Genomic DNA, 115,343 nt, shown 5'->3' with positions numbered 1-115,343 from the left:
AGACCACACTCGTTCCACAGCGGGGCTACGAGCTTGCGCTGATCCCCGCCGTGCCGCTGCCCCGCAAGCCCACGCCCGAGCTGATCACCGTCCCGGGCCGGCTGCGCGGCACGATCAAGGCGACCGAGCAGATCCTGGAGCGCACCAAGGCGGACGCGGTCGTCGGCTTCGGCGGCTATGTCGCCCTGCCCGGTTACCTCGCGGCCAAGCGCCTCGGGGTGCCGATCATCATCCACGAGGCCAACGCCCGCCCGGGCCTCGCCAACAAGATCGGCTCGCGCTACGCCGCCCAGGTCGCCGTCTCCACCCCGGACAGCAAGCTGCGCAACTCGCGCTACATCGGCATCCCGCTGCGCCGGACCATCGCCACTCTCGACCGGGCCGCGATGCGCCCGCAGGCCCGCGCCGCGTTCGGGCTCGACCCGAACCTGCCGACGCTGCTGGTCTCCGGCGGCTCGCAGGGCGCCCGCCGCCTCAACGAGGTCGTCCAGCAGGTCGCTCCCTGGCTCCAGCAGGCCGGAATCCAGATCCTGCACGCGGTCGGCCCGAAGAACGAACTGCCGCAAGTGCACCAGATGCCGGGAATGCCGCCCTACATCCCGGTAAGTTACCTGGACCGGATGGACCTCGCGTACGCCGCGGCCGACATGATGCTCTGCCGCGCGGGCGCGATGACCGTCGCCGAACTCTCCGCCGTCGGACTCCCGGCCGCCTATGTCCCGCTGCCCATCGGCAACGGCGAACAGCGGCTGAACGCCCAGCCGGTGGTCAAGGCCGGCGGCGGACTGCTGGTCGACGACGCGGAACTGACGCCCGAGTGGGTGCAGCAGACCGTCCTGCCCGTGCTCGCCGACCCGCACCGGCTGTACGAGATGTCCCGCGCCGCAAGCGAGTTCGGCCGCCGGGACGCCGACGACCTTCTCGTCGGCATGGTGTACGAGGCGATCGCCTCGCACCGCCGCCAGTAACCGTATGACGGAGGGCAGGGAGCGTGGCCGGACCGACGACCGCCGAGCGCGGTGAACGCCAGCAGGAGTCGTCCGGCCCGCCCCTCGCCCGGCGGTTGAGGCTGCGGAGACTTCGTACGATGATCATTCTTCTCGTCGTGCTCGTACTCCTCGGCGCGGGTTCCGTCTGGCTGTTGTACGGCTCCGAATGGCTGCGCGTGGAGCGCGTTTCCGTCTCCGGGACCCGGGTGCTGACGCCCGCGCAGGTCCTTGAGGCCGCCGACGTCCCCGTCGGGGCGCCGCTGAGTTCCGTCGACACCGAAGCGATTGAGGCACGGCTGCGCCGGAAAATGCCCCGAATTGACGAGGTTGAGGTGGTCCGCTCCTGGCCCCGCGGAATCGGCGTCAAAGTGGCGGAACGTACTCCGGTTCTGATTGTCCAAAAGGACGGAAAGTTCGTCGAAGTGGACAAGGAAGGCGTCCGATTCGCCACGGTTTCTGTGGCTCCGAAAGGCGTTCCCGCACTGGAATTGACGGTGTCTCGGTCGAGCTCCGCCGCCGCCAGTCTGCGCCGCTTCGGCGAGGCCCGTCTGATGCGGGAGGCGGTGCGCGTCGCCGACGCCCTTCCGGACGCGGTCGCGCGCGGTACCCAGGTCGTCAAGGTCCGTTCCTACGACGACATCTCACTCGTGTTGAGCGGCGGCACGACCGTCGCGTGGGGGAGTGGCGAGAAGGGGGCCGCGAAGGCCCGCACGCTCACCGCTCTCATGAAAGCCTCGCCGGATGCGCGGTACTTCGACGTCAGCGTTCCCACCGCCCCTGCGTCATCGGGGAGTTGACGCACATTCGCGCAGGCCAGCACCCTGGTTGGGCAGCGACATGGCTGATCACATAGGGTGAAAAGAAAAACGGGAGGTTCGGCGTGTTCGTTGAACGTGCGCCACTTGTCGACTTAGTGTCCTGTTCAGAAGACTTCAAGGAACAGACACACTGGTAACCCTAAACTTCAGGGTTAGGGTTCGGGTCGGCGCTACGGACCGTCCCATTCGGCATCAGTCGCCGGTTCACGAAGCAGAGGCTTCCCGTGATCCGACGACCCGTAACTCGAGGCGAGAGGCCTTCGACGTGGCAGCACCGCAGAACTACCTCGCAGTCATCAAAGTCATCGGTGTCGGCGGCGGTGGTGTCAATGCCATCAACCGGATGATCGAGGTCGGTCTCAAGGGCGTCGAGTTCATCGCTATCAACACCGACGCGCAAGCTCTGTTGATGAGCGACGCCGACGTCAAGCTCGACGTCGGCCGTGAACTCACCCGCGGACTCGGCGCCGGAGCCAACCCGGCCGTCGGCCGCAAGGCCGCCGAGGACCACCGCGAGGAGATCGAGGAGGTCCTCAAGGGGGCCGACATGGTCTTCGTGACGGCCGGTGAAGGCGGCGGCACCGGAACCGGCGGCGCGCCCGTCGTGGCCAACATCGCACGCTCGCTGGGCGCCCTCACCATCGGCGTGGTCACGCGCCCGTTCACCTTCGAGGGACGGCGCCGCGCCAACCAGGCCGAGGACGGCATCGCCGAGCTCCGCGAAGAGGTCGACACCCTCATCGTCATCCCGAACGACCGGCTGCTGTCCATCTCGGACCGGCAGGTCTCGGTGCTCGACGCCTTCAAGTCGGCCGACCAGGTCCTCCTCTCCGGTGTCCAGGGCATCACCGACCTCATCACCACCCCTGGCCTCATCAACCTCGACTTCGCCGACGTCAAGTCGGTCATGTCCGAGGCAGGTTCGGCCCTCATGGGCATCGGCTCGGCCCGCGGCGACGACCGCGCGGTGGCCGCGGCCGAGATGGCGATCTCCTCGCCGCTCCTGGAGGCGTCCATCGACGGCGCCCGGGGCGTGCTGCTCTCCATCTCCGGTGGCTCCGACCTCGGCCTGTTCGAGATCAACGAGGCCGCCCAGCTGGTCAGCGAGGCCGCCCACCCCGAGGCCAACATCATCTTCGGCGCGGTCATCGACGACGCCCTCGGCGACGAGGTCCGGGTCACCGTGATCGCGGCCGGCTTCGACGGCGGCCAGCCGCCGGCGCGCCGGGACAACGTCCTCGGTTCGACCTCCTCGTCTCCGTCCTCGGCCCGCCGCGAGGAGCCCGCTCCCGCACGGCAGACCGAGAGCCGGCCGTCGTTCGGCTCCCTCGGCAGCGTCACGCCAAAGGAAGAAGCCGAGCCCGAGCCGGAGCCGGTGGCCGACATCCCGGTCGCCCCGCCGGTCCCGCCGTCGCGGACCTACGCCGACAGCGCGGCGGAGGAGCTGGACGTTCCGGACTTCCTTAAGTGATCCTTCTGACGTGATAGCACAGCGCGACACCGTGAGCGGCGCGCACTTCGCCTTCACCGACCGGTGGGGCGGGGTGAGCGCCGCTCCGTATGCGGAGCTCAACCTCGGCGGGGCGGTCGGGGACGACGCCGACGCCGTACTGACCAACCGCGATCTCGCCGCCAAGTCCCTCGGGCTCGATCCGGGCCGGGTCGTCTGGATGAACCAGGTGCACGGCAGGGACGTGGCGGTGGCCGACGGGCCATGGCGTGATCGTCCGGTGCCCGAGGTCGACGCGGTCGTCACGGCACAGCGGGGTCTCGCCCTCGCCGTCCTCACCGCCGACTGCGTGCCGGTCCTGCTGGCCGACCCGGTCGCAGGGATCGTCGCCGCGGCGCACGCGGGGCGACCCGGCATGATCGCCGGGGTGGTCCCGGCCGCGCTACGCGCGATGACCGACCTGGGCGCCGAGCCGTCCCGGATCGTCGCCCGTACCGGCCCGGCCGTCTGCGGACGGTGCTACGAGGTGCCGGAGGCCATGCGCGCCGAGGTGGCCGCCAAGGAGCCGACGGCGCACGCCGAGACGAGTTGGGGCACACCCGCGGTGGACGTGGTCGCCGGAGTGCACGCCCAGCTCGCGCGACTCGGGGTGCACGACCGGGAGCAGTCGCCGGTCTGCACGCTGGAGTCGGGGGATCACTTCTCGTACCGCCGCGACCGCACCACCGGGAGACTCGCGGGATATGTCTGGTTGGACTGAGAGAGAGCATGACGGACCGTAAGGGCGAACTGGCCGCGAACCTCGCGAAGGTGGAGGAGCGGATCGCCGCCGCCTGCGCGGCCGCCGGGCGCGGGCGCGGGGAGGTGACCCTGATCGTGGTCACCAAGACCTACCCCGCGAGCGATGTGCGGATGCTGGCGGAGCTCGGTGTGCGTCATGTCGCCGAGAACCGCGACCAGGACGCGGCCCCGAAGGCCGCCGCCTGCTCGGATCTGCCGCTCGCTTGGCACTTCGTCGGTCAGTTGCAGACCAACAAGGTGCGATCCGTGGTCGGTTACGCGGATCTCGTGCAGTCCGTCGATCGTTCCAAGCTGGTGACGGCGCTGTCGAAGGAGGCCGTACGGCAGGAGCGGGAGGTGGGCTGCCTCATCCAGGTGGCGCTGGATGCGGGAGAGAGCGCGCGGGGTGAGAGGGGTGGTGTGGCGCCCGGCGGGGTCGCAGAGTTGGCCGACCTCGTCGCGAAGGCTCCCGGGCTGCGGCTCGACGGCCTCATGACCGTCGCGCCGCTCAGCGGGGAGTACGAGGGACGCCAACAGGCGGCGTTCGAGCGCTTGATGGATTTGTCGACTGACCTGCGCCGCGCCCATCCGACTGCGAACATGGTGTCGGCAGGGATGAGTGCGGATCTCGAGGACGCCGTGGCGGCCGGAGCGACACATGTGCGCGTCGGCACTGCGGTACTCGGAGTCCGCCCCAGGCTCGGGTAACGTCGCCAAGAAGTCGGACCACAGCAGAAAATATGGTCAATGTCGCCGAAAGGCGGGCGTAACGACCGTGTGGATCGCGGGCATTTGGCAGTCGTCAGCCGATCCACCACAGAGCGGAGGACTCAGAGCATGGCCGGCGCGATGCGCAAGATGGCGGTCTACCTCGGCCTCGTGGAGGACGATGGGTACGACGGCCGGGGGTTCGACCCCGACGACGACTTCGAGCCCGAACTGGACCCGGAGCCCGAGCGGGACCACCGACGGCATGAGCCGTCCCACCAGTCCCACAGTGCACATTCGTCCCAAAGGGACGAAGAGGTGCGAATCGTGCAGCCGCCCGCGCCGCGTGAACCCGTGGCCCGATCGACTTCGCTCCCCGCGGAATCCAGCCGCCCGGCGCGCATCGCGCCCGTGGCGTCCATCACACAAGAACGCGCAAGCCTGGAGAAGAACGCACCGGTGATCATGCCCAAGGTCGTGTCGGAACGAGAGCCGTACCGGATCACCACACTTCACCCGCGGACCTACAACGAGGCCCGTACCATCGGGGAACACTTCCGTGAAGGCACCCCGGTGATCATGAATCTGACTGAGATGGATGACACAGACGCGAAGCGACTTGTCGACTTTGCGGCTGGTTTGGTGTTTGGTCTTCACGGCAGCATCGAGCGGGTGACGCAGAAGGTGTTCCTGTTGTCGCCTGCTAACGTCGATGTCACGGCGGAGGACAAGGCCCGTATCGCAGAGGGCGGGTTCTTCAACCAGAGCTGAGACGCACCACCGGAAACAAACGCACGGATCAGGGAACAGGGGAGAGGGAAGCACCAGTCATGAGCGTGGTTCTGCAGGTTCTCTACATCGCGCTGATGGTTCTCCTCATCGTGCTCATCTTCCGGTTGGTCATGGACTACGTCTTCCAGTTCGCCCGCTCGTGGCAACCCGGCAAGGCGATGGTGGTCGTTCTGGAGGCCACCTACACTGTCACTGATCCACCGCTCAAGCTTCTGCGGCGGGTCATCCCGCCGCTGCGTCTCGGGGGCGTGGCGCTCGACCTGTCCTTCTTCGTATTGATGATCATCGTCTACATCCTGATCACGCTCGTGCGGAGCGCGATGTGAGCGATGTGAGAGATACGGTCTTGCCGACTGCCGACGACTACGTTGAGGTGAAGAGATGCCGTTGACCCCCGAGGACGTGCGGAACAAGCAGTTCACGACCGTCCGCCTCCGAGAAGGCTATGACGAGGACGAGGTCGATGCCTTCCTCGATGAGGTCGAAGCCGAACTGACCCGCCTGCTCCGCGAGAACGAGGACCTGCGCGCCAAGCTGGCCGCGGCCACGCGTGCTGCTGCCCAGAACCAGCAGAACATGCGCAAGCCCCCCGAGGGTCCCGGCGGCCCGCAGGACCAGCAGCAGGGCGGCATGCAGCAGGGCGGCATGCCTCAGCAGGGCATGCGCGGTCCCGGGGCTCCCGTCCCCGCTGGGATATCGGGCCCGCCGCAGCAGCAGATGGGTGGCCCCATGGGTGGCCCGCCCCAGCTGCCGAGCGGTGCCCCGCAGCTGCCCGCCGGTCCCGGCGGTCAGGGTGGCCCGCAGGGTCCCGGTCCGATGGGCCAGGGTCCGGGGCCGATGGGCCAGCCCCCCATGCAGCAGATGGGCGGCCCCATGGGCGGTCCTATGGGTGGCCCGATGGGCGGTCCCGGTCAGGGCGGCCCCGGTGGCGACAGCGCCGCGCGCGTTCTGTCGCTCGCCCAGCAGACCGCCGACCAGGCGATCGCCGAGGCCCGTTCCGAGGCCAACAAGATCGTCGGCGAGGCGCGTTCGCGTGCCGAGGGTCTCGAGCGTGACGCCCGTGCCAAGGCGGACGCCCTGGAGCGGGACGCGCAGGAGAAGCACCGTGTCGCGATGGGCTCCCTGGAGTCCGCCCGCGCCACGCTGGAGCGCAAGGTCGAGGATCTGCGTGGCTTCGAGCGCGAGTACCGCACGCGGCTGAAGTCCTACCTCGAGTCCCAGCTGCGCCAGCTGGAGACCCAGGCGGACGACTCGCTCGCCCCGCCGCGCACTCCGGCCACCGCGTCTCTCCCGCCGTCCCCGGCGCCCTCCATGGCACCGGCCGGCGCGAGTGCCCCGTCCTACGGCGGCAACCAGACGATGGGCGGCGCCCCGTCCCCGGCTGCCCCGTCCTACGGCGGTCAGCAGCAGATGTCCCCGGCGATGACCCAGCCGATGGCGCCGGTCCGGCCGCAGGGCCCGGGCCCCATGGGCCAGGCCCCGTCGCCGATGCGCGGGTTCCTCATCGACGAGGACGACAACTGACGGTTGGTAGTACGCCGTAGACGCTGGCAGCGTTCAGGGCGGGGCCCCGGATTTCGATCCGGGGCCCCGCCCTTTTGCTACGCGTGTTCACGGCCTCTGCGGCGTTTGTTCGGCGTTGGGTGGGGTGTCCGACGTACACAACGCCGAAGGCCCGGGCCCGCCAAGATTTCCTTGGCGGGCCCGGGCCTTCGGCGTGCTTTCCGGCGGAGCGCTACGCCTTACGCAGGCGGAACGTCAGGGTCAGCCCCTCGTCGGCAAAGGCGGAGCCATACGTGTCGTCCGCCTCACCCTGGGCGAAGTCCGTCGACAGGACCTCGTCGGCGATGAGTTCGGCGTGGTCGCCCAGTGCCGCGATCGTCGCCGGGTCCGTCGCCGTCCAGCGCAGGGCGATGCGGTCGGCCACGTCCAGGCCGCTGTTCTTACGGGCCTCCTGGATCAGGCGGATCGCGTCACGGGCCAGGCCCGCGCGGCGCAACTCCTCCGTGATCTCCAGGTCCAGGGCCACCGTCGCGCCCGAGTCGGACGCCACCGACCAGCCCTCGCGCGGGGTCTCCGTGATGATCACCTCGTCGGGTGCGAGCGTGACCGTCTCGCCGTCGACCTCCACCGACGCCGTGCCCTCGCGCAGGGCCAGGGACAGCGCCGCCGCGTCCGCGTTCGCGACGGCCTTCGCCACGTCCTGGACGCGCTTGCCGAAGCGCTTGCCAAGGGCGCGGAAGTTGGCCTTCGCGGTCGTGTCGACGAGGGAGCCGCCGACCTCGGAGAGGGACGCGAGGGATGTGACGTTCAGCTCTTCCGTGATCTGCGCGTGCAGCTCGCGGTCGAGCGCGTCGAAGCCGGTGGCGGCGATGAGCGCACGGGACAGCGGCTGTCGGGTCTTCACGCCCGACTCCGCGCGCGTGGCACGGCCCAGCTCCACCAGCCGGCGGACCAGGACCATCTGCTTCGACAGCTCCGGGTCGATCGCCGACAGGTCAGCCTCGGGCCAGGACGCCAGGTGCACCGACTCCGGCGCATCCGGGGTCACCGGCACGATCAGGTCCTGCCATACCCGCTCGGTGATGAACGGGGTCAGCGGGGCCATCAGCTTGGTGACCGTCTCGACGACCTCGTGCAGGGTGCGCAGGGCCGCCTTGTCGCCCTGCCAGAAGCGGCGACGCGAGCGGCGGACGTACCAGTTCGACAGGTCGTCGACGAACGCCGAGAGCAGCTTGCCGGCGCGCTGGGTGTCGTACGCCTCCAGGGACTGGGTCACCTGGTCGGTCAGCGCGTGCAGTTCGGACAGCAGCCAGCGGTCCAGGACCGGGCGGTCGGCGGGGGCCGGGTCGGCCGCGGACGGCGCCCAGTTCGACGTACGGGCGTACAGGGCCTGGAAGGCGACCGTGTTCCAGTACGTCAGGAGCGTCTTGCGGACGACCTCCTGGATCGTGCCGTGGCCCACGCGGCGTGCCGCCCACGGGGAGCCGCCGGCCGCCATGAACCAGCGCACCGCGTCCGCGCCGTGCTGGTCCATCAGCGGGATCGGCTGCAGGATGTTGCCCAGGTGCTTGGACATCTTGCGGCCGTCCTCGGCGAGGATGTGGCCGAGGCAGACCACGTTCTCGTACGACGACTTGTCGAAGACCAGGGTGCCGACCGCCATCAGCGTGTAGAACCAGCCGCGGGTCTGGTCGATGGCCTCGGAGATGAACTGCGCCGGGTAGCGGCTCTCGAACAGCTCCTTGTTCTTGTACGGGTAGCCCCACTGCGCGAACGGCATCGAACCCGAGTCGTACCAGGCGTCGATGACCTCCGGCACGCGCGTGGCCGTCTTGGCGCACTGCGGGCAGGCGAAGGTCACATCGTCGATGTACGGGCGGTGCGGGTCCAGAGCGGACTGGTCGGCGCCCGTGAGCTCGGTGAGTTCCGCGCGGGAGCCGACGACCGTGAGGTGGTCGTCCTCGCAGCGCCAGATCGGCAGCGGGGTGCCCCAGTAGCGGTTGCGGGACAGCGCCCAGTCGATGTTGTTGTTCAGCCAGTCGCCGTACCGGCCGTGCTTGACCGTGTCAGGGAACCAGTTGGTCTTCTCGTTCTCCTCGAGGAGCCGGTCCTTGATGGCGGTGGTGCGGATGTACCAGGACGGCTGCGCGTAGTACAGGAGCGCGGTGTGGCAGCGCCAGCAGTGCGGGTAGCTGTGCTCGTACGGGATGTGCTTGAAGAGCAGACCGCGCTGCTGGAGGTCCTCGGTGAGCTTTTCGTCCGCCTTCTTGAAGAAGACGCCGCCGACCAGGGAGACGTCCTCCTCGAAGGTGCCGTCCGGACGGACCGGGTTCACGACGGGCAGGCCGTACGAACGGCAGACCTTGAGGTCGTCCTCACCGAAGGCGGGGGACTGGTGGACCAGACCCGTACCGTCCTCGGTCGTGACGTACTCGGCGTTCACCACGTAGTGGGTGCCGCCCTCGGTCTCCGGGAACTCGACCAGCTCGAACGGCCGCTGATAGGTCCAGCGCTCCATCTCGGCGCCGGTGAAGGACTGGCCGGTGGCCTCCCAGCCCTCGCCGAGGGCCTTGGCGAGAAGCGGCTCGGCGACGACGAGCTTCTCCTCGCCGTTCGTCGCGACGACGTAGGTGACCTCGGGGTGGGCGGCGACAGCCGTGTTGGAGACGAGGGTCCAGGGCGTGGTCGTCCACACCAGGAGCGCGGCCTCGCCGGCGAGCGGGCCGGAGGTGAGCGGGAAGCGGACGTACACGGACGGGTCCACGACCGTCTCGTAGCCCTGCGCCAGCTCGTGGTCGGACAGGCCGGTGCCGCAGCGGGGGCACCAGGGGGCGACGCGGTGGTCCTGGACGAGGAGGCCCTTGTTGAAGATCTCCTTGAGGGACCACCAGACGGACTCGATGTACTCGGGCTCCATCGTGACGTAGGCGTCGTCGAGGTCGACCCAGTAGCCCATGCGCGTCGTCAGGTCGGCGAAGGCGTCGGTGTGGCGCAGCACGGACTCGCGGCACTTGGCGTTGAACTCGGCGATGCCGAACGCCTCGATGTCCTTCTTGCCGCTGAATCCGAGCTCCTTCTCGACCGCCAGCTCCACCGGCAGGCCGTGGCAGTCCCAGCCGGCCTTGCGGGCCACGTGGTAGCCGCGCATGGTGCGGAAGCGGGGGAAGACGTCCTTGAAGACGCGGGCCTCGATGTGGTGGGCGCCGGGCATGCCGTTGGCGGTGGGCGGGCCCTCGTAGAACACCCACTCGGGGCGGCCCTCGGACTGGTCCAGGCTCTTGGCGAAGATCTTCTGCTCGCGCCAGAAGTCGAGCACGGCGTGCTCGAGGGCGGGCAGGTCGACCTGGGCGGGTACCTGGCGGTACGTCGGCGTTGTCATCAGCGAGCTTCCTCCGGCGGACTTGCTGCCTTCCGTCCGGAGGGACGAGAGCTGTGTCTTTCCGTACGCCGGTTTCGGCGCGCTCCCGCGGTACCACCCTCCTTGGCTCTCCGGCGCGGGGTGTGCGTCGGTGAGCCCCCTCATTGGGGTCGCGATGCCGGTTCTACCGGCCGCTGCTGTTGGGCTGCGGCTTTCTTCCGACGGCTCCGGGGTGATCTTCACGTCGCGCTGGCCCCCGGGCTTCCACCGTCCCCGGGTCGCTCTGGGCTGCGTACGCCGCTACTCGTCCCCATCCACGCTTTTCGCTCCGCCCAGTGTACGGCGCCGCGGGGACAGCGGCCGACCGGATTTCCCGGCCCTGGGGACGGGGGTCGGGTCCGGGCCGGGATGACCCGAATGGCGCGGTACGTCTGTTCGGATTCTGGGACGTCCAGCTCGTCTGCATACCCGGCGGGGAGCTGGGCACAACGGATGCAGGTCTGTCGCGCTGCATGCGCGAGGCGGGCGAATCGGGCGGTGTGCCCCGTTGCCGCGGGACTCAAGTCGATTTATCGTCCCAGCACGATTCGCGAGCAAGATCACAATATGTGAAGGGGCCGCGGCATGGTGGCGAAGAAGACCGCCGTACAGCAGTCGGCGTCGGGCAGGTCCACCACTGCGATGGCCTCCGGCGGGGCGAGGGTTTCCGGCGGTGTGGGTGTCGCTGGTGGGGCGGGTGCTTCCGGTGGGGTTCTGGCCTCGGACGGCCTGGGTACGTCCGGTGGGGTGATGACCTCCGGCGGTGCGGCCAAGGATGTGGGTGGGAAGAAGAGCGCGCGGGCTGGGGCCGCGGGGGCGCGGGGCGGGAAGCCGGTCAAGAGGGCGGGGCGGGAGGTGGCCCGGGGCGGGGCGGGGGAGTCGGGCTCGGCTGCCAAGGGGAGTGCTTCGAAGAGGGGTGCTTCGAAGAAGGGTGCGTCGGAGGGGGCCGGTGAGCCGGCGGCGGGGAAGGGTGGGAAGGGGAGGGGCTCGAGAGCGACCAAGAAGGTGGGGGTGGTCAAGGCGGCTGCTGAGAAGGCGGTTGCGAAGGTGATTGCGGGTAAAGGGGCGGCGGGTGAGAAGGCGGGGGCGAAGTCAAGGACAGCTACGGGGACCGCGGCTCAAGAGCCGAAGGCCAAGAGGGCCGCAGTGACGGCGCCTGGGAGCAGGGGGTCGGCGGCTGAGGGGGCGGTGTCAGGGGCGGCGCCGAACAGGGAGTCTGTGGGTAGGGCTGCGGGGTCCAAGAAGCCGGCCGCTCAGGAGGCGGTGACCAGGGCGGCGGTGGTCAGGGCGGCGGTGGTCAGGGCGGCGGTGGTCAGGGAGGCTGCCGGCAAAGCGGCGGGGGCCAAGAAGGCGCGGTCCAAGAAGGCCGTGTCCGCGGGCAAGGCGGCCGAGGAATCGGCGGCGGACGAGGCGTCGGGAAAGAAGGCGGTCGCCATGGAAGCGGCAGCCGAGGGCACTGGAGCCAAGAAGGCAGTGGCCCGGAAGAGCGCGGCCGAGAAGGGCGCAGCCAGGGCGAGTACGTCCAAGAAGGCTGTGGCCAAGGAAGGCGCCGCCCGGAAGATGGCGGTGAGAGCGACCGTCGAGGAGGAGCCGGCCGGGGAGGTGGCGACCAAGAGGGCGGCTGGGCGCGTGGCGGCGGGCAGGGCGGCGGCTGGTGGGAAGGCAGCCGGTCGGCAAAAGGCTGGGAAGAAGGCGATCAGCCAGGTAGCGGGCGGAAAGGCGTCGGGCCGGAAGGCCGCGCCGGCCAAGACGGCGGCTCAGGAGGCGTCGGGGAGGAAGGCCGCGCCGGGCAGGGCGGCGGCTCACGAGGCATCGGGCGGGAAGGCCGCGCCGGGCAGGGCGGCGGCTCACGAGGCATCTGCCGGGAAGGCGTCGGCCGGCAAGGGGACGACTGCCCAGGTCACGGTTGGTACGAAGGCCGCTGAGTCTGGGAAGGAATCGGCCGGCAAGGCGTCGGCCAGTAAGAGGGCGACCGACCAGGTAGCAGCCGGCGGCAAGTCGGTCGGGAAGAAGACGGCCGGCAAGGCGTCGGCCGGCAAGAAGGTGGCCGGTCAGGTAGGCGCCAGCACGGAGGCGGCTGGCCCAGGGACGGCCGGTCAGGAAGCTCCCGGTCAGGGAGCGGTCGGTGCGAAGGCGGCACGCAAGAAGGCCGCCCATGAACCGGAGGCGGCTGAGAAGGGCGCCCGGAAGGCGTCCAGCCGGGTAGTGGCCAGCAAGGAAGCGGCCGTCAAGAAGGCGGTCGGGGAAAAGGGCGCCCGGGGGAAGGCGGCCGGTGAGGCCGTGGCCGGCAAGGAAGCGTCCGGCAAGGAAGCGGCCGTCAAGAAGGCGGTCGGGGAAAAGGGCGCCCGGGGGAAGGCGGCCGGTGAGGCCGTGGCCGGCAAGGAAGTGTCCGGCAAGGAAGCGTCCGTCAGGAAGGCGGTGGGGGAGAAGGGGGCCCGGGGGAAGGCGGCCGGTGAGGCCGTGGCTGGCAAGGAAGCGGCCGGCAAGGAAGCGGCCGGTAAGAGGGCGGTCGGTAGGGCGGGGGGCTCCAAAGGGGGCCTTGAGGAGGGCGGTGTAGTGAAGAAGGGCGCCTCCAAGGAGGGCCTGGGTGCGGCCGGGAAGCGGGCGGGCGCCAAGAGCACGGCCAAGAAGGCGGGTGCGGCGCAGGCCGCGGAGCAGACGGGAGCCACGACAGTGGTTGCGAAGAAGACTCCTGGCACGGCCACGGCGGCCAAGACCGCCGTCCCCAAGGCACGCATCGCCGCGGCGGTGGAGCCCGGCGAGCTCGCGGTGCGCCCCGGCGAGGACCCCTGGACCCCGGAGGAGGTCGACGAGGCCCGCGCCGAGCTGATGGCCGAGGCGACGCGGCTGCGCGACGAGCTCACCTCGTCCGAGCAGTCCCTCGTCGGCCTGATGCGGGACTCCGGGGACGGCGCCGGCGACGACCAGGCGGACACCGGCGCCAAGAACATCACGCGCGAGCACGAGCTGGCGCTCGCCGCGAACGCGCGCGAGATGCTCGAGCAGACCGAGCGGGCTCTGGAGCGGCTCGACGCGGGCACGTACGGTCTGTGCGAGAACTGCGGCAACCCGATCGGCAAGGCACGCATGCAGGCCTTCCCGCGCGCGACCCTGTGCGTCGAGTGCAAGCAGAAGCAGGAACGCCGGTACTGACCGGTAGGCGGGTGCCGCCGGACGTGCCGTACTCTCGTCCTCAGTCAGGTACCTAGGTTGAGGGACTCACGTGGCAGAGGCGGAGCGCATCATCGGTACGCCGGACACCCCGGAGCCGGCGGGAACCGAGCCGGAGCATTCCGACGGGAGCACTACGGATACCGGTGACGCCGGGACCACGGCCGAGCGGCCCCGCGGCCGGCGCCGGATCGCCGTGCTGTTCGGCGTCGCCGCGTTCGCGTACGCCCTCGACCTGATCAGCAAGATGATCGTGGTGGCCAAGCTCGAGCACCACCCGCCGATCGAGATCATCGGGGACTGGCTGAAGTTCGAGGCGATCCGTAACGCGGGCGCCGCCTTCGGCTTCGGCGAGGCCTTCACCGTGATCTTCACGGTGATCGCGGCCGCCGTGATCGTGGTGATCGCCCGGCTCGCCCGCAAGCTGTACAGCCTGCCCTGGGCGATCGCGCTCGGCCTGCTGCTCGGCGGTGCGCTCGGCAACCTCACCGACCGGATCTTCCGCTCGCCGGGCGTCTTCGAGGGCGCGGTCGTGGACTTCATCGCGCCCAAGCACTTCGCCGTGTTCAACCTTGCCGACTCGGCGATCGTGTGCGGCGGCATTCTGATCGTGCTGCTGTCCTTCAGGGGCCTGGACCCGGACGGGACCGTCCACAAGGACTGAGTCCGCCGGGACCTGCGCCGGTTCCGCCCTGCCGGAGTTTTCCACAGGCTCCGTCCGGGGGTGCCTCACCCGTCCGGCATACTCGACGGGTGAGCACGATTCCCGAGATCCGCACCCTGCCCGTGCCCGACGGCCTGGAGGGCGAGCGCGTAGACGCCGCCATCTCCCGCATGTTCGGCTTCTCCCGTACCAAGGCCGCGGAGCTTGCCGCGGCGGGGAAGGTCACGGTCGACGGCTCGGTGGTCGGGAAGTCCGAGCGGGTGCACGGCGGGGCCTGGCTCGAGGTGGAGATGCCGCAGGCGCCCGCCCCGGTGCAGATCGTCGCCGAGCCGGTCGAGGGCATGGAGATCGTGCACGACGACGATGACGTGGTCGTGATCGTCAAGCCGGTCGGCGTCGCCGCGCATCCGTCGCCGGGCTGGAGCGGCCCCACGGTGATCGGCGGCCTGGCCGCTGCCGGGTACCGCATCTCGACGTCCGGCGCCGCCGAGCGCCAGGGCATCGTGCACCGGCTCGACGTGGGCACCTCCGGGCTGATGGCCGTCGCCAAGTCGGAGCGCGCGTACACGTCGCTCAAGCGCCAGTTCAAGGAGCGCACGGTCGACAAGCGCTACCACACGCTCGTCCAGGGCCACCCCGACCCGACCAGCGGCACCATCGACGCGCCCATCGGCCGCCACCCCAACCACGACTACAAGTGGGCGGTCACGGCCGACGGCAAGCCCTCGATCACGCACTACGACCTCATCGAGGCGTTCCGCGCGGCCTCCCTGCTCGACGTGAAGCTCGAGACCGGCCGCACCCACCAGATCCGCGTCCACATGGCTGCCCACCGACACCCGTGCGTCGGCGACCTCACCTACGGCGCCGACCCGACGCTCGCCAAGCGGCTCCGGCTGACCCGCCAGTGGCTGCACGCCGTAAGGCTCGGCTTCGAGCACCCCGGCGACGGCCAGTGGGTCGAGTACGAGAGCGACTACCCGGCCGACCTGCAGAAGGCCCTGGACCAGGTCCGCGAGGAGACGTGGGCATGAGCGCTCCGTCGCACGACCCGTCGTACACCGTGCGGGTCGCCGAGGACCCCGCCGACCGCGAGGCCTGCTTCGCGGTGCGCAAGGAGGTCTTCGTCGTCGAGCAGGGCGTCCCGCAGGAGATCGAGTACGACGCCCACGACGCGGGTGCCGTGCACGTGCTCGCGGTCCACGAGGACGGGACACCGCTCGGGACAGGGCGGTTGCTGCACGGGGAGGCGGCCGCGGCGAAGGCCGGCGGCGATCCGTCCGTGGGCTCGCTCGGCAGGCTCGCCGTGAATCAGGCGGCGCGCGGCCTCGGGGTCGGGGCGGCCCTGGTGCGGGCCATCGAGGAGGCGGCACGCACGCGTGGGCTCGCGGCCGTGGATCTGCACGCGCAGACGCATGCGCTGGGGTTCTACGAGGCGCTGGGGTACGTGGCCTACGGCCCGGAGTTCCCGGACGCGGGGATACCGCACCGGGCGATGCGGCGCGCTCTCTAGCCGAGGGCCCTAAGGCGCTGGTGGGAAGGGTGCCATGGCAGGCTTGAGGTCTGCTGTGTGGACCCCGATCTCATCGGAGCGCTGACCGTGGATCAGTTGGCCCTGTTGTTCGTGCTGTTGCTCGGGGCCGTGATCAGTGTCCCGGTGGGCGACCGCTTCGGGTTGCCGGCGCCGGTGCTGATGACGCTGCTCGGGATCGTTCTCGCGCTGCTCGAATTCGTGCCGAACGTCGAGATTCCGCCGGAGCTGATCCTCCCGCTGCTGTTGCCGCCCCTGCTCTATGCGGCCGTACGACGCACCTCGTGGCGGCAGTTCGCAGCGAATCTGCGGCCCATCTTCCTGCTGGCCGTGGCGCTGGTGTTCGTCACGACGCTGTGCGTCGCCGCCGTCGCCCACGCGATCGTGCCGGGGCTGCCGCTGGCCGCCGCCGTGGCGCTGGGCGCACTCGTCGCACCGCCCGATCCGGTCGCGGCGACGGCTGTCGCCGGACAACTCGGGCTGCCGAGGCGCCTGGTGTCGATTCTGGAGGGTGAGGGGCTCTTCAACGACGTGACGGCCATCGTGCTCTACCACGTGGCGATCGCGGCCGCCGTGAGCGGGACGTTCTCCCCGTGGGAGGCCGGGCTCGATCTGGTCCTCTCCGCCGTGGTGGCGCTGGCCGTCGGGCTCGCCCTCGGCTGGGGCGCCAACAAGCTGATGGACCTGCTGGGCGACGCGACCCTGCAGATCTCGCTCACGCTGCTCGTGCCGTACGCCTCGTACGTGCTGGCCGAGGAACTCCACGGCTCGGGTGTGCTCGCCGTACTCGTCACCGCCCTGTTCCTCGCCGAGTACGCCACCGATGCCGACGACGTGATGACGCGGCTCGCCGGGCACACCTTCTGGGACATCGTCGACACGCTGGTCACCGGCGTCGCCTTCGGACTGATCGGGCTCGAACTGCACATCGCCGTGCGGACCGCGTCCGGGCGGTGGAGCGAGATGCTCGGCTGGGCGGCCACGGTGGTCGGCGTCGTCGTGGCGGTGCGGTTGCTGTGGCTGCTGCCGGCGACCTGGCTCACCAAACGCATGCACGCGAGACGGGACTACGACGAGGAGATCCCGACGAGCTGGCGAGAGACCGTCGTGATGTGGTGGTCGGGGATGCGCGGCGTCGCCTCGGTGGCACTGGCGCTGGCCGTGCCGCTGGAGACGGACTCGGGCGCGCCCTTTCCCGACCGGGACGAGATCGTGTTCATCGCCTTCGGTGTGATCATGGCGACGCTGGTAGTGCAGGGACTGACCCTGCCCTGGCTGGTGAAGCGGCTGGGGGTGCGCGCCGACAGCGAGCAGGAGAAGGAGTTCGAGAAGCAGCTGGCGGTGCGCGCCGCCAAGGCGGCGAAGCGCCGGCTGCGGGAGATCGAGGACGTCGAGGACCTGCCCGAGGACCTCGCCGAGCAGATGCTGCGCCGGGCGTTCGAGATCGGGGTGCGGATCAGCCCGGACCTGGGCGAGGAGGAGCGCAGGGAGGCCCATCAGCAGCGGGCGCGGCGGCTGAAGCGGGTGCGGCGGATCCAGGGCGAGCTGCTGAGCGCGGCGCGGCACGAGGTGCTGGCGGCGCGCAGCGAACCGGGGGCCAACCCAGAGGTGGTGGACCGGGTGCTGCGGCATTTGGACGTGCGCAGTCTGCGGTGATCCCGGCGCCCGCGGCCGTCCCTCCGTACGCTCTGATCATGGCTCGCAACGTGGTGATCAGTGGTGGCGGTACGGGAATCGGGCTCGCGACGGCGCAGCTGTTCGCGGCGGACGGGGATCAGGTGCTGCTGCTCGGGCGGCGCGCCGAGGTGCTGGAGCAGGCCGGCGTGCCCGGGGCGCTCACCTACGCCGCGGACCTGAGCAAGCCGCGCGGTGCGCGCGGCGTGGAGCGCTTCGTGGCGGCGGAGCTCGGCACCGTGGACGTACTGATCCACAGCGCCGGAGGAGCCGGCCACCTGGAACCCAAGGTGGACAGCGACGAGCCCCTCGACGTGGTCCTGCACAACTGGACCCTCAACTTCGGCCTCAACACCCTGACCGCGGCACTGCTCACCGAGGCCCTGAAGGACCGGCTCGCCGACCCCGGTGGACGGGTGCTGTTCATCGGCTCCATCGCCGCCTTCCGCGGGTCCGGCAACGTGGCGTACGCGGCGTCCAAGGCCGCGCTGCATCCGTACGCCCATGATCTGGCCCGGCAGTTGGGGCCGCGCGGGATCACCGTGAACGTGGTCGCGCCCGGGTATGTCGAGGACACCGAGTTCTTCGGCGGCGCGATGGACGAGGAGCGGCGTGACCGGCTCGTCGCGGAGACCTCGACCGGACGTGCCGCCACGCCCGGCGACGTCGCCGCGACCCTGCACTGGCTGGCGTCCCACGCCGCCGGGCACATCACCTCGCAGATCATCCAGGTCAACGGCGGGGCCGAGCGCGGCCACTGAAAACCCTCAGGGACGCTCCGGGCGCGCTGTCGGCTGGTGGTCGTGCTGGTGGGTGCGGCGGGCCGGGAAGCGGCCGGAGACGGGGAAGCCGGGCGGCAGGGCCGCGTCCGTCGCGTTGACGCGCGGCAGCGCGTACGGGTGCTCGTCGGCCAGCCAGCGGATCAGCTGCTCGCGCACCGCGACCCGTACCGTCCACAGGTCGTCCGCGTCCTTCGCCGTCACCAGGGCCCGCACCTCCATGGTGCTCGGCGTCGAGTCCGTGACGACCAGGCCGTAGTCGCGGCCGTCCCATGCCGGGCACTCGCGCAGGATGTCGCGGAGCCGCTCGCGCATCTTCTCCATCGGCGCCGAGTGATCGACGTGCAGGAAGACGGTGCCGGTCATCTGGGCGCCGCCGCGCGACCAGTTCTCGAAGGCCTTCGACGTGAAGTACGACACAGGCATCGTGATCCGGCGCTCGTCCCAGGTCCGTACGGTCAGGAACGTCAGGGTGATCTCCTCGACCGTGCCCCACTCGCCGTCCACCACGACCGTGTCCCCGAGCCGCACCATGTCCCCGAAGGCGATCTGGAACCCGGCGAACATGTTACTCAGCGTGGACTGGGCCGCGACACCGGCGACGATGCCGAGGATGCCGGCCGAGGCCAGCAGCGAGGCGCCGGCCGCGCGGAACGCCGGGAAGGTCAGCAGCATCGCCGCCACGGCGACCACACCGACGACCGCAGCCACCACACGCATGATCAGCGTCACCTGCGTGCGCACCCGTCGGACCCGGGCCGGATCGCGGTGGGCACGGGCGTAACGGCTGTACGTGGTCTCCACGACCGCCGCGGCGATACGGATCGCCAGCCAGGCGGCCGCGCCGATCAGCACCAGCGTCAGGACCCGGCCGGCGGCGACCCGGTTCTCCTGGAGCAGCTGCGCCTCGTGGTACGACCCTCTGAGCAGGGCCGCGCACAGCACGAGCTGGTAGGGGACGCGGGCGCGGCGCAGCAGACCCCACAGGGGCGTCTCACTGTGCCGCTCGTCGGCCTTGCGCATCAGGCGGTCGGTGGCCCACCCGATGATCAGGGTGAGCAGGACCGAGCCGCCGATCACGATCAGCGGGCGGAGTATGTTCTCCATGCCTTCGAACGTAACCAGCCGAAGGGGGTCATGAACATGTGCGACGGTGAGGCGGTGGTCACGGCGTTGTCGGACCCGGCTGGCACGATGGCCTCATGAACATCGTGCTCTTTCACTCGACCTATGGCCTCAGGCCCGCGGTGCGCGAGGCAGCGGACCGGCTGCGTACGGCCGGACACGAGGTGTGGACGCCGGACCTCTTCGAGGGGCGCACGTTCGAGACGGTCGAGGAGGGCATGGAGTTCAACGAGTAGATCGGCAAGGACGAGGTGCTGAAGCGGGCCGTGCTGGCCGCCGCGCCCTACTCGGACCGCGGGCTGGTCTACGCCGGATTCTCGCTCGGCGCGTCCATTGCGCAGACCCTCGCGCTGGGCGACGAGAAGGCCCGCGGCCTGCTGCTCCTGCACGGCACGTCGGACATCGCGGCGAACGCCTCGGTGGACGAGCTGCCGGTGCAGCTCCACGTCGCCGAGCCGGACCCGTTCGAGACGGACGACTGGCTGAGCGCCTGGTATCTCCAGATGGGCCGAGCGGGCGCCGACGTCGAGGTGTACAGATACGCGGGGGCCGGCCACCTCTACACCGACCCGGACCTGCCGGACTACGACGAGGAGGCCGCCGAGGCCACCTGGCGGGTGGCACTCGGCTTCCTCGAGACCCTCTAGGGGGCCGTTCGGCGAGGCCGTACGTCCACGTCAGACGGGGTCGTACGTCCGCTCGACCTTCTGGGTGCCGCTGCGGGTGCGGTAGGAGCGGGCCCAAGAGGCGGTCGCGCTCTGCTTCGTCTTGTCGGACAGCACGTAGTAATCCATCTGCGCGCGCTCGGCCGTGATGTCCAGGACGCCGTAACCGTGGCGGTCGGTGTCGATCCAGTGGACGTGGCGGTTGGCGGCACGGATGATCGGTGAGGCGATCGCGGAGATCGTGCCTTCCGGGGCCTTGACGATGTCGTCGAGGTTGTCGGAGGTGACCGACGTGACCACGAACTCCGTGGCGGCGGAGGCGGACAGCGGGTAGGTACCGGCGTCGACGGGCACGTCGTTGGCCCATGCCATGTGGATGTCGCCGGTCAGGAACACGGTGTTGCGGATCGCGTTCGAGCGCAGGTGGGCGAGCAGTTCCCGGCGGTCGTCCGTGTAGCCGTCCCACTGGTCGGTGTTGAGTGCGAGGCCCTCCTGCGGCAGGCCCAGCAGCTTGGCGAGGGGCTTGAGCAGGTCCGCGGTGAGGGAGCCGATCGCGAACGGCGAGATCATCACCGAGTTGCCGACGAGGCGCCAGGTGGTGTCGGAGGACTTCAGCCCCGCCTTCAGCCAGTCCAGTTGGGCCTGCCCGGTGAGCGTACGGTCCGGGTCGTCGACGTCGCCGTTGCCGACGGTGACCTGCTGCGAGCGGAAGGAGCGCAGGTCGAGCAGGGAGAGGTCGGCGAGCTTGCCGAAGCGCAGGCGGCGGTAGGTGGTGCCGGCGATCGCCGGGCGCACCGGCATCCACTCGAAGTAGGCCTGCTTGGCGGCGGCCTGGCGCGCGGCCCAGGCGCCCTCGGCACCCTCGGTGTGGTTCTTGGCCCCGCTCGACCAGGTGTCGTCGGCGATCTCGTGGTCGTCCCAGATCGCGATGACGGGCGCCTTCGAGTGCAGGGCCTGGAGATCCGTGTCCGTCTTGTACTGGCCGTGCCGGGTGCGGTAGTCGGCGAGCGTGAGGATCTCGTGCGTGGGCGCGTGCTGCCGCACCGACTTGCCGCGCGTGCCGTACTCGCCGGTGCCGTACTCGTAGATGTAGTCGCCGAGGTGCAGCCAGGCGTCCAGGTCGCTGCGGGCGGCGAGATGGCGGTACGAGGCGAAGTAGCCGCCCTCCCAGTTGGCGCAGGAGACCACGCCGAAGCGCAGGCCCGCGACGGACGCGTTCGCCGCCGGCGCGGTGCGGGTGCGCGCCACCGGGGAGTCCGTGCCGCCGGCCGAGAAGCGGAACCAGTAGTCGGTGGCCGGCTCCAGGCCGCGTATGTCCGCCTTGACGGTGTGGTCGGAGGCGGCCCGCGCGGTGGTCGAGCCTTTGGCGACGATGTTCATCAGCGACTTGTCCCGCGCCACGACCCAGCTGACCTCGGTGTCAGGACCGAGCCCCGAGCCGGGGGTGGCCTCGGGGGCGGGCGTCACCCGGGTCCACAGCAGGACGCCGTCGGGCAGCGGGTCACCGGAGGCGACGCCGTGCAGGAAGGCGGGGGCCGCGTCGACGGCCTTGGCGGGCAGCGCGGCGGCAAGCGGGCCGGCCAGCACAGCCGTCGCCGCCGCGGCCTTGACGACCGTACGGCGGCGCGGGGTAAGGGAATTGAGCTGCTCGGATGATCTGTATCGACTGGTCACAGCCGATCAGGTTACTGATCGGTATGAACAAGAGCGGGCGAACTGGCAAAAGTTCGCCCGCTCTTCCGCTGTCAGACCCGAAAGTCGGGCCTGGGTTTCCTTGCGCCCGCAGGAGTTGCCGGAGCCGTTGGCGTCCTCCAGCGGCACCGCGTGCGAAGCGCTCGAGTCGATCCAGATGAACGTAGACGTCGGTCCCCGCGGAGGCTGGCTGGGGGAGTGTCAACCGGGTTGTGCGTGCTTCCGGCCGCCTCGGTTCGCGGAGGCGGCCGGAAACGATCGCGGGGCTAGCCCTTGAGGGCCGCGTCCACCACCTTGTTGAACTCATCCGCCGTCCAAGGCTGGTTGGCGTCGGACTTCTCGAGGATCTTGCCGTCCATGACGAGGCTCGGGGTACCCGTCACGCCGTCCTTGTTGGTGTCGAAGGTCTTCGACATCTGCAGCGCCCAGGCGTCGTAGGTGCCCTTCTTCACGGCGTTCTCGAACTTGGCGTTGTTCTTCAGGGCGGGGACGGTGTTCGCGACCTCGATCAGGTAGTCGTCGTCCTTGAACTTGTCGTCCGACTCCAGCGGGTGGAACTTTGCCGAGTACAGCGCGGTCTTGTACTCCAGGAAGGCCTCGGGGCTCACGTTCAGCGCGGCGCCCATCGCGCTCATCGCGTTCTTCGAGCCTTCGCCGTTGGGGCCGATCTCGTTCTTCTTCATCTGGTCGCCGTCGAGGAACGTGCCACCGACGAACTGGAGCTTGTACTTGCCGTCCTCGACGCCCTTGTCGACGGTCGAGCCGACGGTCTGCTCGAACGAGGCGCAGACCGGGCAGCGCGGGTCCTCGTAGAGCTTGAGGGTCTTCTTGGCGCTGTCCTTGCCGATGACGACGGTCGTGCCGTTGGTGCCGCTGGTGTTGGCAGGCGCGACGACCTTGGCGTCCGTCAGCGACTCCCAGTGGCTGGGCTTGTTGGCCTGGACCATCGCGTAACCGATGCCGCCCGCCGCCGCCAGGACGCCGACGACCGAGGCGACGACGATGATCTGCCGCCTCGTCTTCGCCCGCTTGGCCTCGCGCTCGCGCTCGATGCGAAGCCGTTCCCGGGCCGCCGTCTTCGCCGACTGGCTGTTCCGCTTGCTCATGTTGGTGTTCTCCATGGGGACGCGCACATAGGTGTGTGCGAGATACGTACGGGGTGGAAGGTGATGCTCAGATGCCGTTCACGCGCAGGTGAAGGCGGGCGAGCACGGAGGTCCACGCCGTCCCAGGGAGTGCACGAAGAGGCGGTTGCGGGCGGCGGCCGTCCGCCGGGTGGGGCGCGGCAGGCGGTGGCCCGACCGGGGCAGCCGTACGGCCACGGCGGCCACCGCGAGCAGCAGTGGGCGGAACGTCGTCGCCGCGACCGCCCGCACCAGCTGGGCCAGCGCCCGCTCGCCGCGGCGCAGCCAGGCGGCGGCGAGGAGGCCGACGCCGACATGCGCGCCGAGCAGCAGCCAGGCGGTGGCCGGGTCGGCGTGGGCGAGGAGACCGCCGAGCTTGTCCGGGTCGGTGCCGGTGACCTGGGCCAGCGGGGTGCCGACCCGGGTGCCGTCACCGCACAGGACGTCCCAGCCGACCGAGGCCAGCGGTCCGGCGACCGGTCCGCCCGCCTTGCCGTAACAGACGTGCTGGCCGGTGGTGAGGATCGTGTCGGCGGCCAGCTCCAGCGGGATCAGCAGGGCGGCGATGCGCCCGAACCTCCGCTCGCGGCCGGCCAGGGCGTACGCGAGGACGAACACGGCGGCGGCGAGCAGGGCCACCGTGTTCAACGGCAGGGGTGCCCGCGAGAGCAGCACGTGCGACGCGGTGCTGAGCGTCACGACGAGTGACGTGAACAGCGCCGCGCGTACGGCTCGCAGCTGGGTCCCGGATATGTCCATAGCGGTGGAGAGTGTGTCACGTGGGCCTGTAAGAGACCCCTAAAGGGTGCCTGTGAAGAGACGGTGAGGGCCAGTGAGCGGCCTTTCCGTCACAGACCCGGAATCCGGCCGTTGCGGAACAGGTCCACGAAGGTCTGGTGGTCGGCACGCGCGCGTGCGCCGTAGGAGTGTGCGAAGTCGACCAGGAGCTCGGCGAAGCCGTCCTCGTCGGCCGCGATCGCGGCGTCGATGGCGCGCTCGGTGGAGAACGGCACCAGGGACTCGCCGGAGGTGTCGTCCGCCGCCGCGTGCATCGTGGCCGTGGCCCGCCCGAGGTCGGCGACCACCGCCGCGATCTCCTCCGGCTCGTCGATGTCGCCCCAGTCCAGGTCCACGGCGTACGGCGAGACCTCGGCGACCAGCTGGCCCGCGCCGTCCAGCTCGGTCCAGCCCAGCCACGGGTCGGCGTTCGCCTGCAGGGCGCGCTGGGAGATCACCGTGCGGTGACCCTCGTGCTGGAAGTAGTCGTGCAGTGCCTGGTCCGTGATGTGCCGGGAGACGGCCGGGGTCTGGGCCTGCTTGATGTAGATCACCACGTCGTTCTCGAGGGCGTCGGTGTGGCCCTCCAGAAGGATGTTGTACGACGGCAGCCCGGCCGATCCGATGCCGATGCCGCGGCGGCCGACGACGTCCTTCACCCGGTACGAGTCCGGGCGGGCCAGGGACGCGTCCGGCAGCGTCTCGAGATAACCGTCGAAGGCGGCCAGCACCTTGTACCGGGTGGCCGCGTCCAGCTCGATGGAGCCGCCGCCCGGCGCGAAGCGGCGCTCGAAGTCGCGGATCTCGGTCATGGAGTCCAGCAGCCCGAAGCGGGTCAGGGAGCGGGCGTCGCGCAGCGCGTCCAGGAGCGGCCCCTGCGCGGTGTCCAGTGTGAACGGCGGCACCTCGTCGCTCTTGGCGCCGGTCGCCAGGGCGTGCACGCGCTCGCGGTAGGCGCCCGCGTAGATCCGCACCAGCTCGGTGATCTGCTCGTCGCCGAGCGCCTTGGCGTACCCGATGAGGGCGATGGAGGCGGCGAAGCGCTTGAGGTCCCAGGTGAAGGGGCCGACGTAGGCCTCGTCGAAGTCGTTGACGTTGAAGATCAGGCGGCCGTTGGCGTCCATGTACGTGCCGAAGTTCTCCGCGTGCAGATCGCCGTGGATCCACACGCGCGAGGTGCGCTCGTCCAGGTACGGTCCGCCGCGCTTCTCGGGCTCCAGGTCGTGGTAGAAGAGGCACGCCGTGCCGCGGTAGAACGCGAAGGCCGAGGCCGCCATCTTCCGGAACTTCACGCGGAACGCGGCCGGGTCGGCGGCCAGGAGCTCGCCGAAGGCGGTGTCGAAGACGGCGAGGATCTCGTCGCCGCGCTGCTCGCCGTTGAGCTTGGGGACCGACATCGCTGGGTGCCTCCTGGTGCATGAACGTGTACGACAGCGTTTCTGTCGTCTTCAACGGGCGGGGGCGGACGAAAGTGCCCGTCGTCCCTCGCTGTGAAGGTACGCGGGGCAGCCCGCCGAGTGTCAGTGCCGAGGCATAGACTTCGACGCTGTCCCCAGAAGTGTCCGTCCGCCTGTCACCGAGTGTTTTCCATGGAGGCCAAGCCGTGTCAAAGCCGCCGTTCACGCACCTGCACGTCCACACCCAGTACTCGCTGCTGGACGGTGCCGCGCGGCTGAAGGACATGTTCGAAGCGTGCAACGAGATGGGCATGACGCACATCGCGATGTCCGACCACGGCAACCTCCACGGGGCGTACGACTTCTTCCACAGCGCGAAGAAGGCCGGAGTCACCCCGATCATCGGGATCGAGGCGTATGTAGCGCCCGAGTCCCGGCGCAACAAGCGCAAGATCCAGTGGGGCCAGCCGCACCAGAAGCGCGACGACGTCTCCGGTTCCGGTGGTTACACCCACAAGACGATGTGGGCCGTCAACAAGACGGGCCTGCACAACCTCTTCCGGCTCTCCTCGGACGCGTACGCCGAGGGCTGGCTCCAGAAGTGGCCCCGGATGGACAAGGAGACGATCTCCCAGTGGTCCGAGGGGATCGTCGCCTCCACCGGCTGCCCCTCCGGCGAGCTCCAGACCCGGCTGCGCCTCGGCCAGTACGACGAGGCTCTGAAGGCGGCAGCCGACTACCAGGACATCTTCGGTAAGGACCGCTACTTCCTGGAGCTGATGGACCACGGCATCGAGATCGAGCACCGGGTCCGCGACGGCCTCCTGGAGATCGGCAAGAAGCTCGGCATCCCCCCGCTGGTCACCAACGACTCGCACTACACGTACGCGCACGAGGCGACCGCCCATGACGCCCTGCTGTGCATCCAGACCGGCAAGAACCTCTCCGACCCGGACCGCTTCAAGTTCGACGGCACCGGCTACTACCTGAAGTCCACGGACGAGATGTACGCCATCGACTCCTCGGACGCCTGGCAGGAGGGGTGCGCCAACACGCTCCTCGTGGCCGAGATGGTCGACACGGACGGCATGTTCGAAAAGCGCGACCTCATGCCGAAGTTCGACATCCCCGAGGGCTTCACCGAGGTCACCTGGTTCAAGGAGGAGGTGCGCCGCGGCATGGAGCGCCGCTTCCCCGGCGGCATCCCCGAAGACCGCCAGAAGCAGGTCGAGTACGAGATGGACGTCATCATCCAGATGGGGTTCCCTGGCTACTTCCTCGTTGTCGCCGACTTCATCATGTGGGCCAAGAACAACGGCATCGCGGTCGGCCCCGGCCGAGGCTCCGCGGCCGGCTCGATCGTCGCCTACGCCATGGGCATCACCGACCTCGACCCGATCCCGCACGGCCTGATCTTCGAGCGGTTCCTCAACCCCGAGCGCGTCTCCATGCCCGATGTCGACATCGACTTCGACGAGCGCCGCCGCGTCGAGGTGATCAGGTATGTGACGGAGAAGTACGGCGCCGACAAGGTCGCCATGATCGGCACCTACGGCAAGATCAAGGCGAAGAACGCCATCAAGGACTCCGCGCGCGTGCTGGGCTACCCGTACGCGATGGGCGACCGCCTCACCAAGGCGATGCCTGCCGACGTCCTCGGCAAGGGCATCGACCTCGACGGCATCACCAACCCCTCGCACCCGCGTTACAGCGAGGCGGGCGAGATCCGCGGGATGTACGAGAACGAGCCGGACGTCAAGAAGGTCATCGACACCGCGAAGGGCGTCGAGGGCCTGGTGCGGCAGATGGGCGTGCACGCCGCCGGCGTGATCATGTCCAGCGAGCCCATCGTCGACCACGCCCCGATCTGGGTGCGGCACACCGACGGCGTGACCATCACGCAGTGGGACTACCCGCAGTGCGAGTCGCTCGGCCTGCTGAAGATGGACTTCCTCGGCCTGCGCAACCTGACGATCATGGACGACGCCGTCAAGATGGTGAAGTCCAACAAGGGCATCGACCTCGACCTGCTGTCGCTGCCGCTCGACGACCCGAAGACCTTCGAACTCCTCCAGCGCGGCGACACCCTGGGCGTCTTCCAGTTCGACGGCGGTCCGATGCGTTCGCTGCTGCGGCTGATGAAGCCCGACAACTTCGAAGACATCTCCGCCGTCTCCGCGCTGTACCGTCCGGGCCCGATGGGCATGGACTCGCACACCAACTACGCCCTGCGCAAGAACAAGCTCCAGGAGATCACCCCGATCCACAAGGAGCTGGAGGAGCCCCTCGAAGAGGTCCTGGCCGTCACCTACGGCCTGATCGTCTACCAGGAGCAGGTACAGAAGGCCGCCCAGATCATCGCCGGGTACTCGCTCGGCGAGGCCGACATCCTGCGCCGCGTGATGGGCAAGAAGAAGCCCGACGAACTGGCGAAGAACTTCGTCCTCTTCCAGAAGGGCGCCCGCGACAAGGGCTACAGCGACGAGGCCATCCAGGCCCTGTGGGACGTGCTGGTCCCCTTCGCCGGCTACGCGTTCAACAAGGCGCACTCCGCCGCGTACGGCCTCGTCTCGTACTGGACCGCCTATCTGAAGGCCAACCACCCCGCCGAGTACATGGCCGGCCTGCTCACCTCGGTCAAGGACGACAAGGACAAGTCGGCCGTCTACCTCAACGAGTGCCGGCGCATGGGCATCAAGGTGCTCCCGCCGAACGTCAACGAGTCGGTGCACAACTTCGCCGCGCAGGGCGACGACGTGATCCTCTTCGGCCTCGAAGCCGTGCGCAACGTCGGCACGAACGTGGTGGAGTCGATCATCAGGAGCCGCAAGGCCAAGGGCAAGTACGCCTCCTTCCCCGACTACCTCGACAAGGTCGAGGCGGTGGCCTGCAACAAACGGACCACGGAATCGCTGATCAAGGCAGGCGCGTTCGACAGCCTGGGACACACCCGCAAGGGCCTCACCGCGCACTTCGAGCCGATGATCGACAACGTGGTCGCGGTCAAGCGCAAGGAGGCCGAGGGCCAGTTCGACCTCTTCGGCGGAATGGGCGAGGAGGAGAGCAACGAGCCCGGCTTCGGACTCGACGTCGTCTTCACCGAGGACGAGTGGGAGAAGACCTATCTGCTCGCCCAGGAGCGGGAGATGCTTGGTCTGTACGTCTCCGACCACCCCCTGTTCGGCCTGGAGCACGTGCTGTCCGACAAGGCCGACGCGGGCATCGCCCAGCTGACCGGCGGCGAGCACGCGGACGGTGCCGTCGTGACCATCGGCGGCATCATCTCCGGCCTCCAGCGCAAGATGACCAAGCAGGGCAACGCCTGGGCGATCGCCACCGTCGAGGACCTCGCCGGTTCCATCGAGTGCATGTTCTTCCCGGCGACGTACCAGCTGGTGTCGACCCAACTCGTCGAGGACGCCGTCGTGTTCGTCAAGGGCCGCCTCGACAAGCGCGAGGACGTGCCGCGGCTGGTCGCGATGGAGCTCCAGGTCCCCGACCTGTCGAACGCGGGCACCAACGCGCCCGTGATTCTCACCATCCCGGCCACCAGGGTCACCCCGCCGATGGTCAACCGCCTCGGCGAGATCCTCACCCATCACAAGGGTGACAGTGAGGTTCGTATCAAGCTCCAGGGTCCGACCAAGACGACGGTGCTGCGGCTGGACCGGCACCGTGTGAAGCCCGACCCGGCGCTCTTCGGCGACCTCAAGGTGCTGCTCGGTCCGTCCTGTCTGGCGGGCTGAACGGCCGCGCGCCGGAGCTCCGGCGCTGAATGCGCGAGAGGGGCGCACCTCGCACGGGGTGCGCCCCTCTTGATGTGCCTGGGCCTCAACGACCCGATATGCAGATGTCAGTTGTGACCGAAGCGCTTCTGCCGGCCTTTTCGGGCCATGTCGCCGGGAGTCACCTGCGGGACGCGCTGCTCGGTCTGCGTCTCCATCGCGGACTGCTGAGCCTGCTGCTGACCACGCTCGGACTGCGGCTGCTTCCGGTCCTGCTTCTTGTTCTTGGCCATGGTGATGCCTCCTGTGGGGGATCTAGGGGCCAGGGCCGGGACCAGATTCACATAGGCTGACTAAGAACGCATTTCGGATAATTACCGTGCGTAACAGCGGTTGTCGGGGCGTGAGGATGGCGCACCGGGGATCCGATGCCCCGAAACGCCACGCCGAAGATCGAGTTCGCCCCGTTAACCCCCGCGTGGTCGGGCAGACTCGAAGGAAGCCCAAAGCAAACCTCCCGGGAAGAGGGTGAGTCGCGTGGACCGCTGCATCGTCCTGGTGGACGCCGGGTATCTGCTGGGGGCCGCCGCCAGCCTGCTCGCCGGGGAACCTTCCCGGTCCCGGATCACCGTCGATCACACCGCCCTCATCCAGGGGCTGCGCGAACGCGCCGAGTCCGACACCGAACAGCCCCTGCTGCGCATCTACTGGTTCGACGGCGCCCCCGACCGCGTCCCGCAGCCCGAGCACCGCAGGCTGCGGGTGATGCCCCGGGTCACCGTCCGGCTCGGTGCCCTGACCCGAAGCGACGGCCGCTGGGCACAGAAGGGCGTGGACGCCGCGATGCACGCCGAGCTGACCGAACTGGCCCGCAACCGCGCCTGCTCGGACGTGGTGCTGGTGACCGGTGACGGGGATCTGCTGCCGGGCATGATGGCCGCCAAGGAGCACGGGGTCGCCGTACATCTGTGGGCCGTGCAGGCCGCGGACGGTGACTACAACCAGTCCGAGGACCTGGTCGCCGAGGCGGACGAGCGGCGCGTGCTCGACCGCGCGTGGATCACCAAGGCCGTACGCGCCAAGGAGCTCACCGGAGTGTGCGCGCCGCCGCCCGTGCCCCGGCCCGAGATCGCCGCGATCCTGTCCGCGCCGCTGCCCGACTCCGCGCTCGGCGCGGCGACCCAGCGGCCCGCCGAGGAGGCCGAGCACGCGCAGGCCTCAGCCTCGGAGAACGGCGCGCAGGAACGGGTGCCCACGCCCAAGGGCGTGCCCACGCCGAAGGACCTCGCCGCCTTGCGCGCGCCCGGTGTGCCGCCCGCGCCGCCGGCAAGCGCGACCCTGCGGTGGTCCTCCGACAAGGGCTGGGTCGACCGGCCCGGCGTCGCGGCCGAGCCGCCGGACGCCGCCTCCATGCCGACGCTCGCGCAGCTGACCACGGCTGAGCAGCGATGGGCCGACCGGGAGGAGGACATCACGACGGTCGGCGGCGATCCGTACGAGGTGGGGCAGGTCTTCGCGCGGCGGTGGATGGAGCGGCTCGGCGAGCAGCACAATCTGCAGAAGCTGTCCGGGATGTATCCGCGGATCCCGCACCGGATCGACGGGGAGTTGCTCAGGTACGCGGCCCGGTTCGGGTTGCTCGCACACAAGGACGACCAGATCGACGAGCACGACAGGTACGCGATCCGTGCCGGGTTCTGGCGGGAGATCGACGTACGCACGGCCGCGGAGCACGCGCCTGCCGGGGAATGACCCCGGCGAATTCCGGGTTACCGGCGGATTTCTTACGGCAAGCAGGCGATTTGTGCCCAGTGGCCGCCCCGGGCACGGAACGGGGGTCCGGACCCCGTAGGCTCGTCCCTTGTGAGTACGCGCGCGGCACAGGCATTTCGGCACGATGATGATGTCGTGTGCGCCCTGCGTGGGCTGACCAAGACCTATCCGGCGGTGCGCGGACGGCGCGGGGCACCAGGGACACCCGAGGTGCGGGCCACCGACGACGTACGGCTGGACATCCGGCGCGGCGAGATCTTCGGACTGCTCGGGCCCAACGGCGCCGGCAAGACCACGCTCGTGCGCCAGCTCACCGGCTTGATGCGGCCCGACGCCGGGAGCGTCGAGATCCTCGGGCACGACATCGTGCGCCATCCTGAGCGGGCCGCGCGGATTCTGGCGTACCTCGGGCAGGAGTCGACCGCCCTCGACGAACTGACCGTCTCGCTCGCCGCCGAGACGACCGGGCGGCTGCGCGGCCTGGACGTGCGAGCGGCGCGGGCCGAGCGGGACGCCGTACTCGACGAACTGGGGCTCACACCCCTCGCGGGGCGACCGCTGAAGAAGCTGTCCGGCGGGCAGCGCCGGCTGGCCTGCTTCGCCGCCGCGCTGGTGGGGGAGCGGGCGCTGCTCGTGCTGGACGAGCCCACCGCCGCGATGGACCCTGTGGCGCGGCGGGCCGTGTGGTCGGCCGTGGACCGGCGCCGGGCCGAGCGTGGCACGACCGTGCTGCTCGTCACCCACAACGTCATCGAGGCCGAGACCGTGCTCGACCGGGTCGCGGTGCTCGACCGGGGCCGCGTGATCGCCTGTGACACGCCGTCAGGGCTCAAGGAACGCGTCGCGGGCGAGGTCCGGGTCGATCTGCTGTGGCGGGACCGGCCGCCGCTGGAGGTACCCGAGGTCGCCGCCCTGCAGGACCGGGTCGTGGAGTCCGGGCGGCGTTGGACGCTGCGGCTCGCCCCCGAGGAGGCCCGCGCGGTCGTCGCCACCGTCACCGGCGGGGCCGCGTTCGCCGCGCTGGACGACTTCACGCTCGCCACGCCGAGCCTGGAGGACGTCTATCTGGCGCTGGGCGGCGCCGCACAGCAGGGGCTGGTGAAGGCTTGAGCACGCAGACCGCCGTATCCGTATCCGTGCGGAACAGGGCCACCTCCCCCGTGAACCCCCGTGTGAAAGGGAGCAGCGCCACGTGAGTGTCGTACCCGCCGAGGTTCTGCCGGGCAGCGCCCTGGCCGTGGACGAGACGGCCGCGCCGGCTGCGGCCGAGCTCGGACCGCGTGCGCGGCTGTGGCCGTCGCTGTGCGCCGTGTACCGGGCGCAGCTGTCCCGGGCGCGGGTCGCGCGCATCCCGCTGCTGTTCGTCGCGACCTTCCAGTCGATCGGGATCATGATCCTGATGCGCGGGGTCGTGGACGGCGGGGCCGAGGCACAGGCCGTGGTGGCCGGGTCGTCCGTGCTCGTGGTGGCCTTCGTCGCGCTGAACCTGCTCGCGCAGTACTTCGGGCAGCTGCGGGCCAGCGGCGGGCTCGATCACTACGCCACCCTGCCGGTGCCGCCCGCCGCGGTGGTGCTGGGCGCGGCGGGGGCGTACGCCTCCTTCACCGTGCCGGGGACCGTGGTGACGGCCGTCTTCGGGTGCGCGCTGTTCGGGTTGCCGGTCGCGAACCTGTGGGTGCTCGTCGCCGTGATCCCGCTGGCGGGCGCCGCGCTCGCCGGGCTGGGCGCCGCCCTCGGACTGCTCGCGCCGCGGCCCGAACTGGCCACGCTCCTCGGGCAGCTGGGGATGTCCGCGGCCCTGCTGCTGGGTGTGCTGCCGGCCGACCGGATGCCCGAGGCGGTCCGGTTCACGCGGGATCTGCTGCCGTCGACGTACGGCGTGGAGGCCTTCGCGCGGACCTTCGGGGAGCGGCCCGACTGGGCGTTCGTGCTCGGGGATCTGGCCGTGTGCGGGGTGGTCGGCGTCGTCTCGCTGGCCGTCGCCACCTGGGCGTACCGCCGGGCGGCCGTCCGGTGACGCGTCGCACAGGGCGGCCTGGCACGATGGCAGGGTGACCGCTCCGCTGACTCCACCACCGCACCCGCGTGACCAGTCCTCGAACAATGCGTGGCAGCCGCCCGCCGGTGGGCACGAGGGTTCCGCCTCCTACGGGGCTCCGCAGGGGGCCCCGCGCGACGCTGTGTACGGTGCTCCGCCGGGGGCGCCGAGTCCTCATGATCCCCGTGGCTCTCATGGCCACCACGGCTCCCACGGCCCGTACGGCATATCTGGCTCGTACGAACAGGACGGTCCCGGCATGAAGACCGAAGTGCGGGAGGCCGCCGTGGTCGCGGTGGTCGTGGCGTTCTTCGGGGCGCTGCTCGGGGTGCTGTGGTGGTGGCTGGCGCCGAGTGTGCCGTTGGTCGGGGACGTCGTCGACAAGAGCTGGATCGTCTACTTCAAGGACTCCGAGGGGGAGCAGGCTGTCGGCGTGGACGGAACGTTCACTCTGCTTGCGCTTGCGTTCGGGCTGGTCAGTGCGGTGGGTGTGTTTCTGTGGCGGCGGCGTGGGGGTGTGCCGTTGGTGGTTGCGCTCGCGGTCGGGGGGTTCCTCGGGTCGTTGCTGGCGTGGCGGGTCGGGGTGTGGCTCGGGCCTACCGAGGATGTGATCGCTCACGCGCAGGCTGTGGGCAAGGGGGTTACGTTCTCGGCGCCGTTGAAGTTGGGGGCGAAGGGGGTGTGGCTGGCGTGGCCTCTTGCCGCGTTGGTGGTGCACCTTGGGCTGACGGCGATGTTCGGACCTCGGGATGCGGATCCGTATCAGGGGCCGGGGCCCTCTGACGGGCATCAGCAGGCGGGGCCGTACGGGGTGCCGCCGGCGTAGGTGGCACACCGGGTGGGTTTCGCCCCCGCCGCCCCTACCCGTCCCGCACCTGGGGGCTGCCGCCCCCAGACCCCCGCTTCGGCCGGAACGGCCTCGTCCTCAAACGCCGGACGGGCTGGATTTGCCTGGTCCGGCACCGAGAGGCTCCGCGTCCCAGGGAGGGGCCCCTAGGCCGGGCGGCGGCCATGGTTTGAGCGGCCCTTCTTGATGCGCCACTTGCGTTTCCGGGTTTTCTTCGACATGTCTCTCGTACTTAACCGAGGAGACCGGGTTCGTCGAGGGGTCACGCACGCCCGATGGGGGCCAGGGTCGCGTTCGTGAGGGTGGTCAGGTCGGTGGGAGAGAGCTCGACCTCAAGGCCGCGGCGGCCCGCCGAGACGCAGATCGTCGGGTGGGCCGAGGCCGAGGCGTCCAGGACCGTGGGGAGCTTCCTGCGCTGGCCGAGGGGGGAGATGCCGCCCCGGACATAGCCCGTGGTGCGTTCGGCGAGGGCCGGGTCGGCCATGGCCGCTCGCTTGCCGCCGACCGCTGCCGCCAGGGCCTTGAGGTCCAGTTGGCCGGCGACGGGGACCACGGCCACGGTGAGGTTGCCGTCCACGTCCGCGACCAGCGTCTTGAAGACCCTGTCGGGGGACACGCCCATCGCCTCGGCCGCCTCGTCGCCGTAGGAGGGGTGGGAGGGGTCGTGGTCGTAGGAGTGGGTCGTGTAGTCGATGCCCGCTGCGGTCAGGGCCACGGTGGCCGGTGTGCCGCCCGAGGGCTGCTGCTTCTTGGACTTCTTCGCCATGTCGTTCCGCTCAGTTCCGCTCGGTCCGCTCAGATCCGGCTCGGTACACCGCTCAGTTGAGGCTCGTCGGGCCGCGCGTCAGGTCCGACGCCGGCAGGGACGGCAGCGTACGGATGATCGAGGTCTCGGTGCGAAGGAGTTTCAGCTCGTCGCGCAGGCGGGACGCGATGTCGGGGGACTGGAGCAGGCGTTGCTTCGTCGGGGTGTCCAGCATCATCGCGGCCGCCACCAGGTAGGAGACGACCGACGGCTGGTCCGGGAGGTCGGCCGTGGTGGAGAGGGAACGCTCGCGGGCGCCCGCCAGGCGCTTCTGGTACTGGCGGAACGCGCGGAGTACGCCCTCTGCCAGGGCCCCGGCCTCCTCGCCCGTCTCATCGGGAAGTTCTTCCAGTTCGGCCGTGAGGAAGGGGCCCGAGGCATCCACCGACAGCAGACGCACCCGGGTCGTGCCCGTCGCCAGCACCTCGAAGGTGCCGTCGGCCCGCTCCCGGATCGTCGCCGCGTCCGCCACACACCCCACCCCGTGGAACGCCTTGAGCGGGTCCGGGCCGAAGCCCGCCGCCGGGCCGCGGTCGGGCACCGCCGTGGGATCCGGCATGCCGGGGGCGCTCTGGGCCACCTCGTGGCCGTCGCGGATCGCCACGACGGCGAATTGGCGCGCTTCCTCCTCGGGGGTCTTGAGAAGGTCACGCATCATGGCGCGGTAGCGCTCCTCGAAGACGTTGAGCGGCAGCACGAGACCCGGGAACAGCACCGAGTTCAGGGGGAAGAGCGGAAGGCGGACGGTCACGGCGCCAAAGCCTAGTGGTCGTCGGAGTGAACGCGTCCGGCGAGCCCACTTGGTGGATGTCCGCCGCGTGCACCGCGAGCCCGTGCGGAGGCGGCCGCCCGTCGGCGCACCTCGTCGCGCACCTCCAGGAACCGGCCCAGTGGATCGTCCGAGAATCGGCTCCAGGGGAAGGAGGTGGCGTGCGGGCCGATCAGACGCAGTTGATCCAGGGCGTCCTCCCAGCGGCCCAGCCGAACCAGGACGCAGGTCAGCTTGTTGCGGATCGCCGCCGGCCAGAGGTCGGCCGCCGGGAACCGGGAGGAGAGCGCGATCGCCCGGTCCGCCGCCGCGTCCAGCCGCTCGGGCGGCACCCCCGGACCGCAGCCGTCGTTCAGGTACGCGAGGACGGCGCGGGTCGGCAGGGCCTGCACCAGGGAGTCGGCCGGGGCGTCCTGCGCGGCCCGGTCGGCGAAGTCGAGGCACTCGCGGTGGGAGCCGTGCCAGGACGAGGCCAGATAGCGCAGGGCGGCCACGTGGCAGCCGTAGTGGAGCGGGGCGCGGCGCAGTGCCGCCTCCCACAGTTCCCCGAAGTAGGTGTGCCCGGCGCGTGAGCCGCGCGCGTGGTCCAGCGCGATCCGCCAGGGCACCGGATCGCGGTCGTCGGCGCGGGCGGCGGCGGTGATCAGCGGGCTCACCCCGCGCAGCAGCTCGGCCCGGGCCGGTGACCGCCAGGCGTGGTCCACGGCGACCTGGGCCCTGACCAGCAGGACGTCCGGATCGTGCGGGGCGGCGGTGTACCAGGCCTCCAGCCACTCCGGCCGCGAGCGCGCGAAGGCGGCCAGACGCAGCGCGTATCCGTCGCGGTAGTCCCACTGAGCCTTGTGCCGCGTGGCGGCGAGCAGCTCGGCGGCGGTGTCGTACGCGCCCCGCCCGGCCGCGACCAGTGCGGGTCCGAGGCGGTCGTCGGGCGCGTCGAGGAGCACCTCGTCGTCGACGGGGAGACCGACGGCGTGGTGTTCTACGGTCCTTGTCGTCCGGGACGCACGGCCGAACGGGGGCAGCAGAGCCATGGTGTCGACCATTGAAGGTCCGCTGGTCACGCCCGCGCCAGAGGGAACGGGCAAGACGTGGAAAGTTGTACGCCGTCAGGTCAAGAACAGGTAAAGGTGTACTGTTCAACAACTGTCCGACATCTATATCTTCGGCCCTGCAGTCACATCATGCTCATCGGCCTCAGCGGTCTCAGCTCCGGCGCAGCATCCGTGTCGCTCCCGCCGCCACCGTCGTCGCCAGGATCCAGCCCAGCAGGATCATCGCCGCGGCCAGCCACTGCCAGGCGCCGCTCAGCTGCCAGAAGCCGACCTGACCGAGGTCGATCACCGGAAGCAGCAGGTCGAGGGCGAACAGGGTCGGGTTCCAGGCCGGATGCTCGCCGCCCTTGAGCGGCGGTGGGTCGGCGTAGGTGAAGGCCACCGAACTCGCCGCCCAGAGCACTGCCATCCACACCGCTGCCCGGCCCGGCCGGTAGCCGTACGCGACCATCCAGTCCTGGGCGTATCCCACGAGCTTGGCCGCCGGCGGCAGCGTCTCGCGGCGGCGGCGCTGCTTGGCGAGGAGCACCTCGCGCGCGTCCTCGTCCTCGCCGCCGGCCCGCAGCACGGTGGCCAGCCGCTCGTACGGCTCCGGGTTGTACTCGGCGGTCGCGGCGTTCACCCACTCCAGCCGCCGCTCCAGCGGGAACGGGCCGCGCGGCACCAGGTTCTCGTACTGGAAGCCGCCCATGTGCAGCCGGCCGGGGCCGGGCCAGGCGTCGGCGCGGTCCATCAGGTTGACGACCCGAGCCCCGGACAGCACCACGCCGCCGCGCTCCGCCCGCTCGCCGAGGAAGCGCAGCTCGGGCGTCTGGATGCGGCGCAGGGACAGCTCCTGCTCGTCCGTGAAGGTGAACCGGGCCCGCTCCAGGTCGACCGCGTCCCCGAACCGCCCGTCGTCCAGGCGCACCCCGCCCTGGCACTCGAACCGCTGGATGCGCGTACCGCGCGCGGGGGTGCGGCCGCTCAGCAGCGGGCTGCTGCCGACGCCCGCCGGGGTCAGATACAGCGTGCGCCCGACGGTCAGCTGCGGGGCGTTCAGCGCGAGCCGGGTGTACGGGTTGACCAGCCGCGCGCCCCGCAGGCTCAGCGACACGCCGATGCTGGCGCCGCGCAGGCTCAGCTCACCGTGCGACTCCAGCATCTCGGCCTGGAGGTCCTGGCCGACGCTGATGCCGTCAGCGGCGATCGAGCGGCCGCTGCGGTCGCGGTAGACGATCGCCTGGTTGAGCAGCAGATCCGTGCCGATGTGGGCGTCGGTGAGCCGAACGCCGTTGTGGAAGCGGCAGCGCGGCAGGTGCAGGTCGCCCTCGGTGTTCACGCGGGCGGCCTCCAGGCGCGGCACCGCGCAGTCCACCAGCCGCAGGGTCGTGAACCGGGCCTCCGGCAGCAGGATCTCCCGGTCGAAGCGGCAGCGGCGCATCTCGACGTACGGCTCCACCGTGCCGCCCGCCAGGTCCATCGTGCCGCTGATCCGTACACCGACCAGTTTCAGCGAGGAGACACGCCCGGCCAGGGCGGGCGGGCCGTCCAGCAGCAGCCAGCAGACGATACGTGCGCGTACCGTCCGTTCGTCTCCCCAGGGATGCCCGCCGTGCGGATCGTCGACGACGGTGTCGCCGCTGCTCAGGTCGTACACACTGCCGTTGCGGAAGGCCTGCCACATGCCGAGTTCGGCGGCGGTCAGGTCGTTCGGCAGGTCGTCCGGCAGGTCTCCGTCGCGGAGGCCGGCGCCTTCGGTCACGTCTCGTCCATCCCCCTTGGTTCCGCTGGTTCCACTGGCTCCGCATTGGCTACTCACGGGTTTCGTACAACCGTTCAATGCCCGCTGAGTGACGCCCCGAACGCTAGACGTGAAGGTGATCTTCCGGGTTCCTGGAGGGTTCTGTATCAGCCATTGATACGCGCGAACAGTGCCGGACGCGGGTCTGAGAGAATTGAGCCCGTGATCTCCCGAATCGATCTGCGCGGCGACGCCCTTCCCGAGGGCCCCGCCCTGCGCGACCTGCTGCCCCGAGCCGACTTCGACGTCTCGGCCGCCCTGGAGAAGGTGCGTCCGATCTGCGAGGCCGTGCATCATCGAGGCGACGCGGCGCTGATCGACTTCGCGGAGAAGTTCGACGGGGTCAGGCTCGACCAGGTGCGGGTGCCCGCCGAGGCGCTCGACAAGGCTCTCGCCGAACTCGACCCGGCCGTGCGCGCGGCCCTGGAGGAGTCCATCCGCCGCGCCCGTCTCGTCCACCGCGAGCAGCGCCGTACGTCGCACACGACCCAGGTCGTGCCGGGCGGTTCCGTGACCGAGAAGTGGGTGCCGGTCGACCGCGTCGGGCTGTACGCGCCCGGCGGCCGGTCCGTCTACCCCTCCTCCGTGATCATGAACGTGGTGCCCGCTCAGGAGGCCGGGGTCGAGTCGATCGCGCTGGCCTCCCCGGCCCAGGCCGAGTTCGGCGGCCTGCCGCACCCGACGATCCTCGCCGCGTGCGCGCTGCTCGGCGTCGACGAGGTGTACGCGGCCGGTGGCGCGACCGCCGTCGCGATGTTCGCGTACGGCACCGAGTCCTGCCCGCCCGCCAACATGGTCACCGGCCCCGGCAACATCTGGGTCGCCGCCGCCAAGCGCTACTTCACCGGCAAGATCGGCATCGACGCCGAGGCGGGCCCGACCGAGATCGCGGTCCTGGCCGACGCCACCGCCGACCCGGTGCACGTCGCCTCCGACCTGATCAGCCAGGCCGAGCACGACCCGCTCGCCGCCGCCGTCCTCGTCACCGACTCCGTGGAGCTGGCGGACGCGGTGGAGAAGGAGCTGGAGCCGCAGGTCGCGGCCACCAAGCACATCGACGACCGGATCGTCCCGGCCCTGAAGGGCAGGCAGTCCGCGATCGTCCTGGTCGACGGCGTCGACGAGGGCCTCAAGGTCGTCGACGCGTACGGCGCCGAGCACCTGGAGATCCAGACGGCCGACGCGGCCGCCGTGGCCGACCGGGTGCGCAACGCCGGCGCGATCTTCATCGGCCCCTGGGCGCCGGTCTCGCTCGGCGACTACGCGGCCGGCTCCAACCACGTGCTGCCCACCGGCGGCTGCGCCTGCCACTCCTCGGGCCTGTCCGTCCAGTCCTTCCTGCGCGGCATCCACATCGTCGACTACACGAAGGACGCGCTGGCCGAGGTCGCGCATCACGTGGTCACGCTGGCGGAGGCGGAGGACCTGCCGGCGCACGGCGCGGCGATCAAGGCCAGGTTCGGCTGGAAGGTACCCGAGAGCAAGTGAGCGACGTACGCATCGACGATCTCCCCGTGCGGGACGAGCTGCGCGGCAAGTCCCCTTATGGGGCGCCCCAGCTGGACGTCCCCGTACGGCTGAACACCAACGAGAACCCCTACCCGCTGCCCGAACCGCTGGTCGAGCGGATCGCCGAGCGGGTGCGTGAGGCGGCCCGCAACCTCAACCGCTACCCCGACCGGGACGCCGTGGAGCTGCGCACGCAGCTCGCCAAGTACCTGACGGACACGTCCGGTCACGAGGTGGGCCTGGCCAACGTGTGGGCGGCGAACGGCTCCAACGAGGTCATCCAGCAGCTGCTGCAGACCTTCGGCGGACCGGGCCGTACGGCGATCGGCTTCGAGCCGTCGTACTCGATGCACGGCCTCATCTCGCGCGGCACGGGCACCGGCTGGATCTCCGGCCCCCGCAGCGACGACTTCACGATCGACCTCACGGCCGCCGAGAAGGCGATCGCCGAGCACCGGCCCGACGTCGTCTTCATCACCACCCCCAACAACCCCACGGGCAACGCGGTCCCGCGCGAGACGGTCCTCGCGCTGTACGAGGCCGCGCAGGCGGCGAAGCCTTCGATGGTCGTGGTCGACGAGGCGTACGTCGAGTTCAGCCACGGCGACTCGCTGCTGCCGCTCATCGAAGGTCGGCCGAATCTCGTCGTCTCCCGGACGATGTCGAAGGCCTTCGGCGCCGCCGGCCTGCGCCTCGGCTATCTCGCCGCGCACCCGGCGGTCGTGGACGCCGTCCAGCTCGTACGGTTGCCGTACCACCTGTCGGCCGTCACCCAGGCGACCGCGCTGGCCGCCCTGGAGCACACCGACACGCTGCTGAAGTACGTCGAGCAGCTGAAGGCCGAGCGGGACCGGCTGGTCACCGAGCTGAGGGCGACCGGCTACGAGGTCGTCGAGTCGGACGCGAACTTCGTGCAGTTCGGGCGATTCGACGACGCGGGCGGCTCGCACGCGGCCTGGCGGAAGATCCTCGACCGGGGCGTCCTGGTCAGGGACAACGGCATCCCCGGGTGGTTGCGGGTCAGCGCCGGAACCCCCGAAGAGAACGACGCGTTCCTCGACGCGGTACGTGACTTGCAGCGTTTTGTGGGGGACACCCCCACACCCCCGAAGGAGCAGAGCGCATGAACCGCGTAGGCCGCATAGAGCGGGTGACGAAGGAGACCTCGGTCCTCGTCGAGATCGATCTCGACGGGTCCGGCAAGGTCGACGTGTCGACAGGCGTCGGCTTCTACGACCACATGCTCGACCAGCTCGGCCGGCACGGTCTGTTCGACCTGACCGTGAAGACCGAGGGCGACCTGCACATCGACTCGCACCACACCATCGAGGACACCGCCCTCGCGCTGGGCGCCGCCTTCAAGCAGGCGCTCGGCGACAAGGTGGGGATCTACCGCTTCGGCAACTGCACGGTCCCGCTGGACGAGTCGCTCGCCCAGGTCACCGTCGACCTCTCCGGCCGCCCCTACCTCGTGCACACCGAGCCCGAGAAGATGGCGCCGATGATCGGCGAGTACGACACCACGATGACCCGGCACATCCTGGAGTCCTTCGTCGCTCAGGCCCAGATCGCGCTGCACGTGCACGTGCCGTACGGGCGCAACGCCCACCACATCGTCGAGTGCCAGTTCAAGGCGCTGGCGCGGGCCCTGCGGTACGCCTCCGAGCGGGACCCGCGCGCGGCGGGCATCCTTCCCTCGACGAAGGGTGCGCTGTAACCGATGACCGGGCTGTCCACCATCCTGATCGTCGTCGGCCTCTTCCTGGTCGGCGGCATCATCTCCTTCGCCAAGCAGCAGATGCCGAAGAGCCTCATCGTGCTGCTCTCCATAGGCGCCGCGATGTGTCTCGTGGCCGGCGTCCTGAGGCTGGAGGTGTGGAATTGAGCAACAAGAACGTCGTGGTCTTCGACTACGGCTTCGGCAATGTGAGGTCCGCCGAACGCGCCCTCGCGCGCGCGGGAGCCGACGTCGAGATCACGCGTGACTACGACAAGGCCATGAACGCCGACGGTCTGCTGGTACCGGGCGTCGGCGCGTTCGCCGCCTGCATGCAGGGCCTGAAGGAGGCCCGCGGCGACTGGATCGTCGAGCGACGGCTGTCCGGCGGGCGCCCCGTGATGGGCATCTGCGTCGGCATGCAGATCCTGTTCGCGCGCGGCATCGAGCACGGAGTCGAGACCGAGGGCCTCGGCGAGTGGCCCGGCTCGGTCGAGCCGCTGCAGGCCGACATCGTGCCCCACATGGGCTGGAACACCGTGGACGTGGCGGCCGGCTCCGAGCTGTTCGCCGGGCTGGACGCGGACGCGCGCTTCTACTTCGTGCACTCCTACGCCGTCCACGACTGGACCCTGGAGACCGAGAACCCGCTGATGACCGCGCCGCAGGTCACCTGGTCGACGCACGGCAAGCCCTTCGTGGCCGCCGTGGAGAACGGCGCCCTGTGGGCCACGCAGTTCCACCCCGAGAAGTCCGGCGACGCCGGAGCGCAGCTGCTCACCAACTGGATCGGAACCCTGTAGAGACATGGCCAAGCTCGAACTCCTCCCCGCCGTAGACGTCCGCGACGGCCAGGCCGTCCGCCTCGTGCACGGCGAGTCCGGCACCGAGACCTCCTACGGCTCGCCTCTGGAGGCCGCCCTGGCCTGGCAGCGCTCGGGCGCCGAGTGGCTGCACCTTGTCGACCTGGACGCCGCCTTCGGCACCGGCGACAACCGCGAGCTGATCGCCGAGGTCGCGAAGGCGATGGACATCAAGGTCGAGCTGTCCGGCGGCATCCGCGACGACGCCTCCCTCGCCGCCGCGCTCGCCACGGGCTGCACCCGCGTGAACCTCGGCACGGCCGCACTGGAGACCCCCGAGTGGGTCGCCAAGGTCATCGCCGAGCACGGCGACAAGATCGCCGTCGGTCTCGACGTACGCGGCACGACCCTGCGCGGTCGCGGCTGGACCCGTGACGGCGGCGACCTCTACGAGACGCTGGAGCGCCTCAACAACGAGGGCTGCGCCCGCTATGTCGTCACGGACATCGCCAAGGACGGCACGCTCCAGGGCCCCAACCTTGAGCTGCTGAAGAACGTCTGCGCCGCGACGGACCGCCCGGTGGTGGCCTCCGGCGGGGTCTCGTCGCTGGACGACCTGCGGGCCATCGCCGAGCTGGTCCCCCTCGGTGTCGAGGGCTCCATCGTCGGGAAGGCCCTGTACGCGAAGGCGTTCACCCTGGAAGAGGCCCTGGAGGTTGTCTCGTCATGACGTCCGATGCCGTACGGCGCGTGCAGAGCGGAAGTCCCTGGGAAGAGTCCTTCGGTTTCGCACGTGCCGTGGCGGCGGGCGACCGCGTCCTGGTCGCGGGCACGACGTCCTTCAAGGGCGACGTGCTGTACGGCGAGGGCGACCCGTACGAACAGGCCAAGGTGGCCTTCGCCAACGCCATCGAGGCGATCGGTGAGTTCGGGCTCGACGCCGGGTCCGTGGTCCGTACGCGGATGTACCTGACCCACGCGCGGGACGTGGAGGCCGTGGGCCGGGCCCACAAGGAGTTCTTCGACGCCGTGCGCCCCGTCTCGACGCTGCTGGTCGTCGAGGGGTTCGTGGACTCGCGCATCCTGGTCGAAGTGGAAATAGAAGCATTCAGAAGGACGTTGGAGGAGCCGGTTTCATGACCCTGGCGGTCCGAGTCATCCCCTGCCTGGACGTGGACAACGGCCGGGTCGTCAAGGGCGTCAACTTCCAGAACCTGCGCGACGCGGGCGACCCCGTCGAGATGGCCAAGGTGTACGACGCCGAGGGCGCCGACGAGCTGACGTTCCTGGACATCACCGCGTCGTCCGGCAACCGCGAGACGACCTACGACGTGGTGCGCCGCACCGCCGAGCAGGTGTTCATCCCGCTGACGGTCGGCGGCGGGGTCCGCACGGCCGAGGACGTGAACAAGCTGCTGCGGGCGGGAGCGGACAAGGTGGGCGTCAACACCGCCGCCATCGCGCGCCCCGAGCTGATCCGGGAGATCGCCGAGCGGTTCGGGCGGCAGGTGCTGGTGCTGTCGGTCGACGCGCGGCGCACGCCCGAGGGCACCTTCGAGGTGACCACGCACGGCGGCCGACGCGGCACCGGCATGGACGCCGTCGAGTGGGCGCACCGCGCGGCCGAGCTGGGCGCCGGCGAGATCCTGCTCAACTCGATGGACGCGGACGGCACGAAGGACGGCTACGACCTGGAGATGATCCAGGCCGTACGCAAGCACGTGACGATCCCGGTGATCGCCTCCGGCGGCGCCGGCAAGCTCACCGACTTCCCCCCGGCCATCGAGGCGGGGGCGGACGCGGTGCTGGCGGCGTCGGTGTTCCACTTCGGGGATCTGCGGATCGGCGAGGTGAAGGAGACGCTGCGGACGGCGGGACACCCCGTCCGCTGACCTCGGGCTGAGCCCCGGCCGTGCTGGAAGCGGCCGGGGCTTTCTCGCGACCAGATGCGAAAGGAAACTTGCGCAATATTAATTGTGCAATTTTTCTTTTGTATCTACGGTGAGGGCATGATGGACAAGGAGAGAGACCGCCGCATCACTGACCTGGGCACCCTCAAGGCGCTCGCCCATCCGCTGCGGATGAAGCTGTTCCGAGGGCTGACGATCGCCCAGGTCGCCACCGCCTCACAGCTCGCCGAACAGGTCGACGAGGCCGTGTCGCTGGTCAGCTACCACCTGCGCAAGCTCGCCGAACACGGACTCATCGAGGAGGCCGAGCCGCAGACCGCCGACGGGCGCGAGCGCTGGTGGCGGCCCGCCTCCGACGGTGTGCGCATCCGCGACGAGGACTTCCGTGACGCCCCCGAGGAGGCGGCCGCGCACACCGCGGCGAGCCGGCTCTTCGCCGAGCAGCGCACGGACATGTACCGGCGCTGGCTCGACGAGCGCGCCCACTGGAGCCCCGAGTGGAACCGGGCCGCCGCGTCCTCCGAGTCCGTCCTGCGGCTCACGGCGGACGACCTGGCCGAGCTGAACAAGGAGTTGCTGGCTCTCCTGCGCCGGTACAGCGAGCAGGCCCGGGCCGCCGACGCCGCCGGTGACACCGAGGGCCGCGAGAACGTCGCGGTGCACACGTACGCGTTCCCGTTCCGGCCCTGAGAGGACCGACGTGACTTCGACGCAGACCGGCTCCGCGACCGCCGCCGGGGCGGAGCGGGCCGCCCACCGCGATCCCAACGTGCTGCGCTGGCTCGGCGCGTACGCCTCGTCGGCCGTCGGCGACAACGTCTACTACCTCGCCCTGTCCTGGGCGGCCGTGCAGGCCGGTACGCCCGCCCAGGCCGGCCTGGTCACCGCGCTGAGCGCGGTGCCGCGGGCCGTGCTGATGCTCGGCGGGGGAGTGATCGCCGACCGGTTCGGCCCGCGCAGGGTCCTGATCAGCAGCGACGCCGTGCGCTGCGCGGCGGTCCTCGCGGTCGCCGTACTGCTGCTCGTCGGCCGGCCCGGACTGTGGCCGTTGGCCGCTCTGGCGCTGGTCTTCGGGGCGGTCGACGCCGTGATGATGCCCGCGCTGGGTGCCCTGCCGACCCGGATCACCGGACGCGGACAGCTCGCCCGCGTGCACGGCATGCGGGGCCTCGCCGTCCGGCTGGCCAACGTCGTCGGCGCGCCGCTCGGCGGCCTCGGCGTGGCCCTCGGGGGCACCGCGGGGGCGTTCGGCCTGGCCGGGCTGCTGTTCGCGGCCTCCCTGCCGCTGCTGATCGCGCTCCGGGTGGCGAAGCAGCCCACGGACGACGCACACGCGCGTGGCAGCGCCTGGAGCGACCTGACCGGCGGCCTGCGCCACATACGCGGCCACCGCGTCCTGCTGCCGCTGATCGCCGTCATCGCGCTCAGCGACCTCGGCTTCGTCGGCCCGCTGAACGTCGGCCTGACCCTGCTCGCCGACGAACGCGGCTGGGGAGCCGGAGGAGTCGGCTGGGTGCTCGCCGGGTTCGGCACGGGCGCGGGAGCGGCCTCGCTGTTCCTCACCACCCGAGGCCGCGTCCCGCGCGCGGGGCTCGTGCTGTCCGTGTCCGGCGTGGTCAGCGCGGTGGCGATCGGCTCCCTGGCCTTCGTGCCGAACGTCGCGACCGCCGTCGCCGTGGCCCTGTCCATCGGCCTGATCTCGGGGTTGAACGGTGTCCTGTGCGGGGCACTGCTGCAGGCCGAGTCCGACCGGGCGTACGTCGGCCGGGTCACGTCCGTGGCGAACTTCTTCAGCCTCGGCGTCGCCCCGCTCACCTTCCCCCTGACCGGCGCCGCGATCGGCGTGTGGGGCACCGGCCCGGTCTTCGTCGCCAGCGCGCTGGTCTGCGGGCTCGGCGGCGCCGTCGGCCTGTGTGCGGGCGGCCTGCGCCGGGCGGAGCTGCCTCGCTGACCGGCGCGGACCAGCCTGCCGGCGACATTGCTCTGTCCGTCGGGCTGGTCTCCGGGTTGAGCGGCGTCCTGTGCGGGGCGCTGCTGCAGGCCGAGTCCGACCGGGCGTACGTCGGCCGGGTCACGTCCGTGGCGAACTTCTTCAGCCTCGGGGTAGCCCCGCTGACCTTCCCCCGTACCGACGGCGCGGGCGGCCTGCGGGCGGGCCTCCTGCGCGCGGGCGACCTGCGCCGGGCGGAGCTGCCTCGTTGCCCGGCGCGGACCGTGAGCCGCTTCCCGAGTCCCGGCTAGATCCCGAGCTGCTTCGTCTCGTGCAGCTTGGCGATCGCGTCCTCGTCGCCGTCCAGCTCGACCTTCGCGGCGCTCTGGCGGCCGTAGGAGAACAGCAGCAGCTCGGAAGGCTCGCCCGTCACCGTGACGACCGGGGTGCCGCGGTGGGCGACCGCCGTCTGGCCGTCGGGGCGGCGCAACACCAGGCCGGTGGGTGCGGTGCGGCCCATCAGGCGGGCGGAGCGCTCGAGGCGGGACCACAGGGCGTCCTGGAAGACCGGGTCGAGCTCGCGTGGCGTCCAGTCGGGCCGGGCGCGGCGGACGTCCTCCGTGTGGACGTAGAACTCGAGCGTGTTGGACGCCTCGTCGATCTGCTTGAGCTGGAACGGCGAGAAGCGCGGCGGACCGGTGCGGATGAGCTGGATCAGCTCCTCGTACGGCTTGGCCGCGAACTCCGCCATCGCCTTGTCCAGGCGCGGCGCGAGCGGCTTGATCAGAATGCCGGCGGCAGCGTCGGGGCGGCGCTCGCGCACCACCACGTGCGCGGCCAGATCGCGGGTCGTCCAGCCCTCGCAGAGGGTGGGAGCCTCGGGGCCCTCGGCCTCCAAGAGGTCGGCCAGGAGAAGTCGTTCACGCTTGGCGAAAGTCGACATGGAGTCAGCCTACGACCGCGTACCGGGTCCGCCCAATGGACAGCGGGCCGTCACTGTCAGTCGCGCGCGGCACAATGGCATGCATGACCACCAGCACGCCCCGTCAGCCCAGTCCGCTGGACCCCGAGATCGCCGCCCGCCTCAAGCGCAGCGCGGACGGACTCCTGCCTGCCATCGCCCAGCAGTACGACACCGGGGAGGTGCTCATGCTCGGCTGGATGGACGACGAGGCACTGCATCGCACGCTCACCACCGGCCGCTGCACCTACTGGTCGCGCAGCCGCCAGGAGTACTGGGTCAAGGGCGACACCTCAGGCCACTTCCAGTGGGTGAAGTCCGTGGCCCTGGACTGCGACGCCGACACCGTGCTCGTCAAGGTCGACCAGGTGGGCGCGGCCTGCCACACGGGCGCGCGTACCTGCTTCGACGAGGACGTGCTGCTCAAGGACGGCGCAGCCGGCGCTCCCGGTACCGGTTCCGGCGCACCGGCCACGGATCAGTAGGGTCAGCCGCCATGGACCTCGAGACGTTCCGCAAGCTGGCCACCGATCGCCGCGTCATTCCGGTCACCCGCAAGCTTCTCGCCGACGGCGACACCCCGGTCGCGCTCTACCGCAAGCTCGCCGCCGAGCGCCCCGGCACCTTCCTGCTGGAGTCCGCGGAGAACGGCCGGTCCTGGTCCCGCTATTCGTTCGTGGGTGTCCGGTCCGCCGGGACACTCACCGAGCGCGACGGACAGGCCCACTGGCTCGGCGCCCCGCCCGTCGGCGTCCCCGCCGAGGGCGACCCGCTCGCCGCCCTGCGCGCCACCATCGAGGCCCTGCACACCCCCCGCGACCTCGCCCACGACCTGAACCTGCCGCCCTTCACCGGCGGCATGGTCGGCTACCTCGGCTACGACATCGTGCGCCGCCTGGAGAAGATCGGCCCCGGCGAGCGGGACGACCTGAAGCTGCCCGAGCTGACCATGCTGCTCACCAGTGACCTCGCCGTCATGGACCACTGGGAGGGCTCCGTCCTGCTGATCGCCAACGCGATCAACCACAACGACCTCGACACGGGCGTCGACGAGGCCTACGCCGACGCGATCGCCCGCCTCGACGCCATGCAGGCCGACCTCTCGCGCGCGGTCGCCCAGCCCCCGGCGGTGCTGCCGCCCTCCGAGCTCCCCGAGTACACCGCCCTGTGGGGCGGCGAGGACTTCCAGGAGGCCGTCGAGGACATCAAGGAGCGCATCCGGGCCGGCGAGGCCTTCCAGGTCGTCCCCTCCCAGCGCTTCGAAACGCCGTGCACGGCAAGCGCGTTGGACGTCTACCGGGTCCTCAGGGCGACCAATCCGTCGCCGTACATGTACCTGTTCCGGTTCGACGGCTTCGATGTCGTCGGCTCGTCCCCCGAGGCCCTGGTGAAGGTCGAGGACGGACAGGCCATGGTCCATCCCATCGCCGGCACCCGGTGGCGCGGGGCGACCCCGCAGGAGGACCAGGCCCTCGCCGACGAACTGCTCGCCGACCCCAAGGAGCGCGCCGAGCACCTCATGCTGGTCGACCTGGGCCGCAACGACCTGGGGCGGGTCTGCGAGCCGGGTTCGGTCGAGGTCGTCGACTTCATGTCCATCGAGCGGTACTCCCACGTGATGCACATCGTCTCGACGGTGACGGGCCGCGTCGCACCGGGCCGCACGGCCTTCGACGTCCTGACGGCCTGCTTCCCGGCCGGCACCCTCTCCGGCGCGCCCAAGCCGCGTGCGATGCAGATCATCGACGAACTCGAGCCGTCCAGAAGGGGGCTGTACGGCGGTTGCGTCGGCTACCTCGACTTCGCGGGCGACTCCGACACCGCCATCGCGATCCGCACGGCCCTGCTGCGGGAGGGCACCGCGTACGTCCAGGCGGGCGCGGGCATCGTCGCCGACTCCGACCCCGTCGCCGAGGACACCGAGTGCCGCAACAAGGCCGCTGCCGTACTGCGGGCCGTACACACGGCGAACCGGCTCAAATGACCCCTCGCGGCCGCCGTCCGTGAACCCGGGTGGCGGCCATCACCTGAACCCCGGGTGTCTGATCGTTCGGGGTTCGGGTGATAGTGGGGTACGTGACTGTCGTTCCTCCTCCCCGTTCCGATGCCCCGGCTTCCGCCCGGGCCGGCCGTATGAGCCTCGCCGTCGCCCTGCTGTGCGGTGCGCTCGGCGCGGCCGTGGCGCTGCTCTCCACCCGGCAGCTCTGGTCGGAGGGCACCGCGATGGTGCCCGGCGGCGCGTTCCCCCTGACCGCCAAGGGCAGCGACGTCACGGGCGTCCCCGCGGCCCTGGCCATAGTGGGGCTCGCCGCACTCGTCGCCGTCTTCGCCGTCCGCCGGGCCGGCCGCTTCATGGTCGCCGCACTGCTCGCGCTCTCCGGCGCCGGCACCGTCGCCGCGGCCCTGTTCGGCGCCTCCGACAGCTCCGCGCTGGACGAGAAGGCCGCGCAGGCCTCCGGCGACACCTCGGCCACCGTCCAGGGGCTCACCCACACCGGCTGGCCGTACGTCGCGGCCGTCGGCGGCGCCCTGATCCTGCTCGCGGGGCTGCTGGCCCTGCGCTACGGCCGGCTGTGGCCCGGCATGTCCAGCCGCTACGAGCGCTCCGGCGCACCCCGGCCGCGCGGCAGGAAGGCCCCGGCCGCCGACCCCGAGCGGCCCGAGGAGCTGTGGAAGGCCCTCGACCGCGGCGAGGACCCGACCGGAGCCTGAGACCCGTCCGGGCGCGCCGAGACCCCCGATCACCGCACGCGCACGCGTGCGGGACAATGACTGCGAGCGACCGGCTCAACCACGTACGACACGTACACAGCAACGAGGAGCAAGCAATGGCGGGCAGCAGCCACGGTCACACCCCGGCCGCCTGGACCGGTGTCACGATCGCCTTCATCGGTTTCTGCGTCTCGGGCGCCTTCATGGTGTTGGCCCAGCCTGCGGGCTTCTGGGCAGGCCTGGGTGTCGTGGCCCTCGGCGGCGTCGTCGGCTGGATCATGCGCGGCATGGGCCTCGGACAGCCCAAGGACGCGCACGAGGCGCTCATGGAGCAGCAGCGCGAGCCGGCGAGCGTCGAGAGCTGACACGCGTACGACTTCGCTGAGGGGCGACCCGGCGCCGAACAGGGCGCGGTGGGCGCCCCTCACGCGTGTGCGGGCACAATGCATGGTGTGAACGCCAACAGCCAGAGGGTGACGCGGCCCGGCACAGGGGGTGTGCTCGGGCGGCTGGCCGCCCCGGCCGGCAGTCTCGCGGCCGTCCTCGGCGCCTTCGCGTACGTCGGTGCCGTCGACCCGAACGAGCCCGGCCACTACCCCGCCTGTCCGCTCCTGCAGCTCACAGGCATCTACTGCCCCGGCTGCGGAGGGCTGCGCAGTGCGCACGCCGTCGCCCACGGGGACTTCGTCGCGGCACTCCAGGACAACGCGCTGGCCGTCGTCGGCTACGGGCTCTTCGCCGTGGTGTGGACCGTCTGGGTGGTCCATGCGGTGCGCGCGCGGCCGTTCAGGATCGGTCTCGGGCCGGTGCAGCTGTGGGCAGCGGGCGCGTTGGTGCTGGTCTTCACCCTTGTCCGGAACCTGCCGTTCGGTGGCTGGCTCCACCCTTGATCAACTGGAGAACGTCCAGGTAGTGGGACCGGCGTCAACCGGATGCGAGGCCTACGCCGTCCTGCGGATACCATCGCAGTGACCATAGGTTTCGTACCGCTTTCTCAGTCAACCGTCTGGAAGGGGGCCGCTCGCGTGAGTGTGCTCGACGAGATCATCGACGGAGTCCGTGCCGACCTCGCGGAGCGGCAGGCGCGCGTCAGCCTCGACGAGCTCAAGGAGCGCGCGGCGAAGGCGCCTGCGGCCAAGGACGGGGTTGCCGCGCTCAAGGGCGACGGCGTCAAGGTCATCTGCGAGGTCAAGCGCTCCAGCCCCTCCAAGGGTGCGCTGGCCGCGATCGCCGACCCGGCCGGGCTCGCCGCGGACTACGAGGCGGGCGGCGCGGCCGTCATCTCCGTGCTGACCGAACAGCGGCGCTTCGGCGGCTCACTGGCCGACCTCGAGGCCGTCCGCGCCCGCGTGGACATCCCGGTCCTGCGCAAGGACTTCATCGTCACGTCGTACCAGCTGTGGGAGGCCCGGGCCTACGGCGCCGACCTCGCCCTGCTCATTGTCGCGGCCCTCGACCAGTCGGCGCTGGAGTCGCTGATCGAGCGCGCGGTGTCGATCGGCCTGACCCCGCTGGTCGAGGTGCACGACGAGGACGAGGTCGAGCGTGCCGTGGACGCGGGCGCGAAGATCATCGGCGTCAACGCGCGGAACCTGAAGACCCTGGAGGTCGACCGCGGGACGTTCGAGCGCCTCGCGCCCGAGATCCCCGCCAACCTGGTCAAGATCGCCGAGTCCGGCGTCCGCGGCCCCCACGACCTCATCGCCTACGCCAACGCCGGCGCCGACGCGGTCCTGGTCGGCGAATCCCTGGTCACGGGCAAGGACCCGAAGTCGGCGGTCTCCGACCTGGTGGCAGCGGGCGAGCACCCCGCACTGCGGCACGGCCGCAGCTGATCTTTCGCTAGGCTGGCTTCCGATGACTCTCACCGTGACCACACTGGACCGGCACGCCCGCCTGGCGCGCGGCTGCCGGCCCCGGGGCTGCCGCGCACCGGCACGCCGCGTGCACGGACGCAGGGTCAGGTATGTCATCGGTGACGAACCCGGGCAGGTCAACGGCCGTCGATGGCAGCAGGCCTCCAGGGGCGCGGGGCTCTGTTTGATTTGCGACTACCGCCGCGTGAGCGCGACAAGCCACAGCCGGCCGGCAGCCGACTGACGAAACCCCGCCCCCACGGCGATTAGTGATCTCTCCACAAACTCACCGTGAGGTACACGCATGCCCAGCGACTTCTTCATCCCCGACCCGGAGGGTCAAGTCCCCACCCCCGAAGGCTACTTCGGCGCCTTCGGCGGCAAGTTCATCCCGGAGGCCCTCGTCGCCGCCGTGGACGAGGTGGCCGTCGAGTACGACAAGGCCAAGCACGACCCCGAGTTCGCCCGGGAACTCGACGACCTGCTGGTGAACTACACCGGCCGCCCGAGCTCCCTCACCGAGGTGCCGAGGTTCGCCGAACACGCCGGTGGCGCACGGATCTTCCTCAAGCGGGAAGACCTCAACCACACCGGCTCCCACAAGATCAACAACGTGCTCGGTCAGGCCCTGCTCACCAAGCGCATGGGCAAGTCCCGCGTGATCGCCGAGACCGGCGCCGGCCAGCACGGTGTGGCGACGGCGACGGCCTGCGCGCTGTTCGGCCTCGACTGCACCATCTACATGGGCGAGATCGACACCCAGCGCCAGGCCCTCAACGTGGCCCGGATGCGCATGCTCGGCGCCGAGGTCATCGCCGTGAAGTCCGGCAGCCGCACCCTCAAGGACGCCATCAACGAGGCGTTCCGTGACTGGGTCGCCAACGTCGACCACACGCACTACCTCTTCGGCACGGTCGCCGGCCCGCACCCCTTCCCCGCCATGGTCCGCGACTTCCACCGCGTGATCGGCGTCGAGGCCCGCCGTCAGCTCCTGGAGCGCGCCGGCGGTCTCCCCGACGCCGCAGTCGCCTGCGTCGGCGGTGGCTCCAACGCCATCGGCCTCTTCCACGCCTTCATCCCCGACACGGACGTCCGCCTCATCGGCTGCGAGCCCGCCGGGCACGGCGTCGAGACGGGCGAGCACGCCGCCACCCTCACCGCGGGCGAGCCCGGCATCCTGCACGGCTCCCGCTCCTACGTCCTGCAGGACGACGAGGGGCAGATCACCGAGCCGTACTCGATCTCGGCCGGCCTGGACTACCCGGGCATCGGCCCCGAGCACTCCTACCTCAAGGACAGCGGTCGCGGCGAATACCGCGCGGTCACCGACGACGCCGCCATGCAGGCGCTGCGCCTGCTGTCGCAGACCGAGGGCATCATCCCGGCCATCGAGAGCGCCCACGCGCTCGCCGGGGCCCTCGAAGTCGGCCGGGAGCTGGGCACGGACGGGCTGATCGTCGTCAACCTGTCCGGGCGCGGCGACAAGGACATGGACACGGCCGCCCGTTACTTCGGCCTGTACGACACCGACGCCGAGGTCGCCGCCGACGCGGACGCCGACGCCGCCGAGATCGAGGGGGACGCCAAGTGAGCGGGAACATCCAGCTGTTGACGGACACCCTCCAAGCCGCCAAGGCCGAGGGGCGCTCCGCGCTCATCGCCTACCTCCCGGCGGGGTTCCCCACCGTGGACGGCGGCATCGAGGCGATCAAGGCCGCGCTCGAAGGGGGCGCGGACGTCGTCGAGGTCGGCCTGCCGCACAGCGATCCCGTCCTCGACGGCCCCGTCATCCAGACCGCCGACGACATCGCCCTCAAGGGTGGGGTCAAGATCGCGGATGTCATGCGGACCGTCCGCGAGGCACACGAGGCCACCAGTAAGCCGATCCTCGTCATGACGTACTGGAACCCCATCGACCGCTACGGCGTCGAGCGCTTCACCGCCGAGCTGGCGGAAGCGGGCGGGGCGGGCTGCATCCTGCCCGACCTGCCCGTGCAGGAGTCGGCCCTGTGGAGGGAGCACGCCGAGAAGCACGGGCTCGCGACGGTCTTCGTCGTGGCGCCCAGCAGCAAGGACGAGCGGCTCGCGCAGATCACCGCGGCGGGCAGCGGCTTCGTCTACGCCGCCTCGCTCATGGGCGTCACCGGCACTCGCGAGTCCGTGGGCGCGCAGGCCCAGGACCTGGTCGAGCGCACCCGGGCCACCGGCACCGACCTCTCCGTCTGCGTCGGGCTCGGCGTCTCCGACGCCAGGCAGGCCGCCGAGGTCGCCGGCTTCGCCGACGGCGTGATCGTCGGCTCCGCCTTCGTCAAGCGGATGCTGGACGCGCCGGACGACGCGGCCGGTGTCGAGGCCGTGCGGACGCTCGCCGGTGAGCTGGCGAAGGGCGTGCGCGGGCGGGCGTAGGCAAGGTTCCCGCCGGCGAAATACATCTTCAGACGAAGGGTCTTCCGTACGAGTCGCTCGAACGGGTGGACCTGAGGCCGGGGAGGCGCGCAGCGCCTCCCCGGTTCGTTCTGCGGGTGTGAGCGAAAAGAATCGTGACGGAAAGCGGACCGCCCGGGAGCGGCTGGCGGTCGAGCGTGAGAAGCAGAAGGCCGCCGACAAGCGGCGCCGCGCGCTGATCGTGGGCGCGAGCGTCGTCTGTGTCCTCGGACTCGCGGCGGTGATCGGAGTCGTCGCGGCGAACGCCGGCAAGGACGACAGCAGCGAGTCGGCGGGCCCGGTCGTCGGACCCTCGGGGGCGCAGGGCAAGGACGGCCTCGCGATCCCGGTCGGCGAGGAGAGCGCCAAGTCGACGCTCACGGTCTGGGAGGACTTCCGCTGCCCGGCTTGCAAGTCCTTCGAAGAGGCCTACCGATCGACGATTCATGAGCTGACGGATTCCGGAAAGCTCAGAGTCGACTACCACCTGGCGACGATCATCGACGGCGGCATGGGCGGCACCGGCTCGCGCAACGCCGCCAACGCCGCGGCCTGCGCCCAGGACGCCGGGAAGTTCACGCCGTACCACGACGTGCTGTTCCAGAACCAGCCCCCCGAGCCCGACGACGCCTTCGCCGAGAACAGCAAGCTCCTGGAGCTCGCGGGCAAGGTCAAGGGCCTGGACACGCCCGCCTTCCGCAAGTGCGTCGAGGACGGCACCCACAACAGCTGGGTCGACAAGTCCAACGAGGCATTCAAGAAGGGCGGCTTCAGCGGCACCCCGACGGTGCTGCTGAACGGCAAGAACATCTACCAGGACCAGACGATGACCCCGGCCAAGCTGAAGCAGATGGTGGAGGAGGCCGCCAAGGGGTGACCCCGGATGGGCAGTGCGCTTGCGTGCACTGCCTGTTATGGACCCGTAGCCGGGCTGCCCGACATCGCTGCCGCCCGGCAGGGTAGCGTCGACCTTGCCATGGAACTTGCCTACATTCCCAGCCCGTCGCGCGGGGTGATCCACCTCGGTCCCATTCCGCTGCGCGGCTACGCCTTCTGCATCATCATCGGTGTCTTCGTAGCCGTCTGGCTCGGCAACAAACGCTGGATCGCCCGGGGCGGGCGGTCCGGCACGGTGGCCGACATCGCGGTCTGGGCCGTACCGTTCGGCCTGGTCGGCGGACGCCTCTACCACGTGATCACGGACTATCAGCTGTACTTCAGCGAGGGCCGCGACTGGGTGGACGCCTTCAAGATCTGGGAGGGCGGCCTCGGCATCTGGGGCGCCATCGCCTTCGGTGCGCTGGGCGCGTGGATCGGCTGCCGCCGCCGTGGCATCCCGCTGCCCGCCTACGCCGACGCCGTCGCCCCCGGCATCGCCTTCGCCCAGGCGATCGGCCGCTGGGGCAACTGGTTCAACCAGGAGCTGTACGGGCGGCCGACCGACCTCCCGTGGGCGCTGGAGATCACGTCCTCGACGGACGGGCGGGTGCCGGGCACCTACCACCCGACGTTCCTGTACGAGTCGCTGTGGTGCATCGGCGTCGCGCTGCTGGTGATCTGGGCCGACCGCCGCTTCAAGCTGGGCCACGGCCGGGCGTTCGCGCTGTACGTCGCCGCGTACTGCGCGGGGCGCGCCTGGATCGAGTACATGCGGGTCGACGACGCCCACCACATCCTGGGCCTGCGGCTGAACGTCTGGACCGCGCTGATCGTGTTCCTGCTGGCGGTGACGTACCTCGTGGTGTCCGCGAAGAAGCGCCCCGGCCGGGAAGAGATCGTGGAGCCGGGTGCCGCCGACGCCGCCGGTGAGGCTGAGGGTGCCGAGAGTGGTGACGAGGCCGACGGTGAGAAGGCCGGGGCGGACTCTTCGGACCGCTCACAAGCCTCGGAGGCCTCCGACGACTCCGACACCTCGGAGGCGGAGAGCAAGAAGGAAGCCGGCGACGAGGCCGAGTCGGCCAAGAAGGGCTGACGGTCGCAGTACGCCGAAGAGGGCGCCCGGGGTCTGCCCGGGCGCCCTCTTCGCGTGTTCAGGCGCGGCGGGCCAGGGACAGCGTGCGCTGCGCCGTCGCGACCACCGCAGCGTCGATGAAGCTTCCGTCCGGGAGGGCCTGGGCGCCCCGGTTCGTCGCCGCCGCCTTGATGATCGTCTCCGCCTGTTCCAGTTCCTCCTCCGTGGGGAGATAGGCGCGTTCGATCACCGGGAGCTGGCGCGGGTGGATGGCCGTACGCCCCAGAAAACCCAGGGCACGGCCGTGCGCGCAGGTTGCCGCCAGGCCGTCCAGGTCGCGGATGTCGGGGTGGACCGACTGGGGCGGCGGGGCCAGGCCCGCGGCCCTGGCCGCGACGACGACCCGGGCGCGGGACCAGTCGAGGCCCGCGTCGCCCCGGATGCCCAGGTCGGCCCGCAGATCCGATTCGCCGAGGGCGATCCCGCGCAGGGACGGATGGGCGGAGGCGATGGCGTACGCGCGCTCGATGCCGAGGGCCGACTCCAGCAGGGCGTGCAGCGGCGGGGCGCCCCCCGCGCTGGGCGGTGTGGTCTCCGCGAGGTGGACGATCTGGTCGGCGGACCGCACCTTGGGCAGGCGGATGCCGGACAGCCCGGGGCGCGTGGCCAGTGCCTCCAGGTCCTTGGCCGCCGCCGGGGTGTCCAGGGCGTTCACGCGGACATGGACGGGGACGGGGTGCTCCGGTTCGGCGAGCAGGTCGGCGGTGGCCGACCGGGCGTAGTCCTTGCGGTCCGGGGCCACTGCGTCCTCCAGGTCGACGATGACGATGTCGGCGCCGGACGTCAGGGCCTTGGCCACCACATGGGGGCGGTCGCCGGGGGCGTACAGCCAGGTCAGGGGGTAGGGCGTCACAGGGCGCCCTCCTCGCGCAGGGCCGCCAGCTCGGTGCGGGTCAGGCCCAGGTCGGTGAGGATCTCGTCCGTGTCGGCGCCGTGCGGGCGGCCCGTCCAGCGGATCGTGCCGGGGGTGGCGGAGAGGCGGAAGAGGACGTTCTGCATGCGGAGCGGGCCCAGTTCGGGGTCGTCGACGGTGGTGATCGTGTCGAGGGCCGCGTACTGGGGGTCGGTCATCACGTCCCGTACGTCCTGGATCGGGGCGACCGCCGCTTCCGCCTTCTCGAAGGCCGCGAGGACGTCGACGCGGGTGTGGCGGCCGATCCAGTCGCCGACCGCCTTGTCCAGGACGTCGGCGTGGCGGGCCCGGTCGGCGCCCGTCGCGAACCACGGCTCGTCGATCAGGTCGGGGCGCCCCACCAGGTGCATCACGCGCTCGGCGATGGACTGGGCCGAGGTGGAGACGGCGACCCAGGTGCCGTCCGCGGTGCGGTAGGTGTTGCGCGGGGCGTTGTTGGCGGAGCGGTTGCCGGTGCGTTCCTGGACGTAGCCGAGCTGGTCGTACCAGGTCGCCTGGGGGCCGAGGGCCAGCAGCATCGGCTCGATGAGGGCCATGTCGACGACCTGGCCCTCGCCGGTGCGCCGGCGCGCGGCCAGGGCCGTCATCACGGCGTACGCGGTGGCGAGGCCCGCGATCGAGTCGGCCAGGCCGAAGGGCGGGAGCGTCGGGGGAGCGTCCGGTTCGCCGGTGAGCGCGGCGAAGCCGCTCATCGCCTCGGCGAGGGTGCCGAAGCCGGGGCGGTGGGCGTAGGGGCCGAACTGGCCGAAGCCGGTGATGCGGGCGAGGACCAGGCGGGGGTTGGCGGCGGAGAGCTCCGGCCAGCCGAGGTCCCACTTCTCCAGAGTGCCGGGGCGGAAGTTCTCGATGACCACGTCGGCGGTGGCGACCAGGCGCAGGAGGGTGGCACGGCCGCCGGGCCTGGAGAGATTCAGGGTGATCGTGCGCTTGTTGCGGCCGAGGACCTTCCACCACAGGCCGACGCCGTCCTTCGACGGGCCGTGGCCGCGGGAGGGGTCCGGCTTCTCGGGGTGCTCGACCTTGACGACCTCCGCGCCGAAGTCGCCGAGCATCGTGGCGGCGAGGGGCCCGGCGAAGAGGGTGGCCAGGTCGAGGACGCGGAGGCCGGACAGGGGGGCCTCGGCTGTTTCCGTCACCCGGCTTGCCTGCGATGCCTCGGTCATGACGCGTACCGCTCCTCGATCTCGGGGCGGTACGGCATCGACACCGAGGCACCCTCCCGCTGGACCGACAGCGCGGCCGCCTCGGCCGCCCATCTCAGCGCGTCCCGCATCGGACGCCCTTCGCCGACGGCCACCGCGAGGGCGCCCACGAAGGTGTCGCCCGCGCCGGTGGAGTCGACGGCGGTGACTTTCGGGGCGGGGACGGTCAGGGGATCCGCGCCGCGGGTGGCGTACAGGCTGCCCGAGGCGCCCAGGGTGACGACCACCTCGGGCACCTGGTCGAGCAGCGCGGTGGCCGCCTCGCGGGGGTCGGTGCGGCCGGTGAGGGTGGTGGCCTCGTGCTCGTTGGGGACCAACAGGTCGATGGCGGCGAGAAGTTCGCCGGGCAGTGGCTGGGCGGGTGCGGGGGTCAGGATCGTACGGACGCCGTGACGGCGGGCCGCCCGGGCGCCGGCGAGGACCGCGGCCAGCGGGATCTCCAACTGCAGCAGCAGCGTGTCGGCGGAGGCGATGACGCCCTCGTCGCCGGGGCTGAGGTGGTCCAGCGTGCCGTTCGCGCCGGGGATCACGACGATCGCGTTGCCGCCCTCGTCGTCCACGACGATGTGCGCGGTGCCGGACGGGCCCTCGGCCGTGCGGAGGTCGTCGGTGTCCACGCCGGAGTGCTCGAGGGTGGAGCGCAGGTGGGTGCCGTAGGCGTCGTTGCCGACGGCGCCGATCATCAGGACGTTGCCGCCCGCGCGGGCCGCCGCGATCGCCTGGTTGGCGCCCTTGCCGCCGGGGATCGTACGGAACTCCCGGCCCGTCACGGTCTCGCCGCGCTGCGGGGCCTTCTCGACGTACGTGACGAGGTCCATGTTCGTGCTGCCGAGCACGACGATGTCGGTCATGGGTGAGCGGCCTCCAAGGGGGTGAGTCGGTGGGTCAGCTCGTGCGTCAGCCGGGCGAGCGTGTCGAAGCCGGTGCCGTTGAAGCCGGCGACGGAGGTGGCGAGACGGTTCTTGAGGGGGGCCGTCCAGCGGTCGGGGAGGGCTGTCGGGGTGCCGGCGAGGAGGGCGGCGATGCTGCCTGCGGTCGCGCCGTTGGAGTCGGTGTCCCAACCCCCCGACACGGCACGGCAGATGGAGCCGGTGAAGTCGCCGTCCGCGTGCGTGAGGGCGGCGGTGATCAGGGCGGTGTTGGGGATGGCATGGACCCAGTGATGGGTGTCCGCGTGGGCGGCGTGGAGTTCGTCGACGACCGTGTCGAAGTCCTCGTGGGTCCGGGCGAGCCGGACGGCGTGGCGGATCGCCTCGGCCAGGCGGGAGCTCGAGGGGACCACCGTGAGGCCGGTGCGCAGGCAGGCGTGGATGTCCTGGGCGCCGGTCGCCGTCGCCGCCTGTGCGATGACCGCGGCCGTGAACATCGCCGCGTAGACCCCGTTGGCGGTGTGGGTGAGGGTGGCGTCGCGGTGGGCCTGTTCGGCTGCGGCGGCCGGGTCGCCGGGGTTGGTCCAGCCGTGGACGTCCGCGCGGATGAGGGCGCCGATCCACTCGCGGAAGGGGTTGCGGTGGCGGGCCGTGTGCGGGGGTTCGATGCCGAGGAGGAGGTTGCGGTGGGCGATGCGCTCGGCCGTGAACGTGCGGCCGGGCGGAAGTTCGTCGAGCCAGAGGCGGGCCACGTCGGTGGTGGTGAAGGTTTTGCCGTGGCGTTGGAGCAGGAGGAGGTTGAGCAGGGGGTAGTTGAGGTCGTCGTCCTCGGGCATGCCGTCGATGTTCTCGGCGAGGGAGGTGGTCGCCGAGCGCCGGTTCCAGGGGTGGGTGGCGAGGAGCTCCTCGGGAACGCCGCGAGCGGTGAAGTAGGTGCTCAGGGGCCAGTTGCCGGTGGATCCGGCGAGTTGGCGGATGGCTTCCAGGGGGAGCTTTTCCACGGGCTTGCCCAGGAGACAGCCGACGGCCCGGCCGAGCCAGGCGGCCTCGTAGCGGGTGGGAGCGGGCGGTGCTGCGGACGTGCCGGTATCGCCCGGCCAGTCCGGGCACCGGGACTTGATCTTGTCCAGATCCGTCGGCTCGTCGTCCTTCAACCTGCTGGGCAGGTCCGCCAGTTCGTCCAGCAGGTCCTTTGCCAGTGTCCGCAGGTATCTCGACGCGGGCTCGGCAGACGAGCCCGCCCGCAGCGGGGCCTGTCCGCCGCCGGCCGCCGTCCACCTCGCCGCGATCCTCGACGGTTCCCTGCCGTCCAGGGCCGCCTGGCGCAGTTCGTGGCCGAGCAGGTCCTCCGGCTGGACCCAGGTCAGTCGGAGCATGCTCGGCCCTCCAGTGCGGTGAAGGCCGCCTCGTGGGCACGGCGTCGGCGGACGTCACGGTCGTGGATCTCCCGGGTCACCTCGGTCAGCGTGCGCGCCGGTTCCCAGAGGTCGAGGCGGCTGGCCTCCGCGACCGTCTTCGACCACTCCTGAGGGGGCGGTGAGCCCAGGGCGCCGCACAGGGCGCCGGCCATCGTCGCGATGGAGTCGCAGTCGCGGCCGTAGTTCACGGCGCCCAGGACGGCCTGGCGGTAGTCACCGTTCGCGACCAGCAACATGCCCAGGGCGACGGGGAGTTCCTCGATGGCGTGCAGGCGGGAGGGGCGACGGGCGCCGAGGGAGGGCTGCCGGTAGTCGGGGCCGACCGTGTCGTACGGGGCGACCGCCTCCCGGAGCGGGGCCAGGGCCGACTCGAAGTCGCTGTGGGCGCTTGCCGCTTCGCAGACCTTCTCGATCGCCGTGCGCGTGCCGTCCCTTGCCAGCGAGAGACAGGCCGTGACGACCGAGTCCGGTGTCGCCCCCGGCGTGCACGCCGCTGCCACCGCCGCCGCGAAGACGCCCGCCGCCTCACGGCCGTACGACGACTGGTGGGCCCCCGCGATGTCCAGCGCCTCGGCGTACGCCGCCCTCGGGTCGGCCGCGTTGACCAGGCCGACCGGGGCCACGTACATCGCGGCACCGCAGTTGACGATGTTGCCGACGCCCGCCTCACGCGGGTCCACGTGGCCGTAGTGGAGGCGCGCCACCAGCCACTTCTCCGCCAGGAAGATGCGGTGCAGAGGGAGGGCCTGCGACTCGAGTTCCGGGATCCAGCGCGGGTTCGTCATCAGGTCCGGGACCAGGTGCTCGGCGATCGCGTACGCGTCGAGGTGATCGCGGACCGTCCCGTAGACGCGGATCAGCGCATGCGTCATCAACGTGTCGTCGGTGACGTGCCCGTCGCCCTTGTGATACGGCGCGATGGGGCGGGCCGTGCGCCAGGCGTCGCCGTTCCAGGGGCCGACGATGCCGTGGACACGGCCGCCGTGGCGCTGAAGGATCTGGTCGGGTGAGTAGCCCTCCACCGGGCCGCCGAGGGCGTCGCCGACCGCCGCGCCGACCAGGGCGCCGGTGATCCGCTCGTCGAGCCGCGGACCACTGGCTTCTTGCGGGCCACTGGTTTCTTCTGCTTTGGGCGTCATGCCCCGAATCATCCTCCTGGTCGGGCCGGTTGCGTGGCTTCCAGGAGTTCGGCGAGTTCCACCAGGTCGGTGCCGGTGAGCCGGGGGAGTACGCAGCCGGAGAGAGTGCGGCACGCGTCGCGCCAGGTCGCCGGGATCGACGCGTTGCCGCCCAGCGCGCCCGTGAGCGCGCCGGCCAGGGCCGGTGCCGAGTCCGCCACCCGGGACAGACACGCGGCGGCCGGGACTGCCTCCGCGATACGGCCGTCCGCCGCGACCGTGAGGGCCAGGGCCACGGGGACCGTTTCGGCCGCGGCGACGCCGTAGCTGTAGACGTGGTCGACGATTTGGTGTTCGAGGAGGGGGATCAGGGCGAAGGAGCTGTCGGCGGCCTGCGCCAGCTTCAGCGCGTGGCGGGCGTTGCGGCCGATCTCCGTCTCCTCGGGGAGTTCGGCGAGTGCGGCGGTGACGCAGGCCTCGGTCGTCGCGCCGGTCAGGGCAAGGGCGAGGGCCGCCGCCATCGCCCTCGCGCCGTGCACGCCGTCGCCGTCCTGGGTGTAGCGGGCGTCGAACTCGGCGAGGTCGGCGGCTCCGCGAGGGTCGCCGGGGTGGGCCACGGCGAGGACGCAGGCCCGAAGACAGGCGGCGTCGTCGAAGTAGTGCGGGTTGTCGTGCCCGGTGGCGGGTGGGCGCAGGCCGGTGGCGAGGTTGCCGAGGCCGGCGCGGACGGAGATGCGGGCGCGCAGGGGGAGGATCGCCGACTCGACCTCGGGGGCGCGGTCGGCTGCGGCGGCTACTTCGCTGGCCACGGCGTTCCAGGTCAGGTCGATCGCGGCCCGGGTGCGGCGCTCTCGGCTGAGGTCGCCCAGGGCGGTGTCGTCACCGGCGCGCAGGAGTGCCTCGGCTGCGAAGGCTGCCCATTCCGCGTCGTCGGAGGGGCCCAGGCGCAGGGGCTCGGGGGGCTGGTTCAGGGCGAGGGGGAGGGGGAGGGTGGTGGTGGCGTTGTGTTCGGCGAAGGTGTCGAGTTCGCGGGTGAGTCTTCGTGTCCACTCGGGCATGCGGGCGGCTCTGTGGCGGGCTGCCGGCCAGCCTGCGGCGTCGCCTGCGGCGAGGCCGAGCAGGAGGCCGGCGATGCGTTGTCCGGCCTCGGCTTCGCCTTCGGCCGGTTGTCTCCCACCGGCACCACCCGTGCGACTTTCGTCGTCGGGTGCGGGTGGCCCCAGTGGGGCGTGCTCGCCGTCGGCGACCGCGAGATCGTTCGGCGACGTCAGGGCCGTGGCGGCGTCATCCGGGGGAGTGGAAGCCGGGGATCCCTCGTCCAAGGGGCGGGGCGGCGTCACGGTCGGGCCTCCGCCTCGTCGTCCGTGACCAGGGCGAGGGAGTGGCGCGCGAATGCCTCGCCTCCCATGGGCACCTCACCTGCCGAGGGCCCCCTCGCCCCCCACTTCCCGCCCTCCCCCGGCACCAGCAGCTCCGCCACATCCAGCACGTGGTGCCCGGCCATCGACGGCAGGCAGCTGCCACGGGCCGGCTCGATCGCCGCCGCCCACTCCGTAGGGATCGCGGACTCGCCCTGCGTCGCGCCCGCCAGCGCACCCGCCACCGCGGCGGTCGTGTCCGCGTCCCGGCCCATGTTCACGGCCGTGAGGACCGCCTGGACGAAGTCGCCGTCCGCTGCCGCGTACGCCCCGAAGGCCAGCGCGACCGCTTCGGGGGCAAGGTCGGTCCAGGGGTAGCCGCCGATGACGACGGCGGAGCGGACCGCGCGTTCGCCGCGGTGGGCCACGGTCACGGCCCGGCGCAGCGAGCGGGCCGTCCAGGAGTCGTCCGGGACCACCGCGAGGGCCGAGGCCACCACGGCGATCGTCGGTGCCCCCGCCATCGCCGCCGCCACGCCCGCCGCCACCGCCTGGCCGCCGTAGATGCCCTCGCCCTCGTGGCTCACCGAGCCGTCGATCGCCACCAGGCGGGCCGCTTCGGCCGGGCGGCCCGCCGCGAAGACCCCGAAGGGTGCAGCCCGCATGGCGAGACCGTCGCTCCAGGCGTGCCGGTGCTGGGCCGAGATCGGGGCTGCGAGGCCCCGGCGGAGGTTCTCCAGCGTGCCGCGCTCGCTGAAACCCGCGCCCCGGAACGGGCCCTCGGCACGGTCCGCGATCCACTGGTGCCAGGCCGATTCCACATGCGCCGGAGTGAGGGCCGAGCCGTGGCGGGCGAGGAGCAGGCCCGAGAAGATCGCGTACTCCGTGTCGTCCGTGCCGGAGGGATCTTCGGCGACGAAGCCGGTGATACGGCCCCAGCGGGCCCGGATCTCGGAGGGCTTCATGTTCTCCGCGGGGGCGCCCAGCGCGTCGCCGACGGCCAGGCCCAGCAGTGCGCCGCGTGCCCGTCCGCGGAGTTCGATGGCGTCCCCGGGCGCCGGGACCGAGGGGATGCAGGCGGTCGATGGCATGCGTGGCCTCTCCTCCGGGGGCTCCGCCCAGGGCGCGGAGCCCTTTGCGGATATGTCCCACCGTCGGCGGTTGACCCGAGCCTCAGAAGCCTCAGTGTCACCCGGTCGACATCTGTGCATGGGGCGGCACGAATGAGCGTTCTAAGGGAAAGGTGCAGGTTAGCGCAGCCTCTCCTTGCTGGCGGCGGGGAATCTTGGAGCGTAGATTTTGTGTTGTCAAAGAATAGAACGTGTCTAAAGACAGCCTTACCTGAGCTTTCATGGGGGACCAGTCATGGCCATCATCGAGACCGAAGCCGCCCTGCATGAGGCGCACCGTGACAACCACACGCACCGGGATGTGAACGGCGGCTGGCTGCGTCCCGCCGTCTTCGGCGCGATGGACGGTCTGGTCTCCAACCTCGCCCTGATGACCGGTGTCGCGGGCGGGGCGGTCAGCCATCAGACCATCGTGCTGAGCGGGCTCGCCGGTCTTTCCGCCGGCGCCTTCTCCATGGCCGCCGGTGAGTACACCTCCGTCGCCTCCCAGCGCGAGCTGGTCGAGGCAGAGCTGGACGTCGAGCGCCGGGAGCTGAGAAAGCACCCGAAGGACGAGGAGGCCGAGCTCGCGGCTCTCTACGAGGCTCGGGGTGTCGAGCCGCAGCTCGCGAAGGCCGTCGCCGAGCAGCTCTCCCGCGACCCCGAAGTGGCCCTGGAGATACATGCCCGGGAAGAACTCGGCATCGACCCCGGCGATCTGCCGTCGCCGCTGGTCGCGGCCGTGTCGTCGTTCGCGTCGTTCGCGCTGGGCGCCCTGCTGCCCGTACTGCCGTATCTGCTCGGTGCGACCGCGCTGTGGCCGGCCGTGCTGCTGGCGCTGGCCGGGCTGTTCCTGTGCGGCGCGGTCGTGGCCAAGGTGACCGCGCGGTCCTGGTGGTTCAGCGGGCTGCGGCAGCTCGCGCTCGGCGGTGCCGCGGCCGGTGTGACGTACGCCCTGGGCAGCCTGTTCGGAACGGCCGTAGGATAGCTCGGCTCGGACTTATGCGTTGGGCCGCATAAGTAGCCGTTACTCGCTGGTTTCGAATGCTTAACCACCGGGCATGAGCCGTAAGCGCTGCGGGCAATGAGGCCTGTGACGCACTCGCGGGGTGGGCGACGACGCCCGCCTTCGCCCCCTGGATCGACGGACATGGACCTGTCCCGTTCGCTCCCCACATACTTCGAGCCATGTGCGCGGAACCCCTGCCGTAGCCCATGGTGTCCGCATGGTGGAACGGATTATCCCGCTTCCCGAGAACCGCCCCATCATGTAACCTGCACGAAATTTTGTACTCACGCAGAGGGCCAACGTCGTCCCTCGGCAATTTGCATATGCCAGATGACGACGACGGGAGAGCCGATGCGTACGCCGCGCCAGCCGTCCCAGCACTCCACGAATGGCCAGAACTGGTCGTTCATGGATGCTCGCCCTGCTGCGCAGGGTATGTACGACCCCCGCAACGAGCACGACGCCTGTGGCGTCGGCTTCGTGGCCACCCTCACCGGCGAGGCGAGCCACACGCTGGTCGAGCAGGCGCTCACCGTTCTGCGCAATCTCGAACACCGCGGCGCCACGGGCTCCGAGCCCGACTCGGGCGACGGCGCGGGCATCCTCTCCCAGGTGCCGGACGCCTTCCTGCGTGAGGTGACCGAATTCGAGCTGCCCCAGGCCGGTGCTTATGCCGTCGGTATCGCCTTCCTGCCGGAGGACGGGACCCAGGACGCCGTCTCGCAGATCGAGACGATCGCGTCCGAGGAGGGCCTGAACGTCCTCGGCTGGCGTGAGGTCCCCGTCGCGCCCGACCTGCTGGGCGCCACCGCCCGTTCGACGATGCCCGCCTTCCGGCAGGTGTTCGTCGCCGACGGTTCCTCGGAGGGCATCGACCTCGACCGCAAGGCCTTTGTGCTGCGCAAGCGCGCCGAGCGCGAGGCCGGCGTCTACTTCCCGTCGCTGTCGGCACGCACGATCGTCTACAAGGGCATGCTGACCACCGGCCAGCTGGAGCCCTTCTTCCCGGACCTGTCCGACCGCCGCTTCGCCTCGGCCATCGCCCTCGTCCACTCGCGCTTCTCCACGAACACCTTCCCGTCGTGGCCGCTCGCGCACCCGTACCGCTTCGTCGCGCACAACGGTGAGATCAACACCGTCAAGGGCAACCGCAACTGGATGGTGGCCCGCGAGTCGCAGCTCGTCTCCGACCTGTTCGGGTCCGACGGCAAGGCGCTGGACCGCATCTTCCCGGTGTGCACGCCGGACGCCTCCGACTCCGCGTCCTTCGACGAGGTGCTGGAGCTGCTGCACCTGGGCGGCCGTTCGCTGCCGCACTCCGTGCTGATGATGATCCCGGAGGCGTGGGAGAACCACGACTCCATGGACCCCGCCCGGCGCGCCTTCTACCAGTTCCACTCCACGATGATGGAGCCCTGGGACGGCCCGGCCTGTGTCACCTTCACCGACGGCACCCAGGTCGGCGCCGTGCTCGACCGCAACGGCCTGCGCCCCGGCCGCTACTGGGTCACCGACGACGGCCTCGTCGTCCTCGGCTCCGAGGTCGGCGTCCTCGACATCGACCCCGCCAAGGTCGTCCGCAAGGGCCGCCTGCAGCCCGGCCGGATGTTCCTCGTCGACACCGCCGAGCACCGCATCATCGAGGACGACGAGATCAAGGCCCAGCTCGCGGCGGAGAAGCCGTACGCCGAGTGGCTGGAGGCCGGCGAGATCGAGCTGTCCGACCTGCCCGAGCGCGAGCACATCGTGCACACGCACGCGTCGGTCACCCGCCGCCAGCAGACCTTCGGTTACACCGAGGAGGAGCTGCGTGTCATCCTCGCGCCGATGGCCAAGGCCGGCGCCGAGCCGATCGGCTCGATGGGCACCGACTCGCCGATCGCCGCGCTGAGCGACCGGCCGCGCCTGCTCTTCGACTACTTCACCCAGCTGTTCGCGCAGGTCACGAACCCGCCGCTGGACGCCATCCGCGAGGAGCTCGTCACCTCGCTGTTCTCGTCCATCGGCCCCCAGGGCAACCTGCTGGAGCCGACGGCCGCGTCCTGCCGCAGCGTCACCCTGCCGTTCCCGGTGATCGACAACGACGAGCTGGCCAAGCTCATCCACATCAACGCCGACGGCGACATGCCCGGCTTCAAGGCCGCGACCCTGTCCGGCCTGTACCGGGTGCACGGCGGCGGCGACGCCCTCGCCGCGCGCATAGAGGAGATCTGCGCCGAGGCCGACGCCGCCATCGAGAACGGCGCCAGGCTGATCGTCCTGTCGGACCGCCACTCCGACGCCGAGCACGCGCCGATCCCGTCGCTGCTGCTCACCGCGGCCGTCCACCACCACCTCATCCGCACCAAGCAGCGCACCCACGTGGGCCTGCTGGTCGAGGCCGGCGACGTCCGCGAGGTCCACCACGTCGCCCTGCTCATCGGCTTCGGTGCCGCCGCGGTCAACCCGTACCTGGCGATGGAGTCCGTCGAGGACCTCGTCCGCGCCGGCACCTTCCTGCCGGGCATGGAGGCCGAGAAGGCCATCCGCAACCTGATCTACGCCCTCGGCAAGGGCGTCCTGAAGGTCATGTCCAAGATGGGCATCTCCACCGTCGCCTCCTACCGCGGCGCCCAGGTCTTCGAGGCCGTCGGTCTCGACGCCGCCTTCGTGGAGAAGTACTTCAACGGCACCGCCACCAAGATCGGCGGCGTCGGCCTCGACGTCATCGCCAAGGAGGTCGCCGCCCGCCACGCCAAGGCCTACCCCGCCTCCGGCATCGCCCCGGCGCACCGCGCGCTGGACATAGGCGGCGAGTACCAGTGGCGCCGCGAGGGCGAGCCGCATCTGTTCGACCCGGAGACGGTCTTCCGCCTCCAGCACTCCACGCGCACCGGCCGCTACGACATCTTCAAGAAGTACACCGAGCGCGTGAACGAGCAGTCCGAGCGCCTGATGACGCTCCGCGGGCTCTTCGGCTTCAAGTCCGACCGGCAGCCGATCTCCATCGACGAGGTCGAGCCGGCCAGCGAGATCGTCAAGCGCTTCTCCACCGGCGCCATGTCGTACGGCTCCATCTCCAAGGAGGCGCACGAGACCCTCGCCATCGCCATGAACCAGCTGGGCGGCAAGTCCAACACCGGTGAGGGCGGCGAGGACGCGGACCGGCTGTACGACCCGGCGCGCCGGTCCAGCATCAAGCAGGTCGCGTCCGGCCGCTTCGGCGTGACCTCCGAGTACCTGGTCAACGCCGACGACATCCAGATCAAGATGGCCCAGGGTGCCAAGCCCGGCGAGGGCGGTCAGCTGCCCGGCCACAAGGTCTACCCGTGGGTCGCGAAGACGCGTCACTCGACGCCGGGCGTGGGCCTGATCTCCCCGCCGCCGCACCACGACATCTACTCCATCGAGGACCTGGCTCAGCTGATCCACGACCTCAAGAACGCCAACCCGCAGGCCCGCATCCACGTGAAGCTGGTCTCCGAGGTCGGCGTCGGCACGGTCGCCGCGGGTGTCTCCAAGGCACACGCGGACGTGGTCCTGATCTCCGGTCACGACGGTGGCACGGGTGCCTCCCCGCTCACCTCGCTGAAGCACGCCGGTGGCCCCTGGGAGCTCGGTCTCGCCGAGACCCAGCAGACCCTGCTGCTCAACGGCCTGCGCGACCGCATCGTCGTGCAGACCGACGGTCAGCTCAAGACCGGCCGTGACGTCGTCATCGCCGCGCTGCTCGGCGCCGAGGAGTTCGGTTTCGCGACCGCGCCGCTCGTCGTGTCCGGCTGCGTCATGATGCGCGTCTGCCACCTGGACACCTGCCCGGTCGGCATCGCCACCCAGAACCCGACGCTGCGCGACCGGTTCACCGGCAAGGCCGAGTACGTCGTGAACTTCTTCCAGTACATCGCCGAAGAGGTCCGCGAGATCCTCGCCGAGCTGGGCTTCCGCACCATCGAGGAGGCCGTTGGGCACGCCGAGACCCTCGACGTGGCCCGCGCGGTCGACCACTGGAAGGCGCAGGGCCTGGACCTGGCCCCGCTGTTCCACGTGCCCGAGCTGCCCGACGGCGCGGTGCGCCACGCGGTGGTCGAGCAGGACCACGGCCTGGAGAAGGCGCTCGACAACGAGCTCATCAAGCTCGCCGCCGACGCGCTGGCCGCGGACTCGGCGACCGACGCCCAGCCGGTGCGCGCCCAGGTCAAGGTCCGCAACATCAACCGCACGGTCGGCACCATGCTCGGCCACGAGGTGACGAAGAAGTTCGGCGGTGCCGGTCTGCCCGACGACACCATCGACATCACCTTCACCGGTTCCGCGGGCCAGTCCTTCGGCGCCTTCCTCCCGCGCGGTGTCACGCTGCGCCTGGAGGGCGACGCCAACGACTACGTGGGCAAGGGCCTCTCCGGCGGCCGCGTGATCGTCCGTCCCGACCGGGGCGCCGACCACCTCGCCGAGTACTCGACGATCGCGGGCAACACCATCGCGTACGGCGCGACCGGCGGTGAGCTGTTCCTGCGCGGTCGTACGGGCGAGCGGTTCTGTGTCCGCAACTCCGGCGCGACGGTCGTCTCCGAGGGCGTGGGCGACCACGGCTGCGAGTACATGACCGGTGGCCACGCGGTGGTCCTGGGTGAGACGGGCCGTAACTTCGCGGCCGGCATGTCCGGCGGCATCGCGTACGTCATCGACCTCGACCGCGACAACGTCAACGTCGGCAACGTCAGCGCCGTCGAGGCCCTCGACGACACCGACAAGCAGTGGCTGCACGACGTGGTCCGCCGCCACCAGGAGGAGACCGGCTCCACGGTCGCCGAGAAGCTCCTGGCCGAGTGGGAGACCGCCGTCGAGCGCTTCAGCAAGATCATCCCCAGCACGTACAAGGCAGTGCTCGCCGCCAAGGACGCCGCCGAGCGAGCCGGTCTCTCCGAGACCGAGATCACCGAGAAGATGATGGAGGCGGCGATCAATGGCTGACCCGAAGGGCTTCCTGAACCACGGGCGCGAGGTCGCCAAGTCCCGCCCCGTCGACGTACGCCTCAAGGACTGGAACGAGGTCTACGTCCCCGGCTCCCTGCTGCCGATCATCAGCAAGCAGGCCAGCCGCTGCATGGACTGCGGCATCCCGTTCTGCCACAACGGCTGTCCGCTCGGGAACCTGATCCCCGAGTGGAACGACTACGCCTACCGCGAGGACTGGGCCGCCGCCTCCGAGCGTCTGCACGCGACCAACAACTTCCCGGAGTTCACCGGTCGCCTCTGCCCCGCTCCCTGCGAGTCGGCGTGCGTGCTCGGCATCAACCAGCCGGCCGTCACCATCAAGAACGTCGAGGTCTCGATCATCGACAAGGCGTGGGACAGCGGTGACGTCGAGCCGCAGATCCCGGAGCGCCTGTCCGGCAAGACCGTCGCCGTCATCGGCTCGGGCCCGGCGGGCCTCGCCGCCGCCCAGCAGCTCACCCGGGCCGGCCACACCGTCGCCGTCTACGAGCGCGCGGACCGCATCGGAGGCCTTCTCCGTTACGGCATCCCCGAGTTCAAGATGGAGAAGCGGCACATCAACCGCCGTATCGAGCAGATGCGCGCGGAGGGCACCCGCTTCCGCACCGGCATCGAGATCGGCCGCGACCTCAAGGCGACCGACCTGAAGAAGCGGTACGACGCCGTCGTCATCGCCGCCGGCGCCACGACCGCCCGTGACCTGCCGGTCCCCGGCCGCGAGCTCAAGGGCGTCCACCAGGCCATGGAGTACCTGCCGCTGGCGAACAAGGTCCAGGAGGGCGACTACGTCACCTCCCCGATCTCCGCCGAGGGCAAGCACGTCGTGGTCATCGGCGGTGGCGACACCGGCGCCGACTGCGTGGGCACCGCCCACCGTCAGGGCGCGGCCTCCGTCACGCAGCTGGAGATCATGCCCCGCCCGGGCGAGGACCGCGCGCCGCACCAGCCGTGGCCGACCTTCCCGATGCTCTACAAGGTCACGTCCGCGCACGAGGAGGGCGGCGAGCGGGTCTACTCCGTCTCCACCACCCACTTCGAGGGCGACGAGGACGGCAACGTCCAGTGGCTGCACCTCACCGAGGTCGAGTTCATCGACGGCAAGCTGACCCCGAAGCCGGGCACGGAGCGCAAGATCCCCGCCCAGCTGGTCACGCTGGCCATGGGCTTCACCGGCCCCGACCGCGACAACGGACTCGTGGACCAGTTCGGCCTGGGCCTCGACGAGCGCGGCAACATCGCCCGCGACGCCGACTTCCAGACCAACGTGCCGGGCGTGTTCGTCGCCGGTGACGCCGGCCGTGGCCAGTCGCTCATCGTGTGGGCCATCGCGGAGGGCCGCTCGGCCGCCCGCGGCTGCGACCGCTTCCTGACCGGCGCGAGCGAGCTGCCCGCGCCGATCCGGCCGACGGACCGCTCGCTGATGGTCTGACGGCACCACAAGTGGCCTGACGGTCACTCATACACGTCCCGTACAAAGGCGTACGGAACACAGACGGCGCCTGCCCACAGTCCCCGACCGGACGACTGGGCAGGCGCCGCCGCCTTGAGTCCCAGGGGCCGCCCCTCAGGCCGTCAGCTCCGACACCTTCGTGACCGCGAGCACCGCCAGCAGCACCAGCACGCCCACGCACGCGGCCGTCTGGATCAGGACCTGGCGCGGGCCGCGCGGGGCGTACGCGTAGGCGAGGGTCACCGCGGCGCCCGTCAGCAGTCCGCCCAGGTGGCCCTGCCAGGAGGTGAGGCCGGCGGAGAGCAGCAGCCACAGGAGCAGGAACGCCATGAAGCGGTTGACGGCTCTCATGTCCGCGCCGATCCGGCGGGCGAGGACGTAGTACGCGGCGCCGAGCCCGAAGATCGCGCCCGACGCGCCGACCGACTCCACGTTCACGTCGGTGAGCAACAGCTGGAGCACCGAGCCGCCGAGCGTCGACAGCAGGTACAGCGCGATGTAGCGGACCCGTCCCAGCATGGGCTCCACGACCCGGCCGAGCTGCCACAGCGAGAGCATGTTCATCACGATGTGCAGCAGCCCGAAGGTGCCCTCGGTCGGCGGCAGGTGGAGGAAACCGCTGGTCAGCAGCCGCTCCCACTGCCCGGCGACCAGGCCTTCGGCGTGGAAGTCCGAGGGGTGGCCGGAGACGTAGACGTAGTAGCCGCCGTCCGGCCCGACCAGCCGGGCGCTGAGCATCGAGAACCGGTCCAGGATCTCCGGACGCACCACCTCGGCCAGATAGGCGAGGACGTTGAGCCCGATGAGTACGGAGGTCACGAGCGGGGTCGCGGAGATCCGCCCGCCGACGAGCGTCCGGGCCTGCCGTACCGACCGCGAGCCCTCCTTCACGCACTCCACGCACTGATGGCCGACGGCCGCCTCGCGCATGCAGTCCGGGCAGATGTACCGGTCGCAGCGGGTGCAGCGGACGTGGGACTCCACCTTCGGGTGGCGATAGCAGGCGGTGACCGCGGGCCTGTCGGGCTCGGACTCGACGGCATCGGACTTGGCGGCGTCGGGCCTGACGGCCTCGGACTCTGCGGACTCGGGCTCCACAGCCGGCTCCTCAAAGGACTGGACGGACGATGAGCCGGTGGGGACGGCGGCGATCAAAATAGCGAACACCTGTGGACGGAGGGACAGGTGGGGCCGGTGGTGCCGTAATCTCGGCAGCCGTACGGACGCACTTGGGGGAGAACGTATGGCGGCGATCAGTCTCAGCAAGGTCGAGGAGACCGCGCCCGCGCTGGTCAGTCTGTACAAGAGCGCCGGTGTGTCGCTGCACAAGCACGGGCTGGACGGGGTGCGGGCCGCGGTCTATCTGGTGGTCGACTACTCCGGTTCGATGAAGCCGTACTACAAGGACGGCAGCGTGCAGGCGCTCGCCGACCGGGTGCTCGGGCTGTCGGCGCACCTCGACGACGACGGGACAGTCCCGGTGGTCTTCTTCTCGACCGACGTCGACGCCGAGACCGAGATCGCGCTCGCCGACCACCAGGGGCGGATCGAGCGGATCGTGGCCGGGCTCGGCCACATGGGCAAGACCAGCTACCACCTGGCGATGGACGCCGTCATCGATCACTACCTGGACAGCGGGTCGCGGGAACCGGCCCTGGTCGTGTTCCAGACCGACGGCGGGCCCATCAACAAGCTCGCCGCGGAACGGTACCTGTGCAAGGCGGCCCCGCTTCCGCTGTTCTGGCAGTTCATCGGCTTCGGAGACCCGGCGAGCCGGCAGTTCGACTTCCTGCGCAAGCTCGACGAGCTGGCGGTGCCGGGCAAAAGGGTGATCGACAACGCCGGGTTCTTCCACGCCGGTTCGGATCCGCGGCAGGTGTCCGACGCCGAGCTGTACGACCGCCTGGTCGCGGAGTTCCCGAAGTGGCTCGTGGCGGCCCGGGCGCAGGGGATCGTACGGGCCGCCTGACCTGTCGGCGGCCTGTTCGCCCCGTTGGCGCAGCCCCTGGGGCCATGTCACCCTGTGGGTGATCCGACGGGGAGGCGACGACCTATGCACGGCGCACGACCGGGGAACGAGGGAACAGCGGCGCGGCGGCCCGCACCGCCCGGCAAGGGCGAGAAGGTCGCCGACTGGGCGGACGGGCGGCTCGGGCTGTACGCGCTGGCCAAGGCCAACATGCGCAAGGTCTTCCCGGACCACTGGTCCTTCATGCTGGGCGAGGTCTGCCTCTACAGCTTCCTCATCCTGATCCTCACGGGCGTCTACCTCACCCTGTTCTTCGACCCGAGCACCAACGAGGTCGTCTACAACGGCTCCTACGAGCCCCTCAACGGGGTCCTGATGACGCGGGCGTACGAGTCCACGCTCGACATCAGCTTCGACGTGCGCGGCGGGCTGCTGATCAGGCAGATCCACCACTGGGCGGCGCTGGTCTTCGTCACCGGCATGCTGGTGCACATGATGCGGGTGTTCTTCACCGGCGCCTTCCGCAAGCCGCGCGAGCTGAACTGGGTGTTCGGCTGGACCCTGCTGATGCTCGGCATCATCACCGGCCTGACCGGCTACTCCCTCCCCGACGACCTGCTGTCCGGCACCGGCCTGCGGTTCGCGCACGGCGCGATCCTGTCGATCCCGATCGTGGGCACCTACGTGGCGTTCTTCCTCTTCGGCGGGGAGTTCCCCGGCGAGGACTTCATCGCACGCCTCTACCCGATCCACATCCTGCTGCTGCCCGGGATCATGCTCGGCCTGGTGGTCGCCCATCTGATCCTGGTCTTCTACCACAAGCACACGCAGTACCCGGGCCCCGGCCGTAACCAGAAGACGGTCGTCGGCATGCCCTTCCTGCCGGTGTACATGGCCAAGGCGGGCGGCTTCTTCTTCCTCGTCTTCGGCGTGCTGACGGTCATGGGCGGCATCGCCAGCATCAACCCGGTGTGGGCCTTCGGGCCCTACCGCCCGGACCTGGTGACCACGGGCGCCCAGCCCGACTGGTATCTCGGCTTCTCCGAGGGCCTGATCCGGGTGATGCCGGGATGGGAGCTCAACGCCTGGGGCCACACCCTGGAACTGGGCGTCTTCATCCCCTTCTCGCTCTTCCCGCTGATCCTCCTCGCGCTCGGCGTGTATCCCTTCATCGAGGCGTGGATCACCGGCGACAAACGCGAGCACCACATCCTCGACCGGCCGCGCAACATGCCCGTGCGTACCGGCCTCGGCGCGGCCTGGCTGAGTCTGTACGCGGTGCTGCTGATCGGCGGCGGCAACGACATCGTGGCCACCCATCTGCATCTGTCGATCAACGCCATCACGTGGTTCGTGCGGGTCTCCGTCTTCGTCGTGCCGGTCCTCACCTTCTACGTGACCAAGCGGATCTGTCTCGGGCTGCAGCGCCGGGACCGGGCAAACGTGCTGCACGGCAGGGAGACGGGCACCATCAAGCGGCTCCCGCACGGTGCGTACGTCGAGGTCCACGAGCCTTTGTCGCAGGGACAGCTGTTCACGCTCACCCAGCACGAGCAGGAGGCGCCGTACGAGATCGGTCCGCTCGTCGACGCGGGCGGCGTCCGGCGCCGGGTCAGACCGGTCCAGCGGGTGCGGGCCCGGCTGGCGCGGGCGATGTTCGGGCCGACGACGCGGATCACCAAGCCGACGGTGGAGGAGTACCGCGAGGTCACCAGCGGCGATCACCACTGAGCACCTCGGCCCTGCACCGGTTGGGGCTGCCCCAGGCGGTGCGCAAGGCGCGGGCCTTGGTCAGCCACAGCGACAGGTCGTACTCCGCCGTGTAGCCGATCGCGCCGTGCAACTGCAGCGCCGTACGGGCGGCGGCGTACGCGGCCTCGCAGGCGGTGACCTTCGCGGCGGCGATGTCGGCGGGCGCCATGGTGAGCGCGGCGCCGAAGAGCAGCGGCCGGGCGAACTCCAGGCCGATCTTCGCGTCGGCCAGCCGGTGCTTCACCGCCTGGAACGAGCCTATGGGGGCACCGAACTGGGTGCGCTGCTTGACGTAGCCGACGGTTCTGTCGAGCAGCGCGAGACCGACGCCGAGGGCTTGGGCGGCGGTGGCGAGACGGGCGTGGGCGAGCGTGTGCGGCGTGGGGGGATCCGGGCTGAGGAGTTCGCCGCCGGGTTCGAGGGACGTGAGGCGGCGGGCCGGGTCCAGGGAGGGGCGTACGGGGCCATGGCCGGGGGAGAGGTACAGGCCGTCGGGGGTGAGAGCGAGGCGGGTCGTGGCCACGTCGCCGTCCAGGGCATACGGTGCCGGCCACGCCAGCGTCGCCATGGCCTCGCCCGCCGCCAGGGCCGGCAGGAGCCGCTTGGCGGGGCCGGGGTCCGGCAGTTCGGCGAGCAGCGACGCCGCCGTGACCGTCTCCACGAGCGGGCCGGGCACGGCATGCCGCCCCAGCTCCATGAAGGCGAGGGCGAGTTCGACGGGCCGCGGCCCCAGCCCGTCGTATGCCTCGGGAACCGCCAGCGCGAACACTCCCGCGTCCGCGATACGGGACCACAGAGCCCGCCCACTCGCATGCTCGCCACGGCTCCAGTCCCGCACGACCGACGGCGTGTCCGCCGCCGTCAGCATCGAATCCAAGGAGTGTGCGAAGGCCCGCTGCTCGGGGTCGAGGAGAAACCGCATCAGCGCCTCCCTTTGGGCAAGCCCAGCAACCGCTCCGCGATGATGTCGCGCTGGATCTCGTTCGTGCCGGCGTAGATGGGCCCCGCGAGGGAGAAGACGTAGCGCTCGGACCAGTCGGTGTCGGTCAGTTCGCCGTCGGGGCCCAGGAGGTCGAGGGCTGCTTCGTGCAGGGCGATGTCGTACTCCGACCAGAAGACCTTGTTCAGGCTGGACTCCGGGCCGATGGACTCGCCGCCCAGGAAGCGGCAGGCCGCGGCGAGGGTGAAGAGCTGATAGGCACGGGCGCCGATCAGGGCGTCGGCCACGCCTTTCCTCGCGCTCTCGGGGCTGCCCCGGTCCTGCCAGAGCGCGTGGAGGCGGTCGGCGCTCGCCAGGAAACGGCCGGGGGAGCGCAGCATCAGGCCGCGTTCGTTGCCCGCCGTCGACATCGCGATGCGCCAGCCCTGGCCCGGCTCGCCGATCACGTCCTCGTCGGGCACGAACACCTCGTCCAGGAACAGTTCCGCGAAGGCGGGCTTGCCGTCGAGGCGGGCGATGGGGCGGACCGTGACACCGCGGGCGCGCAGGTCGAACATCAGGTAGGTCAGGCCCTGGTGGGGCTTCGGCGCGTCCGGGTCGGTGCGGAACAGGCCGAACGCGCGGTCGGCGAAGGCCGCGCGTGAGGACCACGTCTTCTGGCCGGTCAGCAGCCAGCCGCCCGCCGCGCGCGTGGCCCTCGACTTCAGGGACGCCAGATCCGAGCCCGCCTCCGGCTCCGACCACGCCTGGGCCCAGATCACCTCGCCGGTGGCCATGGGAGGCAGGACACGGGCGCGCTGCTCCTCGGTGCCGTGGTCGAAGAGGGTCGGGGCGAGGAGGCTGACGCCGTTCTGGTTGACGCGGCCCGGTGCGCCCGCCGCGTAGTACTCCTCCTCGAACAGCAGCCACCGCAGGAGCGAGGCGTCCCTGCCGCCGTAGGCCGTCGGCCAGTTCACCACCGACCAGCGTTCCGCGGCGAGGTCTGCCTCCCACGCCCGGTGTGCGGCGAAGCCCTCCTCGGTCTCCAGGGAGGGGAGCGGATCGGGCGGCACCTGCGCGCGCAGCCAGGCACGGGCCTCGGCGCGGAACGCCTCGTCGGCGGCCGAGTGGGTGAGGTCCACCGGTCGTGCTCCCTCCCTGCGAGCCCTGCAAGCCTCAAGGGCACTACGCGCCCTGCGAGTCTTCCCTAACAAGTGTTTGGTAGGTTAGCGTGCTGCCATGACAAACGTCGAGGCGCCGACGCCCGTTCCCGGGCACGGACTGCTCCGCGGGCGCACGGCCGTCGTCACCGCGGCTGCCGGCGCCGGCATCGGCGGGGCGACCGCGCGCCGCTTCCTCGAAGAGGGCGCCCGCGTGCTGATCAGCGACGCGCACGCGCGGCGCCTGAAGGAGTACGAGGCGGAGCTGGCGCGGGAGTTCGAGGGCGCGGTGGCGTCGGCGGTGTGCGATGTCACCGACGAGACGCAGGTGCAGGCGCTGCTCGACACCGCCGTGGCCGAGCACGGCCGACTGGACGTGGTCGTCAACAACGCGGGCCTCGGAGGGACTTCGCCGCTCGTCGACATGACCGACGAGCAGTGGTCGAAGGTCCTCGACGTGACCTTGAACGGCACGTTCAGATGCACCCGGGGCGCCCTGCGCCGGATGCGGGACACCGGCGGTGTGATCGTCAACAACGCCTCCGTCGTCGGCTGGCGCGCGCAGGCCGGACAGGCGCACTACGCGGCCGCGAAGGCGGGCGTGATGGCCCTGACCCGGTGCGCCGCGATCGAGGCGGCCGAATTCGGGGTGCGGGTCAACGCGGTGGCACCGAGCCTCGCCATGCACCCGCACCTGGCGAAGGTGACCACGCCCGAGCAGCTGGAGGAACTGACCGCGCGTGAGGCCTTCGGCCGGTACGCCGAGCCCTGGGAGGTGGCCAACGTGATCGTCTTCCTGGCCTCGGAGTACTCCTCGTACATGACGGGCGAGATCGTCTCCGTCAGCAGCCAGCACGCCTAGGACGACAATGGACCCGTGCCGACCAAGAAGAAGCCCCAGGTGACCGCCACCGGAAAGCCCGCGGCCGCCGCCGCTCAGGCGCGCCGCCGCGAACTCCTCGACACCGCCGCCGAGGTCTTCGCCGAGCAGGGCTACAACGCCACCACCGTACGCAAGATCGCCGACCACGCGGGCATGCTCGCAGGCAGCCTCTACTACCACTTCGACTCCAAGGAGTCGATGCTCGAGGAGATCCTGCGCTCCTTCCTCGACGAGCTGTGGAGCGGCTACGACGCCGTCCTGGAGGCCGAGCTCGACCCGCGCGAGACGCTGGAGGCGCTGGTCACCGAGTCGTTCCGGGAGATCGACCGGCATCGCGCCGCCGTCGCGATCTACCAGAAGGAGAACCGGCAGCTGGTGGCGCAGGAGCGGTTCGCGTTCCTCGCCGATTCGCAGCGCAAGTTCGAGAAGGCGTGGCTGTCCACGCTGGAGCGCGGGGTCGCGGCCGGGGTGTTCCGGTCCGACCTCGACGTCCGGCTCACCTACCGGTTCGTGCGGGACACGGTGTGGGTCGCCGCGTCCTGGTACCGGCCCGGCGGACAGCACACCCCGGAGGAGATCGCCCGGCAGTACCTGTCGATGGTGCTGGACGGGATCGCCGTTCGCACATAACCCACTGGTCCCATTGGGGAGTTGCCATGGCCGAGGCCTACATAGTCGAAGCGGTCCGTACGCCCGTGGGGCGGCGTAAAGGAGGGCTCAGCGCGGTCCATCCGGCCGACCTGGGCGCGCATGTGCTCAAGGAGCTGGTGGCGCGCGCGGGCATGGACCCGGTGGCCGTGGAGGATGTCGTGTTCGGCTGCCTGGACGCCGTCGGGCCACAGGCCGGGGACATCGCGCGGACCTGCTGGCTGGCCGCGGGGCTGCCCGAGGAGGTCCCGGGGGTGACCGTGGACCGGCAGTGCGGGTCCTCGCAGCAGGCCGTGCACTTCGCGGCGCAGGGCGTGTTGTCCGGTACCCAGGACCTGGTGGTCGCGGGCGGCGTGCAGAACATGTCGATGATCCCCATCGCCTTCGCCACCCGGCAGGCCGCCGAGCCGCTCGGCCTCACGGCGGGCCCCTTCGCGGGCAGCGAGGGCTGGCGGGCGCGGTACGGGCAGAAGCCGGTCAACCAGTTCGCCGGCGCCGAGATGATCGCCGCCAAGTGGGGGATCAGCAGGCAGGACCAGGAGGAGTTCGCGCTGCGCTCGCACCGGCGGGCGCTGCGGGCGATCGACGAGGGGCGCTTCGAGCGGGAGGTCGTGCCCTACCGGGACGTCGCCGTCGACGAGGGGCCGCGCCGGGACACCTCCCTGGAGAAGATGGCCGGGCTGAAGCCCGTCATCGACGGCGGCACGATCACGGCCGCCTGTTCCTCGCAGGTCTCAGACGGCGCGGCGGCGATGCTGCTCGCCTCGGAGCGGGCGGTGCGCGAGCATGGGCTCAGGCCCCGGGCCCGGGTGCACCACCTCTCGGTACGCGGCGAGGACCCCATCCGCATGCTCACCGCGCCCATCCCCGCCACGGCTCACGCCCTGAAGAAGACCGGCCTGTCGATCGACGACATCGACCTCGTGGAGATCAACGAGGCCTTCGCGCCGGTCGTCCTGGCCTGGCTGAAGGAGACCGGCGCCGACCCCGCCAAGGTCAACGTCAACGGCGGCGCCATCGCCCTCGGCCACCCCCTCGGCGCGACCGGCGTGAAGCTGATGACGACCCTCCTGCACGAACTGGAGCGCACGGGCGGCCGGTTCGGGCTTCAGACGATGTGCGAGGGCGGGGGACAGGCCAACGTGACGATCATCGAGCGGCTGTGACCTCAGCCGCCCAGTGAGAAGCCCAGGACCACGCCCGCGGACACCTCCACCATCCCCGGCGCGAGGTCGCCCGCGGAAGCGCCGCCACCGCCGCCGTGCCCGCGGTACTGGCGGAACTCGTACGACTCGGAGTCCACGTCCTGGATGTGCACCACCGTCCCCAGGGGCACGCCGGCGGCCTCCGTGTAGACCTCGGCCTTGCGCCGGGCGGCTGCCACCGCCCGGCGGCGCGCCTCGTCCCGCAGCGCGGGCTTGTCGTGTACGTCGAACTCGACGCCGTCGATGCTGCGGGCGCCGGCCTCCACCGCGTCCACGATGAGCTGCTGGAGGTCGTCCAGCGCCTCGGTCTCGACGACGTACTGGGCCTGGCAGAGGTAGCCGAGGAACTTCCGCGCGCCATTGGCATGGCCGTACTCCGAACTGAGCCTGAGCCGGGAGCCGGAGACCGAGGAGTCCGGTATCCCGTGCCGGCGCACCACCTCGCGCAGCCTCGTCACCGCCGTGCCGGCCTCGTGGAACGCCTGGTCGGGGGCGGGCTCCAGCACCTCCACGCCCAGCTTCACGCGCACCAGCTGCGGCTCCGCCCGCACACTGCCCGCGCCAAAAACACTGAGCCCCCAGGGCTCCTTGATCGTCTCCGTCATGCGGGCATTGAAGCACCGCCCACCGGCAGCCCGCTCATGGTTTGCGCGGCCTGGGCCATGATCCGCTCCACCAGTTCCGCGCACGACGGCAGGTCGTCGATGACACCGGCGACCTGCCCGGACGCCATCACCCCCAGATCCGTACGGCCGTCCACCATCGCCGACTTGAGCAGCATCGGTGTGTTGGCGGCGAGCAGGACCTGGCTCCAGGTGAGGTCCTTGCCGTGCCGCAGCGAGAGGCCGTCGCGGACCAGTTGCCGCCAGGTCAGTCCGGACAGCCGCCTGAAGCCCACCGCCCGCCGCAGGGCATGGACCAGCGCGCTCGCGCGGCCGGCGTTCTCCAGCTCGGCCACCAGCTCCGTACGCAGCATCCGATGGGGCAAGCCGTCGACCGCCCGTGTGACCGTGACGTCCCGGACCGTCGCCGCCAGATACCGCGCCTTCACCGCGTCCGGCACCGTCGAGTCCGAGGTCAGCAGGAACCGGGTGCCCATGGCGACGCCCGCCGCCCCGTAGGCCAGCGCGGCGACCAGACCCCGGCCGTCGTGGAAACCGCCCGCCGCCACCACCGGTATGTCCACGGCATCGACCACCTGCGGCAGCAGCACCGTCGTCGCCACCTCGCCGGTGTGCCCGCCACCCTCCCCGCCCTGCACGATCACCGCGTCCGCGCCCCACGCCGCGACCTTCTCGGCATGCCGCCGGGCACCGATCGAGGGCACGACGACCACACCCGCGTCCTTGAGCTCGGCGATCAGCTCACGCGACGGCGCGAGGGCGAACGAGGCGACGCGCACCCCCTCTTCGATCATGACGCCGACCCGGTCGCCGGCGTCCGCGGCGTCCGCCCGCAGATTCACGCCGAACGGCGCGTCCGTACGGGACTTGACCTCGCGTATCGCCTCTCGCAGCCGGTCGACGGTCATCGTCGCCGAGGCCAGGATGCCCAGCGCCCCCGCGTTCGCCGTCGCCGAGACCAGCCGGGGGCCCGCCACCCAGCCCATCCCCGTCTGCACGATCGGGTGGCGGACGCCGACCAGCCGGGTCAGCGGTGTCTCCATCACGCACCGACCTCCCTGGCGCGGGAGTTCTCCGGGTCGATCACCTCGCGGATGAGCCGCAGCTCCTCGGCGGTGGGCTCGCGGGTCGGCGGTACGTCGTCGGGGACGGCCAGGTCGAAGCCGGTGGCCTCCCTGACCTGAGCCGGCGTGACTCCCGGATGCAGCGAGGCCGGGCGCATCGAGTGGTCCGGCGTGGCGAAGTCGAAGACGCCGAGGTCGGAGACGACACGGGGGATGCGGTGGTACCGGGCGTCGCCGGCGTGGTCGTAGCCGACTCCGCAGACCATGTCGACCTTCTCGACGAAGACCCGCCGGGAATGCCTGGGGATCCAGTAACTGGTCGGATTGTTCAGGGTGTTGACCGGTGCGCCCCGCACTCCCAGCAGCTGCCGCTTCGGTTGCTCCCAGTCGCCGATGCACGAGATGTTCTGGTTGCCGAAGCGGTCGATCTGGCTCGCGCCCATCATCACGTGCCGCCTGCCACCGCTGACCAGCGCCAGATGCTGCCGGTACGGCAGCCAGCCCTCGGCCGTGCCGTCCGGGCGGACCAGCATCGCCTCGCCGTCGGTCAGCAGCAGGTCCGGCGCGAAGGTCAGCCGGGCCAGCCGGGCCCCCACGGACGGGATGAGGCCCATCGGGCTCGCCAGGATCTCACCGGCGTCGCGCCAGGCCTCGGCGCAGGCGATCACGCAGTACTCGGCGCGGGTGGCCCCTCCCACGGCCTGACTCATGTCCCCACGTCGGCTCACGTCCCCTCCTTGGCCGCCGCCTGGTACGCCTGCTCGTCCCCGCCCAGGAAGCGTGCCGCGAACTCCGGCCAGGGGGTGGTCGCGTATGTCTTCTGGAAGGCCTCGTCCCGGCCGTAGTCGGGGGCGCAGGACGTGAAGTGCGCGCCGTTCGGAGCCTCGACCACGCCCGTCACCGTGTGCCGCTTGATCAGCAGCGACTGCGGTGGCGCCTCCTTCGTCAGCTCCGCCGTGTCGACGACCCGTTCGCAGGAGACGTACGCCGTGTCCGCCGCAGCGCAGAACAGGTCGTCGAAGTACGGGTCGGGGCCCAGATACTGACCGTTGCCCTGCCGGTCGGCGCGGTTCACATGGACCAGGGCCGCGTCCAGGCGCAGGGCGGGCATGGCGACGAACGTCTCCCCGTCGTCGTACGGCGAAGTCACCGTCCGCAGACCGGGGTTGACCCGCATCACGTCCGAACCGATCCCGGCCCGCACGGGCAGGAACGGCAGCCGGTTCGCCGCCGCGTGCAGCCCCCACATGAACATGGCCTCGTCGATCTCCGTCAGTTCGAAGGCGCCGCCCTCGCGTGCCGCCCGGTAGTGCGGTTCGAGGGGGATCGAGTCGAGGGTGACGAACGCCGCGACCAGCTTCCGCACCCGTCCGGCAGCGGCCAGCATGCCCACGTCCGGACCGCCGTACGAGACGACGGTGAGGTCGGTGACGTCGGACCGGAGCAGGGCCCTGACCAGGGCCATCGGTTTGCGGCGCGAGCCCCAGCCGCCGATGCCGAGGGTCATGCCGCTGCGCAGCCTCGATGCGACCTCGTCGGCGGTCATCGTCTTGTCACTCACCTACGCACCCTTCTCTCCGAAGGTGTCACGGACCCGGTCGGCCACCCCGCTGAGGTTGGCCTCGAAGGTGAATCCCTGCTCGAAGCGGTAGCTGCGGTGCACGTCGACGGGGTCGATGCCGTTGATGGCCGCCTTCGCCAGGCGCAGCAGCTGCCCGTCCTTCGCGGCGATCTCACCGGCCAACCCCAGGGCGGCGGCGTGCAGTTCCGCGCGCGGTACGACCCGCCACACCGAGCCGTGCGCGTGCAGCTCGGCCGCGGTCGCCGTGCGCGAGGTGTAGTACAGCGCGCGCATGAGGTGCGGGGGGACCAGCCGGGCCAGATGCGTGGCAGCGCCCAGGGCTCCCCGGTCCAGCTCGGGCAGCCCGAAGGTGGCGTCCTCGCTCGCCACGATCGCGTCCGCGTTGCCCACCAGGCCGATGCCGCCGCCCAGGCAGAAGCCGTGCACCGCCGCCACGACGGGCACCTCGCAGTCGTACACGGCGCCGAAGGCCTGCGCGCAGGCGTGGTTGACGCCGATCAGCGCGCGGTGCCCGTCCCGCTGGATCTCCTTGATGTCCACGCCCGCGTTGAACCCGCGTCCCTCGGCCGCGAGCACGACACACCGGATCTCCGGATCGCGGCCGGCCGCCCGCACGGCGTCGGCCAGGGCGTACCAGCCGTCCACCGGCAGGGCGTTCACCGGTGGGAAGTCGACCGTGACGACGGCGATCCCGGTCTTCTCCGCCCCCTTTTCCGGAGACGAGGTGGAGACACTCATGGCCGCATCAGCTACCTTTCCACCAAACGTTTGTTAGGTGAAGGGTAGCCGGGAATGGGGCTGGACGGGAAGGTCGTGGTCGTCACCGGCGGTACGCGCGGTGTCGGTGCCGGGATTGCGAAGACGTTCGTGCAGGCCGGCGCCCACGTCGTCGTCTGCGCGCGCAGACCACCCGAAGTCCCGCTCCCAGGAGTGGAATTCAGGCCGCTCGACCTCCGGGACCCGGAAGCCGTCCGGGCCTTCTTCGCGGCCCTGCCCCGCCTCGACGTCCTGGTCAACAACGCGGGTGGCACGCCGTACCGGCGGTTGACGGACGCGGATGCCGTCCGGCACGCGCGCGTGATCGAACTGAACCTGGTCGCGCCGCTCACGGCCTCCCTGGCCGCGTACGAGCACCTGAAGCGCGCACGAGGCTCGGTGGTGATGATCGGCAGCGTCAGCGGCGGCCGTCCGTCGCCCGGGTCGGCGGCCTACGGGGCGGCCAAGGCCGGGCTGGAGAGCCTGGCCCGGTCGATGGCAGTGGAGTGGGCGCCGGAGGTGCGGGTCAACACGCTGGTCGTCGGCATGGTCCGCACGGAGCAGTCCCACCTCCACTACGGCGGCGAGGACGGCATCGCCGGCGTCTCCCGCACCGTCCCGCTCGGCCGCCTCGCCGAACCGTCCGACGTCGGCGCGGCCGCCGCCTTCCTCGCCTCCGACACCGCCGCCTACATCAGCGGGGCGAGCCTGCTCGTGCACGGCGGGGGCGAGCGGCCGGTGTTCCTGGAAGCAGCGACGGTCAACAAGGAGGCATGACATGGGCCGGATGTGTGAAGGGCGGGTCGTCGTCGTGACGGGCGGGGGGCGCGGGCTCGGGCGCGCGCACGCGCTCGCGTTCGCGGCCGAGGGGGCGAGGGTCGTCGTCAACGACCTCGGTGTCGACCTCGACGGCGCCCCGGCCGCCGACAGCCCCGCCCGGCAAGTGGTCGACGAGATCCGTGCGGCGGGCGGCGAGGCGGTTGCGCACGGGGGCGACGTGGCGACCGGCGCCGGGGCGGCATCGCTGGTGGCGGGCGCGCTGGAGACGTACGGGCGGCTCGACACGCTCGTCAACAACGCCGGGTTCCTGCGGGACCGGATGCTGGTCAACCTCGACGAGGACGACTGGGACGCCGTCGTACGGGTCCACCTCAAGGGCCACTTCCTGCCCCTGAAGCACGCGGCCGCGTACTGGCGGGCGGAGGCGAAGGCGGGCCGTGCCCCTGTCGCCCGAGTCGTCAACACGAGCAGCGGGGCGGGGCTGTTGGGCTCGCTCGGGCAGGGCAACTACAGCGCCGCGAAGGCCGGAATCGTCGGGCTGACCCTGGTCGCCGCGGCCGAGTTCGCCCGCTACGGCGTCCAGGTCAACGCGATCGCCCCGGCGGCGCGTACCCGGATGACGGAGCGGGCCTTCGCCGAGACGATGACGGCCCCCGAGGCCGGCTTCGACGCCATGGCCCCGGAGAACGTCTCCCCGCTGGTCGTCTGGCTGGGTTCGGCCGCGAGTGACGCAGTGACGGGGCGGGTCTTCGAGGTGGAGGGCGGGCGGATCACGGTGATGGAGGGATGGCGGGCGGGACCGACGGCGGACAAGGGGGCGCGGTGGACCCCGGGGGAGGCGGGGGAGGCGGCGGTGAAGCTGCTGGGGGAGGCGGGGGTGCCGGGGGCGGTGTACGGGGCGTGAGGTTGCATCGCCCTGCGGGTGGGGCGAAGCGCTACGTGTCGCACTCCAGCACCGTCCGGCACAACCCGCACCGCGCCCGAACCCTCCCCCGCACCGGCACCCGAATCCGCTGCTGACACGTGGGGCACGGGAACGACACCCGCAGCGGCCCCCGCCCGTCCGGTGTGAACGTATACGGCACCCCCGGCTGGGCCCCCGCTCCGTGATGGTCCTGGGCGTGACGCCGATCGCGGGCGTAGCGGCGCCGCCCCGCCCATCCGGCCGCCGTCAGCGGAGGCTGCTGCTCGTCGCGGCGGGCCTCGGCCATGCCCTTCATATACGCCGTGTACGCCTGCGGACTCGTGAACCACACCGAGGGGTCCTCGGCGAAGACCAGCGCCCGCTTGGCGAGGACGTATCCGAACTCCTCCGGCGTCAGATACCCCAGCTTCTGCGAGGACGCCGAGTCCTCCCGGTACGCGTCGAGAAGCAGCCAGCCCGCCCCGAGATACGTCGTCGCCGTGTCCGTGAGGATCTCGTTGTCGCGCGTGCCGGGGAGGGACAGTCCGAGGCGATGCAGGTACACATGCATCACCTCATGGGCCAGTGCCGCGCCGATGTCCCGGCGATGGGTGCGGAAGCGGTCGTTCAGCTCGATGAAGTACTCGGGCCCGGCGGTGAGTTCGACACTCGCCGCGTGGGTCATCTCCCGGAAGCTGACGATCAGACGTGCGTCCGGCAGGCGGTAGTGCCGCACCAGTTCGCGGGCCACCCGCTGCGCACCCAGATACAGATCGTCCGTGTCGCAGAACGCCACATCGGCAGGCACCACACTGGTCCCGAACGTCTGGACGGTGTCGTAGGAAAGCCGCCTGTAGAGCGCGGTGATCGAGGCCCGCACCGTCTCCAGGTGCGGGAAGCCGTGCTGGACCGGTCCGCCGTTCGCCACGCCCGTACCCCCAAGACGCCTTGAACCCGATTCCACTCTACGGGGATGTGAGGGGATTTTCCCTGGTGGGGTTCCACGCCCGGAGCGTGAGATCCGTCCTTGCCAGGCAGGCCATCTGATCTTCATACTGCGGGCCGCTCAACACGCCATGAAAGGACGTATGTTGACCCCCAGCTCGCCGAAGAGAAGCGGCATAACCCTGGCGAAGAGGGCCGCGGCGGTGGGTGCCGTCGCGCTCGCGGTCGCCTCCCTCCAGCCCCTCAGCGCGCAGGCCGCGTCCACCCGCATCGTCGGTGGAACGCCCGCCGCGCAGAATGAGTTCCCGTTCATGGTCCATCTCTCGATGGGTTGCGGCGGGGCGCTCTACAAGAAGGACGTCGTCCTGACCGCGGCCCACTGCGTGCCGGGCTCCGGCAACAACACCCGCATCACCGTCACCGCGGGTGTCAACGACCTCGACTCCGCCTCCGCGATCAAGGTCAAGTCGACGAAGGTCAAGGTGGCCCCCGGCTACGACGGCACCGGCAAGGACTGGGCGCTGATCAAGCTCGCCCGGCCCATCGACAAGCCGACGCTGAAGATCGCCACCACGGACCGCTACAACCGCGGCATGTTCACGATCGCCGGCTGGGGCGACACCAAGGAGGGAGCCAACACGGGCACGACCAAGCTCCGTAAGGCGAGCGTCCCCTTCGTCGCCGACCGGGTGTGCAAGCGCCACTACGGAAACCGGCTGGTGTCGAAGGAGGAACTGTGCGCCGGCTATCAGCGCGGCGCCATCGACACCTGCCAGGGCGACTCCGGCGGCCCCATGTTCCGCAAGGACGACGCGGGCAAGTGGATCCAGGTCGGCATCGTGAGCTGGGGCGACGGCTGCGCCCGCCCCGGTGTGCCCGGCATCTACACCGAGGTCAGCCACTTCGCGAAGGACATCGCCCGCGCGGCGGGCGCGCTGTAGCCAGCCGAGGCACCCGCGTGCGTCAGACGGCCCGGAGGGCAGGGGCCTGCGCCTCGCCGGACCGGGCCGTCCCCTCGAGCTCCAGCAGCCACACGTCGTTGCCGCCCTCCCTCAGGACGGGCCCAGGTACGTACAGCGAGCACTGCGGGCCCGTGGACCAGTAACGGCCGAGGCTGAAGCCGTTGATCCACACGAACCCGCGGGTCCGGCCCGGCAGCTCCAGACGGGCGTCACCGGCGCCCCGCACCATGACGGTGCCCCGGTACAGCCCCGGGGCACCGTCCCCCGGCAGCTCCCGCGACGGCACCGCCCGGACCCTCTCGATCTCGTCCAGCACCTCCAGCCGCAGCCCCCGCGCGCGTACGTCGTGCAGGTACTGCCGCTCATGCAGCACGCCCCCGGTGATCCCCTTGCGCTCGCCCAGCCGCGGCCCGTAGTTGACCCGCCCCAGGGACTCCACCCACAGCTCCACGCGCGCGTACCCGGCGACAGGCTCCTTCAGGCAGGCGTCGCCCTCCGTGAGCACCCCGGCCCGCTCCCCGTCGACGTACGCCACGGCGAGGTCCCGCAGCCCGCGCACCGTCAGCGGATACGGCTGCCGCGGCCCCGGCACCGTCACCTCGTACCGCACCAGGCCGCGCTCGACGCCGAGTTCCTCGAAGGAGGGCGGGACGGGACCTGACGACTGTGGGCCGCCCAGCGTCGCCAGTACGCCGCCCAGGGGCGCCCAGTCGGTCAGGACCGCCTCGGCCGGCGCGCCCAACGACGGGGGTGCGGGCGGGACTTCGGGCAGCGGGCCGTCGGCGTGGTCGGCGAGGATCTTCCGGAAGGCCCAGAACTTCTCCGTGGGGCGGCCGTACTCGTCGATCGGGGCGTCGTAGTCGTACGACGTCACATCGGGCTCCAGCGGCCCGTCGTGCAGCGCGCCGCCGCCCCGGTTGGCGCCCGCCCAGCCGGCGAAGCTCGTGCCGCCGTGCGCCATGTACAGGTTCACCGACGCCCCGCACTCGAGGATCTCCCGCAGGGCCGCCGCCGCGTCCTGGGGATCGCGTACGACGTGCTCGCCGCCCCAGTGGTCGAACCAGCCGCACCAGAACTCCATGCACATCAGCGGACCGCCGGGGCGGTGTCGGCGCAGCGTCTCGAACGCCTCACGCGCGTGGGAGCCGAAGTTCACCGTCGCCAGGACCCCCGGGACCGAGCCGCCGGAGAGCATGTGGTCCTCGGGGCCGTCCGAGGTGAAGAGCGGGACCGTGACGCCCTCGGTGCGCAGCACGTCGGCCAGCCACCGCAGGTAAGCCGCGTCGGAACCGTAACTTCCGTACTCGTTCTCGACCTGCACCATGATCACCGGGCCGCCGCGGTCGAGCTGCCGGGGCACGATCTCGGGCAGGAGGTGCCTGAACCAGCTCGCCACGTGACCCAGGTAGCGCTCGTCACGGGTACGCGCGCGTGCGCCCACCTCGGCCGTCAGCCAGTACGGCAGCCCGCCGTTCTCCCACTCGGCGCAGATGTACGGCCCCGGCCGCACGACCGCCCACAGCCCCGCCTCCCGGGCCGCGTCCAGGAACCGGCCCAGCGCCTGCACGTCCCGGCGTCGGCCCGGCTGCGGCTCGTGCAGGTTCCACGGCACGTACGTCTCCACGCAGTTGAGGCCCATCGCCCGCAGCATCGCCAGCCGGTGCCCCCACTGCGCCTCGTGCACCCGGAAGTAGTGCAGCGCGCCGGACAGCAGCCGCACCGGCCGCCCGTCCAGCAGAAAGTCTTCGTCCCCCACCGTGAACTCGCTCATGCGCCCACCCTCGCCTCTGGCGCAGGTCAGGGTCCATGGACAAAGATCGGCGCTGCTTGGACCGAAGGACGGGGCCGGTGGCACGCGAACAGCGGACGGGACCGGCGGCGCGGACGGGAGGCACGTGGATGTACCACACCTGGATGCGCTTCTTCACGCCCGGCCCCGCACACCACCGCCTCGGCCTCGCCTGCCTCGGCGTGGGCCTCCAGTACGGCGCCCTGCCGACCGTCGGGCCGAGGGTCCTGGACCACCATGTCGCCGTCGTGATCAGCACCGGCAGCGGCTGGTACGCCGCCCCCGACGGCCGCCGTACGACCGTCACCGCGCCCGCGCTGCTGTGGCTGACCCCCGGAGCGCCGCACCACTACGCGCCCGACCCCGGCACCGGCTGGGACGAGGGCTTCGTCGACTTCACCGGGCCCGCCGCACCGACGTACACCGAACTCGGCTACATCGAGCCCGGCCGGCCCGTCGTGCCGCTCTCGGACGCCGCCGGCCCACGTGCCGTCATCGGGCGCATCGCCCGCGCCGCGCGCCGCGACAACCCCCTGCTGGAGGTGGAGACCGGCGCCGCCGTCCACGAGCTCCTCGTCGCCCTGCGCCGCACCCGCGCCGACCTCGCACCCGACGGCGACCAGGTCCTCAAGGCCCTCGCCCGCGACGCGTGCCTGCCGCTGACGGTCGCCGACCACGCCGCCCGGCACGGCATGACCCCCGCCGAACTGCGCACCGCCGTGCGGCGCGGCGCCGGGTGCAGCCCCAAGGACTATCTGCTCGGCATCCGCCTGGGCCGCGCCAAGGAGCTGCTCGCCGCCACCGAACTGCCCGTCGCCGCCGTCGCCCGCCGCGTCGGCTACGACGACCCCGCCTACTTCTCCCGCCTGTTCACCCGCCGCGTCGGCATGGCCCCGGTCCGCTTCCGCGCCCAGCAGGGCCGCACCGTCCCCGGCGGCTGGAGCAACCAGGTCCCCGACCCCGACGATCCACCCGTGATCGAACGAACGACCAACTGAGCGGGCCCCGTAGGCTGGGCGCTCATGACCAGCAACACGTCCTCCGGCGACGTCGACCCGGCCGTCCGTGAAGAGCTCGCCCGGCTGCGCGACAGCATCGACAACATCGACGCGGCCGTCGTCCACATGCTCGCCGAGCGCTTCAAGTGCACCCAGCAGGTCGGCCACCTCAAGGCCGAGCACCAGCTCCCGCCCGCCGACCAGGCCCGCGAGGCGCGCCAGATCGCCCGCCTGCGCACCCTCGCCGAGAACGCCAAGCTGGACCCGGCCTTCGCGGAGAAGTTCCTCAACTTCATCATCGCCGAGGTCATCAGGCACCACGAGAGCATCGCCGAGGACACCGTCAACGGCACCGCGTCCACGCCCAACCGCTCCTAGGCCCCGCCGGGACGACGGGATGCAGACAGACCCTCCGCGAGGGAGTGACACGGCGGCCCGGGAGGGGCATGCTGCGCTGTGCACCGCATGTCAGCTGACGCGCACTCCCCGTCAGCACCCCGGACATACCCTGGATGTCCACGCGGGAGGGACGTCGGGCCATGCCGTCGGATGCCAAGATCCTCATTGTCGACGATCACGAGGACACGCTGTACGCGCTGGAGAGCGCCCTGGCCCCGCTGGGGTACCTGCTGGCCCGGGCCACCAACGGTGACGAGGCCCTCAAGCAGGTGCTCCGCGGAAAGGTCGGCCTCCTGCTCCTGGACGTGCGCATGCCCGGCGTCAGCGGCCTGGACGTCGTGCGCTACATGCGACGGGTGGAGCAGACCCAGCACATACCGGTCATCCTCCTCACCGGCTTCGGCGCGGACCACGAACTGACCTCCACCGCCTTCCGGCTCGGCGTCGCCGACCTCGTCCTGAAGCCCATCGACCCCTGGGCGCTGCGCACCAAGGTCCGCTACCTGTACGACGCCCACGAGCGCCACCGCGCACTGGAGGCGGAGGTCCGGGAGTTACGCGCCCTGGTCAAGGACCATGCCGAGGTCGAGGAACCCGGCCCGCGGCCGGCTCTGCCCCACCCGGACGCCCGTGTTCCGCCACAGCGCGACAGCCCGGCGGGGAACCGGACATAGCGTACGTAGTGATCCACCCCTGTGCCTTGTCAGCGGCATCAGGCAGCATGTCCTGCATGTCCGTACTGACGCGCGACGAAGCGCAGACCCGTGCCCAGCTTCTCGATGTCCACCGCTACACGATCGAACTCGATCTGACCACCGGGGACACGACCTTCGACTCGCGGACCGTCATCAGGTTCACCACGCGCGCCGACGCGGACACGTTCGTCGAGATCAAGCCTGCCGAGCTGCGCTCCGTCACGCTGGACGGACACCCCCTGGACCCGGAGACCCTGGACGACAACCGCCTGCCCCTGAAGAACCTCACCGCCGGTGAGCACGAACTGCGCATCGACGCGGCCATGCGCTACTCCCGCACCGGCGAGGGCATGCACCGCTTCACCGACCCCACCGACGGCGAGAGCTACGTCTACACCCAACTGGCGATGGACGACTGCAAGCTGGTCTTCCCCGCCTTCGACCAGCCCGACCTGAAGGCCGTCTTCGACCTGTCCGTCACCGCTCCCGAAGGCTGGACGGTCCTCGCCAACGGCGTCACCGAGCCCCTCGGCGCCGGCCGCTGGCAGGCCGCGTCCACCCCGCCGATCTCCACCTACCTCGTCGCCGTCGCCGCCGGCCCCTGGCACTCGGTGCGCACCGAGCACCGCGGCCTGCCCTTCGGCCTGCACTGCCGCCGCTCGCTGGCCCCCTACCTGGACGTGGACACCGACGAGCTCTTCCAGGTCACCCGGCAGTGCTTCGACCGCTTCCACGAGAAGTTCGACGAGCCCTACCCCTTCGACTCCTACGACCAGGCGTTCGTCCCCGAGTTCAACGCCGGCGCCATGGAGAACCCCGGACTGGTCACCTTCCGCGACGAGTTCGTGTACCGCTCCGCCGTCACGGACACCGAGCGGCTGGTCCGCGCCATGGTCATCGCGCACGAGATGGCCCACATGTGGTTCGGCGACCTCGTCACCCTGCGCTGGTGGGACGACATCTGGCTGAACGAGTCCTTCGCCGAGTACATGGGCTACCAGATCTGCGCCGAAGCCACCCGCTTCACCGACACCTGGGTCGACTTCGGCATCGCCCGCAAGGCCTGGGGCTACGACGCCGACCAGCGCCCCTCCACCCATCCCGTGGCCCCCGAGGCCGTCGACGACACGGCCGCCGCCATGCTCAACTTCGACGGCATCTCCTACGCCAAGGGCGCCTCCGCGCTGCGGCAACTGGTGGCCTGGCTCGGCGAGAAGGACTTCCTCGCCGGCATCAACACCCACTTCGCCCGCCACAAGTTCGGCAACGCCACCCTCGCCGACTTCATCGACTCCCTCGCCTCCGCCACCGAACGCGACGTCCACGCCTGGGCCGACTCCTGGCTGCGCACCACCGGCGTCGACACCCTCACCCCGGCCGTCACCCCCGGCGACAACGGCACCTACACCCTCACCGTCGACCACGCCGGCAGCCGCACGCACCGCGTCACCGTCGGCCTGTACGACCAGGACCTCGGCGACAACGACGGCAACCTCACCCTGCGCGAACGCCTCGACCTCGACGTCCCGCAGAACGCCCCGCAGCCCATCGGCAAGCGCCCGGCCCTGCTGCTGCTCAACGACGGCGACCTGACCTACGCCAAGGTCCGCTTCGACCCCGGATCCTTCGAGACCGTCCGCGGCAGCCTCGCCGGCCTGCCCGACCCGCTCACCCGCGCGGTCGTCTGGAACGCCCTGCGCGACGCCGTCCGCGACGGCGAACTGGCCGCCGGCGCCTACCTGGAGGCCGCCCGCGCCCACCTCCCGCGCGAGACCGACCTCGCCATCGTCCAGGGCGTCCTCGCCTTCGCCGCCGCCCAGGTCACCGACCGCTACCTCACCCCCGAGGAGCGGCCCGCCGCCCTGGCCACCCTCTCCGCCCTGTGCCGCGACCTCATCCGCCGCACCGAGGACGGCGACAACCCCGGCCTGCGCCTGATCGCCGTACGCCACTTCATCGACGTCGCCGCCCACCCCGACACCATCGCCGCCTGGCTCGCCGACGGCACCGTGCCGGGCGGACCCGAACTCGACCCCGAGCTGCGCTGGCGCGTCCTGGGCCGCCTCGCCGTCCTCGGCGCCGTCGACGAAGCGGCCATCGCCGCCGAACTGGGCCGCGACCCGAGCGCCACCGGCCAGGAGGGCGCCGCCCGCTGCCGGGCCGCGCTGCCGGACGAGGAGGCCAAGGCGAAGGCGTGGGACGCCATGTTCGCCGTCGACGGCGCCACCGCCCTGTCCAACTACCTCTTCACCGCCACCGCCCAGGGCTTCTGGCAGCCCGAACAGACCGACCTGCTGCGGCAGTACGTGCCGCGCTACTACAAGGACGCGGTCGCCGTCGCCGCCCGCCGCGGCCCCGCCATCGCCGACGCCGCCGGCCGCTACGCCTTCCCGGCGTACGCCGTGGACGCCGAGTCCCTTCGGCTGGGCGAGGAGTGCCTGCGCGACAGCGAGCCGGTCCCGGCACTGCGACGCCGGCTCGCCGATCACCTCGACGACCTGGCGCGGGCGTTGCGGGTGCGGGAGGGCCGAAAGGGTTAGGCCCTGCGACGTAGGGCGGCGCTGGTTCCCATGGCCGATGCGGTGGGCTGATCTTCCTTCCTAGGCTCGGACGAGTCAGAGGTCGATCAGTCCGTCCTCAGCCTTCAGCCCTGGAGAAACCGTGATCGCAGTGACCGGCGCCACCGGCAACGTCGGCCGTGCCCTCGTCGAACGTCTCGCCGCCGCGGACCGGCCGGTGCGGGCGCTGACCCGCGACCCGCAGCGGGCCGCACTGCCCGCGGGCGCCGAGGTGGTCCGGTTCGCCCCCGACCGGCCCGCCGCCCTGTTCGAGGGCGCGACCAAGCTGTTCCTGTACATCCAGGCCGTCGGCGAAAAGACCCCGGCCTTCCTGGCGGCGGCGCGCGCGGCCGGGGTACGGCATGTCGTCCTGCTGTCCTCCGGGATCATCCAGGAGGGCGCCGACGAGTCCCACCCCATCCATGTCATGCACGCCACCGCCGAGCGGCACATCCGCGACAGTGGCCTCGCGTGGACGTTCCTGCGCCCCAACGCCTTCGCCGTGAACGCCTTCCAGTGGGCCCCGCAGATCCGCGCGGGTGACCGGGTCCGGGGCGTCTTCGCCGACGGGTTCGGCGCCCCGATCCACGAGGATGACATCGCCGCCGTCGCCGAACGTGCCCTCCTCGACGACGGCCACGAGGGCGCCGTCCACCGGCTCACCGGCCCCGAGGCGATAACCAACGCCGGTCAGGTCGAGGCGATCGGGCGGGCCGTCGGCCGCGAGCTCGAGTTCGTCGAGGTGCCGCCGGACCGGGCGGGCCCCGAGCTGTTCCCGTTCGTTGCGCCGCACATGGTCAAGGACCTGCTCAAGGCCTTCGAAGCCACGGTCGGCGTGCCGCCGGAGATCACCGACGAGGTGGAGAGGATCACCGGCAGCCCGGCCCGCAGCTTCACCCGGTGGGCCGAGGACCACGCGGACGACTTCCGGCGCTGAAGCGCCCCTTACTCCGCCGACCTCGGCACGCCGCCTCCGACACGCGTTCCCCGTACGGAAATACCCACTTTCGGGTTCCGATCATTGGGCTTTTCGGGCGTCATCGCGTATCTGCGTACAAGCTGGAAGTCCCTCATGTCCAGCGCCCGGGAGGCCACGATGAGCACGCTGCCGTCGCTCGCTTCAGGCCCCGAAGGTCCCCACGCCCTGCGGCCGTTGCTCGACACCGTGCTCGACGCGCTCGGTGAGGGCGCCCGCGCACGCCGGGGCCCACTGCCCTCGGGCGGCCCGGACGCGGTGGCCGGGCGCATGCGGGCGGCGATCGGGGACGTCCTGCCCGACGAAGGGGACCCGAACGCCCTCCACACCCTCGTCCGGGTCCTCACCGAAACGGCCGCCGACCCGGCGGACCCCCTGTGCACCGCCCACCTCCACTGCCCACCCCTCGCGCTCGCCACCGCCGCCGACCTGGCCGCCTCCGCCCTCAACCCCTCCCTGGACTCCTGGGACCAGGCGCCGGGGGCATCGGAACTGGAGGTGCTGGTGACGGAGGCGCTCGCGGGGGAGGTCTTCGGCGGCGAGGAAGGGGAGCAGGCGCGCCGCGTCACCCTGGCTCCCCGGGCCACCCCACCCCACCGGCCCCCCACCGCCCTCATCACCACCGGCGGCACCGAATCCAACCAACTCGCCCTCCTTCTCGCCCGAGAAGCGCACGGCGCCGGAGTCAGGCTGGTGCACGGGGCGAACGGCCATCACTCGCTGCCCCGTGCCGCCTGGCTGCTCGGGCTGCCGGACCCCGTCGTCGTGCCCGCGCCCGCCGGTGTCCTCGACCCCGCCGCACTCGACGAGGCCCTCACACAACTGCCCGGCCCCCACCTGGTCGCGGCCACCGCGGGCACCACCGACGCCGGTCTCATCGACCGGCTCCCCGAGATCGCCGCCCTGTGCGCCGCCCACGGCGCCCGGCTGCACGTCGACGCCGCCTACGGCGGAGGCCTGCTGTTCAGCGACCGGTACCGCGGCCGGCTCGCCGGCCTCGACGCCGCCGACACCGTCACCCTCGATCTGCACAAGCTCGGCTGGCAGCCCGTCGCCGCGGGGCTCCTCGCCGTCCGTGACCCGGGCGGCCTCGCCGTGCTCCACCACCGCGCCGACTACCTCAACGCCGACGACGACGTCGAGGCCGGGCTGCCGGACCTGCTCGGCCGGTCCCTGCGGACCAGCCGCCGGCCCGACGTCCTCAAGATCGCCGTCACTCTCAAGGCCCTCGGCCGCAGCGGCCTCGGCCGGCTCGTCGAGCAGGTCTGCGCCAGAGCCCTCGAGTTCGCCCACCTCGTCCACGGTCACCCCGGGTTCGAGCTCTACGACCAGCCCACCATCAGCACGGTCCTGTTCCGGCCCGCACACGCCACCGACGACGCCGTCGCCGCCGTACGCCGAACGCTCCTCACCGACGGCCGCGCCGTCCTCGGCCGGGCCCGCATAGACGGTCGCCTGTGGCTGAAAGCGACCCTCCTCAATCCCCACACGCGCCCGGACGACCTGGCCGCCCTCCTGAAACTGGTGGAAGGAAACACCCCCGGATGACCCCCCAGACCAACCCCCCGGCCGACCGGCACCCCAAGGCGCCGAGCAAGGACCCCGACACCCCCCGCGACCTCGTCGGCATCGGCATCGGCCCCTTCAACCTCTCCCTCGCCGCCCTGGCCCACCCGCTCGCCGAACTCGACGCCGTCTTCTACGAACAGCGCACCGCCTTCGCCTGGCACCCCGGGCTGCTCATCGAAGGGTCCCGCATCCAGGTCCCCTTCCTCGCGGACCTGGTGACGCTCGCCGACCCCGCGAGCCCCTGGTCCTTCCTCAGCTATCTCAGGACGCGCGACCGGCTGTTCCCCTTCTACTTCGCCGAGCGCTTCCACATCCAGCGCGCCGAGTACGACGCCTACTGCCGCTGGGTGTGCGAGAACCTCCCCGGACTCAGCTTCGGCCACCAGGTCGACGCGGTCCGCTTCAACTCCGAACGCGACGTCTTCGAGGTCGACTTCACCCAGCTCGCCCCCGACGGCGAGGCCGAGGCACTGGGCCGTACGTACGCGAAGAACATCGTCCTGGGCATCGGCACCGAACCGGATGTCCCCGACCCGCTCAGGCCCCTCGTCGAGGCGCCCACCGTCCCGGTCATCCACGCCGCCGACTACCTCGAACACCGCGAGCGGCTCCTCGCCGCCGAGCACATCACCGTCATCGGCTCCGGACAGTCCGGCGCCGAGATCTTCCTCGACCTGCTGCGCCGCCGGCCCGCCGGGCGCGAGCGGATGCACTGGCTCGGCCGCACCGAGGCCTTCGCGCCCATGGAGTACTCCAAGCTCGGCCTGGAGCACTTCACCCCCGACTACACCCGCTACTTCCAGGCCCTGGGCGAACCGGTCCGCGACAAGCTCGTGGCCTCGCAGTGGCAGCTCCACAAAGGCATCGACGCCGACACCCTCGCCGCCATCCACGACGAGCTCTACCGCCGCACCCTGAACGGCGGCTGGCCCGACACCGTCCTCACGCCGGGCGTGCAGGTCCGCACCGCGGGCCGGATCGCCACGACCAAGGTGGAGCTCCACCTGGAACACGTCCACCAGAACACCCGCTCACGCCTGACCACCGACGCGGTCGTCCTCGCCACCGGCTACCGCGAGCGCCCCCTCACCCGCATCCTCGCCGGCCTCGACCCCTACATGCGCCTCGACAGCCGGGAGCGCCCTCGCGTCGACGACCAGTACCGCCTGGTCATGGACCCGTCCGTCACCGGCTCCGGCTGCAACATCTACGTCCAGAACGCCGAGCGCCACACCCATGGCATCGGCACTCCCGACCTCGGCCTCGCGGCCTGGCGCAGCGCCAGCATCCTCAACTCCGTCACCGGCAAGGAGACCTACCCGCTGCCCACCCGTACGGCCTTCACCACCTTCGGCCTCGAACAGCGGGAGCCCCGGATCCCGCGGGCGCGTCAGCCGAGGGTGCTGACACCGCTGATGGACGGGATCTGAGGCTCCTGACCGGTTGGTTCGACTCCGGCTAGAACACCGGCGTGCCGTTCCGCGTGAGCTTCCAGTCCACCGACGCGAAGTCCTTCGGGTCCAGCACGCCCTTCGCGGTCACCCACTCCGCGATCCGGGTGCGGATCTCCGTCGACTCCGACCACAGCTCCTGAGCCGACGCCACATGCGGGAACGCCCCGCCGCCGTTGGCCCGGTAGTTGTTCACCGCGAACACGAACTTCCGGGCGTCGTCCAACGCGGCACCCTCGTAGGCCAGGTTCTTGATCCGCGAACCCGCCGCCTGCGCGATGTCGATCTCGTACGACAGCCCCGACACGTAGTCGTAGTTGTAGTCGGGGCGGTTGCCGGCGTTCGTGAGCTTGTCGACGTCGACGGCCGCGTCGGCGGCGGTCTGCACGAAGTACTCCGCCGAGTACTCCAGGTACGCCTTGATCTGCGCACCCGTCATCAGCTTCGCGACCAGCGTGTTGTCGTACACGTACAGGCTCGACAGGTCCCGGATGGTCACCTCACCGGCCGGGATCTCCGAGGTGCGCGAGAACGGCGAGGCCTGCGAGATGACGGGCAGGGAGGCGTGCTCCGTGCCCGCCAGGGCCGCCTTGACCACGTCCTCCTGCACCTTGGTGATCAGGTCGATGATCGGGGCGTCCTTGTAGCGGGCGTCGACCGTCGTCAGCTTCTCGGTCGCCGTGCCGACGACCTGGTTGACGTACTCCACCACGATGTCGTGGTCGTCCTTCAGCAGCTTGGTGATCTTCGGGTCGTCGGCGACCGTCTTCGAGTCGCGCACCGTCGCCTTCACCGACTCGACCTTCCAGCAGCCCTTGTCGAGGACCAGCTCGAAGTCGAACAGCGTCAGTCGCTGTGCATAGCACAGCGGCTCGGACAGCACGACGGTCTTACCCGTCTTCTCGTTCGTGACCAGCAGCTCCGCGATCTCCGTGTGCGCGTGCCCGACGAGGATCGCGTCGATGCCCGGCACCTGCTGGGCGACCAGCGCCGCCGAGTTCTCGATGTACGGCAGCTGGTCACCGTACGACGACGTCCCCGACGAACCGGAGTGCGCCGACACGACCACCACGTCCGCACCCATCGAGCGCAGCTTCGGCACCCACTTCGCGGCCTGCTCCTCCAGACCCGGGAACACCATCTTGCCCTCGACGTACGCCTTGTCCCAGATCGCGATGCCCGGGTTGGTCAGACCGAGGACCGCGACCTTGACCGGCGGGGCGCCCGGCACATGGAACTTCTTGATGAAGTACGGCGGGAAGGCGGGCTTCAGCGTCTTGGCGTCCAGCGCGTTGGCACCCAGCAGCGGGAAGTGGCACTGGTCCTCGAACTTGCGCAGCGTCTCGATGCCGTAGTTGAACTCGTGGTTGCCGAGGGCCACCGCGTCGTACCCGATGGCGTTCATCGCCGCCGCCATCGGGTGGACCGGACCGCCCTTGGCGGTGATCGGGTCGACCTTGGCGTAGTAGTACGTCAGCGGGGTGCCCTGGATCGTGTCGCCCGCGTCGATGAGCAGCGTGTTGCGGCGGCCCTTCTCCTCGCGGACCTGGTTCACCAGCGTCGAGACCCGGGACAGACCCTTCGCGTTGCCCTTGGCGTCGGAGTACTCCGCGTCCTTGAAGTAGTCCCAGTTGAAGATGTTGCCGTGCAGGTCGGTCGTGCCCATCACCGTCAGCGCGTACCGCTTCTTCGGCCGGGACCCCTTCGCCGGCTGCGCGGCCTGCGCCGCCGGGGCACTCACCGCACCGGCCACCGCCACCCCCGCTCCGGTCACGGCGGACTTCGTCAGGAACTTACGGCGGTTCAACGGCATGAGTGCTTCTCCCGGGCGAATGGTCAACAACGCGCGTAGATTCTGACCTGCCCATGGCGAGTTGCAACAGACCCAGCACGTTTCGATCTGGTGACCGAAGCTGTGAACTGCCGGGCCCCCAGCTGACCAAGCGATGACAGAGTGGGACGTATGACCGCCCCCTCAGGAGAACTTCAGCCCGCCGCCCCCTACGGCACCCCCGACGCCCCCCGCATCGCCGTCCGCGGCGAGGCCCACCTCGAGGTCGACCCCGAGATCGCCCGCATCGGCGTCACCGTGGCCTCCCGCGGCAAAGACCGCCGCGCCGCCCTGGACGACCTCACCCGCCGCAACGCAGCCGTCCTCGACCTCATCAAAACCTACGGCGACGCCGTCGAGCGCCTGGAGACCGGTGCCTTCTCCATCAGCCCCGAACTGAAGGACAAGGGCCGCGGCGAACGCATCCAGGCCTACCACGGCCGCGTCCACATCACGGCCGAACTCACGGACTTCACGGCGCTCGGCGAACTCACCACACGCCTCGCCGACTTGGAGCTCACCCGCGTGGACGGCCCCTGGTGGGCCCTGCGCCCCGACTCGCCGGCCCACCGGGAAGCGCGGCAGCAGGCGGTACGCGAGGCCGTACAGCGCGCACGGGAGTACGCTCAGGCGCTGGGGACCTCCCTGGCGGCGCTGGTGGAACTCGCCGACATCGGAGCCGAGAACGCCCCGCCGGCCTACCCGCAGGCCCGCGGTAGCCGCATGCGCTCCATGGCGTACGCCGCCGAAGAGGAATCCGCCGCCGCCCCCCTCGACCTCGAACCCCAGCGTCAGTACGTCCACGCCGAGGTCAACGCGCGATTCACCATGGCGCCGCCGCAACTGTGAACGCATCTGCGAATAGCCCTTTAGGGGTGCTTCGAACGCTCATCGGAGCACCCCGGTGCACAATTCAACACTTGTCAATAGCCCTTCACGCAAAGGTTGTTGAGTAGACATGCGGCACCAATTCACTACCCGCCGGTAAGTCATAGAGTCGAAACATGCGCCGAGCGAAAATCGTCTGCACCCTGGGCCCCGCCACCGATTCGTACGACCAGATAAAGGCACTGGTCGACGCCGGAATGGACGTCGCCCGATTCAACCTCAGCCACGGCAGCCACGCCGACCATGAGGAGCGCTACCAGCGCGTGCGGAAGGCCTCCGACGAGACCGGCCGCAGCGTCGGCGTCCTCGCCGACCTTCAAGGCCCGAAGATCCGCCTCGGCCGCTTCACCGAAGGACCCGTACTCCTTGAACGCGGGGACACCTTCACCATCACCGTCGAGGAGGGCGCCGAGGGCGACCGCCAGCAGTGCGGCACCACCTACTTGGGCCTCGCCGCCGACGTCACCCCCGGCGAACGCATCCTCGTCGACGACGGCAAGGTGTGCCTGGAGGTCACCTCCGTCGACGGACCGCGCGTGAACACCACCGTCGTCGAAGGCGGCGTCGTCTCCGACCACAAGGGCCTGAACCTCCCAGGTGTCGCCGTGTCCGTCCCCGCCCTCTCCGAGAAGGACGAGGCCGACCTGCGCTGGGCCCTGCGCACCGGCTTCGACGTCATCGCGCTCTCCTTCGTCCGCTCCGGACGCGACATCGAGGACGTCCACCGCATCATGGACGAGGAGGGCCGCCGCCTCCCGGTGATCGCCAAGGTGGAGAAGCCGCAGGCGGTCGACGCGATCGACGACATCGTGGCCGCCTTCGACGGCATCATGGTCGCCCGCGGCGACCTGGGCGTGGAGATGCCGCTCGAGCAGGTCCCGATCGTCCAGAAGCGCGCCATCAAGCTGGCCAAGCGCAACGCCAAGCCGGTGATTGTGGCGACGCAGATGCTCGACTCGATGATCGAGAACTCCCGCCCGACGAGGGCGGAGGCATCCGACGTGGCGAACGCCGTCATCGACGGCACGGACGCGGTGATGCTGTCCGGCGAGACGAGCGTCGGCAAGTACCCGATCGAGACGGTCCGGACGATGGCCAAGATCGTCGAGGCGGCCGAGGAGGACATCCTCGACAAGGGCCTGCCGCCCCTGACCGAACGCAACAAGCCCCGCACCCAGCCGGGCGCGGTGGCCCGCGCGGCGGCCGAGATCGGCGACTTCCTCGGCGCCCGCTTCCTGGTCGCCTTCACCCAGTCGGGCGACACGGCCCGCCGCCTGTCCCGCTACCGCTCGCCCATCCCGCTGCTGGCCTTCACACCCGAGCCGGCCACGCGTTCCCAGCTGAATCTGACGTGGGGTGTGGAGACGTTCCTGGGGCCGCATGTCGAGTCGACGGACGCGATGGTCGACCAGGTGGATGAGCTGTTGCTGAAATACGGCCGCTGCAAGAAGGGCGACACCGTCGTCATCACAGCGGGATCGCCTCCCGGCGTGTCGGGCTCGACGAACATGGTGCGGGTGCATCACATCGGCGAGGACGACAGTCCCAAGTAATGGGCGGAGGGCCCCTCTTCAGCTTTGAGGAGGGGCCCTTTGCTTTCTGGGTCAGTGCTTGGGGCCTACATGGGCGTCCATGATGGCCACGGAGGCCCTGCGGGCGATGGAGATGTTGCGGTCGTTCGCTTGCTTCCACTGGACCCCTACGGAGTCCAGCGTCCCGGTGAAGAGTCGGAGGATGTCGCCCGACAGGTTCGTGAAGAAGTAGCGCGGATACTCGTAGCGCTTCTGCTCACCTGCGACGAGGCGGGTCGTCCAGTTCGTGATACGGCAGCCGTCGGAGTGGATGAGGCCGCGGATGAATTCCCAAGGGTGTGCATCGACGATTCCCTGCTGCCAGGGTTCGAGGGTGATGGCGCGCTCGTGCTTCTTGCCGGGGCCGTGCTGGGGGAAGAGGGCGGGCCAATGCCGGGAGTAGCTGGTCACCATCGCGTATCCCTGCTTCTGAAGGGTGTGGACGCCGATACCGGGCCGGACCTTCGTGATGGCCTCGCGGCACTGTCGGAGGAGGCCCGGCCATGCATCGGCGCACGCGATTCGGAGGTAGAAGCCGGTGCCGCGTGTGTGTGCGCTGATGCAGCCGTCGCCCAGGTAGAGGCCCAGCAGATAGGCGTACGCGCCATCGTCGGCGGGTGGCCCAGGGTCCGGAGTTGCCACGCGGGGCAGGGGCTCGAGGCGGTGCTGCCAGGAGCGGATCGCGGCACGTGAAATGCCCGTCTCTCGGCTCACTGAATTCAGGCTTCGGCCCTCGGTGACGAGCGCGAGGGCTCGCTTGCGTGTGCTGACGTCGTACATGCGGCCACTGTGTGAGAGCGATCGCGACGGCACGCAGCAAAAAGCGGATGTCCACGAGAACGTGGACATCCGCTTCGGATTGGTGACCTTCGAATCGAAGGAAAAGTGCCCCGGGTCGGACTCGAACCGACACTGTATGGGTTTTGAATCCATTGCCTGCTGCCAATTGGGCTACCGGGGCCCAGTGAATCGAAAGTTGACCTCGACCCGCTGCCCGTCCACCTTACCGCAGCTAGGTAGGCTCTTGGGAGCAGCACCCCTGCCCCTGAACGAGGAGCCCCCGTGACCGCCCCCGAGTCGCCCCAGCCCGTAGACGCGCCCGACGAGGACAAGTCGCACGTGCCTCCGCTGACGACCCGTGTCGTCATCGCCGAGGACGAGGCGCTGATCCGGCTCGATCTCAAAGAGATGCTCGAAGAAGAGGGGTACACCGTCGTCGGTGAGGCCGGAGACGGTGAGCAGGCCGTCGAACTGGCCCGCGAGCACAGGCCCGACCTCGTCATCCTCGATGTGAAGATGCCGAAGCTGGACGGTATTTCGGCGGCCGAGAAGATCGCCGAGGAGAGCATCGCTCCGGTGCTGATGCTGACCGCGTTCTCGCAGCGCGACCTCGTCGAGCGGGCCCGGGACGCCGGTGCCATGGCGTACCTGGTCAAGCCGTTCAGCAAGAGCGATGTCGTGCCGGCGATCGAGATGGCCGTATCGCGGTTCACCGAGCTGAAGGAGCTGGAGAAGGAGGTCGCCGACCTCACGCTGCGCCTGGAGACGCGCAAGCTGGTGGACCGGGCGAAGTCCATCCTCCAGACCGAGTACGGGCTGACCGAGCCCGCCGCGTTCCGGTGGATCCAGAAGACCTCCATGGACCGCCGGATGTCGATGCAGCAGGTCGCCGAGGCCGTCATCCAGGACGCCGACGAGAAGAAGGCCGCCAAGGGCTGACGTACCGAAGCGGCATATCGAAGCAGCAAAGAGTGAGGCCCGTGCCCCTGACCGGGGGGCACGGGCCTCGACTCATGTGAGCCGGGCGATCAGTCCTCGCCGAGGTACGCCTTGCGCACCGACTCGTCGTGCAGCAGGTCCTGTCCGCTGCCGGAGAGGACGATCTTGCCGACCTCCATGACGTGGCCGTGGTCGGCCAGGGAGAGCGCGGCCTGGGCGTTCTGCTCGATGAGCAGGATGGTGGTGCCCTGGGACTTGAGCTCCTGGATGGTCGCCATGATCTTCTGCATCATGATGGGGGAGAGGCCCATGGAGGGCTCGTCCAGCATGAGCAGCTTCGGTCGGGACATCAGCGCCCGTCCCATGGCGAGCATCTGCTGCTCGCCGCCGGAGAGGGTGCCCGCGGCCTGCTTGCGGCGCTCTCCGAGGATGGGGAACAGGTCGTAGGCGCGCTTGATGTCCTTCTCGATGGCCTCCTTGTCGGTGCGCAGGAACGCACCGAGACGGAGGTTGTCCTCGATCGTCATGCGGGGGAAGATGTGCCGCCCCTCGGGGGAGTGGGCGAGCCCCAGCGAGACGACCTTGTGCGCGGGGACCTTCTTCAGCGACTTGCCGTCGAACTTGATCTCGCCGGACAGCGGCTGGAGAAGACCGGACAGCGTGCGCAGGGTCGTGGTCTTGCCGGCGCCGTTGGTGCCGATGAGGGTGACGACCTCGCCCGCTTCCACCTTGAACGAGATGCCCTTGACGGCTTCGATCTTGCCGTAGGCGACCCTGAGGTCCTCGACCTCGAGCAGTGCGGTCACTTGTCGTCCCCTTCCGTGCTCTGCGCCTCGACGCCGGCCTCCGCGGCCTCGACCTCGGCGGCCTCCTCCTCGCCCGGCTCGCCCTCGAAGGGTGTGCCGAGGTAGGCGGCGATGACGCGCTCGTCGGCCTGGACGACCTCGGCGGGGCCCTCGACGATCTTCTCGCCCTGGACCAGCACGGCGACCCGGTCACACAGGTTCATGATGAACCGGATGTCGTGCTCGATGACGAGGACGGCGATGCCCTGGTCGCGGATGGCGAAGATCAGCTCTTCGGCCGCCCGGGTCTCCTGCGGGTTCATGCCGGCGGTGGGCTCGTCGAGGAGGAGCAGACCGGGCTCGCTCGCCAGTGCCCGGGCGATCTCCAGCTTGCGCTGTTCGCCGTAGGGCAGGTTGCGGGCGAGGTGGTCGGCCTTGGCGGCGAGACCGGTGAACTCCAGGAGTTCCATGGCCCGGGCCCGGGACGCCTCCTCGGCCTTCTTGAAACCGGGCAGGCGCAAGAGGGCCGACCAGAGGCCTTCCTTGGTGCGGGTGTGCCGTCCGACCAGCACGTTCTCCAGAACGGTCATGTTGGCGAAGAGCCGGATGTTCTGGAACGTACGGGCGATGCCGGCCTGGGTGACCAGGTGCGGCTTGGGCGGCAGGACGGTGCCCTTGTAGGCGACCTTGCCCTCGGTCGGGATGTACAGGCCGGTGAGGCAGTTGAAGAAGGTCGTCTTACCGGCGCCGTTGGGGCCGATGAGGCCGACGATCTCGCCGGTGTTGACGGTGAGGTTCACATCGCGCACGGCGGTCAGACCGCCGAAGCGCATCGTGACACCGGTGGCGTCGAGCACTGTCGTGCTGGTGGGTGCGGTTGTGGTGGTGGTCATGGCGGTCACGCCCCTGCCTTCGCGACGCCGGTCGCGCCTTCGGGCAATGGCTTGTCCTCCGGTACGTCGAGCTGTCCGGTCTCGTGGAATTCGAGCTGCTTCCTGCGGTCGGCGACCAGGCCCTCGGGGCGGTAGCGCATCAGCAGCATCAGCGCGATGCCGAAGAGCAGCAGCTGGTACTCCGCCATGAACTGCAGCTTGGCCGGGATCAGGTAGAGCAGCGCGGCGCCGATCAGCGGGCCGCTGATGGTGCCCATGCCGCCGAGGATGACGGCGGCGAGCAGGAAGGCCGAGTTCGGCGGCACGGAGCCGGCGAACTGGTACTGCTCGGGCGTGACGCTGTACGACACGTGTGCCTGCACGGTGCCGGCGAGGCCGGCGAGGGCGGCGCCGAGTGCGAACGCGAGGAGCTTGAGGCGGAAGCCGTTGATGCCCATCGCGGTGGCGGCGGTCTCGTCCTCGCGGATGGCGACCCAGGCGCGGCCGATGCGGGATTCCGCCGAGCGGCGGAAGACCAGGACGACGATCGCGGTGCACGCCAGCATCAGCAGGTAGTAGTTGCCGGACCGGGTGAGCTCGGTGCCCAGGACGTTGTGCGGCAGTCCGAGGTTGAACCCGAAGATCTCCAGGTCCGGGATGTTGGGGATGCCGTTGGAGCCGTTGGTGACGTCCGGTCCGCTGTTGCCGTTCAGGTTGTTCATGGTGATGCGGAAGATCTCACCGAAGCCGAGCGTCACGATGGCGAGGTAGTCGCCGCGCAGCCGCAGGGTCGGGGCACCGATCACCACGCCGAAGATCAGCGAGGCGGCGGCGCCGGTGAGAACGGCGGCCCAGAACGGGAACTCGACGCCGATGCTCGACTGCGGGGAGCCGGAGACCAGGGCGGCGGCGTAGGCGCCGACGCCGAGGAAGGCGACGTATCCGAGGTCGAGCAGGCCGGCGAGGCCGACGACGACGTTGAGGCCCAGTGCGACCGTGGCGAAGATCAGGATGTTCGCGCCGATGAGGGCGAACTGGTCGTTGGTCTGGGTGAAGGGGAAGCAGATCGCCGCGACGAACGCCGCCGCCATGGCGACGTTGCGGTGCTTGGCGGTGAGCGCCGAGAGCCGCTTGAGCAGGCCCGCGCGGGTCACCGCGGTGAAGCCGAACGCCGTGACGATCAGGAAGCCGATGAACAGCTCGGAGTACTCGGTGCCGATGCCGTACGCGAAGACGTACAGGCCGACGCCGAAGCCCGCGGCGATGATCAGGATCTCCATCCAGGAGGGGAGGTCCTTGGCGCGGCCGGGGTCGGGGGCGGTGAGTGAGTGGCGGATGCGGCCCCAGAGGTTCGGGGTCGGGTCCGCGGCGCTGTAGGGCTGGTCGACCGGGAGGCCGAGGGCGCCGATCAGGGCGACGAGTGCGCCGATGCCGGAGACCCAGGCGCCGGGCTCCAGGTTGACGAGGCCGCCGAGCTCCTGGGTGATAGCGCCGATCGAGTAGCCCGTGGTGCCGAACACGCCGAGGGCGGCGAGCAGGACGGGGCTGTTCTTGCCGCCGGGGGTGAGCCAGCCCAGGCCCTTGATGCCGTAGCCGGAGAGGGCGAACAGCAGGGTGAGCAGGGAGCCGACGAGGGTGAGGACCTGAAGGCCGCCCGGGTAGCCGGTGACGGTCAGGTTGCCCGGGAACTCCTCGGTCCAGGTCCAGGCGAGGAAGGTGCCTATGAGGGCGATGGCGGTGCCGGCGACGGTGAGTCCGCGTGCCGCGGCCTGCGGCAGCGGGATGATCGGGGTCGCCGGGGCGGTGGACACCTTGGCGGTGTCGGTGGTCTTGTCCATGGGGATGTCGGTGGTCATGGGTATCACGCCCGATCCGCGACGCGTTCGCCGAGCAGGCCTTGTGGCCTGAACAGCAGTACGAGGATGAGCAGGGCGAACGCCCACACGTCCTTCCAGGCGCCGCCGCCGAAGAGGTCCATGCCGGGGATGTCGCCGATGTAGCCGGTGGCCAGGGACTCGGCGACGCCGAGGACGAGGCCGCCGAGCATGGCGCCGTAGATGTTGCCGATGCCGCCGAGCACGGCTGCGGTGAAGGCCTTGAGGCCCATCAGGAAGCCCATGCGGAAGCCGACCTGGCCGTTCTTCAGGCCGTAGGCGACGGCGGCGATGGCGGCGAACGCGGCACCGATGGCGAAGGCCATGACGATGATGCGGTCGGTGTTGATGCCCATCAGCTTGGCCGTGTCGGGGTCCTGGGCGGTGGCCTGCATGCCGCGGCCGGAGCGCGTCTTGGTGACGAACAGGCCGAGGGCGAGCATGCACAGCGGGGCGGCTATGAGGACGAAGAGGTCACCGCGCTGGATGTTGGCGCCGAGGATTTCGATCGGACCGCCGTCGAACTGCGGGAAGGGGTGGTCCTTCTTCGCGTCCGGGTACCACATCCACACGGCCTGCTGCAGGACGATGGACAGGCCGATGGCGGTGATGAGGGGTGCCAGTCGTGGCGCGGTGCGCAGTGGCCGGTAGGCGAAGCGTTCCGCCGCCGTGCCGACGGCGACCGACACGAGGACGCCACCGATGATCATGAGGGGGACTGCTGCCCCGAGGCCGAAGCCCTCGGGGAGTACCAACCAGACGGTGAGGGCCCCGAAGCCCCCGACCATGAAGATCTCGCCGTGGGCGAAGTTGATGAGCTGGACGATGCCGTAGACCATCGTGTAGCCGATCGCGATGAGTCCGTACATCGCGCCGAGGATGAGTCCATTGGCCAGCTGTTGCGGCAGTTCGTGCACCGCAGGGCCTCCGTGGAGTGGTTCGGATATGGCGCCGCGCGGGAGCGCTGATGGGCGATCCCGCGCGGCCTGGATCAATGTGTGTTTGTGGGGTGCTCTTTACTCGTCCTCTGCTCAGCCCAGCTTGGGCTCGCCGCTGAACTCGGGCGCCCACGCGTTGCTCTTGACCTTGTACGCGGTCATCGTGTGGTTCGTGGTGTCACCGAACTCGTCGAAGGAGATGGTGCCGGTGACGCCGTCGAACTTGACCTTCGACATGGCGTCCAGGACAGCCTTGCGGCCGTCGGACGGGACCTTGCCGTCGTTGCCCTCGACCGCCAGCTTGACGGCCTCGATGATCGACCAGGTGGCGTCGTAGGTGAGGCCGCCGTACGCCTCGTAGGCGTCCTCGTAGCCCGCTGCCTCGTAGTCCTTGATGAACGCCTTGGCGGAGTCGAGCTGCTCGACCGGCTTGCCCACGGAGGTGGCGAGGTCGCCCTCGGCCTTCTTGTTCAGCTTCGGGAACTCGCCGGAGTAGATGCCGTCGCCGCCCATGAGCGGGATCTTCTGGCCGCTGTCCTTGAGCTGCTGGCTCAGCGGGCCGGCGGCCGGGTACTCGCCGCCGTAGTACAGGGCTTCGGCGCCGGTCTTCTTGATCTTGGCGACCACGGCGTTGAAGTCACGGTCGTCGGGGTTGATGTGGTCGGTGCCGACGATCTGGCCGCCGAACTTGGTGAAGTTCGCCTTGAAGGACGCGGCGAGGCCGGCGCCGTAGGTCTTCTGGTCGTCGATCAGGTAGACCTTCTTGAGCTTCGCCTGGTTGTACAGGTAGTCGGCGGCGAAGGCGCCCTGGATCTCGTCCGTGGTGGCCGTACGGAAGAACGTCTTGAACTGGCGGACCGAGTCGCCGGTCTTCCAGCCGTCGCCCTGGGTCAGCTCGGTGCCCGTGTTGGCGGGGGAGACCTGGGTCAGGCCGGCGTCGTTGAGCGGCTTCTGCATCTGCTGCGAGACGCTGGAGTTCAGCGGGCCGACGACGCCGAGGACGTCCTTGTTGCTGATGAACTTCTGGGCGTTCTGCTGGCCGACGGACGGCTGCGCCTGGTCGTCGAGAGCCTCGATCTTGAACTCGACGCCCTTGACGTACTCCTTCTTGTTGGCCGTCTTGGCGGCCAGGTCGGCGGAGTTCTTGATGCCGAGGCCGAGCGCCGACAGGTCGCCGGTCAGCGGGGCGTCGACACCGATCACCACAGTGGTCTTGTCGCCGTTGCTGCTGCCGCCGTCGTCGTCACGCGACCCACAAGCCGTGAGAGTCAGCGATCCCGCCGCAAGCGCGGCGGTTATGGCGATGATCGAACGTTGACGCACGAATCAGGTCCTTTCCCTGGCACGGCGGCCCCCCATGGAACTCGCCGAGTCGAGCGCTGGGTCGAAGTGAGTTCGAATCCGATGGCGCCGTGACTGGCCGTGACTCTAAGCGCGGGTGGGGAACATGGAGGAGGCTCTGACCAAGGCTGTGACGCTCTTGTTATGACACGGGGTAACGCAGAGCGGTGCTCCGTGGGGGGAAGAGTGGATTTCCGGCCGATTCGCCCTGTCCACATAGTGAGAACTTGCAGCGTTCGCGCGTAGCACCTTCACGAGTGTTCACGCGTTTTGGTGATTACCAGGATCGTTGCCGAAGGCTACCCAAGGGTCTCTGCGGACGTGTGGGAAGGGTGCGCGGTGCGGGAGAAGTGGGGGTCTGTATTGCAGTCGTATTACGCAGAGTTACAGCCGGGAAAGTCGGTCGGAGTTCTTCGGCTGTTTTCGTGTACGGGGCACGAAAATGGAATTGCGCATTGCCCGGCTCACCGCTTTCGGTCGTCAACCCGGCGGCCGAGAGCGGGAGTCCGGGCACTGCCCCGCTCCCGGGGGCCCCTCCCGACGTCATGCCTCGACGTTAGGCCGCCGGGCGTCCGGGTTCAATGGCGGGGTGGCGCAAGGGTGTTGCGTACGGGGCGGAATCACGCCGGGGAGCGCCGCCGCCGGGCGCGGCGGCAAAGGGCGTTGCCCTCAAGGGAGTTGCCGCAAGAGGGCCACCTGGGTCGGCTCAGCCCATCGCCCGGAGCTGTTCGCCGTCGCTCGGGTTCACGTCCCGCAGCAGGCAGGTCAGCCGGGCGCTGCACACCCGCCGCCCGGCCTCGTCGCTGATCACGATCTCGTACGTCGCCGTCGAGCGGCCCCGGTGCAGGGGTGTGGCCACGCCGGTGACGAGGCCGGCACGGGCGCCGCGGTGGTGGGTGCAGTTGAGGTCGACGCCGACGGCGATCTTGGAGCTGCCGGCGTGCAGCATCGAGCCCACCGACCCGAGCGTCTCGGCGAGCACCGCGGACGCGCCGCCGTGCAGCAGTCCGTACGGCTGGGTGTTCCCCTCCACCGGCATGGTCCCCACGACCCGCTCGGCGGACGCTTCCACTATCTGGACACCCATGCGCGTCCCGAGGTGCCCGGCGGAGAACAGGGCGGGCAGGTCGACGCCGAGCGCGGCGTACTCGTCGATGACCTCTTGCGGGAACTTCACGTGCTGCTGCTCGCCCATGGGGCCCGGCTCCGTTCGTCGTGATCTGGCGTCGACTGAGCAAACGCTCAGTCGGTCGCCGATTGTTCCAGACGTACGATCACGGACTTGCTGGCCGGGGTGTTGCTGGTGTCCGCGGTGGCATCCAGCGGGACGAGGACATTGGTCTCGGGGTAGTACGCGGCCGCGCAGCCCCGGGCCGTCGGATAGTGGACGACACGGAAGCCGGGCGCCCGCCGCTCGACGCCGTCCTTCCACTCGCTCACCAGGTCGACGTACGAGCCGTCGGCGATGTTCAGCCGCTGCGCGTCCTCGGGGTTGATCATCACGACCCGGCGGCCGTTCGTGATGCCCCGGTAGCGGTCGTCGAGGCCGTAGATCGTGGTGTTGTACTGGTCGTGCGACCGCAGGGTCTGCAGCAGCAGCCGCCCCTCGGGCACCGTCGGGTACTCGATCGGAGCCGCCGTGAAGTTGGCCTTGCCCGTTGCCGTCGGGAAGCGGCGCTCGTCGCGCGGGGCGTGGGGGAGCGTGAAGCCGCCGGGGTGGGCCACGCGCGCGTTGAAGTCCTCGAAGCCCGGGATCACGCGGGCGATACGGTCCCGGATCGTCGCGTAGTCCTTCTCGAACTCCTCCCAGGGGGTGGCGCTGCTCTCGCCCAGCACGCGGCGTGCCAGGCGGCACACGATCGCCGGCTCCGACAGCAGATGCGCGCTCGCGGGCTCCAGGCGGCCCCGGGACGCGTGCACCATGCCCATGGAGTCCTCGACGGTCACGAACTGCTCGCCGCTGCCCTGGAGGTCGCGCTCGGTCCGGCCGAGGGTGGGCAGGATCAGCGCACGCGCGCCCGTGACGGCGTGCGAGCGGTTGAGCTTCGTCGACACGTGCACGGTGAGGCGGGCGCGCCGCATGGCTGCCTCGGTGACGTCGGTGTCCGGGGTCGCGGAGACGAAGTTGCCACCCATGGCGAAGAAGACCTTCGCCTCGCCGTCGCGCAGGGCGCGGATGGCCCGCACGACGTCGTAACCGTGCTCGCGCGGGGGCGCGAACCCGAACTCCTTCTCCAGGGCGTCCAGGAAGGCCGGGGCGGGCCGCTCGAAGATGCCCATCGTGCGGTCGCCCTGCACGTTCGAGTGGCCGCGTACCGGGCACACGCCCGCGCCCGGGCGGCCGATGTTGCCGCGCAGCAGAAGGAAGTTGACGACCTCGCGGATGGTGGGCACGGAGTGCTTGTGCTGGGTGAGGCCCATGGCCCAGCAGACGATGGTGCGCTGCGAGGCGAGGACCATGGCCATGGCCTCCTCGATCTCCGCGCGCGTGAGGCCGGTCGCCGTCAGGGTCTCGTCCCAGTCGGCGGCGCGGGCGGTCGCGGCGAACTCCTCGTAGCCGTGGGTGTGTTCGCGGACGAAGTCCTCGTCGACGGCGCCCTGCGTTTCCAGGATGAGCTTGTTGAGGAGGCGGAACAGGGCCTGGTCGCCGCCGATGCGGATCTGCAGGAACAGGTCGGTGAGGGCGGCGCCCTTGAGCATGCCCTGCGGGGTCTGCGGGTTCTTGAAGCGCTCCAGGCCGGCCTCGGGCAGCGGATTGACGCTGATGATCTTCGCGCCGTTGGCCTTGGCCTTCTCCAGGGCGGAGAGCATGCGCGGGTGGTTCGTCCCCGGATTCTGCCCGGCGACGATGATCAGGTCGGCCTTGTAGAGGTCCTCCAGCAGGACGCTGCCCTTGCCGATGCCGATGGTCTCGTTCAGCGCCGACCCGGAGGACTCGTGGCACATGTTCGAGCAGTCCGGCAGGTTGTTGGTGCCGAGCTCGCGCGCGAAGAGCTGATAGAGGAACGCGGCCTCGTTGCTGGTGCGTCCCGAGGTGTAGAAGACCGCCTCGTCGGCGGAGCCGAGGGCGGTGATCTCCTCGCCGATGATGTCGAAGGCGCGCTCCCAGGTCACCGGCTCGTAGTGCGTGCCCCCTTCGGGGAGGTACACGGGGTGCGTGAGCCGCCCCTGCTGGCCCAGCCAGTAACCGCTCCTCATCGCGAGGTCGGCGACGGGGTGCGCGGCGAAGAACTCCGGGGTGACCCGGCGCAGGGTGGCCTCCTCGGCCACCGCCTTCGCGCCGTTCTCACAGAACTCCGCCTTGTGTCGGTGGTCCGGCTCCGGCCATGCGCAGCCCGGGCAGTCGAAGCCGTTCTTCTGGTTGACGTTCAGCAGCGTCAGCATGGTGCGCTTCACGCCCATCTGCTGCTGCGCGATCCGCAAGGTGTGCCCGATGGCCGGCAGCCCCGCCGCCGCATGCTTCGGCTCGGCGACCTGGGGCGCGTCCTGAACCGGATCACCCTTGGGCGGCTTGGTGGCCATCGCGCGCTCTCCTTTGTGTACACGTGTGAGGTACATCTCCGATCCTCGCACGCGGGACCGACAACGGGGGTGGGGGCCCGGCACCCGTATTCCCCTCTCCGCCCGCTACGTGAACCCCTGCCCGCCCGCTACGTGAACCCCGGCCCGGGGGCCGCACCCCCCGGTGGGGACCGACTGTCAGTGGGGCGTGGCAGGATCGGGGACGTGGCAGAGACAGCATCGAAGCAGACCGAGACCAACCCCGGCGGCAGCCGGCCCCGCCTGATGCTCATGGACGGGCACTCGCTGGCCTACCGTGCGTTCTTCGCGCTGCCCGCGGAGAACTTCACGACCGCGACGGGCCAGCCGACGAACGCGATCTACGGCTTCGCGTCGATGCTGGCCAACACGCTGCGCGACGAGGCGCCCACGCACTTCGCGGTGGCCTTCGACGTGTCCCGCAAGACCTGGCGCTCCGCGGAGTTCACGGAGTACAAGGCGAACCGCTCCAAGACCCCGGACGAGTTCAAGGGGCAGGTCGAGCTGATCGGCGAGCTGCTCGACGCGATGCGCGTCTCGCGGTTCGCCGTCGACGGCTTCGAGGCCGACGACGTGATCGCCACGCTCGCCACCCAGGCCGAGGCCGAAGGCTTCGAGGTGCTGATCGTCACCGGCGACCGGGACTCCTTCCAGCTGGTCAGCGAGCACACGACGGTGCTGTATCCGACCAAGGGCGTCTCCGAGCTGACCCGCTTCACCCCGGAGAAGGTCTTCGAGAAGTACGCATTGACGCCCGCCCAGTACCCCGACTTCGCGGCCCTGCGCGGCGACCCGTCCGACAACCTGCCGGGCATCCCCGGCGTCGGCGAGAAGACGGCGGCGAAGTGGATCAACCAGTTCGGTTCGTTCGCCGAGCTGGTCGAGCGCGTCGAGGAGGTCAAGGGCAAGGCCGGACAGAACCTGCGCGACCACCTGGAGTCGGTCAAGCTCAATCGCCGCCTGACCGAGCTGGAGCGCAACGTCGAGCTGCCCAAGACCGTCGCCGATGTCGCGCGCGTGCCGTACGACCGCAAGGCCGTCGCGATGATCCTGGACACCCTGGAGATCCGTAACCCGTCCCTGCGCGAGCGCCTCTTCGGCGTCGACCCAGGTGCCGAGGAGGCCGAGGCCACGCCGATCTCGACCGAGGGCGTGGAGCTGGACGGCGCCGTGCTCGGCACCGGCCGACTGGCCCCCTGGCTGGCGGAGCACGGCGGCGAGCCGCTGGGCGTGGCCACCGTCGACACCTGGGCGCTCGGCACCGGCTCGGTCGCCGAGGTCGCCCTCGCCGCGGCCGACGGCGCGGCCGGCTGGTTCGACCCGTCGCAGCTGGACGAGGCCGACGAGAAGGCCTTCACCGCCTGGCTGGCCGACGCCGACAGGCCGAAGATCTTCCACAACGCCAAGGGCGCGATGCGGGTCTTCGCCGAGCACGGCTGGAGCATCGCCGGTGTGCGCATGGACACCGCACTCGCCGCCTACCTCGTCAAGCCGGGCCGCCGCTCCTTCGACCTGGACGCGCTGTCCCTGGAGTACCTGCACCGCGAGCTGGCCCCCGCCGCCGCGGCTGACGGCCAGCTGGCCTTCGGCACGGACGAGGGCGCCGAGGCCGAGGCCCTGATGATCCAGGCCCGCGCCGTCCTCGACCTGGGCGAGGCCTTCGAGAGCCGTCTGGAGGAGGTCGGCGCCGCGGACCTGCTCCGCGACATGGAGCTGCCGACCTCCGCCCTGCTGGCCCGCATGGAGCGGCACGGCATCGCGGCCGACCGGGCGCACCTGGAGGCCATGGAGCAGATGTTCGCGGGCGCTGTGCAGCAGGCCGTGAAGGAGGCGCACGCGGCGGCCGGGCACGAGTTCAACCTGGGCTCGCCCAAGCAACTCCAGGAGGTCCTCTTCGGCGAACTCGCCCTGCCCAAGACGAAGAAGACGAAGACGGGCTACACGACGGACGCCGACGCCCTGGCGTGGCTCGCCACCCAGACCGACAACGAACTGCCGGTCATCATGCTCCGCCACCGCGAGCAGGCGAAGCTCCGCGTCACCGTCGAGGGCCTGATCAAGACGATCGCGGCGGACGGCCGTATCCACACGACCTTCAACCAGACGGTCGCGGCCACCGGCCGCCTCTCCTCGACCGACCCGAACCTGCAGAACATCCCGGTGCGCACCGACGAGGGCAGGGCGATCCGCCGGGGCTTCGTCGTCGGCGAGGGCTTCGAGTCCCTGATGACCGCGGACTACAGCCAGATCGAGCTGCGCGTGATGGCGCACCTCTCCGAGGACGAGGGCCTCATCGAGGCGTTCACCTCGGGCGAG

General features: G+C 70.6%; 101 protein-coding genes, 1 tRNA gene and 1 pseudogene (2 of these 103 only partly in view). 64 read left to right on the top strand and 39 right to left on the bottom strand.

Features of this window, described 5'->3' with window-relative positions:
* From murG to ACFY5C_RS15975, 8 genes are all read left to right on the top strand, one after another.
* On the top strand, positions 1-968 hold the 3' portion of the coding sequence (gene murG, locus ACFY5C_RS16010) for an undecaprenyldiphospho-muramoylpentapeptide beta-N-acetylglucosaminyltransferase (protein WP_328428360.1). Its footprint begins 127 nt before the window's first position; only the last 968 of its 1,095 coding nucleotides appear in the window; the start codon falls outside the window, past its left edge; it ends in the stop codon at positions 966-968.
* Between the two features lie 23 nt (positions 969-991).
* On the top strand, positions 992-1,786 hold the full coding sequence (locus ACFY5C_RS16005; protein ID WP_389444698.1) for a cell division protein FtsQ/DivIB: 795 nt from the start codon (positions 992-994) through the stop codon (positions 1,784-1,786).
* 286 nt (positions 1,787-2,072) lie between these two features.
* Positions 2,073-3,278, top strand: coding sequence for a cell division protein FtsZ (gene ftsZ, locus ACFY5C_RS16000; RefSeq protein WP_389444697.1), 1,206 nt, complete (start codon positions 2,073-2,075; stop codon positions 3,276-3,278).
* Between the two features lie 10 nt (positions 3,279-3,288).
* Positions 3,289-4,017, top strand: a complete 729-nt coding sequence (gene pgeF / locus ACFY5C_RS15995; protein WP_389444696.1) for a peptidoglycan editing factor PgeF — start codon at positions 3,289-3,291, stop codon at positions 4,015-4,017.
* A gap of 8 nt (positions 4,018-4,025) precedes the next feature.
* Complete coding sequence (locus tag ACFY5C_RS15990; protein ID WP_389444695.1) at positions 4,026-4,745, top strand: YggS family pyridoxal phosphate-dependent enzyme; 720 nt, start codon at positions 4,026-4,028, stop codon at positions 4,743-4,745.
* A gap of 129 nt (positions 4,746-4,874) precedes the next feature.
* Positions 4,875-5,516: a cell division protein SepF gene (locus ACFY5C_RS15985; protein WP_383596631.1), complete on the top strand. Its 642-nt coding sequence runs from the start codon at positions 4,875-4,877 to the stop codon at positions 5,514-5,516.
* 59 nt (positions 5,517-5,575) lie between these two features.
* Complete coding sequence (locus ACFY5C_RS15980; protein WP_328428366.1) at positions 5,576-5,863, top strand: YggT family protein; 288 nt, start codon at positions 5,576-5,578, stop codon at positions 5,861-5,863.
* Positions 5,864-5,918: 55 nt separating this feature from the next.
* On the top strand, positions 5,919-7,061 hold the full coding sequence (locus tag ACFY5C_RS15975; RefSeq protein ID WP_389444693.1) for a DivIVA domain-containing protein: 1,143 nt from the start codon (positions 5,919-5,921) through the stop codon (positions 7,059-7,061).
* 211 nt (positions 7,062-7,272) lie between these two features.
* On the opposite strand, the gene ileS is transcribed toward ACFY5C_RS15975, so the two are convergent.
* Entirely contained in the window at positions 7,273-10,419 is a 3,147-nt protein-coding gene (gene ileS / locus ACFY5C_RS15970; protein WP_389444691.1) for an isoleucine--tRNA ligase, read from the bottom strand.
* Between the two features lie 1,236 nt (positions 10,420-11,655).
* Between ileS and ACFY5C_RS15965 the strand changes: the two genes are divergently transcribed.
* The 6 genes from ACFY5C_RS15965 to ACFY5C_RS15940 all read left to right on the top strand — a co-directional run bounded on the left by ACFY5C_RS15965 (position 11,656) and on the right by ACFY5C_RS15940 (position 18,238).
* Positions 11,656-13,590: a TraR/DksA C4-type zinc finger protein gene (locus tag ACFY5C_RS15965; RefSeq protein WP_389444689.1), complete on the top strand. Its 1,935-nt coding sequence runs from the start codon at positions 11,656-11,658 to the stop codon at positions 13,588-13,590.
* Between the two features lie 70 nt (positions 13,591-13,660).
* Positions 13,661-14,272, top strand: coding sequence for a signal peptidase II (gene lspA / locus ACFY5C_RS15960; protein WP_389444688.1), 612 nt, complete (start codon positions 13,661-13,663; stop codon positions 14,270-14,272).
* Between the two features lie 89 nt (positions 14,273-14,361).
* On the top strand, positions 14,362-15,306 hold the full coding sequence (locus tag ACFY5C_RS15955; RefSeq protein ID WP_389444686.1) for an RluA family pseudouridine synthase: 945 nt from the start codon (positions 14,362-14,364) through the stop codon (positions 15,304-15,306).
* Entirely contained in the window at positions 15,303-15,785 is a 483-nt protein-coding gene (locus ACFY5C_RS15950) for a GNAT family N-acetyltransferase (protein WP_389444685.1), read from the top strand. The genes ACFY5C_RS15955 and ACFY5C_RS15950 overlap by 4 nt, the downstream gene beginning before the upstream one ends.
* 87 nt (positions 15,786-15,872) lie before the next feature.
* Positions 15,873-17,459: a Na+/H+ antiporter gene (locus ACFY5C_RS15945; RefSeq protein WP_389444842.1), complete on the top strand. Its 1,587-nt coding sequence runs from the start codon at positions 15,873-15,875 to the stop codon at positions 17,457-17,459.
* Positions 17,460-17,497: 38 nt separating this feature from the next.
* Positions 17,498-18,238, top strand: a complete 741-nt coding sequence (locus ACFY5C_RS15940) for an SDR family NAD(P)-dependent oxidoreductase (protein ID WP_389444683.1) — start codon at positions 17,498-17,500, stop codon at positions 18,236-18,238.
* 6 nt (positions 18,239-18,244) lie between these two features.
* On the opposite strand, the gene ACFY5C_RS15935 is transcribed toward ACFY5C_RS15940, so the two are convergent.
* The gene (locus tag ACFY5C_RS15935) at positions 18,245-19,363 is read right to left on the bottom strand and encodes a mechanosensitive ion channel family protein (RefSeq protein WP_389444682.1); all 1,119 of its coding nucleotides are present in this window, start codon (positions 19,361-19,363) and stop codon (positions 18,245-18,247) included.
* Between the two features lie 95 nt (positions 19,364-19,458).
* Here ACFY5C_RS15935 and ACFY5C_RS15930 point away from each other — a divergent pair.
* Positions 19,459-20,028, top strand: a pseudogene (locus tag ACFY5C_RS15930) (dienelactone hydrolase family protein).
* Between the two features lie 30 nt (positions 20,029-20,058).
* Here the strand turns inward: ACFY5C_RS15930 and ACFY5C_RS15925 are convergent.
* From ACFY5C_RS15925 to ACFY5C_RS15910, 4 genes are all read right to left on the bottom strand, one after another.
* A complete protein-coding gene (locus ACFY5C_RS15925; protein ID WP_389444680.1) occupies positions 20,059-21,720 on the bottom strand; it encodes an alkaline phosphatase D family protein in 1,662 nt (553 codons plus the stop codon).
* A 284-nt stretch (positions 21,721-22,004) separates the two neighbouring features.
* Positions 22,005-22,844 (bottom strand): thioredoxin domain-containing protein, encoded by an 840-nt coding sequence (locus ACFY5C_RS15920; protein WP_389444679.1) that lies wholly within the window; start codon positions 22,842-22,844, stop codon positions 22,005-22,007.
* A gap of 78 nt (positions 22,845-22,922) precedes the next feature.
* The gene (locus ACFY5C_RS15915) at positions 22,923-23,621 is read right to left on the bottom strand and encodes a hypothetical protein (RefSeq protein WP_389444677.1); all 699 of its coding nucleotides are present in this window, start codon (positions 23,619-23,621) and stop codon (positions 22,923-22,925) included.
* 89 nt (positions 23,622-23,710) lie between these two features.
* A complete protein-coding gene (locus tag ACFY5C_RS15910; protein ID WP_389444676.1) occupies positions 23,711-25,036 on the bottom strand; it encodes a DUF2252 domain-containing protein in 1,326 nt (441 codons plus the stop codon).
* 206 nt (positions 25,037-25,242) lie between these two features.
* Here ACFY5C_RS15910 and dnaE point away from each other — a divergent pair, with 206 nt between their 5' ends.
* Complete coding sequence (gene dnaE / locus ACFY5C_RS15905) at positions 25,243-28,782, top strand: DNA polymerase III subunit alpha (RefSeq protein WP_389444674.1); 3,540 nt, start codon at positions 25,243-25,245, stop codon at positions 28,780-28,782.
* Between the two features lie 107 nt (positions 28,783-28,889).
* Here the strand turns inward: dnaE and ACFY5C_RS15900 are convergent, their stop codons facing one another.
* Positions 28,890-29,054 carry a hypothetical protein gene (locus ACFY5C_RS15900; protein WP_389444672.1) on the bottom strand — a complete coding sequence of 55 codons (165 nt, stop codon included), beginning with the start codon at positions 29,052-29,054 and terminating at the stop codon, positions 28,890-28,892.
* A gap of 244 nt (positions 29,055-29,298) precedes the next feature.
* Between ACFY5C_RS15900 and ACFY5C_RS15895 the strand changes: the two genes are divergently transcribed.
* From ACFY5C_RS15895 to ACFY5C_RS15880, 4 genes are all read left to right on the top strand, one after another.
* Positions 29,299-30,513: an NYN domain-containing protein gene (locus tag ACFY5C_RS15895; protein WP_389444671.1), complete on the top strand. Its 1,215-nt coding sequence runs from the start codon at positions 29,299-29,301 to the stop codon at positions 30,511-30,513.
* Positions 30,514-30,669: 156 nt separating this feature from the next.
* Positions 30,670-31,644, top strand: a complete 975-nt coding sequence (locus ACFY5C_RS15890) for an ABC transporter ATP-binding protein (protein WP_389444669.1) — start codon at positions 30,670-30,672, stop codon at positions 31,642-31,644.
* An 82-nt stretch (positions 31,645-31,726) separates the two neighbouring features.
* A complete protein-coding gene (locus ACFY5C_RS15885; RefSeq protein WP_389444667.1) occupies positions 31,727-32,551 on the top strand; it encodes an ABC transporter permease in 825 nt (274 codons plus the stop codon).
* A 34-nt stretch (positions 32,552-32,585) separates the two neighbouring features.
* Positions 32,586-33,398: an AAA family ATPase gene (locus ACFY5C_RS15880; RefSeq protein ID WP_389444665.1), complete on the top strand. Its 813-nt coding sequence runs from the start codon at positions 32,586-32,588 to the stop codon at positions 33,396-33,398.
* A 283-nt stretch (positions 33,399-33,681) separates the two neighbouring features.
* On the opposite strand, the gene ybaK is transcribed toward ACFY5C_RS15880, so the two are convergent.
* The 4 genes from ybaK to ACFY5C_RS15860 form a co-directional block, all read right to left on the bottom strand.
* Positions 33,682-34,185, bottom strand: coding sequence for a Cys-tRNA(Pro) deacylase (gene ybaK, locus ACFY5C_RS15875; protein ID WP_389444663.1), 504 nt, complete (start codon positions 34,183-34,185; stop codon positions 33,682-33,684).
* A gap of 52 nt (positions 34,186-34,237) precedes the next feature.
* A complete protein-coding gene (locus tag ACFY5C_RS15870) occupies positions 34,238-34,975 on the bottom strand; it encodes an LON peptidase substrate-binding domain-containing protein (RefSeq protein ID WP_389444661.1) in 738 nt (245 codons plus the stop codon).
* An 11-nt stretch (positions 34,976-34,986) separates the two neighbouring features.
* The gene (locus ACFY5C_RS15865; RefSeq protein WP_389444660.1) at positions 34,987-36,036 is read right to left on the bottom strand and encodes a hypothetical protein; all 1,050 of its coding nucleotides are present in this window, start codon (positions 36,034-36,036) and stop codon (positions 34,987-34,989) included.
* A 160-nt stretch (positions 36,037-36,196) separates the two neighbouring features.
* On the bottom strand, positions 36,197-37,789 hold the full coding sequence (locus ACFY5C_RS15860; RefSeq protein ID WP_389444659.1) for an oxidoreductase: 1,593 nt from the start codon (positions 37,787-37,789) through the stop codon (positions 36,197-36,199).
* Positions 37,790-37,990: 201 nt separating this feature from the next.
* On the opposite strand from ACFY5C_RS15860, the gene hisD reads away from it, so the two are divergent.
* From hisD to ACFY5C_RS15805, 11 genes are all read left to right on the top strand, one after another.
* Positions 37,991-39,316, top strand: a complete 1,326-nt coding sequence (hisD, locus tag ACFY5C_RS15855; RefSeq protein WP_389444658.1) for a histidinol dehydrogenase — start codon at positions 37,991-37,993, stop codon at positions 39,314-39,316.
* Entirely contained in the window at positions 39,313-40,464 is a 1,152-nt protein-coding gene (locus ACFY5C_RS15850) for a histidinol-phosphate transaminase (RefSeq protein WP_389444656.1), read from the top strand. Before hisD ends, ACFY5C_RS15850 begins: the two co-directional genes overlap by 4 nt.
* Positions 40,461-41,054, top strand: coding sequence for an imidazoleglycerol-phosphate dehydratase HisB (gene hisB / locus ACFY5C_RS15845; RefSeq protein WP_030951295.1), 594 nt, complete (start codon positions 40,461-40,463; stop codon positions 41,052-41,054). Before ACFY5C_RS15850 ends, hisB begins: the two co-directional genes overlap by 4 nt.
* 3 nt (positions 41,055-41,057) lie before the next feature.
* Positions 41,058-41,222: a hypothetical protein gene (locus tag ACFY5C_RS15840; RefSeq protein WP_389444654.1), complete on the top strand. Its 165-nt coding sequence runs from the start codon at positions 41,058-41,060 to the stop codon at positions 41,220-41,222.
* The gene (hisH, locus tag ACFY5C_RS15835; RefSeq protein WP_362378253.1) at positions 41,213-41,857 is read left to right on the top strand and encodes an imidazole glycerol phosphate synthase subunit HisH; all 645 of its coding nucleotides are present in this window, start codon (positions 41,213-41,215) and stop codon (positions 41,855-41,857) included. Before ACFY5C_RS15840 ends, hisH begins: the two co-directional genes overlap by 10 nt.
* A gap of 4 nt (positions 41,858-41,861) precedes the next feature.
* On the top strand, positions 41,862-42,587 hold the full coding sequence (gene priA / locus ACFY5C_RS15830; RefSeq protein ID WP_062719041.1) for a bifunctional 1-(5-phosphoribosyl)-5-((5-phosphoribosylamino)methylideneamino)imidazole-4-carboxamide isomerase/phosphoribosylanthranilate isomerase PriA: 726 nt from the start codon (positions 41,862-41,864) through the stop codon (positions 42,585-42,587).
* Positions 42,584-42,997, top strand: a complete 414-nt coding sequence (locus ACFY5C_RS15825) for a RidA family protein (RefSeq protein WP_389444653.1) — start codon at positions 42,584-42,586, stop codon at positions 42,995-42,997. The genes priA and ACFY5C_RS15825 overlap by 4 nt, the downstream gene beginning before the upstream one ends.
* A complete protein-coding gene (gene hisF / locus ACFY5C_RS15820) occupies positions 42,994-43,749 on the top strand; it encodes an imidazole glycerol phosphate synthase subunit HisF (RefSeq protein ID WP_389444651.1) in 756 nt (251 codons plus the stop codon). Before ACFY5C_RS15825 ends, hisF begins: the two co-directional genes overlap by 4 nt.
* A 120-nt stretch (positions 43,750-43,869) precedes the next feature.
* Positions 43,870-44,457 (top strand): ArsR/SmtB family transcription factor, encoded by a 588-nt coding sequence (locus ACFY5C_RS15815; RefSeq protein WP_389444841.1) that lies wholly within the window; start codon positions 43,870-43,872, stop codon positions 44,455-44,457.
* Positions 44,458-44,467: 10 nt separating this feature from the next.
* Positions 44,468-45,718, top strand: a complete 1,251-nt coding sequence (locus ACFY5C_RS15810; RefSeq protein ID WP_389444649.1) for an MFS transporter — start codon at positions 44,468-44,470, stop codon at positions 45,716-45,718.
* Positions 45,679-46,008 carry a hypothetical protein gene (locus ACFY5C_RS15805; protein ID WP_389444648.1) on the top strand — a complete coding sequence of 110 codons (330 nt, stop codon included), beginning with the start codon at positions 45,679-45,681 and terminating at the stop codon, positions 46,006-46,008. Before ACFY5C_RS15810 ends, ACFY5C_RS15805 begins: the two co-directional genes overlap by 40 nt.
* Here the strand turns inward: ACFY5C_RS15805 and ACFY5C_RS15800 are convergent.
* The gene (locus ACFY5C_RS15800) at positions 46,005-46,640 is read right to left on the bottom strand and encodes a TIGR03085 family metal-binding protein (protein ID WP_389444646.1); all 636 of its coding nucleotides are present in this window, start codon (positions 46,638-46,640) and stop codon (positions 46,005-46,007) included. The genes ACFY5C_RS15805 and ACFY5C_RS15800 overlap by 4 nt on opposite strands.
* 74 nt (positions 46,641-46,714) lie before the next feature.
* On the opposite strand from ACFY5C_RS15800, the gene hisI reads away from it, so the two are divergent.
* The 11 genes from hisI to lgt all read left to right on the top strand — a co-directional run bounded on the left by hisI (position 46,715) and on the right by lgt (position 55,622).
* On the top strand, positions 46,715-47,143 hold the full coding sequence (gene hisI, locus ACFY5C_RS15795) for a phosphoribosyl-AMP cyclohydrolase (protein ID WP_389444645.1): 429 nt from the start codon (positions 46,715-46,717) through the stop codon (positions 47,141-47,143).
* 11 nt (positions 47,144-47,154) lie between these two features.
* The gene (locus tag ACFY5C_RS15790) at positions 47,155-48,642 is read left to right on the top strand and encodes an anthranilate synthase component I (protein WP_389444643.1); all 1,488 of its coding nucleotides are present in this window, start codon (positions 47,155-47,157) and stop codon (positions 48,640-48,642) included.
* Between the two features lie 83 nt (positions 48,643-48,725).
* Entirely contained in the window at positions 48,726-49,370 is a 645-nt protein-coding gene (locus tag ACFY5C_RS15785; protein WP_389444641.1) for a TIGR02234 family membrane protein, read from the top strand.
* Between the two features lie 116 nt (positions 49,371-49,486).
* Positions 49,487-49,735: an HGxxPAAW family protein gene (locus ACFY5C_RS15780; RefSeq protein WP_389444640.1), complete on the top strand. Its 249-nt coding sequence runs from the start codon at positions 49,487-49,489 to the stop codon at positions 49,733-49,735.
* 78 nt (positions 49,736-49,813) lie between these two features.
* A complete protein-coding gene (locus ACFY5C_RS15775) occupies positions 49,814-50,260 on the top strand; it encodes a DUF2752 domain-containing protein (protein ID WP_389444638.1) in 447 nt (148 codons plus the stop codon).
* 135 nt (positions 50,261-50,395) lie between these two features.
* Positions 50,396-51,205 (top strand): indole-3-glycerol phosphate synthase TrpC, encoded by an 810-nt coding sequence (gene trpC / locus ACFY5C_RS15770; RefSeq protein ID WP_389444637.1) that lies wholly within the window; start codon positions 50,396-50,398, stop codon positions 51,203-51,205.
* A 22-nt stretch (positions 51,206-51,227) separates the two neighbouring features.
* Positions 51,228-51,470 (top strand): tryptophan biosynthesis modulator TrpM, encoded by a 243-nt coding sequence (gene trpM, locus ACFY5C_RS15765; RefSeq protein WP_389444635.1) that lies wholly within the window; start codon positions 51,228-51,230, stop codon positions 51,468-51,470.
* A gap of 60 nt (positions 51,471-51,530) precedes the next feature.
* Entirely contained in the window at positions 51,531-52,817 is a 1,287-nt protein-coding gene (gene trpB, locus ACFY5C_RS15760) for a tryptophan synthase subunit beta (protein WP_389444633.1), read from the top strand.
* Positions 52,814-53,632, top strand: coding sequence for a tryptophan synthase subunit alpha (gene trpA, locus ACFY5C_RS15755; RefSeq protein ID WP_389444632.1), 819 nt, complete (start codon positions 52,814-52,816; stop codon positions 53,630-53,632). Before trpB ends, trpA begins: the two co-directional genes overlap by 4 nt.
* A gap of 118 nt (positions 53,633-53,750) precedes the next feature.
* A complete protein-coding gene (locus tag ACFY5C_RS15750; RefSeq protein WP_389444630.1) occupies positions 53,751-54,527 on the top strand; it encodes a DsbA family protein in 777 nt (258 codons plus the stop codon).
* A 99-nt stretch (positions 54,528-54,626) separates the two neighbouring features.
* Entirely contained in the window at positions 54,627-55,622 is a 996-nt protein-coding gene (gene lgt / locus ACFY5C_RS15745; protein ID WP_389444628.1) for a prolipoprotein diacylglyceryl transferase, read from the top strand.
* 58 nt (positions 55,623-55,680) lie between these two features.
* Here lgt and ACFY5C_RS15740 read toward each other — a convergent pair whose 3' ends face one another.
* From ACFY5C_RS15740 to ACFY5C_RS15710, 7 genes are read right to left on the bottom strand one after another with little or no spacing between them, the layout of a single operon-like run.
* The gene (locus ACFY5C_RS15740) at positions 55,681-56,514 is read right to left on the bottom strand and encodes an HpcH/HpaI aldolase/citrate lyase family protein (RefSeq protein ID WP_389444627.1); all 834 of its coding nucleotides are present in this window, start codon (positions 56,512-56,514) and stop codon (positions 55,681-55,683) included.
* Entirely contained in the window at positions 56,511-57,737 is a 1,227-nt protein-coding gene (locus tag ACFY5C_RS15735) for a CaiB/BaiF CoA transferase family protein (protein ID WP_389444626.1), read from the bottom strand. The genes ACFY5C_RS15740 and ACFY5C_RS15735 overlap by 4 nt, the downstream gene beginning before the upstream one ends.
* A complete protein-coding gene (gene rbsK / locus ACFY5C_RS15730) occupies positions 57,734-58,627 on the bottom strand; it encodes a ribokinase (protein ID WP_389444624.1) in 894 nt (297 codons plus the stop codon). Before rbsK ends, ACFY5C_RS15735 begins: the two co-directional genes overlap by 4 nt.
* Entirely contained in the window at positions 58,624-60,021 is a 1,398-nt protein-coding gene (locus ACFY5C_RS15725) for an ADP-ribosylglycohydrolase family protein (protein ID WP_389444622.1), read from the bottom strand. The genes rbsK and ACFY5C_RS15725 overlap by 4 nt, the downstream gene beginning before the upstream one ends.
* Positions 60,009-61,202, bottom strand: a complete 1,194-nt coding sequence (locus ACFY5C_RS15720; protein WP_389444620.1) for an ADP-ribosylglycohydrolase family protein — start codon at positions 61,200-61,202, stop codon at positions 60,009-60,011. Before ACFY5C_RS15720 ends, ACFY5C_RS15725 begins: the two co-directional genes overlap by 13 nt.
* An 8-nt stretch (positions 61,203-61,210) precedes the next feature.
* A complete protein-coding gene (locus tag ACFY5C_RS15715) occupies positions 61,211-62,575 on the bottom strand; it encodes an ADP-ribosylglycohydrolase family protein (RefSeq protein ID WP_389444839.1) in 1,365 nt (454 codons plus the stop codon).
* Entirely contained in the window at positions 62,518-63,630 is a 1,113-nt protein-coding gene (locus ACFY5C_RS15710; protein ID WP_389444619.1) for an ADP-ribosylglycohydrolase family protein, read from the bottom strand. The genes ACFY5C_RS15715 and ACFY5C_RS15710 overlap by 58 nt, the downstream gene beginning before the upstream one ends.
* 274 nt (positions 63,631-63,904) lie before the next feature.
* Between ACFY5C_RS15710 and ACFY5C_RS15705 the strand changes: the two genes are divergently transcribed.
* The 3 genes from ACFY5C_RS15705 to ACFY5C_RS15695 all read left to right on the top strand — a co-directional run bounded on the left by ACFY5C_RS15705 (position 63,905) and on the right by ACFY5C_RS15695 (position 71,060).
* Entirely contained in the window at positions 63,905-64,636 is a 732-nt protein-coding gene (locus ACFY5C_RS15705; RefSeq protein WP_362378290.1) for a VIT1/CCC1 transporter family protein, read from the top strand.
* Positions 64,637-65,008: 372 nt separating this feature from the next.
* A complete protein-coding gene (gene gltB, locus ACFY5C_RS15700) occupies positions 65,009-69,607 on the top strand; it encodes a glutamate synthase large subunit (protein ID WP_389444837.1) in 4,599 nt (1,532 codons plus the stop codon).
* A complete protein-coding gene (locus ACFY5C_RS15695) occupies positions 69,600-71,060 on the top strand; it encodes a glutamate synthase subunit beta (protein ID WP_389444617.1) in 1,461 nt (486 codons plus the stop codon). Before gltB ends, ACFY5C_RS15695 begins: the two co-directional genes overlap by 8 nt.
* A 135-nt stretch (positions 71,061-71,195) precedes the next feature.
* Here ACFY5C_RS15695 and ACFY5C_RS15690 read toward each other — a convergent pair whose 3' ends face one another.
* Entirely contained in the window at positions 71,196-72,065 is an 870-nt protein-coding gene (locus ACFY5C_RS15690; RefSeq protein ID WP_389444835.1) for a rhomboid family intramembrane serine protease, read from the bottom strand.
* Between the two features lie 259 nt (positions 72,066-72,324).
* Here ACFY5C_RS15690 and ACFY5C_RS15685 point away from each other — a divergent pair, with 259 nt between their 5' ends.
* The gene (locus ACFY5C_RS15685) at positions 72,325-73,050 is read left to right on the top strand and encodes a vWA domain-containing protein (RefSeq protein WP_389444616.1); all 726 of its coding nucleotides are present in this window, start codon (positions 72,325-72,327) and stop codon (positions 73,048-73,050) included.
* 84 nt (positions 73,051-73,134) lie between these two features.
* Positions 73,135-74,781, top strand: coding sequence for a cytochrome bc complex cytochrome b subunit (locus tag ACFY5C_RS15680; protein WP_389444615.1), 1,647 nt, complete (start codon positions 73,135-73,137; stop codon positions 74,779-74,781).
* On the opposite strand, the gene ACFY5C_RS15675 is transcribed toward ACFY5C_RS15680, so the two are convergent.
* Both ACFY5C_RS15675 and ACFY5C_RS15670 read right to left on the bottom strand, forming a co-directional pair.
* Entirely contained in the window at positions 74,759-75,724 is a 966-nt protein-coding gene (locus ACFY5C_RS15675; RefSeq protein ID WP_389444614.1) for an acyl-CoA dehydrogenase family protein, read from the bottom strand. The two genes, ACFY5C_RS15680 and ACFY5C_RS15675, sit on opposite strands and share 23 nt — an antisense overlap.
* On the bottom strand, positions 75,724-76,863 hold the full coding sequence (locus ACFY5C_RS15670) for an acyl-CoA dehydrogenase family protein (protein WP_389444613.1): 1,140 nt from the start codon (positions 76,861-76,863) through the stop codon (positions 75,724-75,726). Before ACFY5C_RS15670 ends, ACFY5C_RS15675 begins: the two co-directional genes overlap by 1 nt.
* A gap of 97 nt (positions 76,864-76,960) precedes the next feature.
* On the opposite strand from ACFY5C_RS15670, the gene ACFY5C_RS15665 reads away from it, so the two are divergent.
* The 3 genes from ACFY5C_RS15665 to ACFY5C_RS15655 are packed head-to-tail and all read left to right on the top strand — an operon-like array spanning position 76,961 to position 79,578.
* A complete protein-coding gene (locus tag ACFY5C_RS15665; RefSeq protein ID WP_389444611.1) occupies positions 76,961-77,743 on the top strand; it encodes an SDR family oxidoreductase in 783 nt (260 codons plus the stop codon).
* 15 nt (positions 77,744-77,758) lie between these two features.
* Positions 77,759-78,394 (top strand): TetR/AcrR family transcriptional regulator, encoded by a 636-nt coding sequence (locus ACFY5C_RS15660; RefSeq protein WP_389444609.1) that lies wholly within the window; start codon positions 77,759-77,761, stop codon positions 78,392-78,394.
* 26 nt (positions 78,395-78,420) lie between these two features.
* Positions 78,421-79,578, top strand: a complete 1,158-nt coding sequence (locus ACFY5C_RS15655) for an acetyl-CoA C-acetyltransferase (protein ID WP_389444607.1) — start codon at positions 78,421-78,423, stop codon at positions 79,576-79,578.
* A gap of 2 nt (positions 79,579-79,580) precedes the next feature.
* On the opposite strand, the gene ACFY5C_RS15650 is transcribed toward ACFY5C_RS15655, so the two are convergent.
* Genes ACFY5C_RS15650 through ACFY5C_RS15630 form a run of 5 tightly spaced genes read right to left on the bottom strand, consistent with a single transcriptional unit; the run spans position 79,581 to position 83,624 of the window.
* Positions 79,581-80,222, bottom strand: a complete 642-nt coding sequence (locus ACFY5C_RS15650; protein WP_389444606.1) for an SIMPL domain-containing protein — start codon at positions 80,220-80,222, stop codon at positions 79,581-79,583.
* Positions 80,219-81,283: an NAD(P)H-dependent flavin oxidoreductase gene (locus ACFY5C_RS15645; protein WP_389444834.1), complete on the bottom strand. Its 1,065-nt coding sequence runs from the start codon at positions 81,281-81,283 to the stop codon at positions 80,219-80,221. Before ACFY5C_RS15645 ends, ACFY5C_RS15650 begins: the two co-directional genes overlap by 4 nt.
* Positions 81,283-82,014: a CoA-transferase subunit beta gene (locus ACFY5C_RS15640; protein ID WP_389444832.1), complete on the bottom strand. Its 732-nt coding sequence runs from the start codon at positions 82,012-82,014 to the stop codon at positions 81,283-81,285. The genes ACFY5C_RS15645 and ACFY5C_RS15640 overlap by 1 nt, the downstream gene beginning before the upstream one ends.
* A 14-nt stretch (positions 82,015-82,028) precedes the next feature.
* The gene (locus ACFY5C_RS15635) at positions 82,029-82,865 is read right to left on the bottom strand and encodes a CoA transferase subunit A (protein WP_389444605.1); all 837 of its coding nucleotides are present in this window, start codon (positions 82,863-82,865) and stop codon (positions 82,029-82,031) included.
* Complete coding sequence (locus ACFY5C_RS15630) at positions 82,866-83,624, bottom strand: enoyl-CoA hydratase family protein (RefSeq protein ID WP_389444603.1); 759 nt, start codon at positions 83,622-83,624, stop codon at positions 82,866-82,868.
* Between the two features lie 54 nt (positions 83,625-83,678).
* Here ACFY5C_RS15630 and ACFY5C_RS15625 point away from each other — a divergent pair, with 54 nt between their 5' ends.
* Positions 83,679-84,419, top strand: coding sequence for an SDR family oxidoreductase (locus ACFY5C_RS15625; protein ID WP_389444602.1), 741 nt, complete (start codon positions 83,679-83,681; stop codon positions 84,417-84,419).
* Between the two features lies 1 nt (position 84,420).
* Positions 84,421-85,326, top strand: coding sequence for an SDR family oxidoreductase (locus ACFY5C_RS15620; RefSeq protein WP_389444600.1), 906 nt, complete (start codon positions 84,421-84,423; stop codon positions 85,324-85,326).
* Positions 85,327-85,357: 31 nt separating this feature from the next.
* On the opposite strand, the gene ACFY5C_RS15615 is transcribed toward ACFY5C_RS15620, so the two are convergent.
* A complete protein-coding gene (locus ACFY5C_RS15615) occupies positions 85,358-86,254 on the bottom strand; it encodes a hypothetical protein (RefSeq protein ID WP_389444598.1) in 897 nt (298 codons plus the stop codon).
* A 160-nt stretch (positions 86,255-86,414) separates the two neighbouring features.
* Here ACFY5C_RS15615 and ACFY5C_RS15610 point away from each other — a divergent pair, with 160 nt between their 5' ends.
* The gene (locus tag ACFY5C_RS15610; RefSeq protein WP_389444597.1) at positions 86,415-87,212 is read left to right on the top strand and encodes a S1 family peptidase; all 798 of its coding nucleotides are present in this window, start codon (positions 86,415-86,417) and stop codon (positions 87,210-87,212) included.
* Positions 87,213-87,234: 22 nt separating this feature from the next.
* Here the strand turns inward: ACFY5C_RS15610 and ACFY5C_RS15605 are convergent, their stop codons facing one another.
* Positions 87,235-89,004 (bottom strand): beta-galactosidase family protein, encoded by a 1,770-nt coding sequence (locus ACFY5C_RS15605; RefSeq protein ID WP_389444595.1) that lies wholly within the window; start codon positions 89,002-89,004, stop codon positions 87,235-87,237.
* Positions 89,005-89,132: 128 nt separating this feature from the next.
* On the opposite strand from ACFY5C_RS15605, the gene ACFY5C_RS15600 reads away from it, so the two are divergent.
* From ACFY5C_RS15600 to ACFY5C_RS15570, 7 genes are all read left to right on the top strand, one after another.
* The gene (locus tag ACFY5C_RS15600; protein ID WP_389444831.1) at positions 89,133-90,020 is read left to right on the top strand and encodes a helix-turn-helix domain-containing protein; all 888 of its coding nucleotides are present in this window, start codon (positions 89,133-89,135) and stop codon (positions 90,018-90,020) included.
* Positions 90,021-90,044: 24 nt separating this feature from the next.
* Positions 90,045-90,398, top strand: coding sequence for a chorismate mutase (locus ACFY5C_RS15595; protein ID WP_389444594.1), 354 nt, complete (start codon positions 90,045-90,047; stop codon positions 90,396-90,398).
* A gap of 161 nt (positions 90,399-90,559) precedes the next feature.
* Complete coding sequence (locus ACFY5C_RS15590; RefSeq protein ID WP_389444593.1) at positions 90,560-91,093, top strand: two-component system response regulator; 534 nt, start codon at positions 90,560-90,562, stop codon at positions 91,091-91,093.
* A 56-nt stretch (positions 91,094-91,149) separates the two neighbouring features.
* Positions 91,150-93,654: an aminopeptidase N gene (pepN, locus tag ACFY5C_RS15585; protein WP_389444591.1), complete on the top strand. Its 2,505-nt coding sequence runs from the start codon at positions 91,150-91,152 to the stop codon at positions 93,652-93,654.
* Positions 93,655-93,775: 121 nt separating this feature from the next.
* The gene (locus tag ACFY5C_RS15580) at positions 93,776-94,609 is read left to right on the top strand and encodes an NAD(P)H-binding protein (RefSeq protein ID WP_389444589.1); all 834 of its coding nucleotides are present in this window, start codon (positions 93,776-93,778) and stop codon (positions 94,607-94,609) included.
* A gap of 159 nt (positions 94,610-94,768) precedes the next feature.
* Positions 94,769-96,196, top strand: coding sequence for a pyridoxal phosphate-dependent decarboxylase family protein (locus ACFY5C_RS15575; RefSeq protein ID WP_389444830.1), 1,428 nt, complete (start codon positions 94,769-94,771; stop codon positions 96,194-96,196).
* On the top strand, positions 96,193-97,647 hold the full coding sequence (locus ACFY5C_RS15570; RefSeq protein ID WP_389444588.1) for a lysine N(6)-hydroxylase/L-ornithine N(5)-oxygenase family protein: 1,455 nt from the start codon (positions 96,193-96,195) through the stop codon (positions 97,645-97,647). Before ACFY5C_RS15575 ends, ACFY5C_RS15570 begins: the two co-directional genes overlap by 4 nt.
* Positions 97,648-97,675: 28 nt before the next feature.
* Here the strand turns inward: ACFY5C_RS15570 and ACFY5C_RS15565 are convergent, their stop codons facing one another.
* Positions 97,676-99,481 carry a bifunctional metallophosphatase/5'-nucleotidase gene (locus tag ACFY5C_RS15565; RefSeq protein WP_389444587.1) on the bottom strand — a complete coding sequence of 602 codons (1,806 nt, stop codon included), beginning with the start codon at positions 99,479-99,481 and terminating at the stop codon, positions 97,676-97,678.
* 150 nt (positions 99,482-99,631) lie between these two features.
* Here ACFY5C_RS15565 and ACFY5C_RS15560 point away from each other — a divergent pair, with 150 nt between their 5' ends.
* Together ACFY5C_RS15560 and pyk are read left to right on the top strand one after the other, a co-directional pair.
* Positions 99,632-100,348: an SIMPL domain-containing protein gene (locus ACFY5C_RS15560; protein WP_389444586.1), complete on the top strand. Its 717-nt coding sequence runs from the start codon at positions 99,632-99,634 to the stop codon at positions 100,346-100,348.
* Between the two features lie 155 nt (positions 100,349-100,503).
* On the top strand, positions 100,504-101,940 hold the full coding sequence (gene pyk, locus ACFY5C_RS15555; RefSeq protein ID WP_389444584.1) for a pyruvate kinase: 1,437 nt from the start codon (positions 100,504-100,506) through the stop codon (positions 101,938-101,940).
* Between the two features lie 51 nt (positions 101,941-101,991).
* On the opposite strand, the gene ACFY5C_RS15550 is transcribed toward pyk, so the two are convergent.
* Together ACFY5C_RS15550 and ACFY5C_RS15545 are read right to left on the bottom strand one after the other, a co-directional pair.
* Positions 101,992-102,738 carry a helix-turn-helix domain-containing protein gene (locus ACFY5C_RS15550; protein WP_389444583.1) on the bottom strand — a complete coding sequence of 249 codons (747 nt, stop codon included), beginning with the start codon at positions 102,736-102,738 and terminating at the stop codon, positions 101,992-101,994.
* A 106-nt stretch (positions 102,739-102,844) separates the two neighbouring features.
* Positions 102,845-102,919: transfer RNA gene (locus tag ACFY5C_RS15545), tRNA-Leu, on the bottom strand.
* A 101-nt stretch (positions 102,920-103,020) separates the two neighbouring features.
* Between ACFY5C_RS15545 and ACFY5C_RS15540 the strand changes: the two genes are divergently transcribed.
* A complete protein-coding gene (locus ACFY5C_RS15540; protein ID WP_330353648.1) occupies positions 103,021-103,677 on the top strand; it encodes a response regulator in 657 nt (218 codons plus the stop codon).
* A gap of 89 nt (positions 103,678-103,766) precedes the next feature.
* Here ACFY5C_RS15540 and ACFY5C_RS15535 read toward each other — a convergent pair whose 3' ends face one another.
* From ACFY5C_RS15535 to ACFY5C_RS15505, 7 genes are all read right to left on the bottom strand, one after another.
* Positions 103,767-104,483, bottom strand: coding sequence for an ABC transporter ATP-binding protein (locus ACFY5C_RS15535; RefSeq protein ID WP_328882325.1), 717 nt, complete (start codon positions 104,481-104,483; stop codon positions 103,767-103,769).
* Positions 104,480-105,355 (bottom strand): ABC transporter ATP-binding protein, encoded by an 876-nt coding sequence (locus tag ACFY5C_RS15530; RefSeq protein ID WP_389444582.1) that lies wholly within the window; start codon positions 105,353-105,355, stop codon positions 104,480-104,482. Before ACFY5C_RS15530 ends, ACFY5C_RS15535 begins: the two co-directional genes overlap by 4 nt.
* Positions 105,356-105,360: 5 nt before the next feature.
* Positions 105,361-107,172, bottom strand: coding sequence for a branched-chain amino acid ABC transporter permease (locus ACFY5C_RS15525; protein ID WP_389444828.1), 1,812 nt, complete (start codon positions 107,170-107,172; stop codon positions 105,361-105,363).
* A 23-nt stretch (positions 107,173-107,195) separates the two neighbouring features.
* A complete protein-coding gene (locus ACFY5C_RS15520; RefSeq protein ID WP_389444580.1) occupies positions 107,196-108,125 on the bottom strand; it encodes a branched-chain amino acid ABC transporter permease in 930 nt (309 codons plus the stop codon).
* A 114-nt stretch (positions 108,126-108,239) separates the two neighbouring features.
* Positions 108,240-109,469 carry a branched-chain amino acid ABC transporter substrate-binding protein gene (locus ACFY5C_RS15515; protein WP_389444578.1) on the bottom strand — a complete coding sequence of 410 codons (1,230 nt, stop codon included), beginning with the start codon at positions 109,467-109,469 and terminating at the stop codon, positions 108,240-108,242.
* A gap of 724 nt (positions 109,470-110,193) precedes the next feature.
* The gene (locus ACFY5C_RS15510; protein WP_328428441.1) at positions 110,194-110,682 is read right to left on the bottom strand and encodes a hotdog fold thioesterase; all 489 of its coding nucleotides are present in this window, start codon (positions 110,680-110,682) and stop codon (positions 110,194-110,196) included.
* A 47-nt stretch (positions 110,683-110,729) separates the two neighbouring features.
* Positions 110,730-113,009 (bottom strand): FdhF/YdeP family oxidoreductase, encoded by a 2,280-nt coding sequence (locus ACFY5C_RS15505; RefSeq protein WP_389444577.1) that lies wholly within the window; start codon positions 113,007-113,009, stop codon positions 110,730-110,732.
* Between the two features lie 204 nt (positions 113,010-113,213).
* On the opposite strand from ACFY5C_RS15505, the gene polA reads away from it, so the two are divergent.
* A protein-coding gene (polA, locus tag ACFY5C_RS15500; RefSeq protein ID WP_389444576.1) for a DNA polymerase I crosses the window boundary here: on the top strand, positions 113,214-115,343 show its 5' portion. It continues 597 nt past the right edge of the window; 2,130 of the gene's 2,727 nt are visible here — the first part of the coding sequence; its start codon is at positions 113,214-113,216; its stop codon lies beyond the right edge, outside the window.

Source organism: Streptomyces sp. NPDC012935, from assembly GCF_042900345.1.
Taxonomy (GTDB): Bacteria; Actinomycetota; Actinomycetes; order Streptomycetales; family Streptomycetaceae; genus Streptomyces.
This window is presented reverse-complemented; position numbering and strand designations above follow the sequence as displayed.

Coding starts and splice junctions, on each gene's coding strand:
- ACFY5C_RS15990 (WP_389444695.1), top strand. CDS start 4,026: ATGACGGACCGTAAGGGCGAACTGGCCGCGAACCTCGCGAAGGTGGAG.
- ACFY5C_RS15985 (WP_383596631.1), top strand. CDS start 4,875: ATGGCCGGCGCGATGCGCAAGATGGCGGTCTACCTCGGCCTCGTGGAG.
- ACFY5C_RS15980 (WP_328428366.1), top strand. CDS start 5,576: ATGAGCGTGGTTCTGCAGGTTCTCTACATCGCGCTGATGGTTCTCCTC.
- ACFY5C_RS15975 (WP_389444693.1), top strand. CDS start 5,919: ATGCCGTTGACCCCCGAGGACGTGCGGAACAAGCAGTTCACGACCGTC.
- ileS (WP_389444691.1), bottom strand. CDS start 10,419: ATGACAACGCCGACGTACCGCCAGGTACCCGCCCAGGTCGACCTGCCC.
- ACFY5C_RS15950 (WP_389444685.1), top strand. CDS start 15,303: ATGAGCGCTCCGTCGCACGACCCGTCGTACACCGTGCGGGTCGCCGAG.
- ACFY5C_RS15940 (WP_389444683.1), top strand. CDS start 17,498: ATGGCTCGCAACGTGGTGATCAGTGGTGGCGGTACGGGAATCGGGCTC.
- ACFY5C_RS15935 (WP_389444682.1), bottom strand. CDS start 19,363: ATGGAGAACATACTCCGCCCGCTGATCGTGATCGGCGGCTCGGTCCTG.
- ACFY5C_RS15920 (WP_389444679.1), bottom strand. CDS start 22,844: ATGAGCAAGCGGAACAGCCAGTCGGCGAAGACGGCGGCCCGGGAACGG.
- ACFY5C_RS15915 (WP_389444677.1), bottom strand. CDS start 23,621: ATGGACATATCCGGGACCCAGCTGCGAGCCGTACGCGCGGCGCTGTTC.
- ACFY5C_RS15910 (WP_389444676.1), bottom strand. CDS start 25,036: ATGTCGGTCCCCAAGCTCAACGGCGAGCAGCGCGGCGACGAGATCCTC.
- ACFY5C_RS15900 (WP_389444672.1), bottom strand. CDS start 29,054: ATGGCCAAGAACAAGAAGCAGGACCGGAAGCAGCCGCAGTCCGAGCGT.
- ybaK (WP_389444663.1), bottom strand. CDS start 34,185: ATGGCGAAGAAGTCCAAGAAGCAGCAGCCCTCGGGCGGCACACCGGCC.
- ACFY5C_RS15865 (WP_389444660.1), bottom strand. CDS start 36,036: ATGGTCGACACCATGGCTCTGCTGCCCCCGTTCGGCCGTGCGTCCCGG.
- hisB (WP_030951295.1), top strand. CDS start 40,461: ATGAACCGCGTAGGCCGCATAGAGCGGGTGACGAAGGAGACCTCGGTC.
- ACFY5C_RS15840 (WP_389444654.1), top strand. CDS start 41,058: ATGACCGGGCTGTCCACCATCCTGATCGTCGTCGGCCTCTTCCTGGTC.
- priA (WP_062719041.1), top strand. CDS start 41,862: ATGGCCAAGCTCGAACTCCTCCCCGCCGTAGACGTCCGCGACGGCCAG.
- ACFY5C_RS15825 (WP_389444653.1), top strand. CDS start 42,584: ATGACGTCCGATGCCGTACGGCGCGTGCAGAGCGGAAGTCCCTGGGAA.
- hisF (WP_389444651.1), top strand. CDS start 42,994: ATGACCCTGGCGGTCCGAGTCATCCCCTGCCTGGACGTGGACAACGGC.
- ACFY5C_RS15815 (WP_389444841.1), top strand. CDS start 43,870: ATGGACAAGGAGAGAGACCGCCGCATCACTGACCTGGGCACCCTCAAG.
- ACFY5C_RS15800 (WP_389444646.1), bottom strand. CDS start 46,640: ATGTCGACTTTCGCCAAGCGTGAACGACTTCTCCTGGCCGACCTCTTG.
- hisI (WP_389444645.1), top strand. CDS start 46,715: ATGGCATGCATGACCACCAGCACGCCCCGTCAGCCCAGTCCGCTGGAC.
- ACFY5C_RS15790 (WP_389444643.1), top strand. CDS start 47,155: ATGGACCTCGAGACGTTCCGCAAGCTGGCCACCGATCGCCGCGTCATT.
- ACFY5C_RS15780 (WP_389444640.1), top strand. CDS start 49,487: ATGGCGGGCAGCAGCCACGGTCACACCCCGGCCGCCTGGACCGGTGTC.
- ACFY5C_RS15775 (WP_389444638.1), top strand. CDS start 49,814: ATGCATGGTGTGAACGCCAACAGCCAGAGGGTGACGCGGCCCGGCACA.
- trpM (WP_389444635.1), top strand. CDS start 51,228: ATGACTCTCACCGTGACCACACTGGACCGGCACGCCCGCCTGGCGCGC.
- trpB (WP_389444633.1), top strand. CDS start 51,531: ATGCCCAGCGACTTCTTCATCCCCGACCCGGAGGGTCAAGTCCCCACC.
- lgt (WP_389444628.1), top strand. CDS start 54,627: ATGGAACTTGCCTACATTCCCAGCCCGTCGCGCGGGGTGATCCACCTC.
- ACFY5C_RS15735 (WP_389444626.1), bottom strand. CDS start 57,737: ATGACCGAGGCATCGCAGGCAAGCCGGGTGACGGAAACAGCCGAGGCC.
- rbsK (WP_389444624.1), bottom strand. CDS start 58,627: ATGACCGACATCGTCGTGCTCGGCAGCACGAACATGGACCTCGTCACG.
- ACFY5C_RS15725 (WP_389444622.1), bottom strand. CDS start 60,021: ATGCTCCGACTGACCTGGGTCCAGCCGGAGGACCTGCTCGGCCACGAA.
- ACFY5C_RS15720 (WP_389444620.1), bottom strand. CDS start 61,202: ATGACGCCCAAAGCAGAAGAAACCAGTGGCCCGCAAGAAGCCAGTGGT.
- ACFY5C_RS15710 (WP_389444619.1), bottom strand. CDS start 63,630: ATGCCATCGACCGCCTGCATCCCCTCGGTCCCGGCGCCCGGGGACGCC.
- ACFY5C_RS15705 (WP_362378290.1), top strand. CDS start 63,905: ATGGCCATCATCGAGACCGAAGCCGCCCTGCATGAGGCGCACCGTGAC.
- gltB (WP_389444837.1), top strand. CDS start 65,009: ATGCGTACGCCGCGCCAGCCGTCCCAGCACTCCACGAATGGCCAGAAC.
- ACFY5C_RS15695 (WP_389444617.1), top strand. CDS start 69,600: ATGGCTGACCCGAAGGGCTTCCTGAACCACGGGCGCGAGGTCGCCAAG.
- ACFY5C_RS15685 (WP_389444616.1), top strand. CDS start 72,325: ATGGCGGCGATCAGTCTCAGCAAGGTCGAGGAGACCGCGCCCGCGCTG.
- ACFY5C_RS15680 (WP_389444615.1), top strand. CDS start 73,135: ATGCACGGCGCACGACCGGGGAACGAGGGAACAGCGGCGCGGCGGCCC.
- ACFY5C_RS15675 (WP_389444614.1), bottom strand. CDS start 75,724: ATGCGGTTTCTCCTCGACCCCGAGCAGCGGGCCTTCGCACACTCCTTG.
- ACFY5C_RS15665 (WP_389444611.1), top strand. CDS start 76,961: ATGACAAACGTCGAGGCGCCGACGCCCGTTCCCGGGCACGGACTGCTC.
- ACFY5C_RS15655 (WP_389444607.1), top strand. CDS start 78,421: ATGGCCGAGGCCTACATAGTCGAAGCGGTCCGTACGCCCGTGGGGCGG.
- ACFY5C_RS15650 (WP_389444606.1), bottom strand. CDS start 80,222: ATGACGGAGACGATCAAGGAGCCCTGGGGGCTCAGTGTTTTTGGCGCG.
- ACFY5C_RS15645 (WP_389444834.1), bottom strand. CDS start 81,283: ATGGAGACACCGCTGACCCGGCTGGTCGGCGTCCGCCACCCGATCGTG.
- ACFY5C_RS15640 (WP_389444832.1), bottom strand. CDS start 82,014: ATGAGTCAGGCCGTGGGAGGGGCCACCCGCGCCGAGTACTGCGTGATC.
- ACFY5C_RS15630 (WP_389444603.1), bottom strand. CDS start 83,624: ATGAGTGTCTCCACCTCGTCTCCGGAAAAGGGGGCGGAGAAGACCGGG.
- ACFY5C_RS15625 (WP_389444602.1), top strand. CDS start 83,679: ATGGGGCTGGACGGGAAGGTCGTGGTCGTCACCGGCGGTACGCGCGGT.
- ACFY5C_RS15620 (WP_389444600.1), top strand. CDS start 84,421: ATGGGCCGGATGTGTGAAGGGCGGGTCGTCGTCGTGACGGGCGGGGGG.
- ACFY5C_RS15610 (WP_389444597.1), top strand. CDS start 86,415: ATGTTGACCCCCAGCTCGCCGAAGAGAAGCGGCATAACCCTGGCGAAG.
- ACFY5C_RS15605 (WP_389444595.1), bottom strand. CDS start 89,004: ATGAGCGAGTTCACGGTGGGGGACGAAGACTTTCTGCTGGACGGGCGG.
- ACFY5C_RS15600 (WP_389444831.1), top strand. CDS start 89,133: ATGTACCACACCTGGATGCGCTTCTTCACGCCCGGCCCCGCACACCAC.
- ACFY5C_RS15595 (WP_389444594.1), top strand. CDS start 90,045: ATGACCAGCAACACGTCCTCCGGCGACGTCGACCCGGCCGTCCGTGAA.
- ACFY5C_RS15590 (WP_389444593.1), top strand. CDS start 90,560: ATGCCGTCGGATGCCAAGATCCTCATTGTCGACGATCACGAGGACACG.
- pepN (WP_389444591.1), top strand. CDS start 91,150: ATGTCCGTACTGACGCGCGACGAAGCGCAGACCCGTGCCCAGCTTCTC.
- ACFY5C_RS15575 (WP_389444830.1), top strand. CDS start 94,769: ATGAGCACGCTGCCGTCGCTCGCTTCAGGCCCCGAAGGTCCCCACGCC.
- ACFY5C_RS15570 (WP_389444588.1), top strand. CDS start 96,193: ATGACCCCCCAGACCAACCCCCCGGCCGACCGGCACCCCAAGGCGCCG.
- ACFY5C_RS15565 (WP_389444587.1), bottom strand. CDS start 99,481: ATGCCGTTGAACCGCCGTAAGTTCCTGACGAAGTCCGCCGTGACCGGA.
- ACFY5C_RS15560 (WP_389444586.1), top strand. CDS start 99,632: ATGACCGCCCCCTCAGGAGAACTTCAGCCCGCCGCCCCCTACGGCACC.
- pyk (WP_389444584.1), top strand. CDS start 100,504: ATGCGCCGAGCGAAAATCGTCTGCACCCTGGGCCCCGCCACCGATTCG.
- ACFY5C_RS15550 (WP_389444583.1), bottom strand. CDS start 102,738: ATGTACGACGTCAGCACACGCAAGCGAGCCCTCGCGCTCGTCACCGAG.
- ACFY5C_RS15530 (WP_389444582.1), bottom strand. CDS start 105,355: ATGACCACCACCACAACCGCACCCACCAGCACGACAGTGCTCGACGCC.
- ACFY5C_RS15525 (WP_389444828.1), bottom strand. CDS start 107,172: ATGGACAAGACCACCGACACCGCCAAGGTGTCCACCGCCCCGGCGACC.
- ACFY5C_RS15510 (WP_328428441.1), bottom strand. CDS start 110,682: ATGGGCGAGCAGCAGCACGTGAAGTTCCCGCAAGAGGTCATCGACGAG.
- ACFY5C_RS15505 (WP_389444577.1), bottom strand. CDS start 113,009: ATGGCCACCAAGCCGCCCAAGGGTGATCCGGTTCAGGACGCGCCCCAG.